The organism is Vibrio sp. Isolate22, assembly GCF_022398115.1.
Classification (GTDB): Bacteria; Pseudomonadota; Gammaproteobacteria; order Enterobacterales; family Vibrionaceae; genus Vibrio.
The window spans coordinates 115343-230685 of the sequence record NZ_JAKEUW010000003.1; the positions used below are offsets into that span (position 1 = coordinate 115343).

A 115343-nucleotide genomic window follows, 5' to 3' on the forward strand; every position below is an offset into this window, starting at 1 on the left:
GGTAACGTATTGGTGTATGCAGCTCCGCCGGGAATGTCGATACGAGATTCACTTCTTTAGACAACAGTGCATCGGTTTTGTAAACAATGCCGAGCTTAGCTTCACTGCGTTCTACCAAAGCCAATGCCATACGAACGTTATTACTTGGTGCTAAACGAGTCTTGACGTCATCCCAAACAGCCAGTTTTTCTAGTGCTTCTTTAGCATAGATACCAGCAGGCACCGACATAGTGTTGCCAACCGCAAGCCTTTCATTATTAAGAAGTTCAGACCACTGCTCACCTTTTGAAATATCAAATGAAATTGGATCTTCCTTAGGAGAGATTAGCACAAGCTCGTTCTCACATAAGTTTGTGACATTGTCACTAGAAACATAGTCTCGATCGACAAGATGAGTCATCCACTTTTCATTTGCCGAGATAAATATGTCAGCTGGAGCACCTCTTTCGATCTGTCGTACCAATGAAGATGTGCTGGCATAGACAGGAATAACATCAACAGAATGGTTTTTCTCAAACTCTTCAACTAACAGATTAACCGCATTGGTCATAGACGATGCCGCATAAACACGTAGTTTCTCGGCAGCCAAAGCATGAGCAGAACTCAATGAGGTGGTTAACGCTACCGCTAAAAGAGTGACTAGTTTTTTCATTGCTCTCACTTTTCTGTTGTTCTTTTAATTTCTTGACCAGTTTGTTTCAGCTCAGGCCAAAGCAAGTCAAGATTTAAGTGCGCTTCGATGGCGTCCGCGATTCTATTAATACCCAACTCTTTCAGTTGTTCGTGGTCAATCGCTGCTACTTCGTTGGCACCGGCCCACTCACAAATCAGTGACAACGCATTACTGTTATCCAATACACCGTGCAAGTAAGTGCCAAATATTGAGTTATCTGAGTTTATCGCGCCATCAAGGCTGCCAGATTCTAACTGAACCGGTAATGCCATTTCATTGACATCAGTCCTACCTACGTGAATTTCATACCCTTTAACTGGTGCCGACTTTCCATTTAAGTTTAACGTGCCAAACACGTTCGTTAACGTTTTCTGCTGCGTTAACGTGGTTTCAACATCAAGGTACCCTAACCCTTCACTGCTGCCAGGTTCACCTTCCACACCATCAGGGTCGTGGATAAGATTACCAAGCATCTGATAGCCACCACATATCCCCATCACTTTGCCACCTAAACGCAGGTGACGTTGAATATCTTTGTCCCAGCCTTGTTGCTTCAAGTAGTCTAAATCGGCTCTTACAGACTTAGTGCCAGGTAAAATAATCAAATCAGCGTTGTTTAAACGCTCGCCTTTACCCACGTAGCGAAGATCAATAGAAGGATTCAGCCTTAACGCATCGAAGTCAGTATGGTTGCTGATCCGAGTCAGGACCGGTACCACGACCTTTAGCTTGGCCTCTCCATCTGACTCTTGAGCTGAAGTAATGGCATCTTCAGCTTCTAAATTGAAACCATGCAAATATGGCAACACACCAATCACAGGCTTGCCTGTTTTCTCTTCCAACCAATCAAGGCCGGACTGAAGCAGAGCGATATCGCCTCTGAAACGGTTAATCACGAACCCTTTTACACGAGCTTGTTCAGATTCAGATAACAGAGCTAATGTGCCATACAAGTGCGCAAATACGCCTCCGCGGTCGATATCAGCCACAATGATCACCGGGATGTCTGCCTTTTCAGCAAACCCCATGTTCGCGATGTCATTCTCACGAAGGTTAATTTCAGCAGGACTTCCGGCACCTTCAATCATCACGCTATCGTATTCTTCTAAAAGTCGATCAAATGAATCAATAACCGTATTCATCGCAACTTTCTTGTAATCATGGTAGCCCGTAGCCTCCATATTACTTAACGCACGGCCTTGTAGAATCACTTGAGCACCGGTGTCTGAGTTGGGTTTAAGCAATACAGGGTTCATGTGAACCGAAGGTTCGATATTACATGCTTGAGCCTGAACAGCTTGAGCGCGGCCGATTTCCCCACCGTCTTTAGTCACTGCACTGTTCAAAGCCATATTCTGTGGCTTGAATGGTGCCACCTTAATTCCCTTCCTGGCCAAAACACGGCATAAACCTGCCACCAATACACTTTTTCCGGCATCTGATGTGGTTCCTTGAACCATAAGGGCGTTTAATGGTGCTCGCATTCGTACTTAAATCCTTAATTTCTCAGCCCGCAGGCAATACTTCTCTTTCACCATCTTAACGTCATTGACGACTAGATGCTCAATAAAATGAATGGAAAATGAATGTGTTACTCACTCTAGATTCAAACCGAGTGTTGTTTAATAGCCTCATCGAAACAAAACGTTTCAACTAACAAACAACATTAAGGGATTCACCATGAAAAAAACTGTATTAGCTATCGCAACCACTATTATCCTTGCTCCAACTTTCGCAATGGCTGGTGACCACAAAGACAATAAGCACGAGAGCTCTATTGCTTACACAGGACCTATTGAAACTGTTTCTGTTGCGACACTACTTGCAGACACAAGCATGTTTTCTGAGCAAGACGCAATTGTAGACGGCAAGATTGTTCGCCAGCTTAAGAACGATACCTTCATCTTCTCTGATGGTCAGAGCGAGATTCAAATCGAACTGGATGACGATATCCGCCTAGCACAGCCACTAACAGCAGATACAAAAGTACGTATCTTTGGCGAGTATGAAGGTGGCAAAACACCTGAAATCGAGGTTGACCACATCCAAGTCCTATAAGCGACACAGATAAAACTAACGACTTCAAATAAATTGGCCTGCATATTGCAGGCTTTTTTGTATTATACTGCCGCAAATACAATTTATATGGAGTCACCATGCTAGGTTGCACTAAAAAGACTGTCCTTTTAGGACTAGCTGCACTGTGTTCTTTCTCTGCGTCTGCAAACAACTTTAACTACAACACATTCGAGCTGCGCATGGGTACCAGCCCTAGTACCTTCGGTGGTGAAGTAACAACCATGTTTACTCAGAATTCACACTTTGTTGCCCGTATCGATTCAGAATTCGAAAGTGATTGGGATGCAGCTGTGGGTATGGGATTTAATGGCCCTATTAGCCAATTCGCCGATGTGACCGGGCAAATGCTTCTGCACAACATTGAACGTAATGACGACAACCATATCAAAACTGAAATTAACCTAGGTTTAAGAGCTTGGTTAATGGCAAACGTTGAAGTCAACGCACGCCTTGGTCAACTGATTGACAATGACGACACTCGCTCAATCGTAGGTGTTGGTGCTCGTTTCCATTCAACAGATCAACTTTCTGTAGGTTTGGACATGCGTAATAACGGTACTTACGGCCATCAGTTCTTAATGTCAGCTCGATTCGGTTTCTAAACCTTTAAAAGCATTGACCAAAACAACTAAACTAATTTCAAAGCCGACTTCCTAAAGTCGGCTTTGTTCATTATATAAATCAGTTAATTACAACATTTTCACTATCCCAAGCCATCGAAAATTTTGCTCAGCACACTTGAATAACGTCCATCGATCTATTCAATTTACTAGACTGCCAATTACCTGTTTTAGTTACTTTTTATATTAGCAATGTATTAATAAAAGCTAATTGATAAAACAACTTTACGATAGTACGTCGTACTGATACTCTCTCCAAAAAATTAATAGAGTGAAGTACCGTAAATGGGTGTTAAGAGCATTTCAATCAAGAACAAACTTACATTAATATTTGTTGTGATTATTTTCGCAATGACGATGATCCAAACTTATATTACTGGCAAACAACTGTTAAATGAGACTTACCGCTCTATTCAACAGTACTCTTCCACACTGACCGATGCGAATGTCGCAGGTATTGAAAAGTGGATTGAAGGACGTATCAATGTCGTAAACGCAGCGAAAAATGCGTTCAAATACACAGACAACCCATCCACCTATTTCACGCAAAGTACTAACGCAGGCCGATTCCAAATTGCTTACGCTGGTCTTTCCGATGGTCGTTTCCTACAAGGCGTTGATTTACCTGTACCTGAAGGCTACGACCCTCGAACTCGAGATTGGTACAAAGTACCTATGTCTACTGGCAAAACGGTCGTAACAGAACCTTATGTAGACGTGGCAACCAATGACCTAGTTGTGACCATTGCAAGCCCATTCAACACGAGTGGGTACTCAGGTGTCATCGGCGCAGATCTTAACCTAAACACTTTGATCAACGACGTGGTAAGTATTGAACAACCTGGTGTTTACGCATTCCTTGTAGATGGCAGCGGCAAGATTGTTGCTCATAGAGACCGCAATCTTACACTTAAATCGGTTGCTAATGTTTCACCAAATCTTTCAGCGAACAAGATCAAATCACTTTCTCAAGATCCAGGCTTCGAAGAAATCAGCATCGATGGCGCAGAGTCCCTACTTTCAGCGAAGAAAGTTCCTCATACCGATTGGTACTTCACTGTCGTAATCGATAAAACCCTATCATTTGCCTCTTACCGCTCTTTACTGCGTCAATCGGCTATCTTTGGCCTGATTCAGCTTGCCGTTATTGCATTCGTGGCAATGTTTATCATCAAAAAGGCACTAGCTCCGCTAACAACGCTCAGCTCGGCAATGGAAGCTCTATCTAAAGGCGATGGTGACCTAACACAGCGTATCTCGGTAAACAGCAAAGACGAGATCGGCACACTGGCACATCACGTCAATGCCTTCATAGCCAAACTACAAGAAATTGTTCGTGATATCGCAGACTCTTCTAGCCAGTTAAACGAGCAATCTGAAGTCAGTACCAATGTTGCACGCCAAACGAGCGATGGCTTAACGGTTCAATTGCACGAGATCTCGCAGATCGCGACTGCAGTACATGAAATGTCGGCAACGGCAGAAGAAGTGGCAAACAACGCACAAATGACGGCAGATTCAGCAATCAGCTCTACTGAGAACTGCGAACAAGGCAAGCAAGTGATTATCCGTAACCAAGATTCAATCACTAACCTTGCACAACAGGTAGAAAACGCGTCGGGCATTATTCAAGAGCTTGAAAAGAATGCATTAGACATTAATGCGATCCTCTCGACGATCTCAGATATTGCAGAGCAAACTAACCTACTTGCGCTTAATGCAGCGATAGAAGCGGCACGTGCCGGTGAACAAGGTCGTGGCTTCGCGGTTGTTGCCGATGAGGTTCGAGTACTGTCTCAACGAACTCACAGCTCAACCGATGAGATTCGAGAAATGATCGAGACTCTTCAGAAAAACAGCGTGAGTGCTGTTGAGTCGATGCAACGTAGCCAAGATTTGGCTCAATCCAGTGTGGATGATGCCAATAATGCGACAACGGCACTTGAAGAGATCGCTTCATCTATCCAGCAAATTTCAGATATGGCGTCACATATATCAAATGCAGCATCTGAGCAAAGAACCGTGACTGGCGAGGTAAGCAAAAACATCCAATTGGTTAATGATGTGTCAGACAAGATGTCGACAGAAGCGGACAACTCACGTCACCTTTCTGAAGAGCTTCGTGGAATCGCTCAACAACTGAATTCTCAAGTTCAACTATTCAAGTACTAACAACGTCTTGGAGTTTTTGTTCTTCTAAGAAAAAGCCCCGACCACAACCGTGCTCGGGGCTTTCTACATCTAGTGATGGACCATTAATGTCAGTCCAGCACCTAAACAATCACGTTGGCGACGATTACAGCTTAACCATCAACATCTTTTTCTGATGATCCAAGTACTCTTCATAGGTACCTTGGAAACTCACTAGTTGCTGGTCTTTCACATCAATAATGTGTGTCGCAAGTGAAGATACAAACTCTCGGTCGTGACTCACGAAGATAAGCGTACCCGGGTAAACCTTAAGCGCATCGTTGAGCGCTTGGATCGCTTCCATATCCATGTGGTTCGTTGGTTCGTCCATCACAAGCACGTTAATGTCTTGCATCATTAACTTGCCAAATAACAGGCGGTTCTTTTCTCCACCAGAACAGTTACGCGCTTTCTTGTTTGCATCGTCAGCAGTAAACAATAGGCGACCAAGAATCCCACGTACCATTAAGTCATCATGCTTCGCTGTACGCCACTGTGAGATCCAATCGAAAATGCTCAGGTCGTTATCAAAGTCTGCACTGCTATCTTGTGGGCAGTAACCAACGGATGCGTTTTCAGACCATTTTACGATGCCTTGGTTTTGCTCAAGTTCACCGACTAAACAACGTAGTAAGGTAGTTTTACCCACACCGTTCTCACCAATAACCGCAAGGCGTGTACCCGCTTCAAGTAACAAGTTACCACCAGCAAATAACGTTTCACCTTCGAAACCGTGGCCTAGCTCTTGAAGTTCGAGCGCTTGGCGGTGCAGCTTCTTACCTTCGCCGAAGTTAATCGACGGGCTCATGCGGCTCGAAGACTTCACTTCATCAAGAGTGATCTTTTCCATCTTCTTAGCACGAGAACTAGCTTGCTTCGCTTTCGATGCGTTGGCACCAAAACGGTTCACGAAATCCTGAAGTTCATTGATTTCGGCTGTCTTCTTCGCATTAGAAGCCAGAAGTTGCTCACGACGCAAACCTGATGCTTCTAGGAAGTACTCATAGTTACCTGGGTAGATACGCAGTTCACCGTAGTCAATGTCCGCCATGTGCGTACATACTGAGTTCAGGAAGTGCCTATCGTGCGAAATGATGATCATTGTACATTTACGCTGGTTTAGCTCTTCAGCAAGCCAGTTGATGGTGTGAATGTCCAAGTTGTTGGTTGGTTCATCAAGTAACAGAATATCTGGATTCGCGAACAGCGCTTGTGCCAAAAGCACACGCAGTTTCCAACCCGGCGCAACTTGCTGCATCAGGCCAAAGTGTAGCTCTTCTTCGATACCCGCTTGGATAAGAATATCGCCAGCACGGCTTTCTGCTGTATAGCCATCCATTTCAGCGAATTCGCTTTCAAGTTCTGCCACTTTCATCCCATCTTCTTCGCTCATTTCAGGCAAAGAGTAAATGCGGTCACGCTCTTGTTTTACTTCCCATAACTTTCTGTCGCCCATGATCACAACGTCAATTACGCTGTACTGTTCAAAAGCAAACTGATCTTGGCTCAACACACCCAGTTTTTCCCCAGGCGTAATAGAAACGTTGCCTGAGCTCGGCGCTAGCGCACCACTTAGGATTTTCATGAACGTCGATTTGCCGCAACCATTGGCGCCAATCAGACCATAGCGATTGCCGTTACCAAATTTAGCAGAGATGTTTTCAAACAAAGGCTCTGCGCCAAATTGCATTGTGATGTTCGCGGTAGATATCAAAGAAGTAATTCCTAAGCGTGTACTGGATAGATAATTATTAGGTTGTCGGATAAACCTAAATAAGGACTACGAAAGTATGGGTTAAACGAAAATGAAGCGCGGATTATATAGAGATCAGGATCACATTGTCGAGGCTAAACAGTGAACGGATGACGTACAGAGCAGAATTATCGGTATTTACCCCAATTACGGTCGAAAAAACGAAAAAATCCCCGCTAATTCAATTAGCAGGGATTCGATTATTAGAAAGTTAACGTGTCAGAAGAGCTCTGAAACTATTTAGTCACTTTCTTCTGAACGTACTTCTTGCTTACGTCGACAACCGCAACATCTCTAAAGAAGCTTCTTCCCAGCAGAAGTGGAAAAGAAAGGTGCGTTCGGTCCGCTAGAGTAAATTCCGTTTTGTCCTTTAGATCACCAATTTGGATCGAAGCAACTACCACAGCACGACGTTGTGTGCCTTCTGCACTTGATTGCTTGATCTTAACCCAACGTTCTACAGGTAGGCTGATCTCTTCTGTTGTGATGCCATCGTGCTCGATTTTGAACTTAACCCAATCTTTACCGTCACGTTCAAAATCTACGATATCAACAGCGCTGATTGAAGATGTCGTCGCACCGGTATCTACACGCGCTTTAAATGCCTCTTTCAAGCCAGGAACAAATACCCACTCTTCTTCACCAAGGATCAGTTTACCGTCACTGGTTTTCGTTGGTTTTGCCGCCGGTTTTTCTTCAGGCTTTGGTTTCGCTTCTGGTTCAGTTGGTTTTACTTCTTCAGGCTTCTCTGTAGGTTCCGTTACTTTGTCGCCTTCAGTTGCGTCTGTCTTAGAAGAATCGTCAACAACTGGTTGTTCGATCTGAGGCTTTTGCTCTGGTTCAACCGGTACTTGAGTCGTGGTTGTACAAGCAAACAAGCCGCCACTTAACATTAGGGTTACAATCGCTTTCCAATTATACATTCAGTCACCTTCTATTATTTTGATACGTTGGCTATCGCTTTCGCTACATAAGGAATATGGGATTCAGAAAGACCTGCAATATTGATGCGTCCATCACCAACACCGTAGATGCCATATTCTTCACGTAATTGATTCATTTGAGTTTCTTTAAAGCCTAGTACAGTAAACATACCTTTATGACTTTCAATGAAATCAAATTGTGACGTGTTATAAGTATTTCGCAATTCATCACATAAACTTTGGCGCAGATTTAACAAACGTTGCTGCATTTCACTCAACTCTTGCTTCCAAATCGTTGTTAGCTCTTGATTCTGAAGAATTGTTTTTACCAACGCCGCACCGTGATCTGGCGGCATAGTGTAAGTTGAGCGAGCAAGCGTCAGTAACTTACCTTTCGCATTGCCAACATGTTCGCTGTTTTTACCAATCACAATCGCAGCGCCCGTTCTTTCACGGTACAAGCCGAAGTTCTTTGAGCAAGAGGTAGTAATTAACATCTCTTCCACGTTGTTCGCCATGTGTTGAAGACCTTTTGCATCTTCTTCTAGGCCGTCACCAAAGCCTTGGTAAGCAATATCAACGAACGGTAAGAAACCATTTTTCTGCGACAATTTCGTGATTTCCTGCCACGCTTCAAAGTCGATATCAGCACCCGTTGGGTTATGACAGCAACCGTGCAGTAGTACCACGTCTGATGGACCCGCTTTCGATAGGTCATCTAACATTCTTGCAGTATCCACTTGCTTCGTTTCAGGACTGAAGTAATTGTAGTATCGAACTTTTAAGCCTGCCGCTTCCATCACAGGTTTGTGGTTCACATAGCTTGGGTTTGAAATCCAAACTGTCGTGTCTGGTTGAGAAACTTTCATCAAGTCACCCAACATTCTAAGTGCACCACTTGCACCCGGTGTTTGAATCGCAGCAACGCGATCCATTGCAGAAGTCCCTTTAAGCAGCAAATCAACCATGCTTTGGTTAAACTCTTCACAGCCCGCTAGGCCAACGTAAGCTTTCGTTTTCTGTGTTTCAACAACGATATCTTGAGCCATAGATACGGCTTTCATGATAGGAGTTTCGCCTTGGTCGTTTTTATAAACGCCAATGCCTAAATCGACTTTGTCAGTGCGAGTATCGCCGCGGTAAGCAACAGAAAGAGATAGAATTGGATCTAAAGTTGGTTTTGGTAGATGTGAAAACATGAAAGTCACAACCCTTTGAAATTCAAGTAATGAACTTCACGTTAACATTATCGTAGTCAAATCAGAAACATTTTTTAAGAGAAGCGCTGAGTTCACAGAAGTAATCAGAGATTGGTCATTTTACCGGAGAGATTCGTGCAAAAGTCAAGCAATCATTAGTGTTTTCACTAATAAAAGTGAGCGTAGCTAAAAATCAGTTCCCAATTGTGGCGCCACGTTTGAATTGCCTTGGTGTCATTCCCGACCATGCTTTAAACCGAGTACTGAAATTTGCCGCATTCGGATACCCAACGATCTCTCCGATGTGTTGAATAGACCAGTCGCTCGATTTCAATAAACGCGCCGCGTACTCCATTCTCATTCGCATGATATGTGTCATCGGACTATGAGAGTAATAACGCTGGCACAAGCGATGGAAATGAGGCTCCGAACAAGGAAACAAATTTGCTAATTCATGTACGTTCCATTCTTTGTGAAGCTGCTTTTGAACATTGTCGAATACGCGCCTCAAACGGACCAGATTTCGTGATTGGTGGTTAGGAACAGGTGCATTAATCAAAAACTCTATCTGTGCCACACTGTGATTGGCGATAGCACCACCTAAATCAATCGGCAAAGCAATGCTTCTCAACAGAGTATGTATGCAAGATGAGACAACTTCTGCCGCAGGCGAGAGCGTATAACTGATTTCATCACTGACGATATTCTCCCAGTGTTTATCCGGCGATAGAAAGATCCACGCTATCTGCCATGTTTCTTCTTCAATACCAAAGCCATTCTCTATACCAGATGGGAGAGTAATACAGGATCCCGGCTCTAGAATGTAACGGCACCCTCCACTCTCTAACCAACCTTTCCCTCTAACAGTGAACAACAACATGTGTTTCTGTTGACTCTTTCTATATACCGAGAAGAATTCGCGGCACGACGCTGTACCACACTGAACGATACCTAGCTCTTCGAATGCCAGAACATGGCTTTGATCGACAAACTCTTGATGTGTCTTTTCAGAGATCTCGTATCGTTCTTGCTTTTCGCTGATTCCGCTGCCAGCTCATTTAAGTGACCAAACCATAAAATTAGATAGTTTGACAAAAGTTTGTGATGAGTATGAACAATACAGTGAAATTAAATGCCGATACACTTCTTGCATATTAACGACAAGGGAAATGCGATGCTCTCTACATATCGTCATTTAGACAAAGATTTTTGGCAAAAGCTACTGCACATCGGTTTACCTGTGTCATTACAAACTATGCTGTTCTCACTGCTCGGCGTAGTTGATATTTTCATGGTCAATCAACTTGGTGATGCAGCAACGGCAGCGGTGGGCGTTGGCAACCGCATATTCTTCTTTAATTTGATTATGGTGTCTGGGATTAGTGGTGCAGTAAGCGTGCTAGCTTCGCAATATTTCGGAGCGGGTGACTTTAACGGCATCCGACGTGTGTTGGCGCAATCATGGGCACTGTCTATTTTGGCCATCATCCCTTTTGTTTTGATTTATACATTGGTTCCTGAATCAGTCGTGTCTGTAGTGGCCTCAGACCCTGATTACATCCGCTTGGCAACGGATTACCTTTGGATAACAGGAGCCAGCCTTATTGGTACCGCGATTGTAGTGCCACTAGAAAGCGCACTACGATCGGTTGGTGAAGCGAAATTACCCACAAAAATCAGTATTTGGGCAATCATCGTCAATGCAATTCTAAATGCACTGCTTATCTTCGGATTGTTTGGTTCCCCAGAGCTAGGTGTGGTTGGCGCAGCGATCGGCACTACGGTTTCACGATGCTTTCAAACTGTCGCGCTGGTAGTAATGGCAAGAAAACACTATTCACATTTGTTCCCTACAATCGGCAGTTTGCGCGATGCCATCTTGCCTAAGCACAGAAAGAAGTACTTCAAGATCGCGATTCCTATGCTAGTTCACGATACGGCGTGGGCGGGTGGAATACTGATTTACAATGTCATTGTTGGACAGATTGGCGTTGGCGAGCTTGCGATCATCTCGTTGTTATCGCCAGTAGAAAGTATCTTAATTTCGGCTTTCTTAGGTTTTGCCGTTGCCGCCTCGATCATCCTTGGTAATGAGATTGGTGCTAAGAACTATCAACGGGTTGAAAATACCGCTTGGGGCTATGTGCTTGTGAGTTGTGCGCTTGCTACTTTGCTAGCACTGCTGTGTTTTATCGCCAAACCCGCCATTGTGCAATTGATCGATTTAACGCATCTGGAACTCAAAGATACAGCGGTTAATGTCACGTTGGTGATGGCGGCTGGCATGATACTACGAGTCTTCAATATGGTTGGCATAGGAGGCGTATTGAAAAGCGGTGGTGACATCAATTACAGCATCTTTATCGACATATTTGGTCAGTGGGCAATTGGTATTCCCCTCGCCTATTTCACTGCTTTAGTACTTGGCTGGTCTTTAGAATGGGTGTTGATGATTGTGTTGCTGGAGGAGCTAGCGAAGATCGCATTAACTAGCCAACGAATCCACTCTAAGAAATGGATAAACAACCTCATAGAAGAGCCGGACCAACTGGCCGCCTAAATACTGACTTGAACTACTAGAACAAACGAAAAGAACTCACACCCAAGGGCTGATTGATTGCATTGCGCTAACCATGATGCCCTTTTTCGTTCACAAACCTACGAAGTGACGACAACCTCAGATATCAGTGAATCGATGGATAATTTGGTTTGAACTACCACGCCAATCCAGCATTGGGTCTGCTTTATCTTGTTCGAAACGCCCATCAATTAAGGTATCAACGTATTCCAGCACTTGCTTCTGATTCTCATCCAATTCATCAAGTTCATAGCCAGTCCACATCCAGATATCTTTGCCTTCGCACTCTGCTTTTACACGCTTAACCAACTTCAGTATTTCAGAAACGTTCGCAGGATGTAGAGGATCACCACCAGAAAGTGATAAACCACGGCGCTTGATTCTCGGATCATTGAGATCGGCAATAATGTGGTCTTGTAGCTCTTGAGTGAACAAATGCCCAGAGTCCAACCTTTGCGTCGACTGGTTATAACATCCACGGCACTGGTGTACACAACCCGACACAAACAAAGTGCAGCGTGTGCCTGGGCCATTTACGACGTCGATTGGATGATATTGATGATAATTCATAAGGCAGTATTGAAAACTCGTGATGGCTTAATGGGTTACTTAAAATGTAGCGAGTAGTGAAACCAATAAATTGGTATCGACATTAAGCCGATACCAATCTTGTTTCGTGAAACGTAGATCTTCTTAAGCAAGCTAGCTAACGATCTAAATGCTCACTAAAGGTGTTTCACTCGACGTTTAACTTCTTCTTGCTTACCGAAGTTAAATGGTCGTGCATCTGGGCTACCAAGGTAACCGCAAACACGGCGTGTTACTGATACTTTAGTTGAGTCATGGTTGCCACACTTAGGACAAGTAAAGCCCTTACTCGTACAATCGAACTCACCGTTGTAACCACACTCGTAACACTCATCAATCGGCGTGTTGGTACCGTAGTAAGGAACACGTGTGTAGCTGTAATCCCATACGTTTTCTAGTGCTTCGATGTTTTTCTGCATGTTAGGGAATTCACCGTAACAGATGAAACCACCACTAGAAATTTCTGGATAAGGCATCTCGAAATCAATCTTATCGTATGGGTTCACTTTCTTCTGCACGTCTAAGTGGAAGCTGTTTGTGTAGTAGCCACGGTCTGTTACGCCATCAATCACACCAAACTCTTTGGTATCGATGCTGCAGAAACGGCTACATAGGTTTTCACTTGGTGTGCCGTAAAGGCTGAACGCATAACCTGTCTCTTTCGTCCAAGATTCCACTTCACGCTTCATGTACTCCACTAGCTCAAGCGCTTTAGCACGCATTTCGCCATCGTCGTACAAATGAACTTCAGTGCCGTAAAGTGCAGTCATCGCTTCATGGATACCAATGTAACCAAGAGAAACAGAAGCACGGCCGTTCTTGAAGATATCTGCAATTGAATCATCAGCTTTCAAGCGAACACCACATGCACCTTCCATATATAGGATTGGAGCAACACGTGCCTTCACATTTTCTAGACGAGAAATACGAGTTTCTAATGCGCGACGAGCAAGCTTTAGTTTTTCATCAAGCAACTCGTAGAACTTAGCCATATCTTGTTTTGCGTTGATCGCAATACGTGGCAAGTTCAAGCTCACAACACCTAAGTTGTTACGACCTTCATGGATAAGTTCGCCATTTTCTTCGTATGTATTCAAGAAGCTACGGCAACCCATAGGTGTTTTGAATGACCCTGTCACTTCTACTACCTTGTCGTAGTTAAGAATGTCTGGGTACATACGTTTAGACGCACACTCAAGTGCCAGTTGCTTGATATCGTAGTTTGGATCTTGTGGCTGGTGGTTCAAACCATCTTTGATAGCAAAGACTAGTTTAGGGAACACGGCTGTTTTACGGTTCTTACCTAAACCTGCAATGCGATTCTTCAAGATAGATTGCTGAATCAGTTTCGAGCCCCAGCTTTCACCTAAACCAAAACCAAACGTAACGAATGGCGTTTGACCATTAGCGGTGTGCAGTGTGTTTACTTCGTACTCTAAAGATTGGAATGCGTCGTAACACTCTTTTTCAGTGCGAGAAATAGCAAACGCTTCTGGGCTGTGAATGTCCCACTCTTTCGCTAACGATAGATGCTTCTCGTAACTTGCCATCACATAAGGTTCTAAAACCTCGTCGATGCGGTTGATCGTTGTGCCGCCGTAAATATGGCTCGCAACTTGTGCGATGATCTGCGCAGTTACTGCCGTTGCGGTAGAGATAGACTTAGGCGTATCGATTTCTGCGTTACCCATCTTGAAGCCATGCGTTAACATGCCTTTCAAGTCGATAAGCATACAGTTAAACATCGGGAAGAACGGTGCGTAGTCTAAATCGTGGTAGTGAATGTCACCACACTCGTGAGCATGTACGATGTCACGTGGCAAAATGTGAGTTTTTGCATAGTGTTTAGCCACGATACCCGCTAGCAGGTCACGCTGAGTTGGGATTACTTTGCCATCTTTGTTCGCGTTTTCGTTGATTAGATCAACGTTGCTTTCTTCGATCAAACCTTCGATTTCACGAGTTAACGCACTTTGCTTCTCACGTGCAATATCGCGATCATGACGATATTCGATGTATGCACGTGCTAGAGACTTATATGGTCCCTGCATTAGCTCGTTCTCGACCATGGTTTGAATTTCAGAGATATGAACTTCATCGTAGTCTTCGAGCTTCAACTCAACTGCTAATGCCACATTCAATGCATAAATAGCAATTTCCTTATCGGTTTTGTCTGATGCTGCTTCCACTGCAGCCTGGATGCGATCTCTACTGAATGGAGCTCTTGAGCCATCACGCTTGATTACGATTGATTTCACCACTTCTCCTTACTCTTGAGGTATTCACAGACTTATCCACAAACACACTATATAGAGCGATTTACCGTTAAACTAACACAAGATATTGTGGCGTATTTAACGAGAACCACCAAACTTGAGTATTGATTTGGATCAATAAAAAGAGAACGCTGACTAAGATCAATTCAATATTATTACGCTAGTTCTCAACTCGAAAAGAAACAATGTAACAATAAAAAAACTGCTAAAAAGAGTTGAATTTTTGGTAAGTGTTGTAGGATAACGGCTCATCAATATTGGTCGACAAATTTAGGGATATTTGGGATGAAACGACTACAAAAGTGGTTAATGTTAGGCTGCCTAATCGGTAACCAAGCAATTGCTGAACCTTTAACCATATCCAGTTGGAATATCGAATGGTTATCAACCAACGAGGCTGTGAATAAGTTTTCTGATAAACGAGAGCAAGCCGACTTCGATAAACTCGGAACGTACTTTCAATCCTTAAACGCCGATGTGGTTGCGTTTCAAGAAGTCGATGACGTAAATGCTATTCAGCGTGTGGCTGGTGATCAATATCAGATCTTAATGTCTGACCGGGCGCTACCTAAGAACAGCAACCACCAATTTAAAGAAGTGGACCAATACACGGGGTTTGCGGTTCGAAAAGGAGTAGCCCTCACCGACTACGCTGACTTTCCACTCGAAACTACGTCCAACAGTAAACTTAGGTTTGCCAGCTATATCGTTATAGAGACAGAGACTAAACCCATTCACATGCTATCTGTTCATTTAAAAGCAGGTTGCAGCGGTGCTTATAAGTCCAACCGCGATTGCTCACGTTTAAAAGAGCAAGCTCAGCAACTGAACAAGTGGATAAAGCAAAGGGAGCGCAATAACGAAGACTACGCCATTCTTGGGGACTTTAACCATAACCTCGCTTACTCACGAGATTGGATGTGGAAAGAGTTAACACAATATACTGATGCGAAGTTAGCGACACGAAAGACACGCGCAGACTGCAAAGTACGCTCTAACCGCAACAACCATCGCACGCATCAGTTCCGCTCTGTTATTGATCATATTGTGGTGAGTGAATCATTGAATGCAGATCCTGCGAAACAACAAGTATTCAAAACACAAGATGTTCTGGACTACAAACTCAGCGATCACTGTCCAGTTTCAACGACCATCAACTAATAGGTGTAGATCTAAAAGGAGGCCGACTGGCTATAGAGCTAAAGCGAGTCGGCCTCTCAAATGCTTATATCAAGCCAATTAGACACACGATAGGTTTACCCTAACAGGTTTTATTCGTTCGACCTGCAAGCCACATTCCCACCAGCATGCTTATCATAAATACCCATACGGTTGGGTTACCACCACTAAGACTGGTCACCGCTGGACCAGGACAAAAGCCAGCAAGCCCCCAACCTAAGCCAAACGCTGTAGAACCCACAATCAGCTTTCTGTCGATTAATGGATTATTGCGGCTATCTAATCGCTCACCATTGATCGCTTTATCACGCTTTTTAATGACTAGATGATAAAACGGCGCAAACACCATCAGTGCTCCACCCATTACGAATGCGAGACTTATGTCCCAATCACCAGTCACATCTAAGAAGCCTAGTACCTTGTTAGGATCTACCATGCCTGAAATAATCATACCCGATCCAAACAAGACTCCAGCAAGCAAACCAACAACGATAGTAAGTGAAGAGTTTTTCATTATGCCCCCAAACCCATTAGGTTCTTAACAAGCACCGTAGCCATTGCGACACCCATGAATACACAAGTCGCGATAATTGAACGCTTAGATAAACGTGCCATACCCACAATGCCATGTCCGCTTGTACAACCATTCGCTGTTTTAGTGCCAAAGCCAACTAACAGACCAGCGATAACAACCACTACGAGATTCATCTCTTCCAGTTGTGGGAGTTGGTAACCGGTAGGAATCAACAACCAACCACTTACGACCATTCCAACAACAAATGCGAAGCGCCATTGCTTTTCAGTTTTGTCAGTATCCACGCTTTTGCTTTCTTTGTTGCTGGCGCGAACTGGCAATAATCGACTGACAATTCCGCTAATACCAGCGACTCGACCAATCCCGAGCATTAACACAACGGCCGACATGCCCAACAGCATGCCGCCGAAAAAGGCATTCCAAGGAATCAAACTCAACACAGACCTCTCCTATCCACGAACATAATAACTCTCAACCACAGTAAATTAGAGTTTACTAATAAATATAAATTAGTCAATGCTAATGTAATCTAGCCCACTTATACCAACAATTTTTTCCTTGTCATTCAGCTAGCTGTGAGCTCCCAACAAACAAAAAGCCCTTAGGCGTTAACCTAAGGGCTTTTGATTTCATTTGAGCTGTATCAGCTACTTAGTCTTATTCTTTTCAGCTATCCACTGTGACATGTACTTAGTGCTTGCCATAGTGTGGTGCTTGAGCATTGAACCGAAGAAATTATCCAATCGGTGCGAATCAAGCTCAGAAACCAACGCAGTTATTCGTTCGATCAGTTGATTGCCTAACTTATCTTGCTCGTAATGCGCTTCAAGAATAGAGTGACACTGGCTTTGGGCTTCAAGCCACTTTTCTTCATCGCGATAAAGCTCAACTGCTGCAGTCACAAACTCATCGATATCATCAGCCACCGCACCCGGCCATTGCAGTTCACCTTGCGGTAGCATACCTTCACTGCCGATATCGCTGGTCACATTGGGGGTTTGTAGCTTCATCGCGTCAAGCAACTTACCTTTAATACCCGCCCCAAAACGTAATGGCGCAACACATACACGTGCCTCTTCCATCACTTCTTGAGCATCTTTGGCCCAGCCTTTGATGTGGAAACCGGTTTTAGGGTTGTGTAAAGCGGTTGCCTTTGGCGGCGGGTATGAACCGTATATATGAAGCTCAGTATCAGGTAACTGCTTACGAATCTTCGGCCAAATCTTCTGTAACTGAAGCACTGCATCCCAGTTAGGTGCATGCCTAAAATTACCTATCGTCATGAAATGCTTACGTTCTTCATAGCTTTTCGTGCGTTCAGGCAAAGTATTAAGATCAACCATGAAAGGTAGATGATGTAGAAGTTTTGGATTGATATTGAACTCAGATTGGAGCAGCTCCATCTCGTAGCTTGAAATGATCAACGAAAGATCACAGCGCAGAATCGCGGCAATTTCACGCTTGGTCAGATCACTGTAAAGATGCTCTTTCGTCAGATCTGTCTCTTTTTTAACAGCTTCATGCCGAGCATTACGTAGGAACTGTAAATCTTCAGTATCCAATAGCTTAAAGGCATTAGGACATACCTTCTCAACACGCCAACCAAATTGTTCTTCCATCATAAAACGGTCAAACATGACAACATCAGGTTGTAGCTGTTCGATGTACTGATCAAAGCTATCGCAATTCAGTTCAATAGATTGGCTCGTGATACCCTCTTCAGAGAGATCAATCATATGCTCGGTCTCTTGAGCAGGCGTTGCGAATTCAACAGACCAGCCTTGTCTCTTAAACAGGCGTAAAAGTGACATCATATGGCTGCCAGCCGCCGATGAATTCGGTTCTGGCCAAACGTAGCCAATTGCTAAAACTTTCTTCAAAACACTTCCTAAGAAATAACAAAAGGGACTCTAGAAGCCCCTTATTGAACATTTACTGATGATTATAATAAGTTCTAAGAACTCAGCGATTAGATTCGCTCACCGACATTGCGAGCTATCATAAGCACTTCATCCGCAGAGTACAGATTTGAAATCGTAGTTTCGACTTCTGCACCCAATGTAGATTGATACAACTTTTGTGCAAAGTTGTCCGCCCTGGTGGTCACTAATACATGTTTTAGTGTCGAGCCTTGCTCTGCAAGTTTCTGCTTCACGAGCGGCAAAGAATCTAAAATCAGCTTTTTACCCAACCCTTGCCCTTGCGCACTCGGTAACACAGCAAGTTGCTCCAACTCTAAAACAGCTTCAGGCCTAAACCCACTCTTTTGAACCCATATAATGTAACCAACAATCTCACCTTCACTTTCTGCAACAAAGTTAAGAAAGCGTGGCGCAGCATTTAAGTTACATTGTAACCAATCCTTCGAGTTTTGTTGTCGAACAAAAGTAGCTTGGTGAACTAAAGCCGCCCCATCAAGGTCGGCTTTATCCATTAGACGAACTTGCACCATAACTGCTACTCGCTTTCTGAGTTAGGGCGCGTTTTACAGTGTAAAATGGCCTTCTCTAATAGTTCTAATGCTGATTGATCCACTTCTGGCAGCTTGGCATCTGATTGACCTAACGGCTCAACACGGCTACCCCATTTAATGTGGCCTGCACCCCAAGTTAAACCAGCACCAAATGCTGCAACCAGGATATTTGAATTAGGCTTAACAAAACCTTGCTCTAGAGATTCACATAGTGCAATTGGCACGGTCGCTGCCGACGTGTTGCCGTAATTTTGAATGTTCACAAAGGCTTTTTCGCGCTCAATGCCCGCCATATCACACAGAGTTTGAATGATTCGGATATTTGCTTGGTGTGGAATCACAACATCGATGTTGTCTGTTGAGATGCCAGTACGGCTCAATACCGTGTGTGCTGCTGCACCCATGCCTTTAACCGCACGTTTGAAGATCTCTTTACCTACGAAATCAAAATCCCAGTAACCGTTATCAGCTGCAAAACGGTCCATAGACGTACCGAACTTAGGCACTGCTAGAATATCTCTGCCTTCAGCATCACAGCCGATTTGCGCTTCTTGGAGACCAACTTGCTCTTCAGTGCGAGAAAGTACGACTGCACCCGCACCATCACCGAATAGAACCGCAGTATCACGCTTGGTCCAGTCGATGAAGAATGAAAGACGCTCTGCACCGACAACGATAGCATTGCGGTAGTTACCCGCTTGAATCAATCGAGTTGCTGTTTCAACACCGTAGATGAAGCCTGTACACGCTGCATTAAGGTCAAAAGCTGCTGCGCTCTTGATACCTAAGTTTTGTTGAACTTTCGACGCAGTATTTGGAATAAGAGAATCTGGGCTACACGTCGCAACGATCACTAGGTCGATGTCTTCAGCCGTTAGGCCAGCACACGCCATTGCGTGTTGAGCAGCAACGGTCGCTAGCTCAGAGGTATTTACATGACTGATACGACGGTTTTCGATACCAGTTCGAGTACGAATCCACTCGTCAGACGTATCAATGAATGTGCTTAAATCATCATTGGACAGCACGGCTGGTGGCAGACACTTTCCCCAGCCCGTAATTTCGGCGTAAAATTTTGTCATCATTTACCTGTTTATTGTTTGTTTTTATTTGAGTATCGTATTCATGTTTTAAACAGTATAAGCGTTCCGTACGTGATTCGTAAATCGCGTTAGCCACGGAGATGCAATAAAAAAGAGAAAGTTATGTCTACATTCAACACTCGTTGCCCTTCTTGCGGTGGCGTAAACCGAGTTCCTTCAGAAAGAATTTCAGAAAGCCCTACTTGCGGTAAGTGCAAAAATGCCCTTCTAGACGGTGCACCAATCGAAGGTACATCACTGAATTTCCAATCGATTTTGAACAGTTCACAGCCTGTTGTTGTCGATTTTTGGGCGACATGGTGCAACCCATGTGTAGGTTTCGCACCTGTATTTAGCGATGTCGCTAAAGAGCGCGCTGGCGATGTTCGATTTGTTAAAATCGATACCGAAGCTCAACAGCAACTGGCGGCTATGTATCAAATCAGAAGCATCCCAACGGTGATGGTATTCAAGAACGGTCAGCGTGTTGATACGATCAACGGTGCCTTACCAAAAGGTCAATTTGATCAATGGCTTAATCAAGCTTTAGCTAAATAAGTTGGCCTAAAATCATTCATTAACCGGCAAGTAAATTACCACCTTCTAAAGAAGGTGGCTTTGTGTGAGCCCCCTAAAAGGGGGCCTTTGTTTAGTCCAACGCCAGTTGCTGCTGCTCCACGCGCTCTTTTTTCTCTTGATGTCTTACATAGCGTCGAATGATTTCTTCATTAACCCCTACGCTATCGACAAAATAGCCCCTTTGCCAAAAGTGGTTACCCCAGAGTTTGTTTCTCCTTAAATATGGAAATTTACTAAAGAGTTTTAAAGCTATTTNGGGGCCTTTGTTTAGTCCAACGCCAGTTGCTGCTGCTCCACGCGCTCTTTTTTCTCTTGATGTCTTACATAGCGTCGAATGATTTCTTCATTAACCCCTACGCTATCGACAAAATAGCCCCTTTGCCAAAAGTGGTTACCCCAGAGTTTGTTTCTCCTTAAATATGGAAATTTACTAAAGAGTTTTAAAGCTATTTTGCCTTTCAATACACCCATCAACTTGGATATCGATAACTTAGGCGGAACTTTTACTACCAAGTSTACGTGGTCAACTTGAACGTTTAATTCAACGACTTCACATCCAAGTTGATTACAGTAAACGTTTATACATCGATAAACTTCTTTACCTACATTGTTTTTCAAAATCCTAAATCGATACTTTGGTGTCCACACTATGTGATATTGACATCTCCAAAATACGTGGGAAGCTTGATTATATCTGCTCATGTTATTTGTCCTCTTTGACTTCGCTAAAAATCAAGGGAGCATTTAACATGGGTAGAACTGCAGGCAAAGCCAAACTGAATGATAACCACCTACTGAAGTAGGTGGTTTAGGGCTGAAAACAAAAAGGGACTCAATGAGCCCCTTTAAAAGTGTTTTTCAAAGTAGTTGTTTGAAATTCTAGGAGAGCACGCGGAGCTTACGAATGTAAGTGAGCATGGTCGACAACGAAGTTCAAATTACTACGAAGAAAAAATTAAGCGTAAACAGGTAGACGCTTACAGATTTCTAATACTTTTGCTTTTGTCGCTTCGATAACAGACTCATCACCCATGTTATCTAGGATGTCACAGATCCAACCTGCTAGCTCTTTCGCGTCTGCTTCTGAGAAACCGCGACGAGTGATAGAAGGAGAACCGATACGGATACCTGACGTTACAAACGGGCTACGAGGGTCGTTTGGTACTGAGTTCTTGTTTACTGTGATGTTTGCTGCACCTAGTGCTGCATCTGCTTCTTTACCTGTGATGTCTTTGTTGATTAGGTCAACTAGGAACAGGTGGTTCTCTGTAGAACCTGAAACGATGTTGTAACCACGCTCAAGGAATTCAGCAACCATTGCTTTTGCGTTAGCAACTACGCGTGCTTGGTATTCTTTGAATTCTGGCTCTAGAGCTTCTTTGAACGCTACTGCTTTACCAGCGATAACGTGCATTAGAGGACCACCTTGGCCTCCAGGGAATACTGCTGAGTTTAGCTTCTTGTAAAGATCTTCGCCTTCGTTAGAAAGGATTAGACCGCCACGTGGGCCTGCTAGCGTTTTGTGCGTTGTTGTTGTAACAACGTGCGCGTGTGGAACTGGGTTCGGGTAAACACCTGCCGCGATTAGACCAGCTACGTGAGCCATATCTACGAATAGGTAAGCACCTACTTTGTCCGCGATTTCACGCATGCGCTTCCAATCACAGATTTGAGAGTAAGCAGAGAAACCACCGATGATCATCTTAGGCTTGTTCTCGATAGCCAGCTTTTCCATCTCTTCGTAATCGATTTGACCTGCTTCGTCGATGCCGTAAGGGATAATGTTGTAAAGCTTACCAGAGAAGTTTACTGGAGAACCGTGAGTTAGGTGACCACCGTGCGCTAGGCTCATACCTAGAACTGTATCGCCTGCGTTTAGTAGCGCCATATATACAGCGTTGTTTGCTTGAGAACCTGAGTGAGGCTGTACGTTCGCGTACTCAGCACCAAACAGCTCACATGCACGTTCAATTGCTAGAGTTTCAACTTTGTCTACGTACTCACAACCACCGTAGTAACGCTTACCTGGGTAGCCTTCAGCGTATTTGTTTGTTAGCTGAGAACCTTGAGCTTCCATTACACGTGGGCTTGTGTAGTTTTCTGAAGCGATAAGTTCGATGTGCTCTTCCTGACGAAGAGTTTCTTCTTGGATAGCTGCGAATAGATCCGCATCGTAATCAGCAATGTTCATGTCACGCTTAAGCATCTGTATCTCCTGACTCAGATTGTACTGAAAGTTTCAAAAAAACCACACAACGACCAAAAGCAAACGTTTCCGTCACCGTTTTGATGTGACGCATTCTACATAATTTGATCTAGGTCATAAAGAGCTAATTGCAATTTTATCATGCAGTTTTTTCATAATCACAAATAAGATTCATCATGGTTATCGGGCTTATCCAACCAAAGATGCCCCTTACTGTCAATTTTACGATTTACACCCTGTAAAACGCAGATTACATAGGTTTACCTTAATTTTGCACCTCTAGCTACCGAAAGCTTAAGTTTTTAACTACTATGCACGCCTTTATTGATTAGGTAATTATTAAAACGATGGAAAAACACTCACGTAAAGAAGATTGGATTGCAGTCCTGACGGGCACGTTTTTAGTAGCGTTAGGCGTCTTCTTTTTACAGTCTGCGAATCTGCTTACCGGAGGCACTACTGGTCTGGCTCTACTGTTGAGTCAATTTTTGCCTGTAACCTTTGGTATTTTATACTTTGCCGCTAACTGTCCATTCTATCTATTGGCGTGGAAACGTTTTGGTCGCAGCTTTGCGATCAGCAGTGCGATTTCCGGTGCTTTAGTGTCTGTGTTTGCCGATCATTTATACTTGGTTATTTCGCTCGAAGTTCATAACGAGATCTACTGTGCCGTTGCCGGTGGCTTGTTGATGGGCTTGGGTATGCTGATTCTGTTCCGTCACCGTTCTAGCCTGGGTGGCTTCAACGTCTTGTGTTTGTTTATTCAAGATCGCTACGGCATCTCAGTGGGTAAAACTCAAATGGCGATCGACGCGTGTATTCTATTTGCCTCGTTCTTCTTTGTATCGCCTTGGGTAATTGCAGTGTCAGTGTTAGGTACAGCGGTATTGAATATAGTACTAGCGATGAATCATAAGCCAACGCGTTATTCTGTGAACTACGCGTCTTAATACCAGCTATCCAATCAATGAATTACTAGCTGTTTTTCATAACGAAAACAGCTAGTATTTAGCTTTTACAAGCTATCCCTCTTTCGTTATGCAAGATTACCTCTCCAGCGCCAAAGACACTCAAACCTCAATCTACATTGAAGGTTTAGAATTCAACCCAGCGACACGTGTCTTGAGTTGCAACGAGCAGGTCATTGATTTAGAACCTCGTTCTATCGAGTTACTTGAACTATTTCTCACGAGCGTCGGAGAGCCATTAGCAGCAGAGCAAATTATCGCGGCGGTTTGGCAAAGTAATTTCATCTCCAAAAACGTACTCACCAATCGAATCAGCACACTTCGCTCGGTACTACAAAAGCACTTGCCAGAGAGCGACGCTACCAAGATTTTGGTCACTTATCCGCGTAAAGGCTACTTCCTAAGCCCTAGCTCGGTCCGCTTATCTAACACAGCACCTGAAACAGCAGAAACAGTTTTAGAAACAGAGCAGACTAAAGCTCGAAAAACTCCGACGCTAGTGACCTCTGTTCTTCTATTAACGACTCTGGTGTTACTGATCACTACAGCAAGCTTGGGCTATATGTTTTGGCAATCGTCGAATCATGCCTCTGAGGTTGAACGAGAACAGCGGTTAATTCCTAAGGTTGAGCTGCTACTCAATCGCATCGATGCGGTCGGTGACAACGCAAGACATTATCGCAAGATGGTTAAAGCTCTGTTGCTTCAACAACAAATTGAGTACGCCTATACCGATTTAGCCAACCAAGATGCCCCGAGTTACTTCTTGGACCCAATTGATAGCTCTCCTTTCTTCCCTGGCGCAAAGAACATGCGTACCAGTGACTATCTGCTTAATATTCAGCTGAAGGACCAAGAGGTAGACAAACGACTCGCAGCCAAGGTCAGCCTTATCTACCCGAGCTCAGGCAAGCTTGCCTTTCGTGGCGTTTATTCTATTGAGATAGACAACCTCAGCGAGAGCTTGATGGAGATTAACCAAGAACTGGCGAGCTACTTTGCTCTGCCTGCTCCTCTCTCTCCAGAATGGTCTGTCGATAATCACACATTAAGTGCTCTATTGAATGACACGACTATCGATCTTGATAGCGAGCCACTCAACGTGATGACATCAACGCTGATCGCTCGCCAGCTAGCGCTATTTGAGACAGACCACCAACGACTGATTCGATTTACTAGCCTAGTGCAAACACGCTTTAAGCTGATTCCAGACGAACTTAAGCTGTGGCTGGGAATTATTCATTTCAAGTTGAGAGATCTGCAAACTTCGAAGGAATTCTTAACCAACACCGCAGGGAACTCGACTATCGAAAATGCTCTGGTTTATATGGTGGTATCTCACATCGCTTATAAGCAAGGAGATATGGATAAGTTTCGCCTCAACTACATGGAGTCTTTGGTTGCCTTACTACGAGTCGTTCCATCGGAAGAACTGTTTGCGCGCTTATCAAAGCCAGAGTCAAAATCGACCTGTCTTCAGCCTTGGAAAAATCTAAAACTCAGTGTCAAAGAGCCGCTGATCATCAAGCAGTGGGAGAATCTGATGCTAAATTACTGTACTGCTGTCGGGCATCAACTATCAGACTAGAAAACATAAAACCATTAATAACAGCAACTTAAATATAAATTAAGGTTTCATGTGTCTTCGTTTTTTGCCCTATAAACCCTCATATCAATAGCATTCCTAAAAACATCCGACCGCTCACGGTCAACAACATTATTAGGAATGCTTCACATGAAAAAAACCATGACGCTGCTTGCGACTTCTCTTTTTGCTCTTTATGGCTGCGGCGGCGGAGGCGGCTCTTCTTCTGGTTCAACTAATGGCAATAAAGGCCCAAGCAACCAAGTCGATTACCCAATCAACGACTCTCAATTCGCGCCTCAAGCAAGCACAGCATTAAAGTACGCATTTACCAAAGATGGTGAAACTGAAGGCTCGATGACAATGAACTTCACGCCGTTAAGTGGTGAGCTCATCATTGCAGCTTTAGAAAAAGAGTCAGGTAATGAAGCGGAAATTCAAGTTATCAACGACCTAGTCAATTACGGCATCACCGAGTTTTATGTCTCTGAAGACATCATGACGAATTCTGAAGGCACACAAGAAGGCGGCAGTATTTATTTTGCAGGTCCTGACCGCGGGTTACATAAAATCACCAACGCTTACTTCATTGGTAGCCAATACATCACAAGAATGATGTACAGCAGCCCACTATTCCGTTTGAAAGGAACTGATGTAAAAGAGAGCAACCCTATCATTGATATCAGTGAAGAAACGATTTCAATGCAAATCACGCTTGATGGAGAAGCCGTCGCGAATATGTTGAGTGATTTTGAGGATAATCAGTGGGTTGAAAACTTACCATCTAACGCCTCGTGCCAAGTCACTTGGCAGCAAATAATTAATGAAACCGGTGTTCGTAAAAGCTTCACTGTTTCGGGTAAATCGATCGAAGCTGCGAATCTTACGGAGAAAAACACTTACTACATTGGCTGTGTAGGTATGGATTCAACAGAGTTCGGCACATCGTCTGAGCGTTGGTTCAACCCAACAATTGGCCTGATAGAGCAAATTGAATTGATGTCAGTGGAGCAATCCACCATCGAGGAATCAGCAGCCAAACTGACTGCAATCGAAAAGGCGTAGTTTTACCAACTGCCGCACACTGATGTAAAAAAGGCTTTGGGGAGCAATCCAAAGCCTTATTGGTAAACTTATGACCAACTGGGGTACTGAAGGTCATGAGCTTTATTTTATGATTAGATAGACCTCAATAAAGTGAACTGACTACCTAGCCCTCAATCAACAAAATACGAGTTTCGTAAGGACGCAAGACTTGATGATGCGATGTTACTGAATCGTCTGCCTCTTGATAGTTAGAAAGCAAACACTTGGCATTCGTCATATCAAAACGCTCAGGTAAAGCACATTCCGCTTCTTCACCATAATAGTTATTAATACACAGTAGAGTCTGCTCTTCACTCTCACGAGAATACGCGAATACTGATGGGTGCTCAGGTAGCAAATCTTGATAACGACCATGAGTAATCACAGGCACTTCTTTACGAAGTTCAATCAAACTCTTGTAGAAATAGAACACAGAGTCTTTGTCTTCCAGTGCTTGCTCTGCATTGATCTCTGGGTAGTTGTTCGCAACATCAAGCCATGGCTGAGCTTTTGAAAAGCCCGCGTTCGCTTCGCTATTCCATTGCATCGGTGTACGAGAATTATCACGAGATTTCTGCGCTAGAATCGCCATCATATCTTGATGATCCACACCATCGCGATTGACCATGATGTCGTACATGTTAGTACTCTCTACATCGCGATACTGGCTGATTTCGGTATAACCTGGATTCGTCATACCAATCTCTTCACCTTGATAGATATAAGGTGTGCCTTGCATCATGTGGACAGACGCCGCCAGCATTTTAGCCGACTCAACACGGTAGTTCTTATCATCACCTAAACGGCTCACCACTCGCGGTTGGTCATGGTTACACCAAAACAGCGCGCCCCAACCTTTTCCGTTCAAGCCCGTTTGCCAATGGTTGAAGATCGATTTGAGTTGCAAGAAATCAAATGGTGCATTGGTCCACTTCTCACCATTGGTGTAATCCACTTTAAGATGGTGGAAGTTAAACACCATCGATAGCTCGCTGTTATCAATGTTCGAATACTGCTGACAGTGCTCCAATGTAGTTGAGGACATCTCGCCTACTGTCACGCTGCCATATTTCTGGAATACCGCTTCGCTGATCTCTTTTAGATATTCATGCACACGTGGGCCGTCTGTGTAAAAACGGCGACCATCACCGATATCATCATTAGGGAAATCTTGCTGCTTTGAAATCAGGTTAATCACATCCAAGCGGAAGCCATCGACGCCCTTCTCAGCCCAGAAGCTGATAACGTCTTTCACTTCTTCACGTACGACCGGATTCTCCCAGTTCAGGTCGGCCTGCTCCTTGGCAAACAGGTGAAGGTAATATTGACCAGTCGCTTCGTCTAACGCCCATGCATTACCGCCAAACTTGGATTGCCAGTTAGTTGGTGCTTCGCCGTTTACAGGATCTTTCCAGATGTAGTAATCACGGTAAGGGCTGTTTTTATCACCCAATGCGGATTGAAACCATTCATGCTCAGTGGAGGTATGGTTAACCACAATATCCATCACGATACGAATACCACGCTGATGCGCTTCAGCCAGCAACTGGTCGAAATCTTCCATGGTGCCAAATTGAGGGTTAATCGCGTAGTAATCTGAAATGTCGTAGCCGTTATCGATCATTGGTGATGCGTAAACTGGGGTTAACCAAATCGCATCAACACTCAAGTGTTTGAGGTAGTCCAGTTTCGAAATGATCCCTTTGATATCACCAGTACCTTTACTGCCACTGTCACAAAAGCTCTTTGGGTAGATTTGATAGATGGTTGCGGTTTTCCACCAGCTTTCATCATGTTCAGTCATCGCCATCTCTAACACTCACTTACCAAAAAATAATAAATAAAAACCACCATGTTCACATGGTCGATAGAAGTCGTTTCTAAGGGAAAAAGCGATGGCTGGATTGAAGTCACCGCTTATAAGATGCGCTACGCGTTTGCTGTTTCGAGCTCACCTTTTGACTGCGCACGCTTGTAGAAGAACAGCGTTAAGGTCACTGGCAATACAATCGCTACCAACATCGCCACTAAATAAACAGACCAATATTGCGGTTGAATCGACAAGATACCTGGCAAGCCACCCACACCGATGCCGTTCGCCATCACACCTGCGCTACCACAAATAGCAGCCGCTGCGGCACTACCTATCATGGCGCTCAACATTGGGAATTTGTATTTCAAGTTGATGCCGTACATCGCAGGCTCTGTCACGCCTAAGTAGGCAGAGATTGCTGCTGGTACCGAGATGTCTCGCTCACCTTCACGTTTACTTAAAATAATGATGCCAACAACCGCTGAAGCTTGTGCAATGTTAGATAGCGCAATCAGAGGCCAAATTGGCGTGCCGCCTAAGTCTTGCATCAACTGCAAATCCACTGCGTTGGTTGTGTGGTGAATACCCGTGATAACCAAAGGTGCGTAAAGGAAACCAAATACCACTGAACCAAGAATCGCGAAGTCACCAGTCATGGCTGCTTTCGCTGCGAATGCGACGCCATCACCTAGCATACGGCCGAATGGACCAATAAAGGCGTGAGCCAGAATCACAGACAAAATGATCGATACAAATGGCACAACCACAAGGTACAAGTAAGCTGGCACGATGCGCTTAAGATTGGTTTCAATGAAGGCTAATGTCACACCCGCGAGCATCGCAGGGATCACCTGTGCTTGGTATCCAACTTTCTCAATCACGAAAAAGCCAAAGTCCCACACTTCAGGAACGGCTTTACCTATCATGTAAGCGTTCATCAGCTGCGGCGACACTAAGGTCACACCGAGCGTGATACCCAAAATAGGGGTTCCGCCGAGCTTCTTAACCGTCGCCCAACACACACCAACCGGTAGGAAAAAGAAAATCGCTTCACCAATCAACCATAAGAAAGAGTGAACGGTTGCCCAGAATTGGCTGATTTCAACTAAGGTTTTGCCGTCGAACATGCGAATGTCGCCAATCACATTACGGAAACCAAGAATCAAACCACCAGTAATAATGGCAGGCAGCAGTGGCACAAAAATTTCGGCTAAATGGGAGATACCACGCTCAAGGAAGTTCATGTTCTGACGAGCAGCCAATTTCGCTTCATCTTTTGATGAGGCCTCTTTGCCCGTTTGCTCGATCAGCAGTGCATACACTTCGTCAACTTCGGTGCCAATCACCACTTGAAATTGGCCTGCGTTAGTAAAACAACCCTTTACTAGCTTGAGCTTTTCGAGTTCTGCTTTATTCGCCAGCTCTGTCTCATTCAATACGAAACGTAGTCGAGTCAGACAGTGGCTGACACTCGCAATATTCTCTTTACCACCAACTAACTCGATAAGACGCGCAATGTCTTGCTTCGCTATCTTACTCATACTACCCCACCCTGGTTTTATTCAATGACTCATCTAAATCATTGAGCAATAACCACTCAGATTTAGATTTATGGGAACATTCCCAAAATTGATTATTATAATGCCTAGCTGAATGAAAAATCAAAATGGGAACAGTCCCATTAATTGAAAGAGATCACAGTCTAATTTTAATCTAAGCGGTTCAGTTTCGCTTAATTAAGTGGATTATTGAATCGGTGATTGGGTGTGATGAGAGATCTCTCTGTTACCTAAAAGTTGAGAGATCAATAGATTAGCGGCTAGTTTACCCGCTGATTGGTAGCCCGGATCAATACTAAAGACCCGAGGGAATAGGAAAGAAAGAAGATCGTTACCGCCGACGCCAGTCACCACCACATCTTCACGTTGTCGTTCTTGCAAGCGTTTGATGACCCCAAGAGCAAGAGTATCACTGGCACAAACAATCGCTTGAGTCGCTGGAGTGAGTACCTCATCCACTAACTGATAAGCGCTTTCATGATGAAGTTGACCAGTACGATAGTTCGCTATCACTCCACTGTTCTCGCACCAATCTAGGTAAGCTTTTAGACGAAGTTCACCGGTTGATTTATCACTAGGATCCACTCCAACAAAACCGATATCAGAGATCCCCTGATCCGTTAAATACGCCAACGCCCTATTGATCACCTGCTGGTTGTCATAGTTAATAGAAGTAACATTCTCGGTGTCCAGCGCAATAACCACAGCTTTATGTCCCCAAGCTTCAATTTCGGGGATATCGCAATCCGTAAAACCAAACACAATGATGCCATCAACGTTACGACGCTTTAGAACTTGTAGGTGCTCGTTGGCTTTTTCTCTGTCGAGCTGGCTTTCCATGATCACTACATCGTAGCCCGCTTGGTACAACTCAGCCAGCATGGTGCTGACGGCTTTGTTTTCAGAAGGAGAATCCAAGCGAGAGATGATCACGCCAATCACTTTTTGGCTGCCACCACGCATCGATTGTGCAGACTTTGAAGGCGTATACCCAGATTCTTGAATTACTCTTTCTACCCTTTCACGGGTTTCAGGTTTCACTTTGGGATCATTGGTCAGAACACGAGATACGGTCGACTTACCAACACCAGACAGCTTAGCAATATCAAGAATAGTGAGTTTTTTGCTCATAAAAAGTCTAACGTCAAAGGAAGAAAAAGAAGCAGTGAGGGTATATACCCTCACTTAATTGTTTGTAAATCTTAGCGATTAAAGATGGCTTACTTGCTGCAGTTTCGATACACCACACGACCAAGTTCTAGGCGTGCGTTATCACCTTTGGTACGTAAAGTAACGCTGTTGATTAGCTCTCCAGTACCATCATCTAAGATGTACTTGGTTCCAGAACCAGCCGCTACTTGAGTCAGGCGGTATTCATTTTCAGGTAAACGTAATACCGCTTTTTCATTATCAAGGTAAGCCACTTCAAATGAAACGTCAGACTCACATTGATAAGTCACGAATTGATTGTCCGATGTAGCACTGTCAGGCGCTGCTGATTTAGAGCAACCCATTAATGCTACCGTACATAGAGATGCTACTAACATAGCTTTCATACTTCGTTCCTCATCTTTATACCGTTGAAGGTAGTGAAATGTCTTAGCCTTTTAGGAAAGCAGGCACATCCGCAATGCTATCAAGGACAACACTTGCCAAGGCTTCACCCTTTTCGGTAATTGGTTTACCGGTTCTTACCAATACCTTAGTGCCAACACCTGCAGCTTCTGCAGCCATCATGTCTTCAGCTTTATCGCCGATCATCACAGAGTTAGCCATATCAATCTTTAGAAAGTCACGCGCGGAAATGAACATGCCAGGCTTTGGCTTACGACAATCACAATCTTGTTTGTAGTCTCCAATGCCGTGTTCAGCATGGTGAGGGCAGTAGTAAATACCATCTAACTCAACACCATTATCGACAAAGTTCCAATCCATCCACTGCGTTAAAGAGAGAAAACGGTCTTCACTAAACATGCCGCGAGCAATACCAGACTGGTTCGTCACAAGCACCAATAAATAACCCATATCTTTAAACGCTTTCGCCGCTTCAAACACACCATCGATGTATTCAAAATCATGCTCATCATGTACGTAGCCGTGATCAACGTTAATCACACCATCACGATCTAAAAAAACAGCAGGTTTAGACAAAATTTTGTTCTCTATCAACTCTCTATTAATCATTAATTATTACACGCTTTATTTGCTTCATCACTATCTATTTAGTTTTGCGTTCGTTAACGATTTGTTTCCACCTCAGCAATACAATCGACGTTTAGCCGTCTAGACGTAAAAATATCTATTGACTTAGATCACGGAACACCATAGCATCATCTGTAAATCGAGCGAGCTATCGACATATTATTCTGTTCTACCTGCACGGGTTTCTCTATGATTAAAGTGAATCAAGTCAATAAGGTTTTTTATCAAGGCACTAAAGAAATCAATGCCTTAATTGATATCAACCTCCACATTCCTCAAGGTCAAATCTTTGGAGTCATCGGCTCTTCAGGTGCAGGCAAAAGTACCCTAATCCGCTGTGTAAATATGTTGGAAGCCCCAACTTCAGGTGAAGTGATTGTTGATGGTATCGACCTAACAAAGCTCAGCAAATCAGAACTTAGCGAAGCACGCCGTAACATCGGCATGATTTTCCAGCACTTCAATCTGCTGTCTTCTCGTACTGTATTTAACAATGTAGCACTGCCTCTAGAACTAGCAGGTAAAGATAAAGCGGTTATCGAAGCGAAAGTCAGTGAGCTCCTTGAACTGGTTGGTCTTGCAGACAAGCGTGATACTTACCCTGCAAACCTAAGTGGCGGTCAAAAGCAACGTGTCGCGATTGCTCGTGCACTGGCATCAGACCCGAAAGTACTACTGTGTGATGAAGCGACCAGCGCTCTAGATCCTGCAACCACTCAATCGATTCTTGAACTGCTGCGTGAAATCAACCGTAAACTACACATTACTATCCTGCTTATTACGCATGAAATGGATGTGGTTAAGAGCATCTGTCACGAAGTGGCGATCATCGGTGGTGGTGAATTGGTAGAGAAAGGCACGGTTGGCGACATCTTTGCGCACCCTAAGACTGAGTTAGCGCATCAATTTATTCGTTCAACCTTAGATCTAACGATCCCTGAAGATTACCAAGCACGCTTGCAAGAAACTCGAGTAGATGGCAGTTACCCTCTGGTACGCCTTGAGTTCACAGGTGCAACCGTTGATGCTCCACTAATGACGCAAATCGCTCGTAAATTTAATATCGATGTCAGCATTCTAAGTTCTGACCTTGATTACGCTGGCGGCGTGAAGTTCGGCATGATGGTAGCTGAACTGTTCGGCAACGAAGCAGATGATAATGCTGCTATTCAATTCCTACGCGATAACAATGTAAAAGTAGAGGTGCTTGGTTATGTCCTTTAGTTTCAACGAGATTGCTGACTGGATCAGCCTTAACGGTAACCTTCTATTAGAAGCAACTGGCGAAACACTTTACATGGTTGCAGTAGCAGGCATTGTTGGCTTTGCTGTCGGTATTCCCCTAGGCGTGATTCTACACACCACCAAAAAAGGCGGCTTGCTAGAAAACACTAAGCTTAACCAAATTCTTGGTGCGGTAGTCAACGTAGGCCGTTCAGTACCTTTCTTGGTATTGATGGTTGCGATTATCCCATTGACTAAGATGCTGATTGGTACCTTTATCGGTACAACAGCGGCAATTGTTCCACTGACTATTGGCGCAATCCCATTTGTTGCTCGTCTTATCGAAAGTGCACTGCTTGAAGTACCAACAGGTCTAGTAGAAGCAGCGCAATCAATGGGCGCAACACCAACACAAATCATCAGCAAAGTTCTGCTTCCTGAAGCACTACCGACTATTATCAACTCAGTAACCATCACACTAGTTACCCTAGTGAGCTACTCAGCAATGGCAGGTACGGTTGGCGGTGGCGGCCTAGGCGATGTGGCTATTCGTTACGGATTCCACCGTTACGATGTGACCATCATGGCAGTGACCGTAGTGATGTTGATTGTGCTTGTACAAATTATTCAATCGATCGGTGATTCATTAGTTCGCCGTGTTGACCACAGATAAGACTCAGCGTTTATACGCAAACAAACTAAAAACAGAGTCGTCTGAACCAAATTAAATAGATTTATTAAAAGGAGATTATTATGAAATTTAGCCTTAAAGGTTTACTAACTATCGCAGCGGCAGCTTCAGCGCTAGTTCTAGCAGGTTGTGGTGATAAAGAAGTCGACACTTCTAAAGTAAAAGTGGGCGTAATGGCAGGTGCTGAAGCTCAGGTTGCAGAAGTTGCAGCTAAAGTAGCGAAAGAGAAGTACGGCCTAGATGTTGAACTAGTAACGTTCACTGATTACGTAACACCAAACGCAGCACTAGATGACGGTTCTATCGACATCAACGCATTCCAACACGCACCGTACCTAGATCAGCAAGTGGCTGACCGTGGTTACAAACTGACAATCGCTGGTAACACGTTTGTTTACCCAATTGCGGGTTACTCGAAAGAAGTAAAATCAGTAGACGAAATTCAAGATGGCGCGCGTATCGCTGTACCAAACGATCCTACAAACCTAGGTCGTTCTCTACTGCTTCTTGAACAACAAGGTCTACTTGAACTTCGTGAAGGCGCAGGTCTTCTTGCAACAGTACGTGACATCGTTAAGAACCCTAAGAACCTAACGATTGTTGAGCTAGACGCAGCACAACTACCACGTTCTCTTGATGACGTAGCACTGTCTATCATCAACACAACTTACGCGAGCTCTATCAACCTGACTCCACAAAAAGATGGCGTATTCGTTGAAGACAAAGAGTCTCCATACGTGAACCTAATTGTGTCTCGTGAAGAGAACCTAAACGCTGAGAACGTACAAAACTTCGTTAAAGCTTACCAAACTGAAGAAGTGTACAAAGCAGCTTCTGACATCTTCCAAGGTGGCGTAGTTAAAGGCTGGTAATCTGCCTCACTTCACTACCCTATAGATACCAAAAGGGGCTGACACAATGTCAGCCCCTTTTTCGATCACTCGAAGCTCACTCATGAGCCTACTGTGCTAAGAACGCCGTCGTTACTTTAGCTGATCCCAAGAGATGTTTGATACCAGACGGCAGTCATCACACTTGAAATAGAAAATATCGTGGATCGGCGCATCTAGCAGCCATTCGCCACCACATTGCGGACATTTACGCTCTTTTTCGTCTTTCAAACTAATGCCACCTACACGGTACAAGTAGTAGTAAGTAGGAATCTTAGTCAGGTATTCGATACGCCCTCTCAAGCCCCAACCACGTTTGAATAGTACGCTTTTGGTATCGCTGATTTCCGTCAAGGTCGCGTGTTCCGCTCGACAACCACCACCCATTTGTACTTCATCACAGGCTTGCCATTCCGTCTGCCATTTCAGTACGGCTTTATGGTCGCCATTAAAGGTAGGTGGATTACGGTATAGTGGGATCGGCAACAAGCTATCACCACTGCGTAGCGGTGAGCAGGTATGCACAAAGGTGGTGTAAAGTACTTGCCAACTAGGCGCTTCATCTTCAGCCACTTCTTCTGAGTTCAAATCTCGACCCAGCAAGCGCATTTTAGGAGTCAGCAGGCTCGCATTAGACAGACGATCTAAGCACACTTTCACAAAATCTGAGTGATTACGAGGGTGTAAGCTATCTTGCTCTGGGCAGACAACACGAACGTAAAACTCGCCGTCACCCATCACGATAGGAAACTCACGGCCTAGCACTTGTCCGTTATAACGCAGTGCATCCATTAAGCCATTCACCGCCTTGTCGACAGCGCTTACCGTTGTGTTATCAAAACACTCAAATTGAAGTTCTAGTACGTACATCTATCTATACCGCTGGTTGTAACTTTTCTAAAAACTCAGCCAATGTCTCAGCGAGTACATCACGATTTTTGGTGCCTAAGCGCTCTAAAATCACGTTGCCAGTTAAGTTACAGATAGAGATAACATCCAGCTCTGCATCAGTCGCTGCGATGAAAACCGTCGGTTTCAGCTTTAGACGACGCTGCGTTACCAAGTGACCTAGAATATTTTCTTGCAGGCATTCGAAGTCTTCATCACTCCAAATCTGCAAAAGAGTCAGCTCATTACCGTCAAACGTCGCATTCATATCTGCGCTGTATTGAGCACCATAGAAGGTTTTGATGTCTTCATGCAGCGTTAGCTCGATGCCTGTTTCTACGTTAGTAAAATCAGCGAATTGCTCACGTGGGTAGTGTTTCCATAACACAGCGTCACCGCTCTTTTCTTCTACGCATGGCGATACGATGTCCACCAACTCCTCATTGCGAGGTAAAGTTTGGTGTTGCTGTTGCCACGCGTCAACGTATCGCTGACTAAAAGAAACCAGTGCGTCTTGAGCACGTTGAGTCATGAAAATCTCCTAAACACATAATAATAAATAGAATCTGAGCCTTTCCTTGCCAAATAAGCTTGTCTAATAAGCGATGACGTAATGACAGGGTAAAGGGGATTCAGTAAAATCGACCCCATTCTAATCGAATTTGAAACGAAAGTATGAGCAAATATTCTGACGCAAAAGAACTAGCGGGTTTAACGCTGGGCCAAAAAACTGAGTACTCTAACCAATACGATGCAAGTTTATTGCAACCAGTACCGCGTAGCCTGAATCGTGACGATCTAGCGCTAAACGGCGAGTTGCCTTTTGTTGGTCATGATATTTGGACTATGTACGAGCTTTCATGGCTGAATACAAATGGCCTGCCACAAGTGGCGGTAGGTGAAGTTTTCATCCCAGCAACTAGCCCAAATTTAATTGAATCAAAATCTTTCAAGCTGTATCTGAACAGCTACAACCAGACTCAATTCGAAAACTGGGAACAAGTGACTGAGCGCTTAACTCAAGATCTGTCGGCATGTGCGGGCGAAGCTGTGATCGTGAATGTTAACTCGGTAACCGACTACACCAACCAGCCTATCGTGACGATGGAAGGTGAATGTATCGATAATCAAGATATCCAAATCACTAGCTACGACTTTGAAGCGTCACTGCTTGAAGGTGCTGCTGGAGAGCAAGAGGTGGAAGAAACACTTCACAGTCATCTATTAAAATCGAACTGCTTGATCACCAATCAACCAGACTGGGGTAGCGTTGAGATCGCATATTCAGGCAAGCAAATTGACCGTGAAGCCCTGCTGCGCTATTTAGTTTCATTCCGTGAGCACAACGAATTCCACGAACAATGTGTTGAGCGTATCTTCACTGATATCATGAAATACTGCGCGCCTTCGAAGTTAACTGTGTTTGCACGTTACACGCGTCGTGGTGGTCTGGATATCAACCCATACCGTTCAACAGAGCAAGATAGACCAAGCCACAATAAGCGTATGGCTCGCCAATAATCGGCAAACCACATACTTATTTGGCACCTACCTAATCTTTAAAGGACACTGAAATGCGTTGGTTATACGTTGTTAGCCTATTTATTTTAAGCTTGAGCACCTCGGTGAATGCGTCGGTCTATTCTTCGGCGCTACTCAACGAAGCCAATAACTTGGTTGAGATAGAACCAAGCCAAGCAAAAAAAATGGCCAACAGCTATCTGACGCTGCGTGTCCTTTCTGATCAACGCGAGAAAAGCCCTTCAGCGATTTCTCGTGAAGAGACAGACTCTTCGATCCGCACTCCAAACAGCAGTATTGATGCTTACAAGATCTTAGCGAAAGCAGAGTACAACCTTGGTAATATTCGTATTGCGATCAAGCACATCGAAAAAGCCTCGGAACTCGCTAAAACCTACAAGCTTGACTATCTAAAGGTGGATCTTGAGATCCTAAAAGTTCGCTTAGTTTGGCTCAATGACAGAAAGTCAGACAAAGCCAAAGCCGAACTCGAAACTATCGAAGCAAACCTAGAATCAGTCAGCAAAACCTTGCGCTTAACAGAAGGTATCACCTACCGCTTAATCATGTTGAAAGCAGACATTGCGTCATACGACAACAAGATCGATGAAGCGGAAAAGTACTACCAAGAAGCTAAGAATTACCTCGACCAACGTTATTCAGAAAAGGTATCCATCGACTACCACATTGCAGTCGGTGAGTTTTATCTGAACCACAAAGAGTACAATCACGCGCTGTCTGAATTGTTGTATGGCTACTGGAAGTCAGTCGAAGGCAACCTGAGTGCACGCTTAGCAAAAGTGAACCGTCTACTGGCACAGCTGTTCTTTGAGCGCCAAGTGTTAGACAAAGCACTAGAGCACCTTTCTCAAGCCGCTGATTTCTATGACAACTTTGAAAACTCACCAGTATTAGCTCAAGTGCTCAAGAAAATGGGTGATGTGTACTTCTACCAAGGCAAATACAACCTTGCCCTAGTGCATTTCTTCAATGTGTTAGACCACGAAAGTACTGACCGAGATATCTACCAAGTCATCGATATTCGCTTAAGTTTATCAGCGACTTACCTGCGCCTTTATAATTACCCTCTTGCAGAACAGTACCTCTCCCGTGCTCTTGAACTGCTCGAGTATACCGATATGCCAAAACTGGAAGGCCGTGCTGCGCTGCTATCGGCTGGGCTGGCTTACCACCTGCAAGAGAGCGAAGATGTGATCAAGCATGCGACACGCGCGCTTGAGATCTCACGCCAAGTCGAGAACTCTCGCTTATCACAACGCTCATACTACTTGCTCTCTTTGGGTTACGAACAAGCCGGTCGCCCGCAGCAGGCGCTCGCTAACCTCAAGCAATACAACAGCCTAGTCTCTTTAGAGCAGCAAAAACTCAACCGTGTTGGTGAAGATGCATTCCGCCAACAGAAAGAGTTCGCCGAGCAGACCTTGCACTACGCAGGTCAAGCGCAAGAGCTAGAAAAGTACAAACTTGAACATCGTAAGTTCCAGAAGATCGCCTTCGCGCTATTCCTATTCAGTATTGTGCTGTTCTTCTTCGTGCTACGCCGAGGCTACATCATTCAAACCTTGGCCAAAGAAGTCGATTCACTGCGCACCGATCTCTTTACGCACTCGCGTTCCAAGCTGCCTAACCTAAGAATGCTAAACGCCAAACTGTCGAACTCTTTGGAGCAAACTAGCCAAACCTTTGAGCAATGGCAAATGGGTGAACTGATTCATGAACCACTGAACGACCGCTTGCGCTTCGTGATGATTGATCTACCTTTCCTACGCAATATGTACACGCAGAATGGTTACAAAGCCGGCCTAGAGCTCGAAGATGCATTCGGTGAGTTCCTCAAATCGAAACTGGAAGGACCATCTCGCGTTTACCATTTTTCGGATGCCAACCTACTCTACATCGAACCGAATTCAGATCGTGATTCATCGCCTGAAGCCATGTTCAGAAAAATTCAAGATTGGGTGAATGAGTTCGAGACCGAACGTAATATCAATCGTACCGTTCGCATGGGTATCGCTGACTACCCATTCTTGCCACGTGCGTACACCGCGATAAACGATCAAGAGCAATTAGATGTACTATTGATGTCGACAAACCTAGCGCGTGAGATAAGTCTCAAAGAGCGCAGCAGCCAATGGGTATACCTCAAAGCCATCGACAATGCACCAGCCGCAAGCCTTGCAACAGGTAACATAAGAGAAGCCTGTAAACATGCGATTAATCAAGGGCTAATAAAAATACAATCCTCGTACCAGAATGAGGACAACATCAAAAAAATGCTAAAAGATGACTGATTTGCGAGCGGTTAAGACTTGCAACTCGTGACCTTATTTTTAGTTTTGTTATTATCGATGTAACGGAATTTCATCAAAATGATCGAGTTCGATCTACGCGGCGCTATTTAATACATCTATGGGCATTCTTGAAAAAGACATTCAGGCGCAACTCCACCAGCTGAAATTTCAGTTGGAGCAAGTTCGTTTGACGCAAAGAGACACCTCGTTCAAATTTATTCGCGAACAAAAAGTTCTAAAGCGTATCGTCACATCGTTAAGCGACGCGTGCGTTGGCAGCAATAGCCATTTAGATGAAAACCTCATTGCCCTTAGGGAAGAGCTAGAAAAGCAAAAAGACATTAGCTCAATGATCCCAAAGCTGGCAGTACTTGAAAGGATGCTAAAGCAGAAAACGTTGGCTATGGATAAACAGAACGGATATCTGGACGATAGCATTAAGCACAGTGGGGAAACGCTGCAACGCATAACTGGTCTTCCAGCGCAGCTCAAGCGAGACCTACGAAACTTACTTAGCTTCTCCGAATGCAATGGCAGTCAGAAAGTCGACCATGCAATAAAGCTACTCGGTATTTATGAGCGTGCCATCAAGATTATGGCGAACAACTCACGCTCGCAGTTTGCTGACGCTGCACATTCTCCGGAACAAGAGCTCCTTTCCGACCTATCAAACGAATTACAACATCTGATTACTGAACTCGATTTTGAGGGAGAATCAGGTGACATGCTGACCGATATTCGCGCAAAGCTATTGCTTGGTGTTTCTACACAAAACCTGCTTGAGCTGACACTTCAGATCCTCAAACTGGTCATTGAAGGCACCACGCTCGAGCGAAAAAAATCTGAGCAGTTTATCGATCAACTTAACGCGTCACTCGCATCGAGCATCAAAACGGCAGATCAAAATACCGATCAAAGCCAAAGCTATTTTGAGCATCGCCAAGGTCTAAACTCAGAGCTAACAGAGCTAGTGAGTAAGAGTCAGAACTCTTTAGATAAAGCGAAGGATGTTGATAGCTTAAAGCAGTCGATCAGTCCCCTACTCAATGAAATTGCCTCTCTATCAGAAAGGTTGAATCACGCCGAGCAAAAAGAGCAAGCACTGATCGAACGAATGAGCTACGGAAAAACTCAGCTCGATTCACTGTATGAAGTAACTCAAGATTACCGCAAACGTCTAGAAGATCAGGCTCAGCGTATGCTACTTGATCCGCTAACGAAGGTTTACAACCGTACTGCTTTTACTGATCGTTTAGAGCTTGAGTACCGCCGTTGGATTCGTGCACAACACTCACTACGTGTAGTGCTGCTTGATATCGACAACTTCAAATCGATCAACGATAGCTTTGGTTACACAGCGGGCGATAAAGCACTGAAAATCATAGCACGAACCATCACCAAAGAAACCAGCACCACTGATACTGTGGCTCGTTTTTCTGGTGAAGAGTTTGTTTTGCTGCTCCCAGAGCAGACCGATGAATATTGTCATCAGGTGATACAAAACATTCAGACTCAAGTGAGCCGTTTGCCATTTAAGTTCCGTGACCAACAAATCACGATAACCTTATGTGCTGCAAGTACTCAGTTCAAAGAGTCAGATACACCAGAAGAAGTATTAGAGCGACTCAATAAAACTTTAAATAAGGCAAAACAGCGCGGTAGCAACCAACTTGTTTGGCACTAAGCAGCCTTAAATTTAATTTATTTCATTTTTTCAAATACTTATCACATACCAATTTCCTCAATGTTTGCTAAGCTAATGATTAACATTCGCTTAACAAGCATTCTTGGCAAGCAATGCCATATATTCGCTCTTGAGCAGTTTATATAATCCATTAAGCAACGCTGTCGTATTCGTTTCGTCTGGTTAACTCTCTCACCTTTAACCAAACACTTTCAACGTTTGCTTCTCACTCTCGAGCCAGAGGGTTACTTAACTGTCTCCCCTGCTCTTATCAACAAGGAGGCACTATGATCACTCATATCAGCCCTGCCGGTAGCATGGATTTACTCTCTCAACTTGAGGTTGAGCGTCTTAAGAAAACCGCGTCTAGTGATCTGTACCAACTGTATCGTAACTGTACGTTAGCGGTACTTAACTCGGGTAGTCATACCGACAACTCCAAGGAATTGCTCGATAAATACAAATCGTTCGATGTGGAAGTCGTACGCCGTGAGCGTGGTATTAAGCTCGAACTGAGCAATCCGCCAGAGCATGCCTTTGTTGATGGCGAAATCATCAAGGGTATTCAAGAACACCTATTTTCAGTGCTGCGTGACATTGTGTACGTCAACATGCACCTAGCTGACAATCAAAGGCTTAACCTGACCAACGCCACTCATATTACTAACCTAGTGTTTGGTATTTTGAGAAACGCCGGAGCACTAACTCCGGGTATCGAACCGAACCTCATCGTGTGTTGGGGCGGTCATTCAATCAATGCCAGCGAATACCAATACACTCGTGAAGTGGGTAATGAACTAGGCTTGCGAGAACTCAACATCTGTACTGGTTGTGGACCAGGCGCGATGGAAGGCCCAATGAAGGGGGCGGCAATTGGTCACGCGAAGCAGCGTTACACCGACCACCGTTACCTAGGTCTGACTGAACCATCCATCATTGCGGCAGAGCCACCAAACCCTATTGTGAATGAGCTAGTGATCATGCCTGATATCGAGAAGCGTCTTGAAGCGTTTGTTCGTATGGCGCATGGCATCATTATCTTCCCTGGAGGTCCAGGTACTGCCGAAGAGCTGTTGTACATCTTAGGTATTATGATGCACCCGAATAACGCCGATCAGCCAATGCCGATTGTGTTAACGGGCTCAAAAGAGAGCGAAGCTTACTTCCGCTCGATCGATAAGTTTATTGGTGAGACATTAGGTCCAGAAGCACAAAAACATTATGAGATCGTGATTGATGATCCGGCTCGCGCCGCGAAAATCATGAAGCAAGCTATGCCGGACGTACGTTCTCACCGTAAAGAGACCGGCGATGCGTACAGCTATAACTGGTCACTGCATATTGAGCCTGAGTTCCAACTGCCGTTCGATCCGACTCACGAATCGATGGCAGCACTCGACCTACATATGGACCAGAAAACAGAAAGCCTTGCGGCAAATCTGCGTAAAGCGTTCTCGGGTATTGTTGCGGGTAATGTCAAAGCTGAGGGTATTCTAGAGATAGAAAAACACGGCCCATTCATTATCGATGGTGACAAAGAGCTGATGACTAAGATGGACCAACTGCTTAACGACTTTGTTGAACAACATCGAATGAAGCTACCGGGCGGTACCGACTACGTGCCTTGCTACAAAATCGCTTCAAGTGATTGAGGCGTTTACGCTACCAACGTTTCAACTCACTAACTGATACGTTACTATAAGGGGCTAGCAGCCCCTTTTTTATTGCCAATTTAGTGGAAACTTATGTCTATCCATCTTGTTATTATCGATGCCTTGAACCTCATCCGACGCGTGCACTCCGCTCAGCCGGATCCAACCGATATAGCAAGAACCATCAACACGACAACTCGCACTCTGAATAAGATTATTTCCGAGTCCAAGCCGACTCATATCATCGCGGTGTTTGATCATCACCTGCAAGACCGAGGCTGGCGCGCGGAAGTACTGCCTGCTTACAAGCAGAACCGTAAACCCATGCCAGAGCCGCTCATGCAAGGCCTTGATGCGATCCAACAAGCTTGGTGGGAATTAGGCATAGATTCGTTACTGTCCGATGGCGATGAAGCTGATGATTTAGTGGCAACGCTGGCTAAGAAGGTCGCAGACCATGGCGAGACCGTCACCATCATCTCTACAGACAAAGGCTACTGCCAACTGTTGTCGCCTACCCTGCAGATCCGTGATTATTTCCAACATCGCTGGTTAGATAAGCCCTTTATCGAGGCGGAGTTTGGTGTAAAACCAGAACAGCTTGCAGATTACTGGGGATTAACCGGTGTAAGCTCTAGCCAAGTGCCTGGCATCCCTGGCGTAGGGCCGAAAGCAGCAAAAGAGATATTAACTTCGTACCCCGATATTGAAACTGCATACCAAGCGGAAGACTTACCGAAGAAATATCGTAAGAAGTTTGATGAACACATTGAGTCCGCTCGAGTGTGTAAGCAAGTCTCAGCTCTCAAAACAGACATAGATTTAGGTTTTAACCTGCAAGATATTCGTTACGAAGCGAGCGCTTAACTCTACATAGAAACCCTTTGTTATACGAAGTTCCAGATACAGAAAACCCTTAGTCGATACTAAGGCTTTTTGTTATTTTGGCTGCCGCCTAACTGAACTTAATCGGATGATTAGAAGTTATAAGCGATAGAAGCTTTGAAGTTACGACCGGCTTCGTAGCTGGTGTACTTATCTGAGCCCCAAGAGATACCAAAGCCAGTATGCTCTGCGTATTTCTTATCAAGAATGTTATCGATACCGATGTTCATCTCTAGGTCTTTCGCAAACGTAGGTGTGTAAGCCGCCCAAATATTATGCGTAGCAAAACCAGCACGCTTCACTTGCTCACCCTTTTCATCCGTGTAGTCATTACCCGGAACGAAGCGAGAGTCCCAACCAAACACCAACTCACTGTTTAGGCTGTAGTTAAAGCCCGCTTTAAAGTTGTGAATGCCAGTTTTGCTCATGTGGCTTGTTTTGCCACTCTCTAGGTCTTTCTGATCACCATCCGAGTAAGAGTGGTTAGCGTATACACTCAGAGAGTCTAGTGCGTAGCTCAGTACCGTTTCTACACCCCACACTTCAACATCATACTGGTTTGCCAGTGTTGAGTTATTCTTAGTTGGGTGCATTTGATTATCTAGGTTGTAGGTGTAAGCCGTGAAACCTAGGATAGCGTAGTCCGCCGCCAGTAGACGTGTCAGCTCGTAATCAAAACCAGCCTCGTAGTTATTACCCGTCATCGCCTTAGTATCAGACTGATTAACATCAGATGCGGCTTTCATCGTTAATGCTTCTGGCAATGATGCACCTTTAAACAAACGACCGTACCCTACGCGAAGTTTTAGATTCTCCGTGGTTTGGTATTCACCTTTGAATTTAGGAGACAGCTGGTCAAAATCACCATCGTAAACACCACCAAGCTTATGAACGTCGTAACGTAAACCTGTTGTTAAACGGAAGTCACTAAACTCGTACATGTCTTGTAGGTAAAGGCCGTAAGCTGTCACGGTACCACCATCCATACCGTACTTCTTGGTTTCACCTTGCTTAGAACCGCTTTGGTAAACACCGTCACCCGCGTCAATCCATTGCTCTGCTTTATAACCATCAAGGCCGTAAGTTAACTCATGCTCACCAACCCAAGAGATATTGCGAATGTCACCACCAATAGTCGTCACATTGTATTCACGATGTGGGATTGATAAGTCACCATCTTTAGTAAATTCCCAAGAGCCATTTACTTGATTCCAATCGCCGTACTCTTCTGTTAGAGCATCACGATCCATGTACTGGCGGTTGTAATAAATATTAGTTTTTAGGTGTACTAAGTCGCTACCCGCATCGTATTCGTGTTGCAGAGTCACAGTATCACGGTTAAGCGAATGGTAGTTGTGCTCCTCATCCGCATACAGAGCACCGGCCTTCTCACCAGAAAGCTGACGTTTACCGCCATCGTTGTATCGGTTAAAAGTCAGTTTAAATTCATTAGCGTCATTCGGGATGAATACCACTTTCGCGATGCCAGACTTCAGTTCGCCTTGCTTAGATGTCACCGCTTCCTGATCTGGGATGTGCAGGTCACCATCTTCAGAGTAGTTTGCAATCCCCATGAATTGCAGCTTGTCGTTTACTTTTGCATACACAGCAACGTTGGTTGCGAAACGTTCGTAAGCCGTTTGGTAGCTAGTTTTAACTCGAGCACCAATGCTTTCACCTGGTTTAAGAAGGTCGCTTGGATCTTTTGTCTCGTAGCTGAATGAGCCGTTAATCGCACCAGAGCCAGACAGTGCAGAGTTACCGCCTAATTCAATTTCAGCACGCTTAAGCATCGCTGGGTCAATGGCCTGATCACCAGAGTGGTGGAACAGCTGACCTTCTTGACGTGCACCATCAATAGTCACCACGGCAAACTTGTCTTCCATACCACGTACATACACTTTGCGAGAGTAACGTGCGTTTCCGTCTACCGTTACGCTTGGCATAGTATTCAGAACGTCTTTAATGTCTGATGCTTGTTTCTTTTCAAGTGTGTCAGAGTTGATTTCAGTCTGAACAAGTTGATCAAGAGCTGAACCAATTACCACTACCGTTTCTTGTTCGTCGGCAGCAAGGGCTGTAAATGAAGTTAAGGCAACCGTAACGGCTACTGAAAGTGCTTTAAGTTTCATACTGTGTTTTTATGTTTTATAGATTTAAGTCAGGGACGTGAATATTACACAAGTTGAATGATAATTCTTATCATTTGCATTCTTTACTTACGTTCACTTACTTTTCATAAAATAAATTTTGCTAAGATGCCCTCGCTGTAAAACTTACTTCGTTTTGCTGCTGAATCTTTGAATAAATCCTGCTTCGTATCACCCCTGAAGATAGGTAGCCGTAAGTCTCGATCACTTACGGCTTTTTTAATATTCGAATACTGAAATAGCCGACATTTCGACGATTTTGACTTCATTAACGCGCCTAAATCCGAATATTTAACGAATTTTAGATACAAAAAATGCCCCTTAAAGGAGCATTTTTATCACTGATATATCAACGCTAATATTAGTGCGGTGAGATGTTTGAAAGCGACTGAATATGAACGGTAATCTCTTCACGGTCATGATATAAGTGCTTCGCCTGCATCTTGAACTTCACTTTGTTCTCAATCAGGAACAGTTTTAAGTTCTCAATATCTTGCAGAACTTCATCGTAACGGCCCTTCATTGGCAGTTTAAGGTTGAATAGTGCTTCTTTCGCCCAACCTTTGATGATCCACTCACCCATAAGGTGTGCAACGCGCGCTGGTTTTTCAACCATGTCACAGATGATCCAAGTGACGTTCTTACGGTCTGGTTCGAACTTAAAGCCATCCACCATGTGGTGTTTGATTTGGCCAGTTTCCATCAGGCTGTCTGCCATCATGCCGTTATCGACACAGTGAACGAACATCGAGCGCTTAACCAATTGGTAAGTCCAACCACCTGGACAGGCACCTAAATCTACACCCCACATACCCGGAGCAAGACGCTCATCCCACTCATCACGAGGGATGAACACGTGGAACGCTTCTTCTAGCTTCAATGTAGAACGGCTTGGCGCATCTGAAGGGAACTTCAAACGAGGGATGCCCATAAAGAATTGTGAGTTGTTGGTTGGGTAAGAATAACCAACAAAACAGTGACCCGGTGCGATGAAGCAAAAATGAAGCACAGGCTTCTTAGCGTTATCCTTAGCTGTCATCAGACCTTTGCCACGCATAGCTTGGCGCATTGGCACTGTAAACTTACGACAGAACTTCAGTAGCTCTTTTGCTTCGTTAGTATCTGGCGTTTCAATACGGATATCACCACAACGTGGGAAACCTTCTTTCTCAGAAAGCGCCTCAAGAATTGGAGAGATGCGGTCATCGGTTGGTAGATCTTTGATTTCAACTGCTACAGCTAGCATTTGACGAGCAAAGATCAATGATTGGAAATCGATCTCTTTGATCAACTTGTCCGCTTCACCAGCTTGGTAACATTCAAACAATACGAAACCGGTATTGTTCTTTAAGCGAGGAAAACCAAACACTTCCAGTTGTGTTGCCTTGTCTTGAATTTCGCCAGCACATTCTTTTTCAAAACCAGAGCGACAATAAAGTAGTACGTGTTTCACTGAGTTACCTCTTTTATATTCAAAGCAGCGAAGGAGAAGACTCCCCAACCAATGATAAATAGTAGACCACCAAACGGAGTTATTGGGCCAAACCATTTTATTCCTGTCAGTGCCAACGCATACAGGCTGCCACTAAAACAAAGGATGCCGATGATAAAGCAAATTGCCGCAATGAAAAAATATTTTTGTGATTTAGCGCCAAGTTTCATCTGTAGCAGAGCACCACACGCGAGTATCGCTAACGTGTGAATAAACTGATACTGAACACCCGTTTCGAATACACCTAACAGGTACTCAGGCAAAATAGCTTTTAAACCGTGTGCAGCAAACGCGCCAAGCATCACCGCAATAGCGCCAGATAGACCAGCGAAGGTAAGTAGGTACTTACTTTTCATTAAGCACCTCTTTAATAAATGCTGAGAGCTTTTCAACCGTTAATGCGATGTTCTGTTGCTCTGTATAACCAGAACTCTTGCGTGGTTTGAAGCTATGATCACCATCAGGAATAAACTCAACTCGAATAGAATCCGACAGGTCGAAATCAGCAAACTCTTCACGCTTACCAAAGGTATCGCGCTCGCCTTGAAGAATCAGACACGGCTTTTGCAAAGAAGCGAGGTGTTCACCTTTATAATTCTCTGGCTTACCCGGAGGATGAAAAGGGAAACCTAAACAAGCCATCGCTGCCACTTTATCCAACTCAGATAAGTGACTCGCCATGCGGCCTCCCATCGACTTACCACCAATCACAAGCTTGTCAGCATCGGTTTGTTCAATGATCTCTTGATAGGCTTCAAGCAGCTTAGGCGCTCTGTCAGGTGGACGACGCTTACCATCTTCGGCACGCTTAATCATATAAGGGAAATTGAAACGAACCACTCGTATCCCTTTAAAGGCTAACCCTTTGGCTACCGACTGCATGAACTCATGATCCATACCTGCGCCCGCACCGTGCGCAAAGATAAAGGTGATCGGATTATCTTCACCATCAATAATGATGTTACTCATCAAGTAAGTCCTCTTGTTCACTTTGTGCTTTAGCCAGCATCCAATCACGGAAAGTAGCGATACGGCCCATGTCAGCTTGTTTCTCATGACACACAACATAGAAAGCATTCTTACTTACTAAGACTTCATCAAACGGCGCAATCAAGCGACCCGCTTCAATTTCAGGTTGTGCGAGAACGTTGTTGCCCAATGCAATGCCTTGCCCGTGTGCGGCAGCTTGAAGCACCATGGTTGAGTGGCTGAAGATCGGTCCATGGTTTACATTAACGCCATCAATGCCGTTTTGTTTCGCAAACTGTTTCCAATCTTTACGAGAGGTGTCATGCAATAGCGTATGGCATGCTAAATCTTTTAGAGATTCTAATGGTTTTGTTCCCAATAACACAGATGGGGAACAGAGAGGAACCAAGTACTCTTGATACAATTTATCGGCTCTCAAGCCCGGCCAGCTCCCTCGACCATAGTAGATTGCGACGTCCACATCATCCGTCAACGAACCTTCATCCATATCAACGGCCTTAATTCGAACATCGATATCAGGTTCTTGTTGATTAAAGTCAGCAAGCCTTGGTACTAACCATTGAATCGCAAAGCTTGGTGGCAAGCTGATGGTTAACGCGCCCTTCTCACTTCTCTCAAGCACCTTATCAGTGGCCTCAGCCAATGATGTAAATATATCTTTGATATCTAAGAAGTAGCTTTGCCCTTCTTCAGTGAGCAACAAAGAACGGTTTCTTCGGCGAAAAAGCTTCAAAGACAGAAACTCTTCTAAAGCTTTTATCTGGTGACTAACCGCAGCTTGAGTAACAAACAACTCTTCAGCGGCACGCGTAAAACTCAAGTGTCGAGCCGCAGCTTCAAACACTCTTAGCGAGTTTAATGGGGGTAATCGACGAGACATAGTTACTCTCTAAATAAGCATTAGTTTTTTTTATCTGAAACATTATAATTTGTCCGTTGCCTAGCGGCTAGAGAAATTCTATATTTCATTCCGCAGCAGCTAGCCTGAACGGCTTGATTCTCTCTAGAATCAATTGGCTTAGCTCCTGCGATGTTGTGTTTGCAAACTCGTACTTTTCGAGTTGGGTAGAGTTCTACCAAATGTTTTGTTGCAGCTACGCGCTGAAACGAGGCATCTACTTCCTGTATTTATTTTGACCTGTCTGTCAAATTTGTTTACACCGCCTATTAGGCGGTGTTTTTTTATGCCCAAAGAAAAGTAACAACAAGTTTATCAATAGCTGTGCTAATTAATTCTTACTATTTCTTTACTCTACTCACAAAATGTAAAGCCTAATTACTTAAACAATCATGCGCATACAAAAGTAAGCATTTAATTGCACCTTTTGGTAACAACGCGAATGCTAACAGTGCAAACTAAAAATCGATTGATAACATCAGCTTGTTTGTCAACAAAAGACCATACGAGCAACACAGTGAAACAACTGTATCGATTACAGAATAACAATCAACCGATAAATAAAAAGCCGCTTACTTTTCAGTAAGCGGCTTTCTGTATCTGTTACAACCTAAGTCATGCTCTAAGCTACCTGACTATGGGCGGTAAACCTTAACATTCTTGAAGCCCTGCTCTTGCAGATAAAGCGCTTGCAGACGGCTCATAACACCACGGTCACAGTACAGTAAGTACTCTTTACCTTGGTCTAGGTCGCCAAATTGCGTTGCTAGCTTGTAGAAAGGCAGGTGTTTTACATCAACGCCATCGATTTCTAATGGGTTTTCGTCTTCTTCGTCTGGGCTGCGGATATCAAGAACGATAGCGTGCTCAGCAACAGCTTGAACCTGCTCCACTTCTGGAGCTTGCTCTTGGCTCTCTTTCTCAATGTCACGGATATCCATAACACGAGCGTTCTCAATCACTTGCTCTAGAACTTCAAAGTTAAACTTAGCTTCTTCTGCTTCAAGTTTACCTTTCTTCGCTTTCACTGTTGGCTTCTTAGAGATAACACCACAGTATTCAGGCATTACTTTCGCGAAGTCTTCAGTGCCGATCTCGCGCGCAAGGTCGATGATGTCTTCTTTATCCCAGTTGATAAGTGGACGAAGGATCAACGTGTCCGTTACGTTATCAATGTGACGCAGGTTAGTTAGCGTTTGGCTTGATACCTGACCTAGTGCCTCACCAGTAACCAATGCTTCGATCTTGAACTTGTCCGCAACCATGCCACCAGCACGCATGAACATACGCTTAAGAACCACGCCCATTTGGCCGTCTTCTACGTTCTCAAGGATTTCAGCAACAACCGGTTCGAAATCAACAGAGATGAACTTCACTTTTGCAGAAGAACCGTACTTGTTCCATAGGTAGTGAGCTACTTGCTTAACGCCAATCTCGTGCGCAGGACCGCCAAGGTTGAAGAAACAGTAATGAACTTTAGAGCCACGTTTGATGTGTAGGTAGCTTGATACGCCAGAGTCAAAACCACCAGAGATCAAGCTCAGTAGGTCTTCTTGAGTACCTAGAGGGAAACCACCAAGGCCTTTGTGACGCGCCAGAACTTGGTTCAGCTTGTCATTAGCGACTTCAACTTTAACCGTTACTTCTGGATCTTTCAGCTTAACGCGTGCCGACTCAACTGCTTGGTTCAGACCGCCACCTACGTAGCGCTCAAGCTCGATAGACGTGAACTCATGTTTACCACGACGCTTAGCACGAACAGAGAACGTTTTACCTTCAATGTCAGCACGGCTGCGCTCTAAAACTTGCTCGTAAATATCGTGCAAGTCTTTGAAGTCTGACTGTTGTACTTCTAAAGAGTGGTGAATACCAGGAGTATGAGTAAGAGCCTCCAGCACTTCTGTGTAGTACTTATCACTCTCAGACGTCACTTCGATATGGTCACGACGGTTAAATACCGCAACACCTTCACAGCGACGCTGAATAACGTTACGAATGTTGCACTCTAGAATCCTTGTGAAGCGCTTACGCACCGATTCACTTTTTACAAAAATTTCCGGATGGGGCTTAACAATAAATTTCATAGTACGTTCACAACATTAATGTTCAAAATTTTAAAAGGCTCTTCGCCAAGTAAATTGGAGAATTTACGCAGCACTTGAAGCAAGAGTAGATCATATCTAAATCTAAGGGCGCGAATTATACATGAGAAAGTGAAACAAGGAAAAGAGTGCTTGCTTTGGCACCAGTAATAAATACACACCCTATTAAAAATAGCATGCTTACTCACGATCGGCATTCTTATAGATAGATGGGTAGATAAGCCAACCACTCACCACATAAATAAAAAGCCCAACCTCATCATAAGGTTGGGCTTTCTGGTTAATTTGATAACTCAGCTTAACTTGTAGCTCGGTACTATTCAGAAATCACTGGAACTTCATCGCTGTAAAGTGGCTCACCTTGCATGATACTGATCTCGACGCGACGGTTCAGGCTACGCTGCCATTCAGTATCATTCGGCTCTACAGGCTCAGTATCCGCCATACCACGTACTCTCAAACGTTGATGAGAGAATCCGCGAACCTTTTCCATCTCTTGAGCAACAGATACCGCTCGCTGAGAGGACAGATCCCAATTCGAGCGATATAGCTCAGAATCAAGACGTTGGTTATCAGTATGCCCAGAGATTCGAACAATGCCCGGAACATCTTTCACTAATTCAGCCACCTGTCTCACCAAAGGTCGGAACTTAGGCTGCAAGAAAGCAGAGCCCGATGGGAATGCTCCCTTCTCACGAATTCGAATCACAATCTGTTGACCAAGGTTTTCTACCTCAATCGCGCCTTGGTCGATTTCTCGTTCCAACGCCTTCTTGATGCTTTCCATCAAGGTTTCCATCTCTTGCGATTGAGCTTCGGCTTGCTGTTGCTGCTGGTCGGACTCAGAGTTTTGGTTATCGTGAGTCGATACCTCTGGCGACTTGCCTCCGGTCATCTTGCCTTGGTCACGCATGGTACCACCAGCGCGCTCAGATTCACCTTCATGAAATTCCAACGTCTGCTGAGTGATATCTATCGTTTGCTGCATGATCACATCAATCGGCGTAGGCTCTGGACGACCAGGGCGAAACTCTTGCGCAATGATGCTAGTCCCTTTCGGGATATCTTTTACTTCTAAACGGTTCTGTACACCAAATGCGAACTTCATCGAGCCAGCGATCTGTTTGAACTTCAGTACATCCATCTCAGAGAATGAGAGTAGAAGTACGAAGAAACACATCAACAGTGACATCAAGTCAGCAAATGTTCCCATCCATTGAGGTAACCCCGGAGGAGGACATTTACATGGATTCTCTTCATCCATCTTCAACTCCTCTTACGCAGGTTCACCATCAATCGTACGCTTACCTTCATTCAGGTAGCTCTTCAGGTAACCATCAATAACTCGTGGGTTTTGACCATCTTGGATAGCCAGCACACCGTCCATCACCAAACGACGGTTCAGTGTCTCTTGGTCACGACGCAGCGCCAGTTTGTCTGCAATTGGGAAAAACACCATGTTCGATAGAATTGCGCCATACAAGGTGGTTAAAAGTGCAACCGCCATCGCAGGGCCGATCGCTTTAGGGTCATCCATGTTCGAAAGCATGGCAACCAGACCAACCAAGGTACCGATCATACCCATCGCAGGGGAAACATCACCAAATGCAGAGAACACCTTCGCGCCCTGCTCATGACGTTCTGTCGTTAGCGCAATGTCTTTTTGTAATGCAGCACGCACTACATCACCATCATGACCATCAACCAACAGGTCGATGCCCTTTTGCATAAAGCTGTTGCTTATTTCCATCTCTTCCAGAGCTAAGAAACCACCTTTACGTGCTGCGTCCGCCATTTCAACAATCTTAGCGATAAGGTCTTCAGGCTCATCGGCTTTAAACATAAATGCTTTGCCGGCAATTTTAGCCGCACCAAAGAACTGTCCCATGGTGAACTTCATTAGAACAACAAACGTTGAACCACCAATCACGATCAAAATGGATGTCGTGTCATAGAACATCCCGAGGCTTCCACCTAGGATCATTGCCATGATTACAAAGGCAAATCCACCAATCAAACCTATTAGGGTTGCTAAATCCACTGAGCACTCCTCATGCTTTTTTGTAGCTCTATGTCGACGATAATCCTTTTATCGGCAAGACTATAAGATCTTTTAGTAAATTCTTGGCCTAAGTATCACACTTTTGTTTTTTGTATCACAACTATTACCTGCTTCCCCGTTCTCGAACAGCCATAAACTCGAGAAAGGTAGGGTTATTAAAGGAAAGTGGCTTCAAGCCTCTTAAAAACGAACTTTCTAGCAAAATTTATTGGTTACATTTGACCATCTGAACGCCCTAGGGTAACGTTCGTTCATCTTTCCAAACGCAGATTTATTATGGCTACTAAGAAACCTGAAAATATGAGCTTTGAAGCGGCAATCGAAGAGCTCGATGGCTTGGTTGATCAACTAGAAAACGGTGATCTAGCTTTAGATGATGCGCTGAAAAAATTCGAACGAGGTATCTCCCTCGCTCGTGCAGGTCAAAGTAAACTAAACGATGCAGAACAACGTGTTAGCATCCTACTGCAAAATGACGAAAATGCAGAACTGAGTGACTTTAACCCACAACCAGAATAACGAATTGTATGAGATCCCCTATGATCGAGACTTTATTGTCTTATCAAGCACGTAATAACGAGCAACTGAACCTTTGGCTTGACCGCCTGCCACACCAAAATCAGAACCTGATCAACGCAATGCGTTATGGGTTACTTTTAGGCGGCAAACGCGCGCGTCCATTTCTTGTCTATATTACAGGGGAAATGCTCGGTTGCACCGCGGAAGAACTCGATACTCCAGCTTCTGCAGTCGAATGTATTCATGCCTATTCTCTGATTCATGATGACCTTCCAGCAATGGACGACGACGAACTGCGTCGTGGCCACCAGACTTGTCACATAAAATTCGATGAAGCGACGGCTATTTTAACCGGCGATGCACTACAAACTCTCGCATTTACTATACTTGCAGAAGGCACATTAAGTGCTAATGGTGAAAGCAACCGCGTTCGAATGATTCAACGCTTAGCTGAAGCCTCTGGAGCTCAAGGTATGTGTATCGGTCAGGCACTCGATATCGAAGCTGAAAACCGCGCAGTGACGCTTGAAGAGCTGGAAGAAGTTCACCGCAATAAAACCGGTGCTCTTATGAAGAGCGCAATCCGTTTAGGTGCGCTGGCTGCAGGTGAAAAAGCATTCGAGGTGCTGCCTCAATTAGATAAGTACGCAGATGCCATCGGATTAGCCTTCCAAGTTCAAGACGATATCTTGGATATCATTGGCGACACCGAAACTTTGGGTAAACCACAGGGCTCTGACCAAGATTTGAACAAAAGTACCTACCCTTCTTTGCTAGGTTTAGAGGGCGCTCAAGAAAAAGCGCAATCTCTGCTGCAGGAAGCGCTTCAAGCTTTGGCTGCGATCCCATACAATACCCAGTTACTCGAAGAGTTCGCCCGATACGTCATCGAGCGCAAGAACTAAGACAATAAGCGCGCATTACCTATGACTCTTGATATATCAAAGTACCCAACTCTTGCTTTGGCTGATAAGCCAGAGGATTTGCGTCTTCTCCCAAAAGAGACGCTGACACAGCTTTGTGATGAATTACGCACCTATCTTCTCAACTCAGTGAGCCAATCAAGTGGTCACTTAGCATCAGGCTTAGGTACGGTAGAGCTCACTGTCGCTCTGCACTATGTGTACAACACTCCTTTTGACCAATTGGTTTGGGATGTTGGCCACCAAGCATACCCGCACAAAATTCTTACCGGTCGCCGTGACCGCCTGTCGACTATCCGCCAAAAAGGCGGACTGCACCCATTCCCATGGCGTGAAGAGAGCGAGTACGACACTCTTTCTGTTGGTCACTCATCAACATCGATCAGTGCTGCTCTCGGCATGGCGATCAGTGCCAAGAAAGAAGGTAAGAACCGCAAAGTTGTGAGCGTGATTGGTGACGGTGCGATTACTGCTGGTATGGCATTTGAAGCCATGAACCACGCGGGTGATGTTCACAATGACATGCTGGTTATCCTAAACGATAACGAGATGTCTATCTCTGAAAACGTAGGTGCGCTTAATAACCACCTAGCTCAAGTTCTTTCTGGCAGTCTTTACACGTCTATTCGTGAGGGCGGCAAGAAAGTGCTATCTGGCGTTCCGCCGATTAAAGAGCTAGTTCGTCGTACAGAAGAACACCTGAAAGGCATGGTTGTTCCTGGCACCATGTTTGAAGAGCTCGGCTTTAACTACATCGGCCCAGTAGACGGCCACGATGTAAACGAGCTGATTAAAACGCTAAAGAACATGAGAGATCTAAAAGGTCCTCAGTTCCTGCATATCATGACTAAGAAAGGTAAAGGCTACGAGCCAGCAGAGAAAGATCCAATTGGTTACCACGGCGTACCTAAATTCGATCCTGCACACTCAAGCCTGCCTAAGAGCACTAGCTCTAAGCCAACGTTCTCTAAGATTTTTGGCGATTTCCTATGTGATATGGCAGCACAAGATCCTAAGCTGATGGCGATCACGCCAGCTATGCGTGAAGGTTCTGGCATGGTGCGTTTCTCTAAAGAATACCCAGATCAATACTTCGATGTAGCGATTGCTGAGCAGCACGCCGTGACGCTAGCAACGGGTATGGCGATTGCGGGTGATAAGCCGATTGTGGCTATCTACTCGACTTTCCTACAACGTGGCTACGATCAACTGATCCACGATGTGGCTATCATGGATCTACCGGTTATGTTCGCGATTGACCGCGCAGGTCTTGTAGGTGCCGATGGTCAGACACACCAAGGTGCGTTCGACTTAAGCTTCATGCGCTGCATTCCAAACATGGTGATCATGGCACCAAGCGACGAAAACGAATGTCGTCAAATGCTGTACACTGGCCACCAGCACAATGGACCAAGTGCAGTTCGTTATCCTCGTGGTAATGGCATGGGCACAGAAATCCAAAGTGAGTTTACTGCACTTGAGATTGGTAAAGGCCGCATCGTTCGTGAAAGCTCAAAAGCAAAAGATGGTGCTAAGGTTGCTATCCTAAGCTTTGGTACTTTCCTAGAAAACGCACTTCAAGCTGCTGATCCAATGGATGCCACCGTTGCAGACATGCGCTTTGTTAAGCCGCTAGATGAAGCTCTAATCAAACAACTTGCGGCTGACCACGATGTACTGGTAACAATCGAAGAAAATGCGATTGCCGGTGGTGCAGGTGCAGGTGTTATTGAGTTCTTGATGCAAAAGAAACTGCTAATGCCAGTACTGAACCTTGGCCTACCAGACAAGTTCATTGCTCAAGGCACTCAAGGTGAGCTGCATGAAGAGCTAGGCTTAGACGCGAAAGGTATTGAGAAGTCTATCTCTGACTACCTTGCTAAATAGCTTTCAGTAGCAAACTGCATAAGCAACAAAACAAAAAAAGGTTGGCCCTAGGGTCAACCTTTTTAGTATCCGCTAACTTATTAGCTAGCTACTGTTTAAATCAGTTGTTACAGCAAATTAGCAGCACGGCTTAAGAACAGGCGCATCGTAGTTCTCAGGTTCGTCAGAGTAGATAGCAACATTAAAGTTCTCAACTAAACCTGTTTCATCAACACACTGCTCTTGGAAGAACTGTTGAATTTCACGACGTTGGCAGTGCGCTTCAAACGCTTCGTTATCCGCCCAGATTTCGTTGAAAGCAATCGGGAAGCTCTGACCTTCCGCAAACGGGCTCTGAATGTGGCGAGTTACTGTGTATTGAATACAGCCATCTTCACGCAGAGTGTTTGGCTCTAGTGCTTTTAATACCTCAAACAGCTCATTCAGTTTGCCTTCTTTAGGCTGAAATTGAGCGATGCAGTAAACCTTCTTAGACATTGTAATTCCTTGTTTTATCTTTATTTAAACTAGCCAACCTGCGAAATGGGCCACAGCATATAGCGAAATTGCCGCCATAACACCTGCCACAATATCATCAATCATGATGCCTAAACCGCCATGAACTCGGGCATCTAACCAGCCAATCGGCCACGGTTTTACCATGTCAAAGAAGCGGAATAGAACAAAACCTGTCAGTAGCCATTTCCAATCATCGGCAGGAATGCTCAACATTGGTACTAGGCTCATGGTGATCCAAAAGCCCGCAAACTCATCCCATACGATAGAACCATGATCGTGAACACCCATATCATCAGACGTCACTTGGCAGATTTTGATACCAATAATGCAGCTTACCACGACCACCGCTACATAAGCTGGGAAAGGCAACTGAACCAATAATAGATAAAGAGGAATCGATGCAAGTGTCCCCATGGTTCCAGGAATAATAGGCGATAAGCCACTGCCAAAACCCGTCGCTAGTAAGTGCCAAGGGTTCTTAAGAGAGATTGCAGATAGTGGGTTTGTCATCAATTAACCTTAAAGTGATCGTAACCTGTTAAGCTCCAACTTAACGGTTCACCATTATTGTGTAGTTCAAAGTATTCTACAGGTCTTATTTGACCAATACAGGTGACTTTTGTTCCAGTGTGTGACAAAGCACTTTCCAATGAACCTTTATTCTCTTCCGGCACGGTAAAGCAAAGCTCATACTCCTCACCACTGGTCAGGGCATACTGCTGCGCTGTAGCGATATCTGGGGCAAACTGGAGTAATTCAGGGGAGATAGGTAAGGTACTCACGTCGATGCTTGCACCAACCTCTGAGCGCTTAAGGATGTGTTTCAAATCCGAGATGACACCATCTGAGATATCAATTGCCGATGAAGCAAGATTGACAAGCGCTTGGCCAGCTAACACTCGTGGAGAACTGATGTAGTGTCTCTCTTCAAGCTCTTTCGCATACGGCTTAGATTGGTTTGTTGTTGGATCTAATAGAACCTCTAGACCAGCCTTGCTGTCGCCCAGATTGCCTGTCACATAAATCCAGTCTCCAACCTTGGCACCGTCTCTGCGCAGGGCTTTCCCCTCTGGTACAAAGCCTTGCACTGTCAATGTCAGGCTTAGTGGCCCTTTCGTAGTATCACCACCAATTAACTGAATACCGAAGTAATCTGCCAGTTTGAAGAAAGAGTCACAGAACGGCGCTAACCACGCTTCATCCACTTCTGGCATAGTTAAGGCAAAAGAGACCCACGCCGGCGTTGCGCCCATAGCAGCCAGATCACTGATGTTTGAGGCTAATGCTTTGTGCGCGACCCAAGCCGGGTTTGCTTCTGCTAGAAAGTGAGTGCCCGCGACTAAGGTGTCTGTGCTGATCGCGATCTCAACATTACTTGGGGCCTTCACCAAAGCGCAGTCATCACCAGCGGCGAGGTGTACGTCTTTACGTTGAGGCTGTCGATTGACGAAATATTTATCGATTAGGTTGAATTCACCAGACATCACATGCCCTATCTTTGGAATTTACTTACAAAAAAGGCCAGCATGAAAGCTGACCTTTAGATTCAATATACGTAGAGATTACTTCTTACGTACGTGTGGCGCTGCTTTATCAAGCACACCATTCACAAACTTATGGCTGTCTTCTGCTGCGAATACTTTCGCTAGCTCGATAGCTTCGTTGATAACCACTTTGTATGGTACATCTTCGCGACGAGTCATCTCGTACATAGCTAAACGTAGAAGAGCAAGTTCCATTAAGTCCAAATCTTGCATCGGGCGAGATACGAATGGACGAAGCTTGCTATCAAGTTCCATGTGGCTAAGAGCAACACCAGTTAGTAGGTCGCGGAAGTATGCAACGTCTGTTTCTGGCATAGCAAGTGCAGGTTCTGCAGCATGATTTTCTTCTTCATCATACTTACCACCAGATAAGAACTGTTCTTCAACGGTAGCAATATTTTCTTTAGTAATTTGCCAAGAATAAATTGCTTGTAGAGCAAATTGACGTGCGTTACGACGTGCGGCTGGTTTCACACTGGCCCCCATTAGGAATCGATTTCAGAAAGAACGTTGATCATCTCAAGTGCGCTTAGTGCAGCTTCTGCACCTTTATTACCAGCCTTGGTTCCTGCGCGTTCAATAGCTTGATCGATCGTATCAACGGTTAGTACGCCGAATGCTACTGGAAGAGAGTATTCCAGAGACACTTGCGCCAAACCTTTATTACATTCACTACAAACATAGTCAAAATGAGGCGTACCGCCACGAATTACTGTACCAAGAGATACAATCGCGTCGAACTTACCCGTTTTTGCAACGCGCTGCGCTACAAGTGGAAGTTCTACTGCACCAGGACAACGAACAACAGTGATGTTGTCTTCGCTTACTTGTCCGTGACGTTTTAAAGTATCGATTGCACCAGAAAGTAAACTTTCGTTAATAAAACTGTTGAAACGAGCAATAACGATAGCAATTTTTGCATTTGGCGCTGGGAAGCCACCCTCGATCACTTTCATAAGCCTTCCTTTAACTATTTTCATCAAGTGAGAATCGCCGGATTCTAGCATAAAACTGTGAGCAATATCTAATGCTAATTTAGAAGAACAGACACCGGAGATGTAAAGATGATAACCAAGCCTCGCTCCCAACCATTTGGGAACAGCAAGTCGCTAAGCGCCAACGTTTGACACGACAAAAGTCAGGCTCAGCGACTTGGCTCTTTTGGTCCTATTTCGAACCAAAAGAGCCACTCAAATCATCATAAATTTATGTTGTTATTAAACTAGTATGTAAGTAGTTACTCACAAACGTATTCAACAACGTTTAGACCAAAACCACCAAGAGCGTGGTAACGCTTAGTGCTTGAAGACAATAGACGCATATCATGAACGCCTAGGTCTTGTAGAATTTGAGAACCGACACCAACGCGACGAGAAGTGCCTTGCTTCTTAGCCATAGTTGGTTGCTCATTCTTATCTTGAGCTTCGAATGTCTTCACTTTGTGAATCAAAGAATCAGACGACTCTTCGTTGCCCAGAATAACCAAAACACCACCTTCGTCGCCAATGCGCTTCATCGCCTTATCTAGCGACCAGCTACGCTCAGTACCACGATCAGAATGAAGCAGATCGGTGAAGGTATCATGTAGGTGAACACGAACCAGTGGTGCTTCACCCGTTAGGTTACCTTTTTGCATTGCGTAGTGGATTTGGTTGTCGATAGTGTCACGGTAAGTCACGAGCTCAAAGTCACCGAACTCAGTCGGTAGATGACACTGTGCAACACGTTCGATCGTGGTTTCTGTGTTGTTACGGTATTCGATTAAGTCAGCAATCGTGCCTAGCTTGATGTCGTGCTTTTCAGCAAACACTTCAAGATCTGGGCGACGAGCCATGGTGCCGTCATCATTTAGGATCTCAACGATAACCGACGCAGGCTCACAACCCGCTAAACGTGCTAAATCACAACCCGCTTCAGTGTGACCTGCACGAGTTAGAACACCACCTTCTTGGGCTGTTAGCGGGAAGATGTGACCAGGTTGAACAAGGTCAGCTGCTTTTGCATCTTTCGCAACAGCTGCTTGAACCGTCACAGCGCGGTCAGACGCAGAAATACCCGTAGTTACACCCTCAGCAGCTTCAATCGAAACAGTAAAGTTCGTGGTGTACTGTGCGTTGTTGTCTTGAACCATAGGCGCAAGCCCCATGCGGCTTGAACGCTCTTTAGTCAAGGTTAGGCAGATTAAACCACGGCCGTACATCGCCATGAAGTTAATCGCTTCTGGCGTCACATGTTCTGCTGCCATGATCAGATCGCCTTCATTTTCGCGATCTTCATCATCCATCAGGATAACCATTTTTCCTAGGCGAATGTCTTCAATAATTTCTTGAGGAGTACTAATTGGCATTGTTCTATATCCTTTGAAATGGTTCTGCTTCCTAGAACCGACACTATTTAAACCTGATGATATTGCTTCGCTCTACAAAGTGACACTCAGCGCACTTCATATCAGCGATTAGGCAAAACCATTCTGTTGTAAGAATTCCATCGTCAATCGAGATTCAGGTTCAGACTCTTGTTGCTGACCTTGCAGTAGGCGCTCCATGTAGCGCGCTAACACATCCACTTCTAGATTCACTTTACGACCAACATGGAATTGATCGATGGTGGTTTCTGAGGAGGTATGAGGAACAATCGTCAGCTTAAATGCATTCTTACGTAAATCGTTCACAGTAAGACTAATGCCATCGACGGTAATCGAGCCTTTTTGAGCAACGTACTTTGAGATTTCAGCGGGCATTTCGACCCAGAACTCAATCGCACGGCCTACTTGGTTGCGCTCAACAATCTCGCCTACACCATCTACGTGACCCGATACGATATGACCACCAAAACGTGTCGTCGGTAGCATCGCTTTTTCTAGGTTCACTTTGTCACCCGCTTGGTAATCAACAAAACCGGTTTTCTTCAGGGTCTCAAGTGACAAGTCTGCACTGTAGCTGTGGTCGTTAAATTCGACGACCGTCAAACACACACCATTGGTAGCAATACTATCACCTAACTGAACGTCGGCCATATCAAGCTTACCTACGTTAACCGTTACGGTAATGTCTTCTCCGCGGGGAGTAATTGCACTCAATGTACCTACGGCTTCTACAATTCCTGTAAACATTTTAAAACTCTTTTTGTTGTCAACGACATCTATCTAGGGCGCGGATTTATTTCCACTATCGTTTCGTTACTGTCGGTTTAGTAATACGGGCTTCGCTACGATGCGAATATCCACACCAACTTGTCGAACATCTTTAATTTCTAGGTCAATAACATCAGACATCGAAGTGAGCCCTAACGCGCCCATCAAACCTCTTCCGTCACTGCCCATAAGTTTAGGAGCTAAATAAAGGATTAGCTCATCCACCAACTGTGCTTCAATCAAGCTTTTTGCCAATGTTGCCCCCGCTTCGACCCAAATATGGTCGATATGATTGGCAGGTAATTGGTGCATCAGATCGTGTAAATCTAGCTGACCTGCATCAGTAGTATCGACCTCAATATCAGCAGACGACTCTGCGACTCTTAATACGGGTGTTGGCGATTGATATAACTTGAGCTCAGGGCGCAGTTGGTTTTGACGATCAAGAATCACACGAACAGGCTGACGCACGTCAGCTTCAGCATAATGAGCTTGTGCGCTACTTGGTAATTCAGCCCAGCGAACATTCAGTGAAGCGTTATCATCAATCACCGTTTGGCTGGTTGATAACACTGCACCCGCCTTTGCTCGATAATTTTGAACATCACGACGCGCTGCTGGCGATGTGATCCACTGGCTTTGACCATTTGCTAGTGCCGTTTGTCCATCGAGGCTGGCTGCCATCTTAAGCTGAACAAAAGGCATGCCTGTTTGCATGCGCTTAATAAATGCTGGGTTCAAGTCTAAAGCATCTTGTTCCAGTAAACCGATTTCAACCTCGATACCTGCATCACGCAACATTTTGATGCCACGGCCAGCGACTTTCGGGTTTGGATCCTGCATCGCGCAAATGACTTTCGCCACTTGAGCCTTAATCAAGCCCTCGGCACACGGTGGTGTACGACCATAATGAGAACAAGGTTCCAGTGTGACATAAGCCGTCGCACCTTTTGCCTTATCACCCGCCATTCGCATGGCATGCACTTCGGCGTGAGGTTCACCCGCTTTGGCGTGAAAGCCTTCACCAACAATTTGTCCATCGGTTTGTACAATCACACAACCGACATTTGGGTTTGGCGCAGTAGTGTAAATGCCGCGTTTCGCTAAATGGATAGCACGCGACATCATTTGAAAATCTAGGGGAGAGAAGTTAGACATGACTGAGGAATTAATCCTCTAATTTAGCGATTTCTTCGCCAAACTCTCGAATGTCTTCAAAGCTGCGGTAAACAGAAGCAAAACGGATGTACGCGACTTTGTCTAACTCTTTTAATTGGCTCATGACTAGGTTACCAATCATTTCGCTTGGAACTTCACGCTCACCTGTTGCACGGAGTTGTGACTTAATATTACTGATAGCAAGTTCGATCGCATCAGCACTCACAGGGCGTTTTTCCAGAGCACGTTGCACACCACCAACCATCTTATCTTCGTTAAACGGTTCGCGGTTACCATTCGACTTAATGACTTTCGGCATCACAAGTTCTGCCGATTCGAACGTAGTGAAACGCTCGCTACATGCAAGGCATTGACGGCGACGACGAACCTGATGGCCATCAGCAACCAGTCTTGAATCGATTACTTTAGTGTCGTTCTCTGAACAAAAAGGACAATGCATATCACCTCCAAATAATTGAATATCAGTGTAACGGAATTGCCAAACGTTAGGAAAGAAAAAGGGCCAATTAAGGCCCTTTTGTGTGCTGATTCATTGATTATTGCTACGCGATAGCAATTTTTAAATGAGCTGCAGAGTAAAGTTAACGAAAAGCATTAACCGCGAACAAGATAATTCGCTTTACCCACCCATTTGTAGCTGGTCAGCTCTTCTAAGCCCATAGGGCCACGAGCGTGCAATTTCTGAGTAGAGACTGCTACTTCTGCGCCTAAACCAAACTGTGCACCATCAGTAAAGCGAGTTGATGCATTCACGTACACGGCTGCTGAGCCTACAGAGTTAATGAAACGCTCAGAGCTCTCCAAACTATTAGTCATGATCGCATCTGAATGGCTCGCGTTATGTACGCGCATGTGGTCAATCGCTTCTGCAACATCTGCAACCACTTTTACGCCAAGTGTGTAGCTTAGCCATTCGGTGTCAAAGTCATCTTCACCTGCATCACGCACGTCAGCGAAATCAGCAAGCAGTGCCTTCGCACTTGAGTCTGCTACTAATGTCACTTTATCCGCTAGACGTGTTTTAAGCTTGCCAAGGAACTCCTCAGCTACCGCTTCATGAACAAGCAAAGTATCTAATGAGTTACATGCTGATGGACGTTGTACTTTTGAGTTTTCAACCACATCGACAGACTTCTCAAGATCCGCGCTCTCATCAACGAAAATATGGCTGATACCAAAACCACCGATGATAACCGGAATAGTGCTGTTCTCTTTACACATCTTATGTAAACCAGCGCCACCACGAGGGATGATCATATCTACGTAGTCATCTAGCTTAAGCAGCTGAGAAACAAGCTCACGATCTGGCTTTTCAATGTATTGAACAGAAGCAGCAGGAAGCTCCGCTTTCTCTAGTGCAGACTGGATAACTTTTACCAGTTCCATGTTCGAGAAGAAGGTCTCTTTACCACCACGCAAGATGCTTGCGTTACCTGTTTTCAGACACAGTGCCGCAATATCAATCGTTACGTTCGGGCGAGCTTCATAGATAACACCAACAACACCAAGAGGTACACGACGACGAGACAGTGACATACCGTTTTCCAGTACCTTGCTGTCGATTTCGCTGCCCACAGGATCGTTCAGGCTAATCACGTTACGAACGTCGTTAGCGATGCCAGTTAAGCGTTCTTCATTCAGAAGTAGACGGTCAAGCAGTGCTTCCGTTAGACCCGCTTCGCGGCCCAGTTCGATGTCTTTCGCGTTCGCTTCTAAGATAGCGGAAGCATTTGCTTCTAACTCATCAGCGATGATCGCCAATGCCTTGTTCTTTTGCGCCGTTGATGCGGTCGCTAGGTGAAAAGCAGCTTCTTTTGCTGCGATACCCATGTTAGTTAAATCCACGTTTAACTCTCCCTAAATTCTGTCTGTCTTTGGATGAAAGAAGCGATGCGTACTACCTACATCTAGTGCAAAAGCCAGATGCGCCGTTCATCGCCTCGTCATCTCGAACTATTCTTGGATGACTACAAGGTCATCACGGTGAATGACTTCTGACCCGTAATCGTAACCAAGGATGTCGCCAATATCTTTACTGTGCTTGCCTGCTATTTTTGCCAGGTCTTGGCTTGAGTAGCTAGCGATACCACGCGCGACTACTTTGCCTTTGCTGTCTGTGACTTGGGTGACTTCACCACGAGAGAACTCGCCTTTAACTCGAACCACCCCTTTTGCCAACAAGCTACTGCCTTTGGTGTTAACGGCATTCACCGCACCATCGTCAACCACGATGTCACCAGCAGAAGCTGGGCCAGCTAAAATCCAACGCTTACGGTTTTCAAGCGCCTCAGCTAACGGCAAGAAACGTGTGCCTTGCGGATTGTCACTCAAAGAGTCAAAAACCACATTTTCAGCACTGCCTGCTGCAATGATAACTTCAATACCAGCACGACGAGCAATGTCCGCCGCCTGCAGTTTTGTCGCCATACCACCGGTACCTAAAGTCGTGCCACTACCGCCTGCAATCTTACGCAGCGTGTCATCAATGGTTTTGACTTCTTTGATGAGCTCTGCATTTGGATCTTTGCGAGGGTCTGCAGTAAATAGACCTTTTTGGTCTGTCAGTAGCAAAAGCTTATCAGCGCCACATAAAATACCAACCAGTGCCGACAAGTTATCGTTGTCGCCCACTTTGATTTCGTTGGTCGCGACCGCGTCGTTTTCATTCACGACAGGAATAATATCGTGCTCAACGAGTGCGTTGATCGTGTCACGAGCATTCAGAAAGCGCTCACGGTCATCAAGATCAGCACGAGTCAGTAGCATCTGGCCAATCTTAAGGCCATAGATAGCGAATAAAGACTCCCAAACTTGAATCAACTGACTTTGCCCAACTGCAGCAAGCAACTGTTTGCTCGCCATTGAGTTGGGAAGTGCGGGGTAACCAAGGTGCTCACGTCCTGCTGCAATTGCGCCAGACGAAACCATAACCACAGAGTGGCCTTGTTTTTTTAATTCAGCACATTGACGAACCAGCTCAACCATATGAGCACGGTCTAATGCCAATGTTCCACCAGTTAAGACACTGGTACCCAGTTTAACAACGACAGTTTTACGCTGCGCTGTTGTCCCGCTTTGATGATTTGTTGTCATGAAGTCTTTTATGGATAAAACAAATAAGAGGTGATGTTTTAGCAATCAACAGGGGAATTCACAAGCAGAAAAGGTGCGAAATCGCACCTTTTTACTTTATATAGAAGAGTAACCTTTAAAATCAGACGAATTCGACAGACTCTTCGTCTAATTGGATGCTGATTTCAAACTTACTTTGAAGTTCATCAACCAGTTTTTGGTGGAAGGCTTCTTGAGTTCTAGTGACCTCAGCAACCGCCTTTTTAGGCAGAGGTAGTGAATCCCACTGGCCTTCAATGTTGTATTTACCAATGTTGTACTTCGCCGAATACCCCTCTTCCGACTTGTCCAACTCCATCCACCAGCCCCAGAACTCACGCTCTTCTGGTGATTTTTTATCGTTAACACACACTGATAAGCAATCAAAAATATAGTGGCCCTCTTCTGATTGCGGCTCTCTCAAATAAGGACCGATAGCCTTTAAAACGTTTAACAAGCGATAATGTGTTGGTTCTTGTGTCACTTCTGACATATTGAATCTCCGTTTTCAATGTTAAGAATGACGTTACTCAGACTGCAATACGTTGAAACCACGCAGTTGGATTTATAAATTTTCTCTGAGTATCAGGTACTTAATCTGTACACTTTTCATGCTTAACTAATTTAGGAGAAATGTCATCTAAATAATTCATCCTCAAGCCACTTTATCGCTAATTCGAGGGATTGCTCATAACCTTGTGTAATTGATTTAGATTTGATTTTCTTTGCCTTGCCGTAATCACTGTAAATAGCAACCAGTTGATTATCCATTGGCGGTGACACAGGATCGCCTTCTAAGGCTAACGCTAAGATAGGAACACTGGTTTTGCTGTTCGACAACAGGCCTTGCACCTTCAAAGACCACGCCATCAACTGACCAGAAAGACTATTGATATCAACCGCGCCTTTACCTAAACGAGAAGCCAGTACGTCTAAATGCATCTTCGGCATTTGCTTCAGTTTATCGGCATGCACAAAGATATCGTGGATTGGCGCGCCAAGAGAGATACACGCTTTGATCTTCTGTTGTTCGATAAATGACAGCCTCACCATCGCATTGCCGCCAAAACGGAAACCAAACAAACCCACTTTATGGTGATCAACCCATGGGATATTTGGCAGCTCATTCAATACCGCCTGATGTAGGCACGAAGAATCTTCAGTTAATGGCCAGTGAGAGCTGTGCCCTATCGATGGCATATCGACGGTAAGCATCGCAATGTTCTTTGGCGCCAGATAATCCCTAAACAAACGCCACATGTCCGTTTGTAAGCTATCTAAACCAGCACTCACGATTACAACAGGTTGAGGCTTGTCGGTTTTCGCTAGGTGTAGGTTGGCTTTGATTTTTTTGTTCTGGTAAGGCACCTCAATCTGCTTAACAATCAGCTTAGTGTGCTTAATCGCTTCAGAATAGGCTGCGTTTGCTAACACTTGGGCCTGAGCTGCCAAGTTGTCATTTTTTAGATGCGGGTAACCTGCAATACTGAAACATAAAGAGGCCGAGAACAGCTCTTCAGCCACCTCTTCACCGCTTTTTTCATTGGAGCGGTTCTGATGCAACATACCCAACTTGGTCCACTCATAAGCCCAGTTACCACTGCGGTATCCCATCACGGTGTCTAACCACTCATCGGTAGTACGAGAGTTGTCTGACGACGCGATTCGAGCCAGTACAGCTTCTTGTTCAATAGGGTTCACGCCTTGCCATACCCACTGAAGACGTCTTAGGTTTCGGTACCATGATGAGTTTTGCTGTTCACGCTTCTCATCCAATAACGCTTCAGAGCTTGGCATGTATTGTGTCAGCATTGAGGTCTCTTTGGCCTGCTTGTGTTTTACAAACAAGGTTTCCGAAAGGTTCGAGCTCGTTTCTTCTGGTTCAGACATTGGGATACTTAATAAGAAATGATTTTCACTAATAATATAAAAAAAAATGACCCTATAAAGGGTCATTTCTCAAAAAACTAAGTTTACGCTTATTTTGACTTGCGATTTACTGGCTCAACGTAGCTTAGGCTAGTATCCCAAGGTTGCTCAATCCATGTGTCTTGAGCGATATCAACAATGTACTCGTCTAGTAGGTGTGCACCAGAAGGCTTAGCACATACAGCGATCAGTTTAGCTTTAGGGTACATTTCGCGAAGCTTACGTGCAGTGTCACCACTATCAACAAGATCTTCAACGATTAGGAAACCTTCGCCGTCACCTTCAGGTGCTTTAACGACAGTCATATCACGTTGGTGATCGTGGTCGTAGCTAGAAATACAAATCGTATCTACGTGACGAATACCCAGTTCACGAGCCAAGATTGCACCAGGAACCAAACCACCACGGCTTACAGCCCAGATACCTTTCCACTGCTCTGCTGGCATTTGCTTTTCTGCTAGTTGACGGCAGTAAGTCTGCATGTTGTCCCAAGTGATAACGAATTTGTTGCTCATAGTATAAAACCTAATAATTTTTCATGTTATTAGAGGCTATGCCAAACATAGCCTCTTCAGCGTTTAAGCAGAAATCTAGACGATTAAGCGAAAATGTATTTAAGAATAAAGATTACCGACATGATCCACACAGCAGGTGAAACGTCGCGACCTTGACCACTTAGCAGCTTAATTGCAGCGTAAGCGATGAAACCTAGTGAGATACCCTCAGCAATAGAGTACGTCAGCGGCATAAGTAGACATGTTACCACGACTGGTGCTGCTTCCGTAAGATCACGCCAATCAATGCCAACTAGGCCAGACATCATCAGAATTGCTACATAGAAAAGCGCGCCTGATGTTGCGTACGCCGGAATCATACCTGCAAGTGGTGAGAAGAAAAGAGCAAGAAGGAAAAGTACGCCCACGACAACAGCCGTTAGACCAGTACGACCACCTTCAGCAACACCAGAAACACTCTCTACATATGAAGTCGTGTTCGATGTACCTAGAAGAGCACCGATAGACGTTGCTGTTGAGTCAGCAAGCAGTGCTTTGTTCAGGCGAGGTAGTTTGCCATCTTCTTTAATTAGGTTCGCTTTTGTAGCAACACCCACTAGCGTACCCGCTGTATCGAATAAGTCGACGAATAGGAAAGCAAATACAACAGAGATCATACCGATTTCAAATACTGCAGAGAAATCAAGCTGCATGAAAGTCGGAGCAAGGCTTGGTGGTGTAGACATGATACCGCCGTACTGAACGTCACCAATGATAATGCCAAGAGCTGTAATAGCGAGAATTGCAATCATTACTGCGCCTTTCACACCGCGGTGTACAAGGGCAATAGTAAGGAAGAAACCAAGAGCACCAAGGATAGGAGCAATAGCAGTAATGTCGCCAAGTGATACTTTAGTTGCAGGGTTAGAAACCACGATGCCAGCATTGCTAAGTGCGATAAACGCTAGGAAAAGACCGATACCCGCAGAGATACCTACACGCAAAGACATAGGAATCGAGTTGATAATCCATTCACGGATCTTAAAGATGCTCAAGAAGATGAAGATCACACCCGAAACAAACACTGCCGCTAGAGCAACTTGCCAGGTGTAACCCATGCCCATCACAACCGCGTAGGTAAAGAAGGCATTCAACCCCATACCAGGAGCTTGAGCAATTGGGTAGTTAGCAACAAAGCCCATGATGAAACAGCCAATAGCAGCCGCTAAACAGGTTGCTACAAATACAGCGCCGTGGTCCATACCAGCATCAGCTAGGATCATTGGGTTTACAAAAATGATGTAAGCCATTGTTAGGAAGGTTGTTAGACCTGCGATGATTTCAGTGCGCACATTGGTGCCGTTTTCACTGAGTTTGAATAGCTTTTCGAACATTATCGAATCCTATAAGGGTAAAAAGTAAACGGTTGCGTAATCGATTGGCTGTGGATTATAAAGTTATCAAATAACAAATTCCAGATAGAATTAAGGCTCTAAATAATATTTATCAGAATGACGTATGAAACCAAGCGATTAAAAATTACATCTAAAAAGAAAAATACACATTAAAAACAATAGACTAAAAACAATTTAATGGTCGTATTTATTTGATTACTTTTTCAACCATCAGTTATTTTCATTAAGAATCTGGCGCTAAATTTGCCAATTCAAACCCACAAGAGTTGTCCGATTTTCAACAGGATTGGTAATAAGGCTCAAATTGACATTTTGCTGTTTAAAAAACAACCGAGCATAGTCGTTGATAGATGACGAATCAAAGCTGAGGATAAAAGTAGCAGGCAAAAAAAACGCCACTCAAAACTGAGTGGCGGTAGAATCTGTCAACCAAAAGGGTTGTAAGAGAATTCCAATATATAGGGGGGAACAAAACTGTTCGAGTTACATGCTTATGGTATTAGTAACCAAAGCTTGTAGGGTATGCAAAGTTGCTAGTGTAAACAGAGTTGTTAAGCCAGAACATTGCAGATGGTAAACCTTTCATAACTATCACCTTAATAAATCAATAAAAAACGAATTTGATTTCTCGGTTCCTTGGAGGCGATAAACGGACTCATCCTTTGAGCATTTACTCTTCACTTCAGAAGTTGGTTACAAATATACCTTAAAGAAAAAAGATTACAAGAATTTTTTGCTTCAGATCACACTTTTGACCATCGCGGGTTATTTTCAAACTTAATCTCGTAATAAAATTACAAAACAGACTTAAACAAACGTTTGCTTGCATCTTTTATAAGCATCAGAGCACTTATACAAGATCAAATGAACAAGATGGCGTTCAAAATTTGAAGCATTTCAGGTTTAGAAGCGCTACTCGTCAAAACACTCTAATGGTATGCTGTCGGCATCAAAACAGACCTATATTTTAGGTTTTTGCTCTATGTTTATACCCATAGAAAGCCTAAATATATGGTTATCAAATAAAAAAGGAGTCATCCGTGTCTGAATTCCATTCTGAGATCAGTAAATTATCCCCTGCCCCTATTTGGCAGTTCTTCGATAAGATTTGCTCAATCCCACACCCTTCTAAGCATGAAGAAGAGCTTGCTCAATACATTATTGCTTGGGCAACAGAGCAAGGGCTAGATGTACGCCGTGACCCAACGGGCAACGTATTCATCAAAAAGCCTGCGACGCCGGGCATGGAAAACAAAAAAGGTGTTGTGCTACAAGCTCACATCGATATGGTTCCACAAAAGAACGAAGATACGGTTCATGACTTCACTAAAGACCCAATCCAACCGTACATCGACGGTGAGTGGGTTACTGCAAAAGGCACAACGCTTGGCGCAGATAATGGCATGGGTATGGCATCATGCTTAGCGGTTCTTGCATCAAACGAAATCAAGCACGGCCCAATCGAAGTTCTACTAACTGTAGACGAAGAAGCAGGTATGACAGGTGCATTCGGTCTTGAAGCGGGTTGGTTAGAAGGCGACATCCTTCTTAACACCGATTCAGAGCAAGAAGGCGAAGTGTACATGGGTTGTGCTGGCGGTATCGACGGCGCAATGACATTTGATGTTGCTCGTACTGCAATCCCAGCAGATTTCGTGACTCGCAAGCTTACGCTTAAAGGTCTAAAAGGCGGTCACTCAGGTTGTGACATCCACACTGGTCGCGCGAACGCGAATAAACTACTTGCTCGCTTCCTGGCTGGTCACGCAAAAGAGCTAGACCTACGCATCGTAGAATTCAAAGGTGGTAGCCTACGTAACGCGATTCCTCGTGAAGGTTTCGTTACTGTTGCTGTTCCAGCGGCAAACCAAGAGAAACTGGCTTCGCTATACAACTACTACACGGAGCTTCTTTCAACAGAGCTAGGTAAAGTAGAAGACAGCATTGTGACTTTCAACGAAGAAGCTTCAGTTGAAATGGGCGCACTTGCAGCTGCTGACCAAGCTCGCTTCATCGCAGCACTTAACGCGGCGCCAAACGGTGTGATTCGTATGAGTGATGAGATTGAAGGTGTTGTTGAGACATCTCTAAACGTGGGTGTTATCACAACTGAAGAGAACTCAATTACAGTACTTTGCCTAATCCGCTCTCTGATCGACTCTGGCCGTAGCCAAGTTGAAAGCATGCTTCACTCTGTAGCAGAGCTTGCTGGTGCGAGCATCGAATTCTCTGGCGCTTACCCAGGTTGGAAGCCAGACGCAGATTCAGAAATCATGCACATCTTCCGCGACATGTACGAAGGTATCTACGGTCACAAGCCAAACATCATGGTTATCCATGCTGGTCTTGAGTGTGGTCTATTCAAAGAACCTTACCCGAACATGGATATGGTTTCTTTCGGCCCGACTATCAAGTTCCCTCACTCTCCAGATGAGAAAGTGAAGATTGATACGGTTGAGCTATTCTGGAACCAAATGGTTGCTCTGCTAGAAGCAATCCCAGAAAAAGCATAATTTGAACCATTATGTTTTCGATAGATAGGATTTCGCGGTAAATACTACTCATCGACACAAAATAAAACAGGTACTCATTGAGTACCTGTTTTTGTATCTAAGCTTTGCGAACAGCTAAGACATTAAGCGCGTGAAGCTGCGTAGCTCTCTAGCTCATCAATTGAAGTTTGTGCAACCACTTCGCCATCGATGAAGTACGTCACCATCTCGCCATCACGAACACCGATTAGTGTCGCTCGCTCACCAGATTGGTAAGTGATGTCCATTTGGATAGTGTTTTCATCAATCTGCTGCATCTGACCTTTTTCGATCATATTTACATTAGTGATTGGGCCTACAGGCGCTTCCGTTAGAGACGGATCTAGCTGATGGTTAATATCAATGTAAGTATCAACCTTAGTATCAAAGATATGCGGTGCACCCGTTAGTGGGTTGCTACCTGTCCAGAATTCTAGAGAGTTAAATACTAGGTAATCCGCTGCAACCGTCAGACCGTAAGCCGGTGCCAACAGTAAGTTTAAGCCGCCACGTGCGTAACGGTTATCAACGGCTTTAAGGTTGAACTTCATTAGGTAACCGGTTACTGCATTGCTACCAACACAGCCAGATAAAGCAACAGATACCACTGCAAGTGCTACAACTTTTGAAATTGTTTTTTTCATTTTCGTCTCGATATTTGAAATTGGCCGCCAGAAAATGGCGATGGATAATATCAAGTGCCAAAAACACAATTATCAGAGTTAAATCAATAAATTGTCAGAAACCTTACAAATAAAAGGTGCATTCCAAACAGGCCGCCATCCATGGAATACCGTTCCCGATACGCCTCCACAAAAAAGTTTTGTCGTTACCGTAAACCGATTGATTCGTACTAAAAATCAACGATTGCTACATTCCGTGTTAACGAATTATCACCATGTTGAGAACAACCTAAATGGCAAGACTAAAACCTAATCAACCATTCGAATTACTTGGTTCTACTGTTCAGCCAGGACAGCGAATGGAGATTGAACTGCAAGCAGCTCAGCTTTACACGCACTCTCCACTTTCGATCCCGATTGAAGTCATTCACGGTCGCCAAGCAGGTCCAACACTGATGGTAAACGCTGCGATTCACGGTGATGAGTTAAATGGTGTTGAGATTGCACGCCAGCTCACCAATGCGATTGATCCTAAGAAATTGAAAGGGACATTGATTGTCGTGCCGATCGTTAACGTATTCGGCTTCATTCATAAGTCTCGTTACCTACCAGACCGTCGCGACCTAAACCGTTGTTTCCCTGGTAGTGAGAAAGGATCGCTAACATCGCGTATCGCTTACACTTTCTTCGAGAACGTGGCTAAGCACTGTGATTTCATTCTGGATCTACACACGGGTGCGATTCACCGTACGAACTTGCCACAAATTCGTGCGAACCTTTCGAACCCAGAGACCATGCGTATCGCAAAAGCGTTCGCGACACCGGTGATCATCGACTCACCACTGCGTGATGGTTCACTGCGAAGCGAAGCGGAAAAGTTAGGTATTCCAGTACTGACATACGAAGGTGGTGAGGCGCTACGCTTTGATCACCTAGCGATTCGAGCAGGCTACCTTGGCATTCACCAAGTAATGAAAGAAATCGGCATGCTGCGCCCGAACCGTAAGAAGCTGCCAGAACCAGTATTAAGCAAATCCACTAGCTGGATTCGAGCAGAGTCAGACGGTATCTTGCGTAACATGGTAAGACTGGGTGAACAAGTTGAAGCAGGACAAACGCTTGCTTACATCAGTTCTCCATTAGGTCACCAAGAGAGCCAAGTTATCACGACTAAAGGCGGTATCGTGATTGGCCAACAAACTCTACCTTTGGTGAACGAAGGTGATGCTGTGTTCCACATCGCTTACTTCAAGCAAGACGATGAAGAAGTAGGACAAACCGTAGAAAGCTACATTGAAGAAGTAGCAGAAGACGATTGGTTAACTACGCTAAACAACTGATTAAGGCTTGAGAGAGCGATGTAAAAAGCAAGAAGCCAAAACCGTCGCTCTTAAGCAAATAGCAACGAACTCCACAAACGAAAAAGCCCCAATATAGGTGACTATATTGGGGCTTTTTTATAACTCCCTTATCTTAAAATTAAGAGACCTATAAATTAATCGTGCACCGAATTACTCAGCGTCTTCTTGCTCTTCTGCACGAGCTTTAGCGCGTGCTTCACGTGCTTGCTCAGCTTTAAGCTCTTTAGCGTGACGTAGTTCATCGCGCTCTTTACGTTGTTCCGCTTTACGCTCGTTACGTTCAGCTTGGTTTGCGATGAAAGATGCTAGCTCTTTCTCAGCCCACTCTTTTGCAAGCGCTTCTGTTTCGAAACCAGACTCACGCTTAGATACTGTTGTGCTGCGAGACGTTACTTGACGAGTAATCTCTGCACACCAGCCGTTGCGTTTTTCTGTAAGGCGGATATCAAATTTTTTGTTCTTAGACATGTTCTATTTTTTCCTAAGGGAGATCATTAAGGGATCGGTCAACTTTGATAACTCCATCTAAGTGAGCACCTTTTAACACCATCCCTTGGTAAGCGCGGTATTAGAGCACAAATCAACGAATATTGCTGCAAATATTTGCAGCGGATCACACTCTAGTGCTGCAAATCGTTTGCGGCTCATTTTTAAGCACTCAACAGCCTCTAATCCCTCACAATTTCAGCCTCATTTCATCGACAACCATGAAATGAACTATGCTCAAACAGAGATAAATGAGTCGTCTAACCCGTTAGCTTGGTAGGCGTTAATTATCTCCCCCTACTCCGCCCATAATTAAAATAGCTAAGGAGTTGCTATGGATAGCTTCATCAAAAATTTACCGAAGGTTGAGCTGCACTTACACATTGAGGGCACACTGGAGCCCGAACTGATGTTCGAACTGGCCAAGCGCAATTACGTATCGATTCCCTTTGAGAACCCAGAGCAAGTGCGAGATGCCTATCAATTCCATAACCTACAGTCTTTTCTCGACATCTATTATCAAGGCGCCAATGCACTGATTCATGAACAAGACTTTTACGACCTCACTTGGGCCTACCTATTAAAGTGCCAACAAGACAATGTGGTTCACACTGAGATTTTCTTTGACCCGCAAACCCACACTGAGCGTGGTATCGCCTTCGACACTATTATCACTGGCATCACTCGTGCACTCGACCAAGCAACTCATGAACTTGGGATAAGTAGCCAACTGATCATGTGCTTTCTACGCCACCTTGATGAAGAAAGCGCGTTCGAGACGCTCAAACAGGCTCTGCCTTACAAAGATAAAATCATTGCGGTTGGTTTAGATTCATCGGAACAAGGGAACCCACCCGAGAAGTTTAAACATGTATTCCAAGAAGCGCTCAACCAAGGCTTTCTGACTGTCGCACACGCCGGAGAAGAAGGCCCAGCGCAAAACATTATCGATGCATTGGATTTGCTAGGTATCACCCGAATCGACCATGGGGTTCGCTGTATCGATGACGCAGAACTCCTAGAAAAGTTGGCAGCAAAACGTATTCCGCTGACGGTTTGTCCGCTATCGAATACCAAACTAAAAGTCTTCGATACTATGGAGCAGCACAACATTGTCGAACTACTGAGAAAAGGGCTTTGTGTCACCATCAATTCCGATGACCCGGCTTACTTTGGTGGCTACATGAATGACAATTTCCTCGCGGTTGCCAATGCCCACCCAGTCACCCATCAAGAATTAGCCCAGTTCAGTATTAATGCCGTGGAAGCGAGTTTCATCTCCCCTCACGCCAAAGAGGACCTGATTACGCAGGTACGTCAATACTTGATAGCGAACAGTCAATAAGTTGATAAGCGTTAATTTCAATCAAAAAAGGGAAGCTCAATGCTTCCCTTTATAATCAAGATACTGAAATCAATTTACCCTGGATGACCATCCACTCTTGGCGTAAGTAACATCATTCCGAATTTCCAGACAAACAGACCAAACGCCAGCGTCCACAAGCCTGCACTGATATTTACCATCTCAAACAAATAACCAGGGAAGAAGGTGACACCTAAGCTACGTACCAGCGCTGCTACAAAAATTGCAGAGAATGCGAGCGCCATGCTTGGTCCTTTATAGATAGCACGGCCAGTGTGTCCCATGGTCACGCGGCTGATCATCGCTAAGATAAGCCCGCTCAAACCACCAATCGCAAACAAGTGCAGCATGTTGTGACTGGCAAATGGATTATCCAACAAGCCACGTAACAACAAGCTTAGCGGAATACACACATATGCAGCGTGCAGCGACCACACCAAAGGTTCAAATAGGGTTGTCCAAGGTTTCCAACGAATGAAGCGTACCAGCTGAGCAACACCAGCAAAAACCATTAATCCGCTGCCCACTTGAGCAAAGGCCAGAGGGAAGAAGCTCAAGATAAACAGCCCCACCAGAGGTAGATTTGCTAACCATTCCAACCACACCAATGGCTGCGCTTTTTCGAAGTTAAAGCGACGAGCGGTAAAGAATGGGATCACTCGTCCACCCATCACCGATAGTAGTAAAGTAAACCACCACAGCATGGCTTGCCATACTGCTGACGAAGGAAACGGCGGCATACCCTTAATGGTCGCGTAACTCGCAAAGTTCGCCACAATCGCCAATACAAACAGTGGGACGAAGAATAAGTTTTTCCACCCTTTCGACTGTACGACTCGAAAGCCAATCTCGTAAGCAGAAAAAGCTAAAAATAGCGCTTCAATCGACGAAATTAGCCATAGCGGTGCCGGTGTCCAAAACAGAATTCGAGGTGCGAGCCATAAACCAACCAGCGCGGCTAATCGATAATGCTTGGTGCCATTGACGCCAGTCCAAGTTTGTACGGCCGTCAGCACAAAGCCGACAACAATCGCCATCGAAAACCCAAATAGCATCTCATGCACGTGCCACCATAACGCAGGCACTTTTAAAATTTCAGGCTGACCGTTTTGGAACATAATGACCCAAGCCACAATCGCAATTACGGCATAAACACTGCCTAGAAAGAAGAAAGGTCGAAAGCCTAAACGCAAGTAGGCTGGAATCGCGTCTTCTACACTTTTATCTGTGATATTTAACAAACTCGCTCCTAATTCTCAGATAAGCGGCCAAGGTATTACCTAAACCTAAATTTGGTGTGCATCAAGCTTGATGCAATATATAGGTCACATTGCATGAAACGCGCCAATTAGATAAAACCAGTAAAAACAAGCACTCACAAGATTCATTGACCAATAAAAAAGTCAAAACCACACAACCAAAAGAGTCATAAAGACATATAGGTGTGTAAATAGAAACTTACTGACTTTTATGATTACGCCACATATAGTAAGACTAGACTTAAATGGCAGAACTCAGACAAGGAACGCGATGTATATTTTTGGTTATGGCAGCTTGATCAACTCTTCTTCTCGTCAACTTACCGGTCAAACGGGTCAAGCAATCCCGGCAATTGTTCATGGCTTAGTGCGCCATTGGAGTAAGATCGACGACAGTTACGTGTTGTCCCCTTTGATCGTCAACCTTGGCGAAGGGCAAGTGAATGGTGTTTTACTTGAAGTCGACGAGATAGCGCTTGCTGAGTTTGATCGTCGTGAACGTGGCTATCACCGAATCGAATTAAAAGCCGATCAGATAGAGAGCCAAACCGAATTCAAAGAAGATCAATCTATTTGGGTTTATGTGAAAGACGAAATCGAGGCGCCTTGTGAAAGCAGCCCTATCGTTCAAACCTATGTCGATACCGTCATGGCGGGATGTTTAGAGGTGTCTGAAAGCTTTGCGGCACACTTTGTCAAACACACACAAGGTTGGCACCACCCATTAGAAAATGACCGCCACCAGCCTAAATATGGCAACCTAGCGGGAGTGTCTGAGCACCACCACAGCGTGATTGATGGTTTGATATTAAGTGCGCGCGGCTAACTTTTAAAGACTTAGGTGATGCTGAAGCTGCAATTATTTGGAGCTTTGGTCGCTTTGAATCTTGGGGCTGGGAAAGCATAAAAGGTCGATGAACCTATAAAGAGCAGGCTCACCGACTCAAACAGGCAGCTTAAACCACTCGAATACCCGCTGGCATCGCGCGTTCTGGTGTCAGCAATACACTTTCAGATTCGTCATCGGTTTCCGCACATAGCAGCATGCATTCAGAAGTGTGGCCTCTCATTTTGGCTTTCGCTAAGTTACATAGCACCACGACCTGCTTACCCATTAGCTCCTCTTCAGTGTAGTAAGGCACTAGGCTAGTTACTGTTTGCAGCGTCTTTTCACCCACATCGACTTGCACGATGTAAAGCTTGTCCGCATTTTCATGACGTACAACTTCGATGATCTTACCCACACGCATTTCTAACTTAGCAAAGTCACCATAAGAGATAGTATCCATTTCTCACTTCCTATATTGATTGATTTTTTACCCATCGAGCATTTACTAAAATTAAGTAAAATGTAAATGTTTACACTAGCACTAAGTCCAATAATTACAAGCGGTAAAGATCTCAATAATAGAAGTAAAATAAGAGTTTCATTGCCTTGCTCTCATTGTCGGTGTTAAATAAGCACAGCAATCAAATGAGGTTAAAAATGGCGACAATCAAAGATGTAGCAAAGGAAGCTGGTGTTTCTGTTGCAACCGTATCTCGAGTGATCAACAAATCCCCTAAGGCGAGTGCTAGCTCTATTGAGTCAGTAACCAAAGCGATGTCTAAGCTTGGCTACCGTCCTAATGCCAATGCTCGCGCCCTAGTAAGCCAAAGTACAAATACCATTGGTGTACTCGTAGGTGATATTTCGGATCCTTTCTTTGGCACACTAGTTAAATCGGTCGACAACGTAGCAAGAGAAAACGGTAAACACATCTTAGTTGGCAACGGCTCTCATGATCGTGATGAAGAGAAGCAAGCCATTGAACTGCTGATCAATAACCGCTGCGATTCACTTGTGATTCACTCAAAAGGTCTAACCGATGAAGAGCTGATCGGCTACGCCAAAGAAGTGAAAGGCTTAGTGTTGATCAACCGCTATATCGAAGAGATTGCCGAACGTTGCATCTTCCTTGATAACAAGAAAGGCGCATTCCTCGCGACTGAATATTTGATTCGCCATGGCCATAAAAACATTGCCTGTATCGCCTCTTCTTCAAGCATTGAAGATGCAAATGAACGTGTGGAGGGCTACCAAGCAGCTCTGAAAGAGTACGGCATTGAGCTATCTGAAAGTTATATTGAGCACGCCCAGCCAACCAGTGATGGCGGCGAGTATGCGATGACCAATCTGCTGACCAAATCCCTACCGATCACCGGTATTGTAGCCTACAACGACTACATGGCCGCGGGTGCCTTGTCTGTGCTTGACGAGAACGGCATTCAAGCACCGGATAACATGTCGATCATCGGCTTTGATGATGGCTTAATTGCCCGCTATGTTCACCCGAAACTGACGACCATTCGTTACCCTATTCAAATGATGGCAGAGAAGGCAACACGACTCGCCTTGAGCTTGGCAAAAGAGGGAACAACTTCGGCAGAGCCAATGATGTTCTCTCCTACTTTGGTTCGCCGTAACTCGGTAGAAAAAGCCTAATCGGCCGATTGACAAAACGCACTAAGAAACAAAAAAAGCCCTAACAGAATCACTTCTGCTAGGGCTTTCTTACCTTACTCAAGTACCCAACACTCACTTCCTATTTAGACAAAATGATTGCTAGGTGCCGCTTTGGTTCATCTCCCCCAGAGGCACATGACAAGTCACATCTCTCTATTCATCAATAAACAAAAGCAATGGCATCACCGCTTTGAGCTAGAGCGTACTAGTTCGAAGAATCCCCCGAAAATTCAAACTGGTAACAGGTACGGTAGCGGTATTCTTGTTCAGGCTGGAGAATACAACTGTCCTGCTTCCACTCTGGGTGGTTAGGAGAGTCAGGTAAGAACTGGGTTTCTAATGCCAACCCTGCGTAATCTTCATAGCTACCACCACTACGGTTTGGTGTACCACCAAGCCAGTTTCCTGTGTATAGCTGCATCGCAGGTTTGGTTGAAAATACTTTTAAAGTGACGAGCGCATCTGGCGAAGTCACGGTCGCAGCACATTGAGTACCCTTACAACCGTCAACCAACAGGAAGGAGTGATCGTAACCCTTGGCGGCTTTCTGCTGCTCATCCCCCAATAGACGCTCGGAGATCATCATAGGCTGATTGAAATCGAAGCTGGTTGATTTCACCGATTTCAGGTTACCTAATGGAATGCCTACCGAGTTAGTCGGTAAGAACTGAGACGCGTTGATGCTCACAATATGTGACAAGCAATCGTGCCCAACTTCTGCACCCAATAGATTGAAGTAAGCATGGTTGGTCAAGTTGACTGGCGTTGCTTTATCTGTAGTTGCTGTGTATTCAATAGAAACTCGATTGTCTTCAGTGAGCTCATATCGAACCGACACGTTCAACTTCCCCGGAAAGCCTTGGTCGCCATCAACTGACACTAAGCTAAATACAACCGATGCTTCAGTCTGCTCTGTAATGCTCCAGCGACGTTTATCAAAGCCATTCGGACCGCCATGTAAGGTATTGCCCGCTTGGTTAGTTTCCAGCTTATAAGTCTTGCCATCAATCTTGAAACGACCATTAGCAATGCGGTTGGCATAACGACCAACTGTCGCCCCCAAGTAGCTGGCTTGCTTTTCGAAATTCTCCATTGAGTTCACACCCAATAGCACTTCTCGTCTGTTTCCTTTTACTGGCAAAATACAGCTCAACCATGTGGCACCAATATCCATAAATGTCACTTCCATGCCATGTACATTCGACAGTGTGACAAGCTGAGCGGGCTGGCCATCATAGGCTTGCGTTGCTGTCATGGATTGATGCAGGCTCTGCGCTTGTGTCATTCTAAATTCCTTGTGATGCCAGTAATAAAGCCCTTACCTTAAGATAAAGGCATTAGTATTTGGCCTACCATGATCTTTTTACCTGATAAGCCTTTTCTCTGTCGGTTAGATTACTTCAACTAGACCAGCGCCGTCTTTCGCTTGGCACACATAAATCGATTCTTTTAGTCCGGTCGCTGCTTGATATTTTTGCTCTACCGTTGCTTTGATTTCATCGACTAAAGCAGGTGGAGCCAACGCCACAATACAGCCACCGAAACCGCCGCCCGTCATACGCACGCCACCTTGCTCGCCAATCACTTCTTTGACCATCTCAACCAGCACGTCGATCTCTTTGACTGTGATTTCAAAGTCATCACGCATTGACGCATGTGATTCTGCCATGAGCTCACCCATACGTTTCATATCGTGAGTGCGCAGAGCTTGAGCCGCTTCCACCGTGCGGTCATTCTCGGTAATCACGTGACGAGCACGCTTAGCAACCATCTCATCCAATTGAGACTCTTTCGCTTTAAACTGCTCAATCGTTACATCACGCAGAGCTGGAACACCAAACAGACGAGCGGCTTCTTCACATTGCTCACGGCGTGTGTTGTATTCACTGTCTACCAAGCCACGCTTCTTGTTTGAGTTGATGATCACCACCGCCATGTCTTCTGGCATTGAAACCGCTTGAGTTTCTAGGCTACGGCAATCCAAAAGCATCGCGTGATTCGCTTGCCCTTCCGCCGAGATCATTTGGTCCATGATGCCGCAGTTACAGCCAACAAATTCGTTCTCAGCTTGTTGGCCGTTTAGTGCGATTTCTGCTTGTGAGATCTCTAGGTTGTAAAGCACCTTGAACGTTTGACCAATCACCACTTCTAACGCCGCCGATGAACTCAAGCCAGCACCTTGAGGTACATTGCCTGATACTGAAATATCTGCGCCGTTGAATTGGTAACCGCGAGCCAGTAAACACTTAACTACGCCACGAATGTAGTTCGCCCACATCTTGTCTTGTTGGAAGGTAATCTCTTGCGTGATATCGAATTCGTCTACCGCATTATCGTAGTCAACAGACACAACTCGTACTATGTTGTCGTCACGCTTTGCTGCCGCAACAACGGTTTGGTAGTTAATGGCACACGGTAGGACAAAACCATCGTTGTAGTCGGTATGCTCACCAATTAGGTTCACACGACCTGGCGCTTGAACGATGTGAGTCGCTTGGTAACCAAGGACTTGCTCAAAAGATGTTTTCACGTTTTGGATTAGATCAGACATAAGTAAACTCTCTGCTTAAACTCTTTGTTTAAATAGTTGTGGTCCCTTATGGCACCACTTTAATTCTGTTCGATTCCCTATCTCATTCATCCTCCTCTATCGGGAATGACAACATAAGCTCTACTCTTCACGGCTTGTCGTCATTCCAGAATCGAGGGACGAGATATCAGGAATCTCGTTTGTAATTTAAGAAGCTGCGTATCACTGCTCTTTATAGTGAACGTCGCTCAAATCACGAAGACGTTGCGCCGCTTGCTCCGCCGTAAGGTCACGTTGCGATTCTGCTAACATTTCATAGCCCACCATGAACTTACGAACCGATGCACTGCGCAGTAGTGGCGGGTAGAACAGAGCGTGCAGTTGCCAATGGTCGATGTCGGTACCCTCTTCAAAGAACGGTGCGTAGTGCCAACCCATCGAGTATGGGAATGAGCATTGGAACAAGTTATCGTAGCGACTGGTTAGCTTCTTAATCGCGACCGCTAAATCATCACGCTGCTCGTCAGTTAATTCGCTCATGCGTCGAATATGCGTTTTAGGTAGCAACATGGTTTCAAACGGCCATGCTGCCCAATAAGGAACGACAGCAATCCAGTGCTCGGTTTCAACCACTGTGCGAGAACCGTCTTTCATTTCAGCTTCAACGTAGTCCACTAATAGGTTTGAACCTTGTTGTTCGAAGTACTCTTTTAGAAGCTTCTCTTTACGCTCAATCTCGTTTGGTAAAAAACTGTTCGCCCAAATTTGACCGTGTGGGTGAGGCTGAGAGCAGCCCATGGTCTCGCCCTTATTTTCAAACGCTTGAACCCATAGGTAATCTTTTCCTAGCTCTTCTATCTGCTCATTCCAGGTATCAATCACACCACGAATTTTGTTCACCGGTAGTTCCGGCAATGTTTTGCTGTGATCTGGCGAGAAGCAGATAACGCGGCTCAGCCCTCGAACACCTTGAGTCTTAAATAGAGGATTGTCAGACTCTGGAGCGTCAGGCGAATAAGGCATCAACGCCGCGAAATCGTTACTGAACACGTAAGTTCCGTCGTAGTCTGGGTTTTCATCACCCGAGATACGCGTGTTGGTTGGACAAAGGAAGCACTCTTTGTCGTACGCTGGCAGTTGCTCAGTGGATGGCTTTTCATCTTGGCCACTCCACGGGCGTTTCGCACGATGCGGCGAGACTAAGATCCATTGACCCGTTAGTGGGTTATAACGACGGTGTGGGTGGTCTACTGGGTTAAATTCAACTTTTGACATACTTACATTGCTCTTAAATTGTGTGTCTTGGTACTTTCACCAAGATAAGTAATTCTTCTGCGAAGAGATTCCCTATCACGCTCGTTCCTCGCTGTAGGGAATGACGTTTGAGTTCATCGTTTTAATATTCAACAGCCTGTAACTCATCCGTCATTCCAGAATCGAGGCACGAGGTATCTGGAATCTCTCTTTTCTCAAGAACCTAAAATCTTCTTAATAGCCATTAGGGTTATTCGACTGCCACTTCCACGTATCCGCCGTCATCTCCATCACGCTGCGAGTCGCCTTCCAGCCAAGTTCACGCTCCGCCTTTTCCGTGCTTGCCCAACATTCAGCAATATCACCAGCACGGCGCGGGCATAACTCATAAGGAACAGGTTTACCTGATGCTTCAGCAAAAGCTTGCAGCATTTCTAGAACACTTGATCCCTTACCTGTACCTAAGTTGTAAATGTGCAAACCTGCCTTTTCACCGACCGCTTTTAGTGCTGCGACATGACCATCAGCCAAATCCATCACGTGGATGTAGTCACGAACGCCAGTTCCATCCGGTGTTGGGTAATCGTTTCCAAAAATAGAAAGCTTGTCTCTACGACCGACAGCAACCTGCGCAATGAATGGCATTAAGTTGTTTGGAATACCTTGTGGGTCTTCGCCCATAGTGCCTGACGGGTGCGCGCCAACCGGGTTGAAATAGCGCAGTAACGTCACGCTCCAGTCATTCTCAGCGTTGAATAAATCACTCAAACACTCTTCAACCATGTACTTACTTCGGCCATAAGGGTTAGTCGTTGCACCTGTTGGAGAGCTTTCAGTGATTGGTACAATCTCAGGGTCACCGTAGACAGTCGCTGAAGAACTAAACACGATACTTTTCACGCCCGCTTTTTTCATACAGCGAGCAAGAACCAATGAGCCATTAACGTTGTTATCGTAGTATTCCAAAGGCTTAGCGACCGATTCACCCACCGCTTTTAGGCCTGCAAAATGAATCACAGCTTGGATATCATGCTTGGCAAACACACCATCTAAAAACGACTCATCACGGATATCACCTAAGTAAAATGTTGGTGTTTGACCGGTTAGCGCATTGATTCGCTCCAGTACTAGCTCTTTGCTATTGCAAAGGTTGTCTACAATGATTGGCTCCATACCTGCCTGCATCATTTGGATGCATGTATGGCTCCCGATGTAACCCATACCGCCTGTCACCAGTACTTTCACAATCAACCTCTCTTCGCTGTCATTCACGATTTAATCTGCCCCAATACGCTGCGTATTGGCTCTTTGTTGCGGAAATAGTAGCAGCCAATTTGGCAATATTTCTGTGATCAGAACCACGAAGTGTAAACGTTTACACAAAGTTACACACAGCACATCGATTAAGTTATAGAAAAAACAAATCGACACAGCCTTCTAATTCATTGAATTTAAATGAGATATTTGTAGATAATTAGATTTGAGACATCACAGAGAACTTGAGCATTTATTTTACTAAAAGTTAATGCAATGACTTTCAGTTTGATTACAATAGGTCTGTACAATAAAGAGGTGCATTGCTTTTTTTACTAAAGACAAATTTCAAAGCAGCGCAATGTTCCAAGAACAGGAAGTGAGTATGGCAACGTTAAAAGATATCGCGACTGAAGCTAATGTTTCATTAGCTACCGTTTCTCGGGTTCTCAATGAAGATCCTACATTAAGCGTCAAGGAAGAGACCAAAAGGCGTATCTTTGAAATTGCAGAGAAGCTGGAGTACAAAACGAGCAGCTCACGTAAAACGGTTAGCAGCAAAAAGCAGCACCACCACTTCCTTGCACTATATAACTACAAGCAAGAAGCGGAAGTTAACGACCCTTACTACCTATCAATTCGTCACGGTATCGAGACCCAGTGCGAAAAGATGAATATCGACCTAACCAACTGTTATGAAAGTAAAATACAGACTAACTCAAGCCAAGTTACTGGCATTTTACTCGTAGGAAGAATGACTCAAGAAGTTATCGAGCAAGCGAAAAAGCTTACGGATAACATCTGTTACGTTGACTTTACTGATCACTCAGAACCTTATGATTCTGTTGATATCGATCTCGCTCGTATCAGCAAAGAAATCACCAATTTCTTCATCAACCAAGGTTATGAACGCATTGGTTTCATCGGTGGCCAGGACGATATCAACACCTCTGATATTCGCGAGATCGCCTTCGCAGAGTACGGCGGTTTGAAGAACGTTGTTAGCGAACAAGACATCTACCGAGGCGACTTCTCTAGCTCTTCTGGCTACAAACTGGCGAAGCAGATGTTAGAAAGTGGCGACTACCCAAAAGCGATGTTTATTGCATCAGATTCAATCGCAATCGGTGTTTTACGTGCAGTTCATGAGCATGGATTAAGCATTCCTGATGATATTGCGCTCATCAGTGTAAACGACATCCCAACAGCTAAATTTACCTTCCCATCTTTATCAACCGTTCGTATTCACTCTGAACTGATGGGAATTCAAGGTGTTAACTTATTGATTGAGAAATCTCGTGACGGCAGAACCATCCCATTACGAGTGTATGTACCAAGCAAACTCAAGCTAAGAGACACAACAAAATAACGATACCTTTCAAATAGATAGATAAAGGCCACCAATATATCGGGTGGCCTTTTTTATGCCTGCCACATCACTTTCATTCGCCTTCTCCCTTGTAAAATCGGCAGCCTAAAGCACCCAATAGCATTATTTTAAGTGGATCACACAGCACTGTAAAAAGCCCTCAAAAAACGTGATGGAGTTAAAGTAAAACGTTTTCACCAATTTCATTTAGTAAAACTTTTACTAATAATTACCTCAGTCCAAAAAACACTCGTATTCACTACGACCCAATTACGCATAAGAACGTCGGCTAGCATTCAAATAGGCCGAGAGAGAGGCAACGTGAACAACTGGGAAAACTTCCTGAACTTACATGAGAACCGTATGGCACCACGTGCTTACTTCTTCTCATACGCATCAGAAAAAACAGCTAAGACATTTCAACGTGAACTAAGCAGTCACTTCCAACTACTGAGTGGTCAATGGAATTTCAGCTACTTCACTAACCCGCTCTTGGTTCCTGAAGAGTTTTACTCTCAAGAGATGAGCGACTGGGGCCATATTACGGTACCAAACATGTGGCAAATGGAAGGCCACGGCGATCTTCAATACACAGATGAAGGTTTCCCATTCCCGATTGATGTACCTTTCGTACCGTCAGATAACCCAACTGGCGCATACCAACGTTCGTTCTTTCTTGGCGACAGCTGGAACGACAAACAGACCATCATCAAGTTTGATGGTGTAGAGACTTACTTTGAAGTTTACGTAAACGGTGACTATGTCGGTTTCAGCAAGGGCAGCCGTCTGACTGCTGAATTCGATATCTCTAGCCACGTAAAAGCAGGCAACAACCTACTTTCTATTCGCGTGATGCAGTGGGCAGACTCGACCTACATTGAAGACCAAGACATGTGGTGGACTGGCGGTATTTTCCGTGATGTTTACCTTGTTGGTAAAGAACAACTTCATGTTCAAGATCTAACGGTTCGAACTGATTTTGACGACGCTTACCAAAGCGCTACCCTTTCGTGCAACGTTGCTCTAGAAAACCTAGCAGCAGCGACTAACGCAACCCTTGAGTACGCATTGCTTGATGGCAGCCAAGTTATCTCCCAAGGCTCAGTTGATAACTTAACGGTTCCTAACCAACAGACTGGCGGCAATGCGAACACTCAATTCTCTATCGATGTAGTAAACCCTGTTCAATGGAACGCTGAAAACCCATACCTTTACCAACTATTGCTGACGCTAAAAGACGCAGACGGCAAAGTGCTAGAAGTGATTCCACAACGTATTGGTTTCCGCGACATTAAAGTTCGCGATGGTCTGTTCTACATCAACAACAAATACGTGATGCTGCACGGCGTAAACCGTCATGACAACGACCACCTAAAAGGTCGCGCAGTTGGCATGGATCGCGTTGAGAAAGACCTAGTATTGATGAAGCAACACAACATCAACTCAGTACGTACCGCGCACTACCCGAACGACCCTCGCTTCTACGAGCTATGTGATATCTACGGCCTATTTGTTATGGGCGAAACCGATGTCGAAACACATGGTTTTGCTAACGTTGGCGACTTAAGCCGCATCACTAACGATGCAGCATGGGAAGCTGTGTTTGTTGAACGTATCGAACGTCATATCCACGCTCAGAAGAACCACCCTTCTATCATCATGTGGTCGCTAGGCAACGAGTCAGGCTACGGCTGCAACATCCGTGCTATGTACGATGCAGCAAAAGCGATTGATGACACTCGTTTAGTTCACTACGAAGAAGACCGTGATGCTGAAGTGGTTGATGTTATCTCTACCATGTACTCACGTGCTCAACTGATGAATGCCTTCGGCGAGTACCCACACGAAAAGCCACGCATTATCTGTGAATACGCACACGCAATGGGTAACGGCCCAGGCGGCTTAACTGAATACCAAAACGTGTTCTACAAGCATGATGCAATTCAAGGTCACTACGTTTGGGAATGGTGTGACCACGGTATCTTGGCTCGTGATGAAGCGGGTACTGAATTCTACAAATATGGCGGTGACTACGGGGACTACCCGAACAACTACAACTTCTGCATGGACGGTTTGATCTACCCAGACCAAACACCGGGCCCAGGCTTAAAAGAGTACAAGCAGGTTATCGCACCAGTGAAGATCCGCGACTTCAATTCTGAAGACGGTACATTCACCGTTGATAACAAGTTGTGGTTCTCAAACATTGATGACTACACCATCACAGCAGAAGTTCGTGCTGAAGGCGAAACCGTTGCAGTACAACACATCAAGGTTGAAGAGTTGGCTGAACACTCTAGCCGCGAACTGACACTTAACTTGCCAGAGCTTGATGAGCGCGAAGTGTTTGTGAACTTTACTGTGCGCAAAGATTCTCGCACGCCTTACAGCGAAGCGAACCACGACATCGCGGTGTACCAATTCCAAGTGAAAGAGAATACAGCACAGCTAGAAGCCTTCACCAACAACAATGCAACGGCACTGAATGTTGAAGAGTCTCGTCTCGCTTATCTAATCAAAGGTCATAACTTCGTACTGAACTTCTCGAAAGTGAACGGCAAGCTGACGTCATGGTTGGTCAATGGCGAAGAGATGATTAAGTCAGAACCACGAATCAACTTCTTCAAGCCAATGATCGATAACCATAAGCAAGAGCACGATGGTTACTGGGAGCCTGCACATCTACAAATCATGCAAGAGCACTTCCGCACGCTTAACGTGGAAGAGAATAACGGCAAGGTAGAGATCACGACCACCAGCATCATTGCTCCACCTGTATTTGATTTCGGTATGCGTTGTGAATACCGCTACCAAGTTAATGCGGAAGGCCAATTGAACGTTGAGCTAAGCGGCGAACGTTACGGTGAGTACCCTCATGTGATTCCAGTGATTGGTTTTGATATGGGCATCAATGGCGACTTCGACCAAGTTCAATACTACGGTCGCGGCCCTGAAGAAAACTACCAAGACAGTAAGCAAGCCAACATGATTGATGTGTACCAATCAACGGTTGCAGACATGTTCGAGAACTACCCGTTCCCACAGAACAACGGCAACCGCCAACATGTTCGTTGGGCTGCGCTTTCAAGCCGAGCGGGTAATGGTATTGCAGTAAAACCACAGCAAGAAATCAACTTCAGCGCATGGTTCTACACCAATCAAAACCTGCACCAAGCACAACACACCATTGAGCTAGAGAAAAGCGGTTACATCACGCTAAACCTAGATCACCAAGTGATGGGCTTAGGCTCTAACTCTTGGGGCAGCGAAGTGCTCGACTCTTACCGCGTGTACATGGACGAGTTCCGCTACGGCTTAACTCTAATTCCATTCCAAGCAGGCGATTGCGACGCGCAGCACCTAATCAATCACAACTTTGGCGATGAGTTTTTTACGGTAAATGCACCAAAAGCTCAACCACAACTGAACGAGGCATAAACGATGATCGTTTTAGAGAACTTAGAACAATTTAAAGTCGTCTACCGCGATGGTCGTAAATGGCAACGCTGTGTAGAAGCGATTGAAAACATCGGAAACATCAAAGATGGCGTGATGTATTCAATTGGTGACTCACTGGCTTACATGATTGAAGACGGCGTGGCTCGCAACACAGAAAACTTCACCGGTAATCGTCGTTACTTCGATGTGCATTACTACCTAGAAGGCCGTGAAACGGTTGAGTTCGCAGCGAAATCAGAGCTAGAGCAGATCCAAGCTTATAGCGATGAAACCGACCGCGAACACCTAATGGGTAACGGCGAAACTCGTGAGCTAGTTGAAGGCCAAGTTGCGATCTTTGACAACAACCAGGCTTACCGTTTCCACGGTGATAATCGAGTTCGCAAAGTGGTACTGAAAGTAACCATTGAAGACGGTTACTTCCTCAATAAATAACAACACCCTATCTATTCACAGTATGTAACGAGCCTTGCCGTTCAAGGCTCGAACATACTGAACAAAGCCTCAATGCTTTCTCCCTACAAGGAAGCGTTGAGAAATAACGACTATAATTACGTGATTCCTCGGAGGACACTATGTCTGAATCTGTACGCGGTAAGTTAGGCAAATTTGCCCTGCTTTCCATGACATTTGCAGCGGTATTTAACGTTCGCAACATCGTAAACAACAACATCGAATTGGGATTAAGTTCTGCTCCTATCTTTTTGCTTGCGACCCTTATTTACTTCATTCCGTTCGTATTCATTATTGCTGAATTCGTATCAGCAAATAAAAATTCTGAGTCAGGCATGTATGACTGGCTTAAAAAACCACTCGGCTCTAAAGCTGCTTACTTAGGCTCATTTTTATACTGGTTCGTAAACCTATTCTGGTTTGTATCTCTGCTACCAAACGTCATTGCTTATGCCTCTTACGCAATGCTGGGTTACGAATACGCCTTCTCTCCGCTAGTGACATCGGTGATCTCGATTGTTCTGTTTGCTGCAGCAACCCACATTTCGACTAAGGGTGCGAGCTGGCTAGGTAAGATCTCTGAAATCGTGGCTTACGGTGTATTCGCACTATTCGCTATCTACGTTATCGGCGCACTAATGGCACTAGGCGGCGACCACGTACCAGCGGAACCAATCACGCTTCAAGCAATGTCTCCAACCATTAACTGGGCGACACTGGGCATTATGTGTTGGATCTTCCAAGCTGCTGGCGGTGCAGAAACAGCGGCGGCTTACCTAAACGATGTGAAAGGTGGCCATAAGTCTTTCATTAAAGTAATCATCGGTGCGGGTATCGCTATCGGTTCTATGTACGCTATTGGCTCACTACTGGTAAACGTGTTCGTTGCTCGTGAAGACCTAACCTATGCAGGTGGTATGGTTGAAATCTTCACTGGTATGGCTCAGTTCTTCAACATCTCTGAATCTATGACGGGTCGCTTCGTTGGTATCGTTCTGTTCGTTGCTATGTTTGGTTCAATGATGATGTGGACAGCAGCACCAGTTAAAATCCACTTCTCTGAAATTCCGAAAGGCGTTTACGGTGAGAAAACAACAGAGCTAAACGAACATGGTGTTCCAGTTCGTGCAGCATGGTGGCAGTTTGCGTTCGTATTCGTGATGCTTGTGGTTAACGGCTTCGGCTCTGAATCAGTACAAGACATGATGAACACAGCAATCAACCTAACAGCTGGTACTGCAATGCTACCGCCTATTTTCATCATGGTGGCGTACTTTGTGTTCCGCTTGAAGCATGACGATACACCGCGTGACTTCCGTATGGGTACTCGCACTCAAGGTATGGCTGTGGTTTCTGTTCTGATTACTATCTTCGTTGTGAGCATGACAGCGTCAGCCTTCCCAACAGGTGTAGACCTAGTTCAAGCCTTCTTCATCAACGTATTTATGACAGCGGTATTCTCTGGCATTGCATGGTGGTGGATCTCTCGCTTTGAAAAGAAGCAAGCAGGTAAAGAAGCTAAGCTAGAAACGGCTAAGCAGTCGTAACCTGAGTTAACCTTCAGCATTTATAAGAAAGCGCCTAACATGGCGCTTTTTCTATTTAAATCAACAAATTAAACTCTAACCAACAATAATAAAAACGCCATTCCGTCAAGTGTAAACCTCTCATAAACACCGATAAACCGCTAAATAAAACAGCTACAAAAAACAAGGTAAAATATTAACTAAATACATTTACTCAAGGTCACATATTTGATCAATTTCGATTAACTTCCCGCCGCTTAATCTTTAATCTTCTTGCTGAAGAGACAAACTGATTCATATAAAAAAAGCGACATATAGCCCCTACAAGCTCCATAAAAACGTCGCCTATGAAACCAGTAATCTCTTTGTAGAACACATTAGTATCTGCCCCCTTGATGTCGGTAATAAATTTACTGAAATCAATAAAAACTAGTGCTTATGTGTCCGATCGTAAATCTAATAAAAATTACAATGAGCCAACCCTGACAAAACAAAGCAGGTGTTTGCCAAACCAACATAACAATAAAAGTGCGGCCTAGATTCACCCTATCTAGGACCAAGTTATAACGATCATCAACGTGATTCACCGGAGAACATCATGTCCGATAATAAACGCAGTACGATAGGCAAGTTTGCCCTACTGTCTATGACCTTCGCGGCGGTATATAGCTTCAATAACATCATTAATAACAACATCGAAATCGGCCTCTCCTCGGCTCCGATGTTCTTTTTAGCAACCATCTTTTATTTTGTTCCTTTCTGTCTGATTGTTGCTGAGTTCGTATCCCTGAATAAAGACTCAGAAGCGGGTGTTTACTCATGGGTTAAAAGCTCTCTAGGCGGTCGCTGGGCGTTTATTTCAGCTTACACATACTGGTTTGTTAACCTATTCTTCTTCACGTCTCTGCTGCCTAGAATCATCGCTTACGCGTCTTATGCGTTCTTGGGTTTCGAGTACATCTTCACGCCAATGACCACCGCGATATTGAGTACCATTTTGTTTGCGGTCGCGACGCACATCTCTAACAACGGCGCGAAGCTATTAGGTCCTATCACCTCATTAACTTCGTCACTAATGCTGCTTCTAACCATGTCTTACATTTTGCTGTCAGGCGGTGCGTTGATCGGTGGTATCGAGCCAGCTGACCCAATCACCATTGAAGCAATGACCCCAAGCTTTAACTGGGCATTCCTCGGCGTGATCACTTGGATCTTCATGGCCGCTGGCGGCGCAGAGTCGGTCGCGGTTTACGTAAACGACATCAAAGGCGGTCACAAGTCTTTCGTTAAAGTGATCATCATTGCGGGTATCTTCATTGGTGCGCTGTACTCGGTGGGTTCTATCCTGGCTAACGTATTCGTATCTCGCGAAGAGCTTAAGTTCACTGGTGGTTCAGTACAGGTTTTTGAAGGCTTAGCACTCTACTTCGGCTTACCTGAAATTCTTATGAATCGCTTTGTGGGCATCGTTTCTTTCACTGCGATGTTAGGCTCTCTACTGATGTGGACAGCAACACCGGTTAAGATTTTCTTCTCTGAGATTCCTAAAGGTATCTTTGGTGAGAAGACAGTCGCTCTGAACAAACAAGGCGTACCGGAGCGTGCTGCTTGGGTTCAGTTCTTCATTGTGATTCCGTTGATGTTCATCCCGACGCTTGCGTCTGACACGGTGCAAGACTTGATGAGTACCATCATCAACATGACTGCAGCTGCTTCTATGCTACCGCCACTGTTCATCATGATCGCATACCTGCACTTGCGCCTGAAACTCGATCACCTACCGCGTGATTTCCGCATGGGTTCTCGTCCTGTTGGCATCGCTGCGGTATCGATTCTTATCAGCATATTTACCGTGGGTTTCTTCGCATCAACCTTCCCAACGGGTGCTGACATCATGACCATCATCTTCTATAACGTCGGCGGCATCGTGATCTTCTTGGGTTACGCATGGTGGAAATACGGTCAATACGAAAAAAGCTTGTCTCCAGAAGAGAAAAAGCTAGAAGCAAAACCAGAGCCTGCGAACGCTTAAGTTATCCTAGCACTCTCGTTAAACCCCTGAGGCACTCCCCTATTTGGTGAGTGCCTTTTTATTTACCCATCCGATTCATTCATAAGATTTCAATTCACAAACCAAATACATCCATCACTAGTCATCAGCATACAAATTCAACTAAAAACCAAATTCACGCCAAGGTAAAAATTTACTAAAAACAGATCACACTTTTAGAGTGATTTAATTTTAAACACGAAAATAATCATTAATATCGGTTTTGCGATCGTTAGTGAGCTGACCGTATACGCCTTGAAGAGCACCCCATATTAGAAGTCAGAACAGCCTACGAAGCTTCATTTATCAACCCGAAACAGAAGTGAATAAAATGAAACGTAGTTTTACTAAAACCACTCTTATTACAAGTTGTATTCTTGCAGCTCTAACGGCGAATGCCCACGCTAATGAAACCGCTGCTAACCACAGCGACACTCAGCCCCCTAAAACAGAATCAGAAACACTTTTTGACTTCTATGGTGAACTTGGCCTTGGTGGTCATGTTGCCCTAGAAGGTGACGACAAAGGCCGCTACGCAGACGGTACTTACATTGAAGCAGGCTTGGCTATCGAGCATGGTAATTGGTTTGGTCTTGCTTACATGGAAGGCTGGACAGTTCAAGCCGATGACGAAGGCAATGCATGGGCTACTGGCCACGGTTGGGGCGGCTTAGAAGGTGGTTTTAACCGCTTCTATGCTGGTTACCGCACTGATGCAAAAACAGAATTTATTGTCGGTCGTATGGACTCATCTCTGGATGACGTTCAATGGTGGGGTGACCCAACGGTAGAGTACGGCTACGCGATCTCAAACACTCGTGACGTACACGTTGGTGTGAAGATCCAAAACCTAGAAGGCAAGCTACGCTACAGCGTTTCCTTCGCTCCAGAATCTGACTTCTCTGAAGACGATGCGCTGATTCACTTTGGTAAATACGACAACTTCGCAGACCAATGGAAAGATAAAAATGCCATGGTCAACGGTTATGTCCAATACGACCTGACTGACGACCTAACGCTAATGGGCGGCGGTGAAGTTCGTAATAACGACGGTGGCGAACTTCTACTATTGGGGGCTGAGTACAAGAACTTTGCTACTCGTGTTTGGCACGACACCGACAAAGGCAATCAAGAGTCTTTCGGCAGCGAGTCTGGTATTCAAACCAGCGCTTGGTACGAAGCAGCACAAGGCGTTTACCTATCAGCAGCCTACAACTACGCAAACTTTGATGGCGATAACGGCGAAAAAGAGATCACTTCTTACATCAACGCAGGTGTTTGGTACGAATACGGAAACGGTGCATTTGCGACCGCTTTCGATAGCCGCTTTGGCGTAGGTAGCGACACTGAAATTGGCGACGCACAAGTGTTCGCAATGCAATACTTCTACTGGTAATAACAGGAACTCATTATGAAACTGAACAAATCATTCGCAGCTATCGCTATTGGCGCAGCACTTGTTGTTACTGGTTGCGCATCAAATACAGGCTCTGAAGAGCTTCAAGCAAACCAATTTAAGAACGTTATCGACCGCACTGGCTCACCAGAATACATGCGTGACTATGACTTCGATGACCATCAACGCTTTAACCCGTTCTTCGACCTAGGTGCATGGCACGGTCACCTGTTACCAGACACGGCTGAAGGCATGGGTGGCTTCCCGGGAACTGCGCTGCTTACTGAAGAATACATTAACTTCATGGCTGATAACTTTGACCGCCTAAGCGTGTACAAAGATGGCAAGAAAGTCGAATTCACGATGGAAGCTTACAGCCTACCGGGCGCATTGATTCAGACGCTAATATCTGACGATGTAACAGTTGAGATGACGCTGCGTTTTGCTTCTAACCGTACCTCTCTACTGGAGACTAAAATCACTACTGACTCGCCAGTTGAGTTAGTGTGGGACGGTGAACTGCTTGAAAAAACACACGCGAAAGAAGGCGTAGCGCAAACCGATAAAACCATTGCCGAGACATACCCTGACTACAATCGCCAAATCGTTGCAACCGATGACGGCCTAACGGTCACTTTCGGTAAGGTGCGTTCAACGTGGGATCTACTGACCTCAGGTGAGTCTGAGTACCAAGTTCATAAGTCGATTCCAACCCAAACCAAGGTCGATGGCTTAACGTTTACTTCAACTGCAAGCATTGAAGAATCAACCACCATCTACACCACATACTCACACGTGTTAACGGCAGAAGAAGCAAAAGCGGAACAGCCTGAGATCAAAAAGATCATGGCAAACCCTACCGATTTCTTAGCGGCATCTGAAGCGCGCTGGGAAGGTTACCTAGAGATGGGGTTAACCAACCCGAATGCGACGCCTGAGCAAGAGCGTGTTGCGGTAAAAGCGATGGAAACCTTAAACGGTAACTGGCGTGGCGCAGCCGGTGCGATGGAGTTTGACTCTGTAACACCTTCGGTAACGGCGCGTTGGTTCTCTGGCAACCAAACATGGCCATGGGATACATGGAAACAAGCTTACGCGATGGCGCACTTCAACCCAGACGTAGCGAAAGACAACATCCGCGCAATGTTTGCCTACCAAATTCAAGCTGACGATCCGGTTCGCCCTTGGGATGAAGGTTACGTGCCAGATCTATTGGCTTACAACCTAAGCCCAGAGCGTGGCGGTGACGGCGGTAACTGGAACGAACGTAACACCAAGCCAAGTTTAGCAGCATGGGCGGTAATGGAAGTTTACAAGACCACCAGCGATGAAGCTTGGCTAGAAGAGATGTATCCAAAACTAGTGGCATACCACGACTGGTGGCTACGCAACCGCGACAACAATGGCAATGGCGTTCCAGAATACGGCGCAGCACGAGACAAAGCACACAACACACCAGAAGGCGAAATGTACTTCACTGTGGTTCGTGGCGACAAACACGAAACCGTCGTAGGTCAAGCAGCGCTGGATAAAGTGATTGCAGAAGGCAACTATGACTACATCGAGAGCCCAGCTCAAACCGCTGCGTCTTGGGAATCAGGTCGTGATGATGCGGCAGCCTTTGGTTTCATCGATAAAGACCAGCTAGACGCCTACGTTGCCAACGGCGGCAAGCGCAGTGACTGGGATGTTGAATTCGCCCAAAACCGCGCAGAAGATGGCACCCTGTTAGGCTACTCACTGCTACAAGAGTCCGTTGACCAAGCAAGCTACATGTACAGCGATAACAAGTACCTAGCGGAAATGGCTGACATTCTTGGTAAAGATGCAGAAGCGAAAGAGTTCCGTGAAAAGGCTGAGCACCTATCGAACTACATCAACACCTGTATGTTCGATGAAAGCACGAACTTCTACTACGACATCCGTATTGAAGATAAGCCGTTAGCCAATGGCTGTGCAGGTAAACCGATTGTCGAACGTGGCAAAGGCCCAGAAGGTTGGTCACCACTGTTCAATGGCGCAGCAACCCAAGCACACGCGGATGCAGTGGTCTCTGTGATGAAAGATACGTCAGAGTTCAACACGTACGTACCACTGGGCACTGCAGCGCTATCTAGCCCAGCATTTGGCCCAGATATTTACTGGCGTGGACGTGTATGGGTAGACCAGTTCTACTTCGGTCTTAAAGGTATGGACAGCTACGGCTACCGTGATGATGCGATTGAAATGGCAGGCGCTTTCTTCGACCACGCCGATGGCTTGGTGCAAGACGGCCCAATCCGTGAGAACTACAACCCATTGAACGGTGACCAGCAAGGTGCGCCAAACTTCTCTTGGAGTGCAGCTCACTTGTACATGCTATACAACGATTTCTTTACTGACGCAGAGTAAATTAAAACCTATACCTGTCTTCTGGAATTCAATGAAAAGATAACCTCATAAATTTCAGGCTTTGGCACTCAGTATCTCGCTGAGTGCCTTTTTTTTTCACTTCTCAATCAGCATGAAAAGTAAGGTATAAGAGCATTCTGCCTACTATGATCCTTTTACTCTCATTCCTGTTCATTGAGCTCTTATTGCTACTTTTTAGTGGCTGAAATCCGGTCGAATCACACCATGAAACACGCGAATAAGTTTCACAACAAAGAGCTAGAATGTGGGCAATACGGGTTTATTCAAAATATCTTTACCCTTATTCGTAATCCGGACATTAATTTGATAGTCGTTTACCCAATAACCACTAAACTATAGTCTCGCCTTCCCTTTTTTTGAGAAAACCTAAATGCCTAATGCTGATTCCACCCTAAACAAACGCATGGGAATCGTTGCGCTCACTTGGCCAATTTTTATCGAAGTACTGCTTCGAACTGCACTAAACACCAGTGATGTATTCATGTTATCTGGATACTCAGACAAAGCCGTGTCTGCTGTTGGTGTTATCTCTCAGATATCCTTTTTCCTAATCATCGTATCGACCATGGTCAGCAGTGGTACTGGAATCCTCATTGCCCAATACAATGGCGCCTCACGCAATCAAGAAAGCGCGCAAGTCGGCGTTGCCAGCATCATATTGGCCATCATTACCGGTGTATTGCTGAGTATTTTCGCGGTGTTAGGCGCAGAGTACTTTATTCCGCTCTATCAGCTTGAAGCTCAGGTTGAACAGTACGCACAAGAGTACTTGTTCATCAGTGGTGCCCTCACTTTCAACGTCACAATTGGTATGGTGCTTACCACTATCCTTCGCAGTCATGGTTACTCTAAATCTCCAATGGTCATCAATATGATTGCTGGTGTTATTAATATCTTCGGCAACTACTGCGCGCTCTACCAACCTTTTGGCTTACCGGTATACGGCGTTCAAGGGGTAGCCATTGCAACCGTAACGAGCCAAGTGATTGGCATGCTTATCTTGATTGGTGTTGTCAGAAGTAAAGGCATAGACCTACCCGTGAAACAGTTTAAATCGGTACCGAAGTCTATCTATCAGAAGATAATGAAGATCGGCTCGATGAACGCGGGTGAAGTACTCTCTTACAACATGGCACAGATCAGCATTACCTTTTTTGTCGTTCAAATGGGCACATCATCACTGGCGGCCTTTACCTACGCTCAGAACATCGCACGTCTCTCGTTTGCCTTTGCTTTAGCCATTGGTCAAGGTAGCCAAATACAAACCGGTTATTACATTGGTAAGGGATGGATCGATGAAATCACGTCACGCGTTCAGCGCTACTTTGTAGTGGGCTTCATCGCCTCAACCACGATCACCTGTGTGGTTTACCTATTCCGTTATGAGATTCTCGACCTGTTCACACAAGATCCTGAGATCATCGCATTGGCGGCAGGGCTGATTGCAGGATCAATCATTCTCGAAGCTGGGCGAGTGTTTAACCTTATCTTCATCTCATGCTTGAAAGCCGCTGGCGATATTAAGTTCCCAGTAAAAATGGGCATCCTCAGCATGTGGGGCATTGGGGTTGCCATGAGCTATTTGCTCGGTGTGCACTGGGGTTATGGTGTGCTTGGTGCTTGGATGGCGATCGCGATGGATGAATGGTTCCGAGGCATCATTATGGCGTATCGCTGGCGAGCAAAAAAATGGACTCGTTTCTCGCTTTAAGTGATTGAAGATACGTGAGTAAACTTGAATGATGCAAAAGAAAAAGCGCTAGGGGGAGCTAGCGCTTTTTAGACCAACTAAATCCATTTAGCCTGGCAGTTTTTTAAGCTATATCATATGGATATAACCAATTTTTTTACTTAGGTAAATCAAAAAGCCTATTCTTTACGACTGCTTTGAGTCGTAAATTAAGTATAGTCGGATTCTTATTATTAACCTGATTTTTCCTTAAATAATTAGAAAAAGTGTGGTTATCTCCCAATACAAAAAATTACTCAGCAATCACAGACGACACAGCCTCAGTAATCAATCTTCTAAGTAGCTTATTTTTATCATCTAAATGCTTCGCTTTTCTATAGACAAGCTGTATATCAAAATCCGGTACATCTATCGGTGGCTTGACAGCTAACAATGCTTCTTCATCCTCAGTGTCATTACGAGCCACCAGCTTAGGAACAATACAGAGCAGCTCTCTGCCACGAATTAAGCGCTTTACCGTTAAAAAGTTACTCGAAGCAATAACTACTTTTCGGCTTAAACCAAGTTCAGCTAGGCGACTGTCGACTCCCGTTTTTATTACTCCAGCAGGAGAAACCAAAGCATGCCCAACAGATGCAAATTGCTCTAAAGACATGGGTTCTTCGAGCGACAACACTGAATTGTCTAGCAAGCAGACATGCTGTTCTGTGTACAAGTGCTTGGTTTTGTATAACTTAGACACTTCACCAAAGCTACCGATCGCCATATCAAGCTTAGAATCTTCAAATACTCGCTGATAGTTACCACGGTTTACGTTGAACAAAGCAATTTGAGAATCAGGAGAAGACTGTTTAATGAGGTCAAACAACACAGGAGCAAACATCTGCTCGGCATAATCGGTAAGACCGATCTTCCAACTACCTTTGTACGTTGTTGCATCAAACGATTTAGAAAGTAGTACTTCAGATTGAATGGTATTGAGCAAAGCATCGACAGTGCTAGATAACTCAATCGCTCTCTCCGTCGCCTCCATCTTGCTCCCTACTCGCTCAAACAGAGGGTCATCAAACAACTTTCTAAGCCGCTGAAGGCTATGGCTCATCGCAGACTGACTGACATAACAGCGCTCAGCAGCTTTGCTTACACTGTTCGTTTTGTACAACGCTTGCAGCGCTATCAATAAGTTAAGGTCGATACCTTTCCAGTTAAAATCAGCCACCCAGCAAACCCATTTCATTAATAGTTATAATTAAAACAATTAATTTGAATCATAGTGCAAGTCACCATAAATTACGCTAAACATTTATCTGGAATCGATCATGCTTTCAATTTTTAAAACCTTTTTCTGGCTTGGCTGGATTAGCTTTGGTGGACCAGCAGCGCATATTGGCTACTTCCGTAAAACCTTTGTTGAGAAACTTAACTGGCTATCTGATGAGGAGTACGGGCAAATTGTCGCGCTTAGTCAATTTCTACCCGGCCCAGGTTCAAGCCAAGTTGGCTTTGCGGTTGGTTACAAAAGAGGTGGCTTAACGGGGGCGATTGCTGCGTTTATCGGCTTTACTTCCCCATCTGTCATCTTAATGTTGATCTTAGCTTTGGTGAGCAATCAGCTATTGGAAGCGCCTCTATTCAATTCAATCATTCACGGTTTGAAGTTGCTTGCAGTTGTGGTGGTTGCTGATGCCGCATTTGGCATGTACAAAAACTTTTGCCAATCGAAAGTCGCGACCGCTTTATGTATCATGACTGCCGTAGTTCTTCTGTTGCTTCCAGGGATCTGGCCGCAAATCTTGGTACTTCTATTTTCCGCAATTATTGGCAGCAAGTTTTTGACCTCACAAGACATCAAAACCGTTCCATCAACACACAAGATCTCCATAACACCGCTCGTTATTTTCGTTGCGCTGTTGGTTGGCCTTCCTCTGTTCAGTGCATACTCTCAAGGTATTGAGGTATTTGGGCTGTTCTATCAAGCTGGCAGCTTAGTATTCGGTGGTGGTCATGTGGTACTTCCATTGTTGCAGAATGGTATTGGTGACCAACTATCCCAAGATGCGTTCCTAACCGGCTATGCTGCCGCACAGGCTGTACCTGGTCCTATGTTTACCTTAGCGACATACCTAGGCTATGTATTAATGCCATCGGCACCAATTACTGGCGCTTTGTTAGCGACAATCGCCGTGTTTTTACCGGGCTTCTTATTGCTACTGGGTGTATTGAAAAACTGGCAGGCAATTGCAAGTAAACCATTAGTTGCTGGTGCACTTACCGGTGTGAATGCAGCCGTAGTCGGATTACTACTTGCGGCTCTGTATCAGCCAATCTTCACAAGTGCAGTGAGTGGCGGTTTAGACTTCGCTCTGATCATCGTAGGTGTGTGGCTATTGAAAACGGTCAAGATGCCAATCGTAGGGCTTGTCGGAACATTTATGCTATTCGGCGCTATGACTGGCTTTGTTCACTAAAAAGCCAACCAAAGCAAGAAGTTAGTGAATAGCTAACTTCTTGCTTACGACTGAACGGCAGGAACCGCCTAGCCTTTAACTAGCAGGTTTGATTCCATGGAAGTTAAAAAACAAATTACAATCAATGAGCGGGATTGGGCTTAGTGGCCAAAAAGAGTGTTTATTATCAGGGAGGTAATACTTTAAAAAGGCGATCAAATTATTGCAGGGGTTAACGTGCTCTCTCGCCATAATGTAATCGTAGTTCCACCCCTTTTTCACACCAAGTTTTCTTGTCGTCATATAACGGCCAACTTTCCATGCAATACCTGGGTCTGTAGGAATCAAAATGGACAAAGTGCCGCCCGGCTTTAATACCCTAAGCCATTCTTTAATCACAAGATGAGGCTCATAAAGGTGTTCCAATATATGTGTCGCAATAACACGATCAAAACTGTTACTTTCAAAGTCTAACGCTCGTGCATTCGTTACATTAAAAACGAGCTTGTCATAATTACTCGTGTTACTGAGTTGCTTTTTTGCCACTTCAAGTACGGCTGAATCACCATCACTGACCGTATACTCGTCAAAACTATGCTGAACATGTCTCAAGTGTTCACCCGTTCCTGAGCCCACTTCTAGTACCTTCGAGAAATGCTCCTTGTTACTGAAAGGCTTCTCACACGCTATATGACCAGCCCTCATCACATAGCCTGTTGTACTGCTTTCGTAGACTCGCTCGTCATATTCATCACTGAAACGGGACAAATATTCGAGCCACTCTTTATCTTCATCCTTGTTTGTTCTCATTCCTAAATCCTACTGAGATGGCTTATGATCGTGACTTCTTAATATCGAGAGAATCCTCATCTCTCGCCTACCACGTGACGCATTGTCGAGTATCAAACCGCAAAAAAAAGACATCACTGCGATAAGTGCAATCGAACTAGACAAAATAGCTGTCGGGACTCTTTCAACAAGCCCGGTATCAATAAAGTCGATAATAACTGGAATCCCTAACCCTAATGAGATAAAGCAAAGCAACATCGACAGAGCACCGAAAAAAAACATCGGCTTTACGTCTCGTAACAGGAACAGAATAAAGTTGAGGATTTTTATCCCGTCACTCAATGTATTCAGCTTACTCGCAGTGCCTTCAGGCATTGAGTGGTAATGGGTGGGGGCTTCTTTGATCGACATATTATGGTGCAGTGCATGTACGGTTAGTTCTGTCTCGATTTGAAACCCATCACTGAAAATAGGAACCGTTTTTACAAAGCGGCGACTCATCACTCGATATCCAGAGAAAACGTCATTCAATTGGGCATTGAAGCCTTTATTTATCAGGGTCGAAAACATCTTATTACCAAAAATATGTCCTGCAGGATAAGCCTCAGAAGAGCGCTCTCGACTGCCAATGATCATATCGAGCTGTTAGTTGTTCAATAAGTGTAGGGCTAATGGAGGCATCGTAGGTGTCATCACCATCTGCCATGATGTAAATGTCGGCATCAATATCTGAGAACATCCGTCGCACGACTTCACCTTTGCCCTGACGATATTCATGGCGCACAACAGCGCCCGCTTGCAGCGCCTCTTTGACCGTACCGTCTGTAGAATTATTGTCATACACATAGATAGTCGCACTGGGTAATGCGCGTTGAAAATCAGCCACCGTTTTTCCAACAGCTCCGGCTTCGTTATAGCACGGGAGTAACACGGCAATGGTTTGATTCTTCATGAACTCTCCCTGACTCGAAATACTCGGTACCCATTTTCAATATTGTCGTACACAACATCTAACCAAGTTGGCGTCTCTGAGCTGTACAGCTTATTGATAAGTGCCTCCTCGCTCGCCGAGTCCTTTAAAATCGCCAAATGCGGATCATTACCAATAACAATGATATCGATGCTTTTCTCTATGATTTTTCTTTCGGCTAAGCTCAGATCTTCCTCTAGCATCACTTCAATAAGAAATTGGTTCCCAACAATATTTCTATGGTAAGGAGCAGCAATAATTCGATTATCCGTCTTTGCCAACACTGGAGCCCCCGTTTCTATCCCTGAGAGTATGGTGTGCGAATTTATATCGTTATCTTTTAAAACCTTATAGATATTCAATGATTTCTCTTCTTTATCAAGAGTAGTTGTAATTTCTTCGGTTGGCGACAACGCCAGAATGACAAAGGCGACCGCTAATGGTGCTCCAGAAATAATAACGGTCGCTTTTATGATCGAGGAACGGATGTAATCTGCTAACTGAAGGACAACATATGCTTGCAGGGGAGCCGCTAGCACAAAACACAACCTCATGACTCTAATCTGCCAAAAGATCGCAAGGGCTAAATTGAACAGAAAGATGAGATACAAAATTGTGCAGTGGTCGTTTTTGTTCTTAAACAGCGGATATAACGTGGCAGGAATCACTAGCAAAGCGTAATTCTCTATCGAGAAAAAACCATGACTTGTGACGTATCTAACGATCGATTTCGCTTCTGTCACTTGGTCTAACCAATACACTTTAAGTATCGGAGGGTAATCAATTAACAATGCACTGCTAAGTGATGGATAAAGCACTGCAACTGGTATAAAGAATAAAACGGCAAGCGATACGAACAGTAAAACCTTTTGCAGCCAACTTTTATCTTCACTCATTAATCGGTGATAAACATTAACGAAAAGCCAACCACAAAAGAAAAGGATGATGAGAACAAATGATATTTCGTCGTACTTAAAATCAAAAAACTCATCGTAAGGGCGATTTAATAAAACCGCACAAATCCCAAACAGAGCGGAACACGCATACAACTTAGAGATATAGCCAAACCACTCATGGCGAACAAGGCCGGAATACACGGTGTAAATCGCGAAAAAAACATGAATAACAAAACATTATCAAGCCCCGTCCATAAAGATAGAGAAAGCAAGATAGATTGCGCATAAACACGCCACGCATGACGCAACTGCCCAGGATTCAATGGCGTTAAAGCTAGAAATAGGGCCGCGAAGACCAGCTGAATATTATGATGATCAATAGAACCGGGTAAAAAATGGATAATTGAAGGCGAAGAAATCGCAAACATCATGCTAATAAAGCGATATTTGGCACCGAAGAAGTGGTCAGCTAGGTAAAAGCATGACAGCGAAAAAAGTAGCAAGTAAAGCAGGGGGACAAGAGAGATGGATATTGTATAAGCAAGGTGATCATCGACGATAAACAACAATGGAAAGGCAACAAGCGACAGAATTAGATCAGGGAAACGAGACCAATGAATAACAATGCCATCAGCAGCATTAAAATTACTCATTGGCTCTAAATACCAATGACCAGTTGCCATCCAATCCTGAAATTGAACGAAACGCATATAGTCGTCATTGTCATTCAGGTTAAGGGCTGAAACACTCTCCCATTTGTAAATAAAGATTACAGTGGCACAAACTAACCAGATGACAGAGATGACAATGGTGTCTTTGTTAAAACTCTCACTTTTAGGCGACATGAATATCCTTTTCATTGAGCCAAATTTTAAATGACTATTGCTCCATCTCTCTCACTTCCGCTAATGCCCTGTTCAAGTTTTCGTTCGCAACTCTGTAGTACGATGGTTTCTTGTCTATTGCTTGCTGCAGATAAGGAACCGCCTCATCAGGCTTGCCTTGTAATATTAGGAAATAACCTACATTATTCAACGCTTCAGGTGTATCCATATGTCGCATGAACATATTAGTGGCTTTCTCAACATCACCGGAAGCCAGATAGATTAGGGCGAGATTATTTTGGGCCTTCTCGCTATTTGGCTCTAACTCTAGAGCTGAACGCGTGTACTGGTACGCTTCTTTGTAATTGCCGTACATATAATGGGAGTAACCCATATTCAACAAAGCTTTGAATGAGTTTTTGTCTATCTGCAGTGACTTTTTGAAGTACTCTTGAGCTATCTGATGCTTACCATCAACATCTTCTAACACACCAATCCCCATATATGCCGATGCAGGAGACATACTATCAACCTTCAAGCTAGCCACTTCACTTTGGCTTAATGCTTGGTGGTTTTTAATCGTTTCACTGCTTTTCAAACGGACTTGGTCGGCATTAATCGCTTTAAAGAAATAACTTCGACCTTCATCCGTTCGTCGCTGCTTCGTATACAATACGCCTAACTCCTCCAGTACCTCGGTATGTGCTGGATTGAAATCTAAGGCAGCCAAATACGCTTTCTCGGCAAGCGCCGCGTTGCCACGGGATGAATGGATTTTACCTATGGTAAAGAGCGTTTTGTCGTGAAACTCTTGCTCAGGAAAAGACAGTGAGCGGATGTATTCGTACAAGGCTAGATCGATGTTGTTGTCTCTTAATGCTACGTCACCACGCATGATCGCTTCTTTCTCACTCAAAGGAGGGTCATCATTCGTTAACGTATCTATCGGTTTACCCGAATACAGTTCTGCATCAAATTGATTCTTTGGTTCATCTGATGATGCACAACCAAGTAGTAGTATTGGTAAGAAAAGTAGAAGGAACTTATTGTATAACATCATAAACTTGCTCCCGGCGCACTCAATGCGTCCATTACGATAAGTAGTCCAGGGCCAAGTGCAACAATGAAAAAACAAGGCCAAATAAAAATCAGCATAGGAAATAACATTTTAGTGGGTATTTTCGCTGCCACCTCTTCTGCTGCTTGCTGGCGTTTATCTCGAAAATCTTCCGTATAATCACGCAGCGTTTGCGCTAAACTCCCACCCATTCTGGAGGCATGAGAAAGCAAAGATACCAAGCCTTCAAGCTCAACAAGACCAGTTCGCTCGATGAACTGTCTAAGCGCATCTGGCATGGTTACCCCCGCTTGTATCTTGGCAAAAACCGTATCTAATTCATCTGCAAGCTCTGGTTGAGAGACGTACAGTTCGGACGCAACACGCCCAAGGGCCGCATTAAAGCCCAACCCTGACTCAGTACACACAACAAGAAGATCAAGTGCATCAGGCACTCCGTTTCTAATTTTCTTCTGGCGCTCTTTTTGCAGCTTATTTAGCACAATATTAGGTGTAAACGTTCCAAGAAAAACACACGTCATAATCAATAAATTGTTGTAACTACCACCCAAGGAGATGTAATAAACCATAAAAGCGGCGATCACTCCTACTAAGCTCGACAGCACTTTTAACGCGTAGAAAACAGACAAAGCATTCTTCTCATGAAATCCTGCGTGCATCAGCTTTTCTGAGTAGGTTTCATTGTCTTTTTTTTTCCCTTTACTAAGAAAAGGACTTAATGACTCTAACGTATTAGAGAAGTCATAGGGCTTTTTGCCTCTAACCTGCCCGTCTTCAGATATCTGTCTAAGTTTTTTATCTAAGGGGGAGCGGGCACCTAAAAATAGGAACCCTAGCGTTAGTGTTAACAAAATAGTAGTGAGCAGAATCATCGCATAGATAACCATCTGAGAGCTCACTCCAAAGTCAGCTAACATCTGCTCCCACACTTCAATATTTAATAGGTCCATGGCTTATATCTCTATGCTAATGATCTTTTTGATCCATAAGGCTCCAACAGCCAGCAGCACTATACCCACACTAACCATTGATAGGCCCCTAGGATCTTGGTAAAGAGGCTCAATGTATTCAGGGCTGGCAACTCTCAAAGCAAAGAACAGCCCAAAAGGAGACAGTGTTAATATCCATGCCGATAGTCGACTTTCAGCCGAGAGCGTCTTCACTTTTCTCTCTAACTTAAAGCGAGCTCTGAGTACTTCTGATACTTTTTGTAGGTTCTCAGACAAATTGCCCCCAGTCTCTTTTTGCAGCATCACAGCACTAGAGAAGGCCAGCATTGAAACCGTTGGTACGCGTTCAGCCATTTGCAAAATAGCCAAACGCAGGTCATAACCATAATTTAGTAGGTTATACGTGTTCTTAAATTCAGTGCCTATCGGATCTGGTAGTTCTTCACCAACTTCATTAAAGGACTGCACAAGCGGCTGCCCGGCTTGTAATGCTCGGCGGATGATGTCTAAAGCCTCAGGGAGCTGCTCTTCAAACCGAGCCATTCGATAAGTCACTCGATTCTGCACATATAGGTAGGCGACAACCCAAACAAATATGAAAGCTGCAACACAGATAAACCACACTTGATTTGTCATGATAGCTATCAAAGTCAGCGCAAGTCCGCAAAGAGTAACAATCGACAAGAAGCGACTTAGTGCGACTCTGATGCCAGCCAACTCCAACATTTTTTTCAAGCTAGCAAAATAAGGGACCACAATAAGCTTGCGATCGATTGGGGATAAGTCTTTGTTATAGTGTTCTTTTAACAAAGACAAACTCTCTTCATCAATATTACGCTGCGTCTCTTTTAAGCGGCGAGATAACTCTTTATGCTTCGCTTTTTTCCCCGCAGCAGGTAGCAATAGTGCTTGGGAAATAAACAGTACCGCGATGAACAATAGTGCTAATGAAACACTTACGTTATCCATAATCTCTCCTTAACTGTGAGTTTCAGTAAAGAGTTCGAAAGGCAGGTCAAGACCACGCTTAACTAGCTGGTCATGATATTGAGGTACCACACCCGTTGCGGTGTAGTAACCGAGGATATTGCCCTCTTCATCAATACCTTTACGTTGGAATCGGAAGATTTCCGACATCGTAATTACCTCACCTTCCATGCCATTGATCTCTTGGATACTGACCATACGGCGCTTACCATCTTCTTGACGTTCCATTTGAACTACCAAGTGAATAGCTGAAGCAATTTGAGCTCTTAAGTTTTTAGTCGAAATATTCCACCCAGCCATTGAGAACATATTCTCAACTCGGCTTAAGGCATCACGAGGGGTGTTCGCATGTATTGTCGCGAGTGAGCCATCATGACCCGTATTCATTGCGGCCAACATATCGACCGCTTCGCTACCACGAACCTCCCCTACTACAATGCGGTCTGGTCGCATACGCAGGGTATTTTTTACGAGTTCACGCTGGCTGATCTCTCCTTTACCTTCTAAGTTCGCAGGACGCGTTTCTAGACGAATTACATGTGGTTGTTGAAGTTGAAGTTCGGCTGAATCTTCGATGGTGATGATTCGTTGATCTCGTGGGATAAAGCCAGAGAAGATATTTAACGTGGTCGTTTTTCCCGAACCAGTACCACCAGAAATCAATATGTTGAGTTCGCCTTTAACAGCAGCTTCAACAAATTTAGCCATTTGAGGCGAAACTGAATTGTAGTCAATTAGGTTATCCATCGTTAAACGATCAACTGCAAAACGGCGGATAGAAACGGAAGGACCATCAAGTGCAAGAGGAGGGATAATAGCGTTCACACGAGAACCATCGACTAAACGGGTATCAACCATAGGCGATGCTTCATCGATTCGGCGCCCAACCTGGCTTACGATGCGGTCGATGATATTTCTTAAGTGGCGATCATCAAGAAAAGTATATGGCGTCTTTTCAAGTTTACCTCTTCGCTCGACATAAACGCTTTTAGGGCCGTTGACCAATATATCTGAAACGGTTTGATCAGCGAGTAAAGGCTCCAACGGCCCAAGGCCAAAAACCTCATCCTCTATCTGCTTTATAACCCGTTTTCGCCCTTCAGCACTCAGAGCATGACTCCCATCCTCCGCCATTAGTTGTAAAATGGCTTCATGTAAATCAAGCTTAGCGCGCTCTTTCTCCAAGCTTGAAAGTAACCCTAAATCTAGGGTTTCAAGCAGCTGCTTATGAAAGAAATGTTTGATTGATAACTCTTGTTCCAGCATTTTTCGAGCTTCATCAATCGCCTTTTCTTTTTCTACATTAGCTTCCAAATTTCGAGAATGACTAGAGGTATCAACACTTGATAAACGCTCAACAGGGTTGGCATCTTCTGAGTCATGCGAAATTTGTTCTACTCTTTTTTCAAACTCTGGGTTTATATTTTTTCGTTTAAAGAACATCACAATCCCTCGTGTTCACTATTCATCTACTCGTTATGAAAACCACTTTTTCAACCAGCCTTTTTCTTCTTGCTCTGGTGGTGAAAGAACATGAGACAAATCGATGATAGAGCGAGTAATTGAGCTTTTCTTTCTCGACTGAACTAACGGTTGCCCCAAATTGGCACTCTCTAGTGCTACTTTAAAATCATTAGGCATTAGGTGGATGTCGTGATTGCCCACCGCCTGCTCAATGTCTTTTAACTTTATAGAATGTCGCTTTTCGTAACGATTAAGGATTACCTCTATTGCGTCGCTTTGTAAGCCGTACTCAAACTTCAGAGACCTAATTAATCTGCTTGTGTTTTTTACTGACACTAAGCTCTGCTGTAAAACCAGAAGCACTTTAGTTGCTGGTGATATAGCAGACGCAAATACATGATCTAACCCTCTCGAGAGGTCGATCACCACATAAGGATAAAAACGGCGCAATATAGGAAGTAGTCTGCCTATTTTCTGTGCCTGTTCGAAATCATCAGCATTGTTTTCATGCTTGAAACTTAGAACATGAAGACCAGATTCATGCTTATTGACCAAAGTGCCTAAAGATATTTCGTCCAGATCGTTGGCACTATTAATTGCATCAGAAACACTGTAGGTAGGAACAATGTTTAAGTAATCAGGAATAACCCCAAATTGAAGGTCAATATCGAGCAAAAGCACTTCATTAGGGTGTTGACTGGCCATTTCAATGGCAGTGTTCAAGGCCAGAGTCGTCGCTCCCATTCCCCCTTTCGTATTCAAAAACAAAATAAACTCACCATAATTCGAGTTTTCAAGTTTTTCTGCCGCGGTCTTTTTCAACAGAGGGAGTAAATCAGGGAGCATGACATTGTGCGACAAGAAATCAGATGCCCCTAAGCGAAGTGCTATCTTTAACGCCCCATTATCACTTTCATCTCCCAGCACCACTAAAGATAGATTCTCGTCCTCAAGTGACAGATCATACCCTTGTAGTTCAACCATTTTTTGAGCCCAGTTCCCATTGGCCTCGACAAAAATAAGCTCAGGAACATCAGCACTTTTTAGATATTCCTCACTCATTGCCGCGAGTGAAAAAGCCGTCACATGCACATTCCGGCACTTCTTCAATTCGTGACTCATGTGCGAATGAAAAGCCTCAGTGCTGTATATTAACCAAACCTTTAAGTTTGTTCTCAAACGCATAATGTCACCCTCATTAGGCGTTATTTGAATTGCTTCCCCCATACATCAAACTCCTGTACTAGATGACTTCGGGACATCGATTCTTAATGTCAGAATCTGCCCTAACAACCCCTAAACTTTCAGCAGGTAAAATTGTTTCGAATGCAGGGGCAGCAAGAAAACCATTGTTACCTAAGAAACTTAGGTTGCTAATAAACTGAATGCCGTAGCCGGTCGCTCTGGCACGTACAAACTTAATATCATCGAAGTTATCTTCGAAATCTGATGCTATCTCCCCTCCACTAGCATCAAGATAAGCCACTTCTAAATTAGCACCAGAAAACCCAACAAGTGGGATCTCATCCACCACCAATGCACCGATATTATCTCTATCTAAGACGTAACATACCGTCGCTAACCTCGCCGCTTTCCTTGTCGCTTCACTGACCATTTGTAGTGAAAATATATAAGCACCAAATGCCAATATCAGAAAAATCAAAAGAAAGATTAGCCATGACACTAAGGTAAACTCGATAATCGCTAGCCCTTTAATCCGTCCTTTTAGCCTTTTCATCACAGCACCCTCATAACCGAAGTAACACTTAATGGAATGGCAAAACTCTCTGTCGTAAAAGGGATAGATAAAAAATGCGGTACATAATCATAGGTAACACTCACCCGTACATAGCTATCACCAGACGGTTGAGAAACAGTGACATCTGCAGTAGTTAATGACGATAGTACTGCCGTGCCTACACTGTTTTTGCCATAGACCACCACATTCTGAATTTCCGACGTTGGGGCTATCGTGCCACCAACAGTCCCATAAACCTCACTAACCGCATAACGCGCTCCGTTTTGCACGGACTTAGAGATAACATTGTAATGAATCAGTATATTTCCGAACTCAAGCACCAAGACCATAAAGAACAGCAATACGGGTGTGGCAAGTACCACCTCTACAGCTGCAAAGCCACTTTGTAATTTACTTAACCGTTTCATAATCAAGACTCCCCACTATCAGGGTCCTTATACAAAACAATCCTATAAGTCCCTTCTGTTGTAGAGGTCGAACTACCAGCCCCACCTGTCACACTGCAGGAGTGAATGAATTCACCAAATACGGCAGGTGTTCCTGAATTATTTGTCGGCGCTTTTTGTAACAAAAAGAAGCAACCAACTTTGTTCACTGTAAAGTCAGTGGCACCACCACTTTTACCTGAACAATCCACCATAGGTATGGCTAAAATCCGACGCCATGCGACACCATTAGACGCACAACCGCTACCACCACTAGCAATACATGCATTGGTGTCAGCCTCATATTGTGCATAACTGTAAGTGCCATCAAAATCGATTTCACCAGTACTCGCATCAATTGTTATTTCGTCTGTAGGCTCCGTTGTTACATAATCTGAAGGGTAATCAGAGGCTGATAAACCGCCGCCATAATCACCAAAACGAGTATTTAGACCATCACCAGTCGGACCTACCGTGCCACCCGGCTTCGTTGTAATGTCTTCACCAATTTTAACCGGCTGATCATAACTGCCGCCTAAACCTTCTTTTACCGTTTTACCACCGGACCCAAAATCAAGAAGGTGGTAATTACCGTTCCCCATTTCAGATAAGCTACTGTCGCCTACCTTTAACGCATGAACAGTGCCAACTTCATAACCAAAAACACTGGTTATTTCCTCACCAGTAACATCATGGTATCCATCTTCTGGTGAGACATCATTATCCGACGTGCCATCACCAATACACACACCAATTGGCACAACATTATTAACAACGACCTGACCAGAACTAGGGCCAGCAACCGCACTCGCCGAAACGGTTTTTTCTAATCCAAACATTTGAATGAAAAACTCATCCATATCCAAGGAATCGACACGAACACGCACATAAACATCATCATCTGCACCGAACGTTGCTGTTCCTGTAAAATCCTTAGGATCATTTGAATAATCAATGTTTACAGAAGCCGTACTAAAATCAAATTCATGATTACCTGTGGCGGCTGCCATAGCATTTAATGCTGTGCCAACCTCTGCATCTACGGCATCTTTATCCTTACTATTGTCTAAAATAGTTGCGGCAGCTAGCGCAGCAGAATCGACTGCATTTTGTAACCGCGTTTTATTCACAACCATATGGTTGATATCGACAGCTAACGCTGAGACAGCTAAAAAAACCAACAAAGCGGCTGTAATCATGCCTACGACTAAGCCTTGTTGCTTTTTGGGGCTTTGTGATACTCGATACAACATGTGAGTACCTCCAGATTTAGTTAAACTCTTCTAGGATCTGGCTACTACTGCTTCCGGACAGATCATTTTCACCTCTGCCCACATATCGGTCGTAACCAGCCTGCATCCGCTCCCCTGTACCGTCCGGTACTTCGAGTAGATTCTCTTGGGTCGCATTAGGGTTATATGTTTGTTCTGTTTTCACTAGTGCTACTGAATGCCCCAAACGGGCATCATTAGCACAGCCAACTAGCACCATCACGAGAAAGACCATCATTATTCTAATCATATCTATCTCCTTACAAATCATGACCAAATGAGCCTTCACTACCGCCGTCGGTTGGCGATACGGCCTGTGCTGATTGAGATTGCTCTGAATTGGATTCAGACGGTTCAGCAATGTAAGCGCTTCGGCCTAACAAATAATATTCCAAGTCATTAGGGTCGACGAAAGCATCTGTTGGTAATGTCACTTTCGTGCGGTCGATTGGCTTGGCAAGCCTTGGAGTCACAAGAATAACCAGTTCGGTTTCGCCAGATACATACTCTTGGCTGTTGAAAAGCTGCCCTAAAATCGGCACATCACCAAAGCCTGGCATCTTGTTGCTGATATCTCTCACATTCTCACTCAGTAAACCTGCAATACCGATAGTCTGGCCATCTGCTAACTCAAGTGTTGAAGATGCACTACGACGCGTAACAGGTGGAATGAAGTAAGTCGCGTTGGTAGTACCAGGATCAATCGTTAGCGAGCTACTATTCGCAATTTCACTCACATCAACAGCCAAGTTCAGGTTGATTTTTTTATCACTAAGAACCGTTGGGATGAATTTCAGCCCTACACCATATTCTTTGTATTCAATGGTGATGCCGTCTTCATCAGGCACAGGGATTGGGAACTCTCCGCCCGCTAAAAATTCAGCTTTTGAACCACTTAACGCGGTTAGATTCGGCTCAGCCAAAACTTTGGCTACACCATTCTGCTTTGCAACATCCAGAGCAAAGGTAAACAATGTATTGCTATCGATAAAAGAACCTAAAATCCCATAATCTGTTGAGGTGGGAATATCAAAGATCGGTGTAGCACCTAACACACCTGCAGGCACAGAAGATGCACCCCATGAAAAATCAGAACCACTTGTTTGTAAGAAATGGAAATTCGCATCAAATTTACGCACTAAGCTTCTCTGCACCTCTGCAACCGTGACCTCTAACATCACTTGCTGAGCACCGCCGATCGACATCAAGTTGATAACCCCTGTCGCCGCAGCTTGTTCACTACCACTCTCTTTTGACTCATCTGCGGTTTGCCCAGATGAATAGGTTTCTGCAATTCTCATCGCGACATTCATCTGCTGCTGGTTGCTCACCTGACCACTTAACAACAAACGATTTTGCGCACTATGTACTTCGATAGTTTCATCAGGAAGGAACTCATATAACTTCGCCTTTAAACTATTAAGATCATGAGTAACCTCAATATTGATAGACTCAATCAACTGCCCTCGAGCATCCCAAGCCATTAGGTTGGTCGCACCTAATTTATTGCCTATCAGGAATAGCTCGTTAGATTTAAGCATCACAATATCAAGAACGTCAGGATCACCGAGTGACACTTTACTTGCCTTGCCCGATAAAACGACATGCGTTGATTTATGATGAGGTACCGTAACTGTTTTTCCGGTTTGAAGAGCAGCAAAGCTCAATGTAGAAAAACAAATTAGGCTCAGAATAAACGTTATTATTGTTTTCATATCTCACCTCAATCCTTGACGCGAACA

General features: G+C 44.6%; 100 protein-coding genes and 3 pseudogenes (2 of these 103 running past the window's edge). 34 read left to right on the forward strand and 69 right to left on the reverse strand.

Features of this window, described 5'->3' with window-relative positions:
* Both modA and L1D55_RS03370 read right to left on the reverse strand, forming a co-directional pair.
* Positions 1-652: the 5' portion of a molybdate ABC transporter substrate-binding protein gene (gene modA / locus L1D55_RS03365; protein WP_239916514.1), read on the reverse strand. 107 nt of this gene lie to the left of the window's left edge; 652 of the gene's 759 nt are visible here — the first part of the coding sequence; its start codon is at positions 650-652; the stop codon falls past the left edge of the window.
* A 5-nt stretch (positions 653-657) separates the two neighbouring features.
* The gene (locus tag L1D55_RS03370) at positions 658-2157 is read right to left on the reverse strand and encodes a cobyric acid synthase (protein WP_239916515.1); all 1500 of its coding nucleotides are present in this window, start codon (positions 2155-2157) and stop codon (positions 658-660) included.
* 196 nt (positions 2158-2353) lie between these two features.
* On the opposite strand from L1D55_RS03370, the gene L1D55_RS03375 reads away from it, so the two are divergent.
* The 3 genes from L1D55_RS03375 to L1D55_RS03385 all read left to right on the forward strand — a co-directional run bounded on the left by L1D55_RS03375 (position 2354) and on the right by L1D55_RS03385 (position 5544).
* The gene (locus tag L1D55_RS03375; RefSeq protein ID WP_105023507.1) at positions 2354-2731 is read left to right on the forward strand and encodes a NirD/YgiW/YdeI family stress tolerance protein; all 378 of its coding nucleotides are present in this window, start codon (positions 2354-2356) and stop codon (positions 2729-2731) included.
* A gap of 98 nt (positions 2732-2829) precedes the next feature.
* Positions 2830-3354, forward strand: coding sequence for a hypothetical protein (locus tag L1D55_RS03380; protein WP_171368604.1), 525 nt, complete (start codon positions 2830-2832; stop codon positions 3352-3354).
* Positions 3355-3657: 303 nt separating this feature from the next.
* Positions 3658-5544 (forward strand): methyl-accepting chemotaxis protein, encoded by a 1887-nt coding sequence (locus L1D55_RS03385; RefSeq protein ID WP_239916516.1) that lies wholly within the window; start codon positions 3658-3660, stop codon positions 5542-5544.
* A 124-nt stretch (positions 5545-5668) separates the two neighbouring features.
* Here L1D55_RS03385 and L1D55_RS03390 read toward each other — a convergent pair whose 3' ends face one another.
* The 4 genes from L1D55_RS03390 to L1D55_RS03405 form a co-directional block, all read right to left on the reverse strand.
* The gene (locus tag L1D55_RS03390) at positions 5669-7276 is read right to left on the reverse strand and encodes an ABC-F family ATPase (RefSeq protein WP_275665231.1); all 1608 of its coding nucleotides are present in this window, start codon (positions 7274-7276) and stop codon (positions 5669-5671) included.
* A gap of 275 nt (positions 7277-7551) precedes the next feature.
* Entirely contained in the window at positions 7552-8238 is a 687-nt protein-coding gene (locus L1D55_RS03395; RefSeq protein WP_239916517.1) for a RimK/LysX family protein, read from the reverse strand.
* Between the two features lie 14 nt (positions 8239-8252).
* Positions 8253-9437, reverse strand: a complete 1185-nt coding sequence (locus tag L1D55_RS03400) for an amino acid aminotransferase (protein ID WP_102426178.1) — start codon at positions 9435-9437, stop codon at positions 8253-8255.
* A 193-nt stretch (positions 9438-9630) separates the two neighbouring features.
* Positions 9631-10479, reverse strand: coding sequence for an AraC family transcriptional regulator (locus tag L1D55_RS03405; protein WP_239916589.1), 849 nt, complete (start codon positions 10477-10479; stop codon positions 9631-9633).
* Positions 10480-10569: 90 nt separating this feature from the next.
* Here L1D55_RS03405 and L1D55_RS03410 point away from each other — a divergent pair, with 90 nt between their 5' ends.
* Entirely contained in the window at positions 10570-11997 is a 1428-nt protein-coding gene (locus L1D55_RS03410) for an MATE family efflux transporter (protein ID WP_239916518.1), read from the forward strand.
* Between the two features lie 117 nt (positions 11998-12114).
* On the opposite strand, the gene nrdG is transcribed toward L1D55_RS03410, so the two are convergent.
* Both nrdG and nrdD read right to left on the reverse strand, forming a co-directional pair.
* Complete coding sequence (gene nrdG / locus L1D55_RS03415; protein ID WP_171368610.1) at positions 12115-12585, reverse strand: anaerobic ribonucleoside-triphosphate reductase-activating protein; 471 nt, start codon at positions 12583-12585, stop codon at positions 12115-12117.
* A 155-nt stretch (positions 12586-12740) separates the two neighbouring features.
* Positions 12741-14861, reverse strand: coding sequence for an anaerobic ribonucleoside-triphosphate reductase (gene nrdD, locus L1D55_RS03420; protein WP_171368611.1), 2121 nt, complete (start codon positions 14859-14861; stop codon positions 12741-12743).
* Between the two features lie 303 nt (positions 14862-15164).
* Here nrdD and L1D55_RS03425 point away from each other — a divergent pair, with 303 nt between their 5' ends.
* Positions 15165-16040: an endonuclease/exonuclease/phosphatase family protein gene (locus L1D55_RS03425; RefSeq protein WP_239916519.1), complete on the forward strand. Its 876-nt coding sequence runs from the start codon at positions 15165-15167 to the stop codon at positions 16038-16040.
* A 100-nt stretch (positions 16041-16140) separates the two neighbouring features.
* On the opposite strand, the gene L1D55_RS03430 is transcribed toward L1D55_RS03425, so the two are convergent.
* From L1D55_RS03430 to L1D55_RS03450, 5 genes are all read right to left on the reverse strand, one after another.
* Positions 16141-16572, reverse strand: coding sequence for a YeeE/YedE family protein (locus tag L1D55_RS03430; RefSeq protein WP_239916520.1), 432 nt, complete (start codon positions 16570-16572; stop codon positions 16141-16143).
* Complete coding sequence (locus L1D55_RS03435) at positions 16572-17033, reverse strand: YeeE/YedE family protein (RefSeq protein WP_239916521.1); 462 nt, start codon at positions 17031-17033, stop codon at positions 16572-16574. The genes L1D55_RS03430 and L1D55_RS03435 overlap by 1 nt, the downstream gene beginning before the upstream one ends.
* Before the next feature lie 207 nt (positions 17034-17240).
* A complete protein-coding gene (locus tag L1D55_RS03440) occupies positions 17241-18473 on the reverse strand; it encodes a glycosyltransferase (protein ID WP_239916522.1) in 1233 nt (410 codons plus the stop codon).
* A gap of 89 nt (positions 18474-18562) precedes the next feature.
* On the reverse strand, positions 18563-19027 hold the full coding sequence (locus L1D55_RS03445) for a GNAT family N-acetyltransferase (protein WP_239916590.1): 465 nt from the start codon (positions 19025-19027) through the stop codon (positions 18563-18565).
* A 23-nt stretch (positions 19028-19050) separates the two neighbouring features.
* Positions 19051-20148 carry a ketoacyl-ACP synthase III gene (locus tag L1D55_RS03450; protein ID WP_239916591.1) on the reverse strand — a complete coding sequence of 366 codons (1098 nt, stop codon included), beginning with the start codon at positions 20146-20148 and terminating at the stop codon, positions 19051-19053.
* A 123-nt stretch (positions 20149-20271) separates the two neighbouring features.
* Here L1D55_RS03450 and trxC point away from each other — a divergent pair, with 123 nt between their 5' ends.
* On the forward strand, positions 20272-20706 hold the full coding sequence (gene trxC, locus L1D55_RS03455; RefSeq protein ID WP_105023517.1) for a thioredoxin TrxC: 435 nt from the start codon (positions 20272-20274) through the stop codon (positions 20704-20706).
* Between the two features lie 91 nt (positions 20707-20797).
* On the opposite strand, the pseudogene L1D55_RS27545 reads toward trxC, so the two are convergent.
* The 3 genes and pseudogenes from L1D55_RS27545 to glyA form a co-directional block, all read right to left on the reverse strand.
* Positions 20798-21019: pseudogene (locus L1D55_RS27545) on the reverse strand (transposase); the annotation flags it as partial.
* A complete protein-coding gene (gene tnpA / locus L1D55_RS03465; protein WP_239916523.1) occupies positions 20995-21429 on the reverse strand; it encodes an IS200/IS605 family transposase in 435 nt (144 codons plus the stop codon). The gene tnpA and the pseudogene L1D55_RS27545, both read right to left, overlap by 25 nt.
* Before the next feature lie 253 nt (positions 21430-21682).
* Complete coding sequence (glyA, locus tag L1D55_RS03470; RefSeq protein ID WP_004738553.1) at positions 21683-22933, reverse strand: serine hydroxymethyltransferase; 1251 nt, start codon at positions 22931-22933, stop codon at positions 21683-21685.
* Positions 22934-23280: 347 nt separating this feature from the next.
* On the opposite strand from glyA, the gene L1D55_RS03475 reads away from it, so the two are divergent.
* From L1D55_RS03475 to L1D55_RS03485, 3 genes are all read left to right on the forward strand, one after another.
* Positions 23281-23883: a YitT family protein gene (locus L1D55_RS03475; RefSeq protein ID WP_063524544.1), complete on the forward strand. Its 603-nt coding sequence runs from the start codon at positions 23281-23283 to the stop codon at positions 23881-23883.
* Positions 23884-23971: 88 nt separating this feature from the next.
* Positions 23972-25489, forward strand: a complete 1518-nt coding sequence (locus L1D55_RS03480; RefSeq protein ID WP_239916524.1) for a winged helix-turn-helix domain-containing protein — start codon at positions 23972-23974, stop codon at positions 25487-25489.
* A 147-nt stretch (positions 25490-25636) separates the two neighbouring features.
* Positions 25637-26551: a hypothetical protein gene (locus L1D55_RS03485; RefSeq protein WP_239916525.1), complete on the forward strand. Its 915-nt coding sequence runs from the start codon at positions 25637-25639 to the stop codon at positions 26549-26551.
* Between the two features lie 145 nt (positions 26552-26696).
* Here L1D55_RS03485 and treC read toward each other — a convergent pair whose 3' ends face one another.
* From treC to gmhB, 5 genes are all read right to left on the reverse strand, one after another.
* Positions 26697-28382: an alpha,alpha-phosphotrehalase gene (gene treC, locus L1D55_RS03490; protein WP_239916526.1), complete on the reverse strand. Its 1686-nt coding sequence runs from the start codon at positions 28380-28382 to the stop codon at positions 26697-26699.
* 119 nt (positions 28383-28501) lie between these two features.
* Positions 28502-29926 (reverse strand): PTS trehalose transporter subunit IIBC, encoded by a 1425-nt coding sequence (treB, locus tag L1D55_RS03495; protein WP_239916527.1) that lies wholly within the window; start codon positions 29924-29926, stop codon positions 28502-28504.
* 204 nt (positions 29927-30130) lie between these two features.
* A complete protein-coding gene (gene treR / locus L1D55_RS03500; protein WP_239916528.1) occupies positions 30131-31075 on the reverse strand; it encodes a trehalose operon repressor TreR in 945 nt (314 codons plus the stop codon).
* An 89-nt stretch (positions 31076-31164) separates the two neighbouring features.
* A complete protein-coding gene (locus tag L1D55_RS03505) occupies positions 31165-31500 on the reverse strand; it encodes an MliC family protein (RefSeq protein WP_004738543.1) in 336 nt (111 codons plus the stop codon).
* Positions 31501-31543: 43 nt separating this feature from the next.
* On the reverse strand, positions 31544-32095 hold the full coding sequence (gmhB, locus tag L1D55_RS03510) for a D-glycero-beta-D-manno-heptose 1,7-bisphosphate 7-phosphatase (protein WP_004738542.1): 552 nt from the start codon (positions 32093-32095) through the stop codon (positions 31544-31546).
* Between the two features lie 240 nt (positions 32096-32335).
* On the opposite strand from gmhB, the gene metN reads away from it, so the two are divergent.
* The 3 genes from metN to L1D55_RS03525 all read left to right on the forward strand — a co-directional run bounded on the left by metN (position 32336) and on the right by L1D55_RS03525 (position 34933).
* Positions 32336-33370 (forward strand): methionine ABC transporter ATP-binding protein MetN, encoded by a 1035-nt coding sequence (gene metN, locus L1D55_RS03515; protein ID WP_008222913.1) that lies wholly within the window; start codon positions 32336-32338, stop codon positions 33368-33370.
* On the forward strand, positions 33360-34043 hold the full coding sequence (locus L1D55_RS03520; protein ID WP_008222912.1) for a methionine ABC transporter permease: 684 nt from the start codon (positions 33360-33362) through the stop codon (positions 34041-34043). The genes metN and L1D55_RS03520 overlap by 11 nt, the downstream gene beginning before the upstream one ends.
* A gap of 80 nt (positions 34044-34123) precedes the next feature.
* Positions 34124-34933: a MetQ/NlpA family lipoprotein gene (locus L1D55_RS03525; protein WP_105025447.1), complete on the forward strand. Its 810-nt coding sequence runs from the start codon at positions 34124-34126 to the stop codon at positions 34931-34933.
* 111 nt (positions 34934-35044) lie between these two features.
* Here the strand turns inward: L1D55_RS03525 and L1D55_RS03530 are convergent, their stop codons facing one another.
* Together L1D55_RS03530 and syd are read right to left on the reverse strand one after the other, a co-directional pair.
* Entirely contained in the window at positions 35045-35821 is a 777-nt protein-coding gene (locus L1D55_RS03530; protein WP_004738535.1) for a Zn-ribbon-containing protein, read from the reverse strand.
* Positions 35822-35825: 4 nt separating this feature from the next.
* Positions 35826-36371, reverse strand: coding sequence for a SecY-interacting protein (syd, locus tag L1D55_RS03535; protein ID WP_239916529.1), 546 nt, complete (start codon positions 36369-36371; stop codon positions 35826-35828).
* 143 nt (positions 36372-36514) lie between these two features.
* Here syd and queF point away from each other — a divergent pair, with 143 nt between their 5' ends.
* The 5 genes from queF to xni all read left to right on the forward strand — a co-directional run bounded on the left by queF (position 36515) and on the right by xni (position 43875).
* A complete protein-coding gene (gene queF, locus L1D55_RS03540) occupies positions 36515-37360 on the forward strand; it encodes an NADPH-dependent 7-cyano-7-deazaguanine reductase QueF (protein WP_171367879.1) in 846 nt (281 codons plus the stop codon).
* A gap of 53 nt (positions 37361-37413) precedes the next feature.
* A complete protein-coding gene (locus tag L1D55_RS03545; RefSeq protein WP_239916530.1) occupies positions 37414-39672 on the forward strand; it encodes a tetratricopeptide repeat protein in 2259 nt (752 codons plus the stop codon).
* A gap of 118 nt (positions 39673-39790) precedes the next feature.
* Positions 39791-41356, forward strand: coding sequence for a GGDEF domain-containing protein (locus tag L1D55_RS03550; protein WP_239916531.1), 1566 nt, complete (start codon positions 39791-39793; stop codon positions 41354-41356).
* A gap of 287 nt (positions 41357-41643) precedes the next feature.
* Positions 41644-43008, forward strand: a complete 1365-nt coding sequence (ppnN, locus tag L1D55_RS03555; protein ID WP_239916532.1) for a nucleotide 5'-monophosphate nucleosidase PpnN — start codon at positions 41644-41646, stop codon at positions 43006-43008.
* 93 nt (positions 43009-43101) lie between these two features.
* Positions 43102-43875 carry a flap endonuclease Xni gene (gene xni, locus L1D55_RS03560; protein WP_239916533.1) on the forward strand — a complete coding sequence of 258 codons (774 nt, stop codon included), beginning with the start codon at positions 43102-43104 and terminating at the stop codon, positions 43873-43875.
* Between the two features lie 110 nt (positions 43876-43985).
* Here xni and L1D55_RS03565 read toward each other — a convergent pair whose 3' ends face one another.
* From L1D55_RS03565 to pomA, 8 genes are all read right to left on the reverse strand, one after another.
* Positions 43986-46025 carry a TonB-dependent receptor gene (locus L1D55_RS03565; RefSeq protein ID WP_239916534.1) on the reverse strand — a complete coding sequence of 680 codons (2040 nt, stop codon included), beginning with the start codon at positions 46023-46025 and terminating at the stop codon, positions 43986-43988.
* A gap of 379 nt (positions 46026-46404) precedes the next feature.
* The gene (gene rlmM / locus L1D55_RS03570; protein ID WP_239916535.1) at positions 46405-47496 is read right to left on the reverse strand and encodes a 23S rRNA (cytidine(2498)-2'-O)-methyltransferase RlmM; all 1092 of its coding nucleotides are present in this window, start codon (positions 47494-47496) and stop codon (positions 46405-46407) included.
* Positions 47493-47891 carry a DUF423 domain-containing protein gene (locus L1D55_RS03575; RefSeq protein WP_128159631.1) on the reverse strand — a complete coding sequence of 133 codons (399 nt, stop codon included), beginning with the start codon at positions 47889-47891 and terminating at the stop codon, positions 47493-47495. The genes rlmM and L1D55_RS03575 overlap by 4 nt, the downstream gene beginning before the upstream one ends.
* Positions 47881-48504 (reverse strand): alpha/beta fold hydrolase, encoded by a 624-nt coding sequence (locus tag L1D55_RS03580; RefSeq protein WP_137408258.1) that lies wholly within the window; start codon positions 48502-48504, stop codon positions 47881-47883. Before L1D55_RS03580 ends, L1D55_RS03575 begins: the two co-directional genes overlap by 11 nt.
* A complete protein-coding gene (locus tag L1D55_RS03585; RefSeq protein WP_239916536.1) occupies positions 48497-49405 on the reverse strand; it encodes a transcriptional regulator GcvA in 909 nt (302 codons plus the stop codon). Before L1D55_RS03585 ends, L1D55_RS03580 begins: the two co-directional genes overlap by 8 nt.
* A 653-nt stretch (positions 49406-50058) precedes the next feature.
* Positions 50059-51507: a tRNA uracil 4-sulfurtransferase ThiI gene (gene thiI / locus L1D55_RS03590; protein WP_239916537.1), complete on the reverse strand. Its 1449-nt coding sequence runs from the start codon at positions 51505-51507 to the stop codon at positions 50059-50061.
* Between the two features lie 334 nt (positions 51508-51841).
* A complete protein-coding gene (locus L1D55_RS03595) occupies positions 51842-52789 on the reverse strand; it encodes a flagellar motor protein MotB (RefSeq protein WP_102426134.1) in 948 nt (315 codons plus the stop codon).
* 12 nt (positions 52790-52801) lie between these two features.
* On the reverse strand, positions 52802-53566 hold the full coding sequence (gene pomA, locus L1D55_RS03600) for a flagellar motor protein PomA (protein ID WP_004741515.1): 765 nt from the start codon (positions 53564-53566) through the stop codon (positions 52802-52804).
* 297 nt (positions 53567-53863) lie between these two features.
* Between pomA and xseB the strand changes: the two genes are divergently transcribed.
* The 3 genes from xseB to dxs are packed head-to-tail and all read left to right on the forward strand — an operon-like array spanning position 53864 to position 56916.
* Positions 53864-54106: an exodeoxyribonuclease VII small subunit gene (xseB, locus tag L1D55_RS03605; protein ID WP_004734405.1), complete on the forward strand. Its 243-nt coding sequence runs from the start codon at positions 53864-53866 to the stop codon at positions 54104-54106.
* A 20-nt stretch (positions 54107-54126) separates the two neighbouring features.
* A complete protein-coding gene (gene ispA, locus L1D55_RS03610) occupies positions 54127-55011 on the forward strand; it encodes a (2E,6E)-farnesyl diphosphate synthase (RefSeq protein WP_239916538.1) in 885 nt (294 codons plus the stop codon).
* Between the two features lie 21 nt (positions 55012-55032).
* On the forward strand, positions 55033-56916 hold the full coding sequence (dxs, locus tag L1D55_RS03615; protein WP_239916539.1) for a 1-deoxy-D-xylulose-5-phosphate synthase: 1884 nt from the start codon (positions 55033-55035) through the stop codon (positions 56914-56916).
* 117 nt (positions 56917-57033) lie between these two features.
* Here dxs and L1D55_RS03620 read toward each other — a convergent pair whose 3' ends face one another.
* From L1D55_RS03620 to L1D55_RS03690, 15 genes are all read right to left on the reverse strand, one after another.
* Complete coding sequence (locus tag L1D55_RS03620; protein ID WP_008218634.1) at positions 57034-57393, reverse strand: putative quinol monooxygenase; 360 nt, start codon at positions 57391-57393, stop codon at positions 57034-57036.
* A gap of 24 nt (positions 57394-57417) precedes the next feature.
* On the reverse strand, positions 57418-57924 hold the full coding sequence (pgpA, locus tag L1D55_RS03625) for a phosphatidylglycerophosphatase A (protein ID WP_239833528.1): 507 nt from the start codon (positions 57922-57924) through the stop codon (positions 57418-57420).
* Positions 57924-58898 carry a thiamine-phosphate kinase gene (gene thiL / locus L1D55_RS03630; RefSeq protein WP_239916540.1) on the reverse strand — a complete coding sequence of 325 codons (975 nt, stop codon included), beginning with the start codon at positions 58896-58898 and terminating at the stop codon, positions 57924-57926. Before thiL ends, pgpA begins: the two co-directional genes overlap by 1 nt.
* A 78-nt stretch (positions 58899-58976) precedes the next feature.
* A complete protein-coding gene (gene nusB, locus L1D55_RS03635; RefSeq protein ID WP_004741509.1) occupies positions 58977-59444 on the reverse strand; it encodes a transcription antitermination factor NusB in 468 nt (155 codons plus the stop codon).
* A complete protein-coding gene (ribE, locus tag L1D55_RS03640) occupies positions 59444-59914 on the reverse strand; it encodes a 6,7-dimethyl-8-ribityllumazine synthase (protein WP_004741508.1) in 471 nt (156 codons plus the stop codon). The genes nusB and ribE overlap by 1 nt, the downstream gene beginning before the upstream one ends.
* Positions 59915-60195: 281 nt before the next feature.
* A complete protein-coding gene (gene ribBA, locus L1D55_RS03645) occupies positions 60196-61305 on the reverse strand; it encodes a bifunctional 3,4-dihydroxy-2-butanone-4-phosphate synthase/GTP cyclohydrolase II (RefSeq protein ID WP_239916541.1) in 1110 nt (369 codons plus the stop codon).
* A 108-nt stretch (positions 61306-61413) separates the two neighbouring features.
* Positions 61414-62070 carry a riboflavin synthase gene (locus L1D55_RS03650; protein WP_008218644.1) on the reverse strand — a complete coding sequence of 219 codons (657 nt, stop codon included), beginning with the start codon at positions 62068-62070 and terminating at the stop codon, positions 61414-61416.
* Positions 62071-62136: 66 nt separating this feature from the next.
* Positions 62137-63219: a bifunctional diaminohydroxyphosphoribosylaminopyrimidine deaminase/5-amino-6-(5-phosphoribosylamino)uracil reductase RibD gene (ribD, locus tag L1D55_RS03655; protein ID WP_239916542.1), complete on the reverse strand. Its 1083-nt coding sequence runs from the start codon at positions 63217-63219 to the stop codon at positions 62137-62139.
* A 40-nt stretch (positions 63220-63259) separates the two neighbouring features.
* The gene (gene nrdR, locus L1D55_RS03660; protein ID WP_008218648.1) at positions 63260-63709 is read right to left on the reverse strand and encodes a transcriptional regulator NrdR; all 450 of its coding nucleotides are present in this window, start codon (positions 63707-63709) and stop codon (positions 63260-63262) included.
* Positions 63710-63864: 155 nt separating this feature from the next.
* Positions 63865-65115 (reverse strand): glutamate-5-semialdehyde dehydrogenase, encoded by a 1251-nt coding sequence (locus L1D55_RS03665; protein WP_239916543.1) that lies wholly within the window; start codon positions 65113-65115, stop codon positions 63865-63867.
* 108 nt (positions 65116-65223) lie between these two features.
* Positions 65224-66408 (reverse strand): glutamate 5-kinase, encoded by a 1185-nt coding sequence (gene proB / locus L1D55_RS03670; protein WP_171367898.1) that lies wholly within the window; start codon positions 66406-66408, stop codon positions 65224-65226.
* Positions 66409-66484: 76 nt separating this feature from the next.
* Positions 66485-66874, reverse strand: a complete 390-nt coding sequence (gene crl / locus L1D55_RS03675) for a sigma factor-binding protein Crl (protein ID WP_171367899.1) — start codon at positions 66872-66874, stop codon at positions 66485-66487.
* Between the two features lie 143 nt (positions 66875-67017).
* Entirely contained in the window at positions 67018-68271 is a 1254-nt protein-coding gene (gene frsA / locus L1D55_RS03680) for an esterase FrsA (RefSeq protein WP_105025465.1), read from the reverse strand.
* 89 nt (positions 68272-68360) lie between these two features.
* The gene (tet(34), locus tag L1D55_RS03685; RefSeq protein ID WP_004741499.1) at positions 68361-68825 is read right to left on the reverse strand and encodes an oxytetracycline resistance phosphoribosyltransferase domain-containing protein Tet(34); all 465 of its coding nucleotides are present in this window, start codon (positions 68823-68825) and stop codon (positions 68361-68363) included.
* An 83-nt stretch (positions 68826-68908) separates the two neighbouring features.
* A complete protein-coding gene (locus tag L1D55_RS03690) occupies positions 68909-70198 on the reverse strand; it encodes an NCS2 family permease (RefSeq protein ID WP_239916544.1) in 1290 nt (429 codons plus the stop codon).
* Positions 70199-71259: 1061 nt separating this feature from the next.
* On the opposite strand from L1D55_RS03690, the gene L1D55_RS03695 reads away from it, so the two are divergent.
* Entirely contained in the window at positions 71260-72732 is a 1473-nt protein-coding gene (locus L1D55_RS03695) for an aminoacyl-histidine dipeptidase (RefSeq protein ID WP_061032565.1), read from the forward strand.
* Between the two features lie 122 nt (positions 72733-72854).
* On the opposite strand, the gene L1D55_RS03700 is transcribed toward L1D55_RS03695, so the two are convergent.
* Entirely contained in the window at positions 72855-73394 is a 540-nt protein-coding gene (locus L1D55_RS03700; protein ID WP_004741496.1) for a DUF3332 domain-containing protein, read from the reverse strand.
* Positions 73395-73666: 272 nt separating this feature from the next.
* Here L1D55_RS03700 and L1D55_RS03705 point away from each other — a divergent pair, with 272 nt between their 5' ends.
* Positions 73667-74713, forward strand: a complete 1047-nt coding sequence (locus L1D55_RS03705) for a succinylglutamate desuccinylase/aspartoacylase family protein (protein ID WP_239916545.1) — start codon at positions 73667-73669, stop codon at positions 74711-74713.
* A gap of 171 nt (positions 74714-74884) precedes the next feature.
* Here L1D55_RS03705 and L1D55_RS03710 read toward each other — a convergent pair whose 3' ends face one another.
* Positions 74885-75202 (reverse strand): DUF3622 domain-containing protein, encoded by a 318-nt coding sequence (locus L1D55_RS03710; protein WP_105025468.1) that lies wholly within the window; start codon positions 75200-75202, stop codon positions 74885-74887.
* A gap of 352 nt (positions 75203-75554) precedes the next feature.
* Here L1D55_RS03710 and L1D55_RS03715 point away from each other — a divergent pair, with 352 nt between their 5' ends.
* Entirely contained in the window at positions 75555-76565 is a 1011-nt protein-coding gene (locus L1D55_RS03715; RefSeq protein ID WP_239916546.1) for an adenosine deaminase, read from the forward strand.
* Between the two features lie 74 nt (positions 76566-76639).
* On the opposite strand, the gene L1D55_RS03720 is transcribed toward L1D55_RS03715, so the two are convergent.
* Positions 76640-77824 carry an NnrS family protein gene (locus L1D55_RS03720; protein WP_239916547.1) on the reverse strand — a complete coding sequence of 395 codons (1185 nt, stop codon included), beginning with the start codon at positions 77822-77824 and terminating at the stop codon, positions 76640-76642.
* Positions 77825-78113: 289 nt separating this feature from the next.
* On the opposite strand from L1D55_RS03720, the gene L1D55_RS03725 reads away from it, so the two are divergent.
* On the forward strand, positions 78114-78668 hold the full coding sequence (locus L1D55_RS03725) for a gamma-glutamylcyclotransferase family protein (protein WP_239916548.1): 555 nt from the start codon (positions 78114-78116) through the stop codon (positions 78666-78668).
* Between the two features lie 130 nt (positions 78669-78798).
* Here L1D55_RS03725 and L1D55_RS03730 read toward each other — a convergent pair whose 3' ends face one another.
* Positions 78799-79131: a tRNA-binding protein gene (locus L1D55_RS03730; RefSeq protein WP_008218676.1), complete on the reverse strand. Its 333-nt coding sequence runs from the start codon at positions 79129-79131 to the stop codon at positions 78799-78801.
* 197 nt (positions 79132-79328) lie between these two features.
* Here L1D55_RS03730 and L1D55_RS03735 point away from each other — a divergent pair, with 197 nt between their 5' ends.
* The gene (locus L1D55_RS03735) at positions 79329-80327 is read left to right on the forward strand and encodes a substrate-binding domain-containing protein (protein ID WP_239916549.1); all 999 of its coding nucleotides are present in this window, start codon (positions 79329-79331) and stop codon (positions 80325-80327) included.
* A gap of 226 nt (positions 80328-80553) precedes the next feature.
* Here the strand turns inward: L1D55_RS03735 and galM are convergent, their stop codons facing one another.
* From galM to galE, 4 genes are all read right to left on the reverse strand, one after another.
* Positions 80554-81633 carry a galactose-1-epimerase gene (galM, locus tag L1D55_RS03740; RefSeq protein ID WP_239916550.1) on the reverse strand — a complete coding sequence of 360 codons (1080 nt, stop codon included), beginning with the start codon at positions 81631-81633 and terminating at the stop codon, positions 80554-80556.
* Between the two features lie 105 nt (positions 81634-81738).
* Positions 81739-82899 carry a galactokinase gene (gene galK / locus L1D55_RS03745; RefSeq protein WP_239916551.1) on the reverse strand — a complete coding sequence of 387 codons (1161 nt, stop codon included), beginning with the start codon at positions 82897-82899 and terminating at the stop codon, positions 81739-81741.
* A gap of 201 nt (positions 82900-83100) precedes the next feature.
* Entirely contained in the window at positions 83101-84153 is a 1053-nt protein-coding gene (locus tag L1D55_RS03750) for a UDP-glucose--hexose-1-phosphate uridylyltransferase (protein WP_239916552.1), read from the reverse strand.
* 213 nt (positions 84154-84366) lie between these two features.
* The gene (gene galE, locus L1D55_RS03755; protein ID WP_239916592.1) at positions 84367-85377 is read right to left on the reverse strand and encodes a UDP-glucose 4-epimerase GalE; all 1011 of its coding nucleotides are present in this window, start codon (positions 85375-85377) and stop codon (positions 84367-84369) included.
* Positions 85378-85771: 394 nt separating this feature from the next.
* Here galE and ebgR point away from each other — a divergent pair, with 394 nt between their 5' ends.
* From ebgR to L1D55_RS03795, 8 genes are all read left to right on the forward strand, one after another.
* Entirely contained in the window at positions 85772-86755 is a 984-nt protein-coding gene (ebgR, locus tag L1D55_RS03760; RefSeq protein ID WP_239916553.1) for a transcriptional regulator EbgR, read from the forward strand.
* Positions 86756-87076: 321 nt separating this feature from the next.
* Complete coding sequence (ebgA, locus tag L1D55_RS03765) at positions 87077-90193, forward strand: beta-galactosidase subunit alpha (protein WP_239916554.1); 3117 nt, start codon at positions 87077-87079, stop codon at positions 90191-90193.
* A gap of 3 nt (positions 90194-90196) precedes the next feature.
* Positions 90197-90649 carry a beta-galactosidase subunit beta gene (locus L1D55_RS03770; RefSeq protein ID WP_128159590.1) on the forward strand — a complete coding sequence of 151 codons (453 nt, stop codon included), beginning with the start codon at positions 90197-90199 and terminating at the stop codon, positions 90647-90649.
* A 140-nt stretch (positions 90650-90789) separates the two neighbouring features.
* Complete coding sequence (locus tag L1D55_RS03775; protein WP_128159588.1) at positions 90790-92214, forward strand: amino acid permease; 1425 nt, start codon at positions 90790-90792, stop codon at positions 92212-92214.
* Positions 92215-92791: 577 nt separating this feature from the next.
* A complete protein-coding gene (locus L1D55_RS03780; RefSeq protein WP_061032554.1) occupies positions 92792-94225 on the forward strand; it encodes an amino acid permease in 1434 nt (477 codons plus the stop codon).
* A 349-nt stretch (positions 94226-94574) separates the two neighbouring features.
* On the forward strand, positions 94575-95639 hold the full coding sequence (gene ygjJ / locus L1D55_RS03785; protein WP_239916555.1) for a protein YgjJ: 1065 nt from the start codon (positions 94575-94577) through the stop codon (positions 95637-95639).
* A gap of 15 nt (positions 95640-95654) precedes the next feature.
* Positions 95655-98030, forward strand: coding sequence for an alpha-glucosidase (gene ygjK, locus L1D55_RS03790; protein WP_239916556.1), 2376 nt, complete (start codon positions 95655-95657; stop codon positions 98028-98030).
* 391 nt (positions 98031-98421) lie between these two features.
* A complete protein-coding gene (locus L1D55_RS03795) occupies positions 98422-99762 on the forward strand; it encodes an MATE family efflux transporter (protein WP_239916557.1) in 1341 nt (446 codons plus the stop codon).
* A 271-nt stretch (positions 99763-100033) separates the two neighbouring features.
* On the opposite strand, the gene L1D55_RS03800 is transcribed toward L1D55_RS03795, so the two are convergent.
* A complete protein-coding gene (locus tag L1D55_RS03800; protein WP_239916558.1) occupies positions 100034-100960 on the reverse strand; it encodes a LysR family transcriptional regulator in 927 nt (308 codons plus the stop codon).
* 100 nt (positions 100961-101060) lie between these two features.
* Between L1D55_RS03800 and chrA the strand changes: the two genes are divergently transcribed.
* Positions 101061-102209, forward strand: a complete 1149-nt coding sequence (gene chrA, locus L1D55_RS03805; protein WP_239916559.1) for a chromate efflux transporter — start codon at positions 101061-101063, stop codon at positions 102207-102209.
* A 75-nt stretch (positions 102210-102284) separates the two neighbouring features.
* Here chrA and L1D55_RS03810 read toward each other — a convergent pair whose 3' ends face one another.
* The 14 genes and pseudogenes from L1D55_RS03810 to cpaB form a co-directional block, all read right to left on the reverse strand.
* A complete protein-coding gene (locus tag L1D55_RS03810) occupies positions 102285-102998 on the reverse strand; it encodes a class I SAM-dependent methyltransferase (RefSeq protein ID WP_239916560.1) in 714 nt (237 codons plus the stop codon).
* Between the two features lie 9 nt (positions 102999-103007).
* Positions 103008-103929 (reverse strand): annotated as a pseudogene (locus L1D55_RS03815) (glycosyltransferase family 2 protein).
* Positions 103926-105688, reverse strand: a pseudogene (locus L1D55_RS03820) (hypothetical protein). Before L1D55_RS03820 ends, L1D55_RS03815 begins: the two co-directional pseudogenes overlap by 4 nt.
* A gap of 34 nt (positions 105689-105722) precedes the next feature.
* The gene (locus L1D55_RS03825; protein ID WP_239916561.1) at positions 105723-106727 is read right to left on the reverse strand and encodes a tetratricopeptide repeat protein; all 1005 of its coding nucleotides are present in this window, start codon (positions 106725-106727) and stop codon (positions 105723-105725) included.
* On the reverse strand, positions 106724-107695 hold the full coding sequence (locus tag L1D55_RS03830) for a type II secretion system F family protein (RefSeq protein ID WP_239916562.1): 972 nt from the start codon (positions 107693-107695) through the stop codon (positions 106724-106726). The genes L1D55_RS03825 and L1D55_RS03830 overlap by 4 nt, the downstream gene beginning before the upstream one ends.
* A gap of 3 nt (positions 107696-107698) precedes the next feature.
* Entirely contained in the window at positions 107699-108664 is a 966-nt protein-coding gene (locus L1D55_RS03835) for a type II secretion system F family protein (RefSeq protein WP_239916563.1), read from the reverse strand.
* Between the two features lie 9 nt (positions 108665-108673).
* The gene (locus L1D55_RS03840; RefSeq protein WP_239916564.1) at positions 108674-110125 is read right to left on the reverse strand and encodes a CpaF family protein; all 1452 of its coding nucleotides are present in this window, start codon (positions 110123-110125) and stop codon (positions 108674-108676) included.
* A gap of 33 nt (positions 110126-110158) precedes the next feature.
* Positions 110159-111373 (reverse strand): AAA family ATPase, encoded by a 1215-nt coding sequence (locus L1D55_RS03845; RefSeq protein WP_239916565.1) that lies wholly within the window; start codon positions 111371-111373, stop codon positions 110159-110161.
* 16 nt (positions 111374-111389) lie between these two features.
* Positions 111390-111887 (reverse strand): TadE/TadG family type IV pilus assembly protein, encoded by a 498-nt coding sequence (locus tag L1D55_RS03850; RefSeq protein ID WP_239916566.1) that lies wholly within the window; start codon positions 111885-111887, stop codon positions 111390-111392.
* The gene (locus L1D55_RS03855) at positions 111884-112312 is read right to left on the reverse strand and encodes a TadE/TadG family type IV pilus assembly protein (RefSeq protein WP_128159556.1); all 429 of its coding nucleotides are present in this window, start codon (positions 112310-112312) and stop codon (positions 111884-111886) included. Before L1D55_RS03855 ends, L1D55_RS03850 begins: the two co-directional genes overlap by 4 nt.
* Before the next feature lie 2 nt (positions 112313-112314).
* Positions 112315-113583 carry a Tad domain-containing protein gene (locus L1D55_RS03860; RefSeq protein WP_239916567.1) on the reverse strand — a complete coding sequence of 423 codons (1269 nt, stop codon included), beginning with the start codon at positions 113581-113583 and terminating at the stop codon, positions 112315-112317.
* A 16-nt stretch (positions 113584-113599) separates the two neighbouring features.
* Positions 113600-113872 carry a hypothetical protein gene (locus L1D55_RS03865; protein ID WP_239916568.1) on the reverse strand — a complete coding sequence of 91 codons (273 nt, stop codon included), beginning with the start codon at positions 113870-113872 and terminating at the stop codon, positions 113600-113602.
* On the reverse strand, positions 113862-115316 hold the full coding sequence (locus tag L1D55_RS03870) for a type II and III secretion system protein family protein (protein ID WP_239916569.1): 1455 nt from the start codon (positions 115314-115316) through the stop codon (positions 113862-113864). Before L1D55_RS03870 ends, L1D55_RS03865 begins: the two co-directional genes overlap by 11 nt.
* An 8-nt stretch (positions 115317-115324) precedes the next feature.
* A protein-coding gene (cpaB, locus tag L1D55_RS03875) for a Flp pilus assembly protein CpaB (RefSeq protein ID WP_239916570.1) crosses the window boundary here: on the reverse strand, positions 115325-115343 show its end. It continues 731 nt past the right edge of the window; only the last 19 of its 750 coding nucleotides appear in the window; its start codon lies off the right edge, out of view; the stop codon is at positions 115325-115327.

Coding starts and splice junctions, on each gene's coding strand:
- L1D55_RS03370 (WP_239916515.1), bottom strand. CDS start 2,157: ATGCGAGCACCATTAAACGCCCTTATGGTTCAAGGAACCACATCAGAT.
- L1D55_RS03865 (WP_239916568.1), bottom strand. CDS start 113,872: ATGATTTGTAAGGAGATAGATATGATTAGAATAATGATGGTCTTTCTC.
- nusB (WP_004741509.1), bottom strand. CDS start 59,444: ATGGGGGCCAGTGTGAAACCAGCCGCACGTCGTAACGCACGTCAATTT.
- frsA (WP_105025465.1), bottom strand. CDS start 68,271: ATGTCTGAACCAGAAGAAACGAGCTCGAACCTTTCGGAAACCTTGTTT.
- L1D55_RS03575 (WP_128159631.1), bottom strand. CDS start 47,891: ATGAAAAGTAAGTACCTACTTACCTTCGCTGGTCTATCTGGCGCTATT.
- L1D55_RS03520 (WP_008222912.1), top strand. CDS start 33,360: ATGTCCTTTAGTTTCAACGAGATTGCTGACTGGATCAGCCTTAACGGT.
- nrdG (WP_171368610.1), bottom strand. CDS start 12,585: ATGAATTATCATCAATATCATCCAATCGACGTCGTAAATGGCCCAGGC.
- xseB (WP_004734405.1), top strand. CDS start 53,864: ATGGCTACTAAGAAACCTGAAAATATGAGCTTTGAAGCGGCAATCGAA.
- L1D55_RS03400 (WP_102426178.1), bottom strand. CDS start 9,437: ATGTTTTCACATCTACCAAAACCAACTTTAGATCCAATTCTATCTCTT.
- L1D55_RS03860 (WP_239916567.1), bottom strand. CDS start 113,583: ATGTTGTATCGAGTATCACAAAGCCCCAAAAAGCAACAAGGCTTAGTC.
- ribE (WP_004741508.1), bottom strand. CDS start 59,914: ATGAAAGTGATCGAGGGTGGCTTCCCAGCGCCAAATGCAAAAATTGCT.
- L1D55_RS03445 (WP_239916590.1), bottom strand. CDS start 19,027: ATGGATAAAGCCGACCTTGATGGGGCGGCTTTAGTTCACCAAGCTACT.
- L1D55_RS03550 (WP_239916531.1), top strand. CDS start 39,791: ATGGGCATTCTTGAAAAAGACATTCAGGCGCAACTCCACCAGCTGAAA.
- ribBA (WP_239916541.1), bottom strand. CDS start 61,305: ATGCCAATTAGTACTCCTCAAGAAATTATTGAAGACATTCGCCTAGGA.
- L1D55_RS03835 (WP_239916563.1), bottom strand. CDS start 108,664: ATGGATAACGTAAGTGTTTCATTAGCACTATTGTTCATCGCGGTACTG.
- L1D55_RS03430 (WP_239916520.1), bottom strand. CDS start 16,572: ATGAAAAACTCTTCACTTACTATCGTTGTTGGTTTGCTTGCTGGAGTC.
- L1D55_RS03410 (WP_239916518.1), top strand. CDS start 10,570: ATGCCGATACACTTCTTGCATATTAACGACAAGGGAAATGCGATGCTC.
- xni (WP_239916533.1), top strand. CDS start 43,102: ATGTCTATCCATCTTGTTATTATCGATGCCTTGAACCTCATCCGACGC.
- ppnN (WP_239916532.1), top strand. CDS start 41,644: ATGATCACTCATATCAGCCCTGCCGGTAGCATGGATTTACTCTCTCAA.
- L1D55_RS03450 (WP_239916591.1), bottom strand. CDS start 20,148: ATGACAAAATTTTACGCCGAAATTACGGGCTGGGGAAAGTGTCTGCCA.
- L1D55_RS03565 (WP_239916534.1), bottom strand. CDS start 46,025: ATGAAACTTAAAGCACTTTCAGTAGCCGTTACGGTTGCCTTAACTTCA.
- L1D55_RS03810 (WP_239916560.1), bottom strand. CDS start 102,998: ATGAGAACAAACAAGGATGAAGATAAAGAGTGGCTCGAATATTTGTCC.
- thiL (WP_239916540.1), bottom strand. CDS start 58,898: ATGTCTGGTGAATTCAACCTAATCGATAAATATTTCGTCAATCGACAG.
- L1D55_RS03735 (WP_239916549.1), top strand. CDS start 79,329: ATGGCGACAATCAAAGATGTAGCAAAGGAAGCTGGTGTTTCTGTTGCA.
- L1D55_RS03525 (WP_105025447.1), top strand. CDS start 34,124: ATGAAATTTAGCCTTAAAGGTTTACTAACTATCGCAGCGGCAGCTTCA.
- metN (WP_008222913.1), top strand. CDS start 32,336: ATGATTAAAGTGAATCAAGTCAATAAGGTTTTTTATCAAGGCACTAAA.
- L1D55_RS03595 (WP_102426134.1), bottom strand. CDS start 52,789: ATGGATGAAGAGAATCCATGTAAATGTCCTCCTCCGGGGTTACCTCAA.
- ribD (WP_239916542.1), bottom strand. CDS start 63,219: ATGATGTCGCGTGCTATCCATTTAGCGAAACGCGGCATTTACACTACT.
- L1D55_RS03705 (WP_239916545.1), top strand. CDS start 73,667: ATGGCAAGACTAAAACCTAATCAACCATTCGAATTACTTGGTTCTACT.
- nrdR (WP_008218648.1), bottom strand. CDS start 63,709: ATGCATTGTCCTTTTTGTTCAGAGAACGACACTAAAGTAATCGATTCA.
- L1D55_RS03580 (WP_137408258.1), bottom strand. CDS start 48,504: ATGAGTAACATCATTATTGATGGTGAAGATAATCCGATCACCTTTATC.
- galK (WP_239916551.1), bottom strand. CDS start 82,899: ATGTCTGATCTAATCCAAAACGTGAAAACATCTTTTGAGCAAGTCCTT.
- L1D55_RS03375 (WP_105023507.1), top strand. CDS start 2,354: ATGAAAAAAACTGTATTAGCTATCGCAACCACTATTATCCTTGCTCCA.
- L1D55_RS03725 (WP_239916548.1), top strand. CDS start 78,114: ATGTATATTTTTGGTTATGGCAGCTTGATCAACTCTTCTTCTCGTCAA.
- L1D55_RS03825 (WP_239916561.1), bottom strand. CDS start 106,727: ATGATGTTATACAATAAGTTCCTTCTACTTTTCTTACCAATACTACTA.
- L1D55_RS03710 (WP_105025468.1), bottom strand. CDS start 75,202: ATGTCTAAGAACAAAAAATTTGATATCCGCCTTACAGAAAAACGCAAC.
- pgpA (WP_239833528.1), bottom strand. CDS start 57,924: ATGACAAACCCACTATCTGCAATCTCTCTTAAGAACCCTTGGCACTTA.
- L1D55_RS03830 (WP_239916562.1), bottom strand. CDS start 107,695: ATGGACCTATTAAATATTGAAGTGTGGGAGCAGATGTTAGCTGACTTT.
- L1D55_RS03425 (WP_239916519.1), top strand. CDS start 15,165: ATGAAACGACTACAAAAGTGGTTAATGTTAGGCTGCCTAATCGGTAAC.
- L1D55_RS03730 (WP_008218676.1), bottom strand. CDS start 79,131: ATGGATACTATCTCTTATGGTGACTTTGCTAAGTTAGAAATGCGTGTG.
- galM (WP_239916550.1), bottom strand. CDS start 81,633: ATGACACAAGCGCAGAGCCTGCATCAATCCATGACAGCAACGCAAGCC.
- ispA (WP_239916538.1), top strand. CDS start 54,127: ATGATCGAGACTTTATTGTCTTATCAAGCACGTAATAACGAGCAACTG.
- L1D55_RS03475 (WP_063524544.1), top strand. CDS start 23,281: ATGGAAAAACACTCACGTAAAGAAGATTGGATTGCAGTCCTGACGGGC.
- ygjJ (WP_239916555.1), top strand. CDS start 94,575: ATGAAACGTAGTTTTACTAAAACCACTCTTATTACAAGTTGTATTCTT.
- L1D55_RS03855 (WP_128159556.1), bottom strand. CDS start 112,312: ATGAAACGGTTAAGTAAATTACAAAGTGGCTTTGCAGCTGTAGAGGTG.
- L1D55_RS03650 (WP_008218644.1), bottom strand. CDS start 62,070: ATGTTTACAGGAATTGTAGAAGCCGTAGGTACATTGAGTGCAATTACT.
- L1D55_RS03770 (WP_128159590.1), top strand. CDS start 90,197: ATGATCGTTTTAGAGAACTTAGAACAATTTAAAGTCGTCTACCGCGAT.
- treR (WP_239916528.1), bottom strand. CDS start 31,075: ATGAGCAAAAAACTCACTATTCTTGATATTGCTAAGCTGTCTGGTGTT.
- treB (WP_239916527.1), bottom strand. CDS start 29,926: ATGAGTAAGATAGCGAAGCAAGACATTGCGCGTCTTATCGAGTTAGTT.
- L1D55_RS03690 (WP_239916544.1), bottom strand. CDS start 70,198: ATGTTCGAAAAGCTATTCAAACTCAGTGAAAACGGCACCAATGTGCGC.
- syd (WP_239916529.1), bottom strand. CDS start 36,371: ATGACTCAACGTGCTCAAGACGCACTGGTTTCTTTTAGTCAGCGATAC.
- trxC (WP_105023517.1), top strand. CDS start 20,272: ATGTCTACATTCAACACTCGTTGCCCTTCTTGCGGTGGCGTAAACCGA.
- L1D55_RS03795 (WP_239916557.1), top strand. CDS start 98,422: ATGCCTAATGCTGATTCCACCCTAAACAAACGCATGGGAATCGTTGCG.
- L1D55_RS03485 (WP_239916525.1), top strand. CDS start 25,637: ATGAAAAAAACCATGACGCTGCTTGCGACTTCTCTTTTTGCTCTTTAT.
- L1D55_RS03870 (WP_239916569.1), bottom strand. CDS start 115,316: ATGAAAACAATAATAACGTTTATTCTGAGCCTAATTTGTTTTTCTACA.
- L1D55_RS03395 (WP_239916517.1), bottom strand. CDS start 8,238: ATGTATAATTGGAAAGCGATTGTAACCCTAATGTTAAGTGGCGGCTTG.
- glyA (WP_004738553.1), bottom strand. CDS start 22,933: ATGCTTAAGCGTGACATGAACATTGCTGATTACGATGCGGATCTATTC.
- L1D55_RS03775 (WP_128159588.1), top strand. CDS start 90,790: ATGTCTGAATCTGTACGCGGTAAGTTAGGCAAATTTGCCCTGCTTTCC.
- L1D55_RS03505 (WP_004738543.1), bottom strand. CDS start 31,500: ATGAAAGCTATGTTAGTAGCATCTCTATGTACGGTAGCATTAATGGGT.
- treC (WP_239916526.1), bottom strand. CDS start 28,382: ATGGCGATGACTGAACATGATGAAAGCTGGTGGAAAACCGCAACCATC.
- L1D55_RS03380 (WP_171368604.1), top strand. CDS start 2,830: ATGCTAGGTTGCACTAAAAAGACTGTCCTTTTAGGACTAGCTGCACTG.
- L1D55_RS03585 (WP_239916536.1), bottom strand. CDS start 49,405: ATGTCTCGTCGATTACCCCCATTAAACTCGCTAAGAGTGTTTGAAGCT.
- L1D55_RS03840 (WP_239916564.1), bottom strand. CDS start 110,125: ATGTTCTTTAAACGAAAAAATATAAACCCAGAGTTTGAAAAAAGAGTA.
- L1D55_RS03545 (WP_239916530.1), top strand. CDS start 37,414: ATGCGTTGGTTATACGTTGTTAGCCTATTTATTTTAAGCTTGAGCACC.
- L1D55_RS03750 (WP_239916552.1), bottom strand. CDS start 84,153: ATGTCAAAAGTTGAATTTAACCCAGTAGACCACCCACACCGTCGTTAT.
- L1D55_RS03480 (WP_239916524.1), top strand. CDS start 23,972: ATGCAAGATTACCTCTCCAGCGCCAAAGACACTCAAACCTCAATCTAC.
- thiI (WP_239916537.1), bottom strand. CDS start 51,507: ATGAAATTTATTGTTAAGCCCCATCCGGAAATTTTTGTAAAAAGTGAA.
- L1D55_RS03780 (WP_061032554.1), top strand. CDS start 92,792: ATGTCCGATAATAAACGCAGTACGATAGGCAAGTTTGCCCTACTGTCT.
- L1D55_RS03700 (WP_004741496.1), bottom strand. CDS start 73,394: ATGAAAAAAACAATTTCAAAAGTTGTAGCACTTGCAGTGGTATCTGTT.
- crl (WP_171367899.1), bottom strand. CDS start 66,874: ATGTCAGAAGTGACACAAGAACCAACACATTATCGCTTGTTAAACGTT.
- ebgR (WP_239916553.1), top strand. CDS start 85,772: ATGGCAACGTTAAAAGATATCGCGACTGAAGCTAATGTTTCATTAGCT.
- L1D55_RS03385 (WP_239916516.1), top strand. CDS start 3,658: ATGGGTGTTAAGAGCATTTCAATCAAGAACAAACTTACATTAATATTT.
- L1D55_RS03845 (WP_239916565.1), bottom strand. CDS start 111,373: ATGGGGGAAGCAATTCAAATAACGCCTAATGAGGGTGACATTATGCGT.
- dxs (WP_239916539.1), top strand. CDS start 55,033: ATGACTCTTGATATATCAAAGTACCCAACTCTTGCTTTGGCTGATAAG.
- chrA (WP_239916559.1), top strand. CDS start 101,061: ATGCTTTCAATTTTTAAAACCTTTTTCTGGCTTGGCTGGATTAGCTTT.
- L1D55_RS03715 (WP_239916546.1), top strand. CDS start 75,555: ATGGATAGCTTCATCAAAAATTTACCGAAGGTTGAGCTGCACTTACAC.
- queF (WP_171367879.1), top strand. CDS start 36,515: ATGAGCAAATATTCTGACGCAAAAGAACTAGCGGGTTTAACGCTGGGC.
- ygjK (WP_239916556.1), top strand. CDS start 95,655: ATGAAACTGAACAAATCATTCGCAGCTATCGCTATTGGCGCAGCACTT.
- L1D55_RS03620 (WP_008218634.1), bottom strand. CDS start 57,393: ATGTCTAAGAAGGTTTACTGCATCGCTCAATTTCAGCCTAAAGAAGGC.
- L1D55_RS03530 (WP_004738535.1), bottom strand. CDS start 35,821: ATGTACGTACTAGAACTTCAATTTGAGTGTTTTGATAACACAACGGTA.